At 64.0% G+C, this 115,343-nt stretch carries 95 protein-coding genes and 1 other RNA gene (1 of these 96 running past the window's edge); 40 read left to right on the forward strand and 56 right to left on the reverse strand.

Annotation, left to right across the window (positions count from 1 at the left end; all coding sequences use genetic code 11):
* Nucleotides 1–22: 22 nt before the first annotated feature.
* The 7 genes from ABIB24_RS07645 to ABIB24_RS07675 all read left to right on the forward strand — a co-directional run bounded on the left by ABIB24_RS07645 (nt 23) and on the right by ABIB24_RS07675 (nt 4,316).
* The gene (locus tag ABIB24_RS07645; RefSeq protein ID WP_354316275.1) at nt 23–202 is read left to right on the forward strand and encodes a hypothetical protein; all 180 of its coding nucleotides are present in this window, start codon (nt 23–25) and stop codon (nt 200–202) included.
* A gap of 54 nt (nt 203–256) precedes the next feature.
* Nucleotides 257–1,195, forward strand: a complete 939-nt coding sequence (locus ABIB24_RS07650) for a 2-hydroxyacid dehydrogenase (protein WP_274078394.1) — start codon at nt 257–259, stop codon at nt 1,193–1,195.
* Between the two features lie 50 nt (nt 1,196–1,245).
* Entirely contained in the window at nt 1,246–2,034 is a 789-nt protein-coding gene (locus ABIB24_RS07655; protein ID WP_274078393.1) for a PhzF family phenazine biosynthesis protein, read from the forward strand.
* A 184-nt stretch (nt 2,035–2,218) separates the two neighbouring features.
* Nucleotides 2,219–2,626, forward strand: coding sequence for a GFA family protein (locus ABIB24_RS07660; protein WP_354316276.1), 408 nt, complete (start codon nt 2,219–2,221; stop codon nt 2,624–2,626).
* 112 nt (nt 2,627–2,738) lie between these two features.
* Nucleotides 2,739–3,077, forward strand: coding sequence for an FKBP-type peptidyl-prolyl cis-trans isomerase (locus ABIB24_RS07665; protein WP_003254365.1), 339 nt, complete (start codon nt 2,739–2,741; stop codon nt 3,075–3,077).
* A gap of 99 nt (nt 3,078–3,176) precedes the next feature.
* A complete protein-coding gene (locus ABIB24_RS07670; RefSeq protein ID WP_137164507.1) occupies nt 3,177–3,359 on the forward strand; it encodes a hypothetical protein in 183 nt (60 codons plus the stop codon).
* 294 nt (nt 3,360–3,653) lie between these two features.
* Nucleotides 3,654–4,316: a hypothetical protein gene (locus ABIB24_RS07675; RefSeq protein ID WP_025340046.1), complete on the forward strand. Its 663-nt coding sequence runs from the start codon at nt 3,654–3,656 to the stop codon at nt 4,314–4,316.
* A 154-nt stretch (nt 4,317–4,470) separates the two neighbouring features.
* On the opposite strand, the gene ABIB24_RS07680 is transcribed toward ABIB24_RS07675, so the two are convergent.
* The 3 genes from ABIB24_RS07680 to ABIB24_RS07690 form a co-directional block, all read right to left on the reverse strand.
* Nucleotides 4,471–5,199, reverse strand: a complete 729-nt coding sequence (locus ABIB24_RS07680; protein WP_075045896.1) for an aspartate/glutamate racemase family protein — start codon at nt 5,197–5,199, stop codon at nt 4,471–4,473.
* Between the two features lie 16 nt (nt 5,200–5,215).
* On the reverse strand, nt 5,216–6,748 hold the full coding sequence (locus ABIB24_RS07685; protein WP_075045895.1) for an NCS1 family nucleobase:cation symporter-1: 1,533 nt from the start codon (nt 6,746–6,748) through the stop codon (nt 5,216–5,218).
* Nucleotides 6,749–7,306: 558 nt separating this feature from the next.
* Entirely contained in the window at nt 7,307–7,744 is a 438-nt protein-coding gene (locus ABIB24_RS07690; protein WP_075047026.1) for an Lrp/AsnC family transcriptional regulator, read from the reverse strand.
* A 134-nt stretch (nt 7,745–7,878) separates the two neighbouring features.
* Here ABIB24_RS07690 and ABIB24_RS07695 point away from each other — a divergent pair, with 134 nt between their 5' ends.
* Both ABIB24_RS07695 and ABIB24_RS07700 read left to right on the forward strand, forming a co-directional pair.
* Nucleotides 7,879–8,772 carry a DMT family transporter gene (locus ABIB24_RS07695; RefSeq protein ID WP_274078391.1) on the forward strand — a complete coding sequence of 298 codons (894 nt, stop codon included), beginning with the start codon at nt 7,879–7,881 and terminating at the stop codon, nt 8,770–8,772.
* A gap of 148 nt (nt 8,773–8,920) precedes the next feature.
* Nucleotides 8,921–9,847 (forward strand): class I SAM-dependent methyltransferase, encoded by a 927-nt coding sequence (locus tag ABIB24_RS07700; protein ID WP_274078418.1) that lies wholly within the window; start codon nt 8,921–8,923, stop codon nt 9,845–9,847.
* A gap of 124 nt (nt 9,848–9,971) precedes the next feature.
* Here ABIB24_RS07700 and ABIB24_RS07705 read toward each other — a convergent pair whose 3' ends face one another.
* From ABIB24_RS07705 to gcl, 8 genes are all read right to left on the reverse strand, one after another.
* Nucleotides 9,972–10,973, reverse strand: coding sequence for a sulfate ABC transporter substrate-binding protein (locus tag ABIB24_RS07705; protein WP_015271174.1), 1,002 nt, complete (start codon nt 10,971–10,973; stop codon nt 9,972–9,974).
* Nucleotides 10,974–11,189: 216 nt separating this feature from the next.
* Complete coding sequence (locus tag ABIB24_RS07710; protein ID WP_013973544.1) at nt 11,190–12,011, reverse strand: ion transporter; 822 nt, start codon at nt 12,009–12,011, stop codon at nt 11,190–11,192.
* Nucleotides 12,012–12,056: 45 nt separating this feature from the next.
* Nucleotides 12,057–12,929 carry an urea transporter gene (locus ABIB24_RS07715; protein ID WP_274078390.1) on the reverse strand — a complete coding sequence of 291 codons (873 nt, stop codon included), beginning with the start codon at nt 12,927–12,929 and terminating at the stop codon, nt 12,057–12,059.
* A gap of 206 nt (nt 12,930–13,135) precedes the next feature.
* The gene (gene pyk / locus ABIB24_RS07720) at nt 13,136–14,551 is read right to left on the reverse strand and encodes a pyruvate kinase (protein ID WP_025340039.1); all 1,416 of its coding nucleotides are present in this window, start codon (nt 14,549–14,551) and stop codon (nt 13,136–13,138) included.
* Nucleotides 14,548–15,822, reverse strand: coding sequence for a glycerate kinase type-2 family protein (locus tag ABIB24_RS07725; RefSeq protein ID WP_025340038.1), 1,275 nt, complete (start codon nt 15,820–15,822; stop codon nt 14,548–14,550). Before ABIB24_RS07725 ends, pyk begins: the two co-directional genes overlap by 4 nt.
* A 247-nt stretch (nt 15,823–16,069) precedes the next feature.
* Complete coding sequence (locus ABIB24_RS07730) at nt 16,070–16,963, reverse strand: 2-hydroxy-3-oxopropionate reductase (protein ID WP_025340037.1); 894 nt, start codon at nt 16,961–16,963, stop codon at nt 16,070–16,072.
* Nucleotides 16,964–17,148: 185 nt separating this feature from the next.
* A complete protein-coding gene (gene hyi / locus ABIB24_RS07735) occupies nt 17,149–17,931 on the reverse strand; it encodes a hydroxypyruvate isomerase (protein ID WP_003259508.1) in 783 nt (260 codons plus the stop codon).
* A 68-nt stretch (nt 17,932–17,999) separates the two neighbouring features.
* Nucleotides 18,000–19,775 (reverse strand): glyoxylate carboligase, encoded by a 1,776-nt coding sequence (gene gcl / locus ABIB24_RS07740; RefSeq protein ID WP_015271168.1) that lies wholly within the window; start codon nt 19,773–19,775, stop codon nt 18,000–18,002.
* Nucleotides 19,776–20,032: 257 nt separating this feature from the next.
* Between gcl and ABIB24_RS07745 the strand changes: the two genes are divergently transcribed.
* The gene (locus ABIB24_RS07745; protein ID WP_013973539.1) at nt 20,033–20,473 is read left to right on the forward strand and encodes a GlcG/HbpS family heme-binding protein; all 441 of its coding nucleotides are present in this window, start codon (nt 20,033–20,035) and stop codon (nt 20,471–20,473) included.
* A 134-nt stretch (nt 20,474–20,607) separates the two neighbouring features.
* Here ABIB24_RS07745 and ABIB24_RS07750 read toward each other — a convergent pair whose 3' ends face one another.
* Nucleotides 20,608–21,219, reverse strand: a complete 612-nt coding sequence (locus ABIB24_RS07750) for a TetR/AcrR family transcriptional regulator (protein ID WP_015271167.1) — start codon at nt 21,217–21,219, stop codon at nt 20,608–20,610.
* 132 nt (nt 21,220–21,351) lie between these two features.
* Here ABIB24_RS07750 and ABIB24_RS07755 point away from each other — a divergent pair, with 132 nt between their 5' ends.
* Nucleotides 21,352–22,266: a DUF808 domain-containing protein gene (locus tag ABIB24_RS07755; RefSeq protein WP_137164501.1), complete on the forward strand. Its 915-nt coding sequence runs from the start codon at nt 21,352–21,354 to the stop codon at nt 22,264–22,266.
* Nucleotides 22,267–22,403: 137 nt separating this feature from the next.
* On the opposite strand, the gene ABIB24_RS07760 is transcribed toward ABIB24_RS07755, so the two are convergent.
* From ABIB24_RS07760 to puuE, 7 genes are all read right to left on the reverse strand, one after another.
* A complete protein-coding gene (locus ABIB24_RS07760) occupies nt 22,404–23,186 on the reverse strand; it encodes an outer membrane protein OmpK (protein WP_025340033.1) in 783 nt (260 codons plus the stop codon).
* 352 nt (nt 23,187–23,538) lie between these two features.
* Nucleotides 23,539–24,324 carry an outer membrane protein OmpK gene (locus ABIB24_RS07765; protein ID WP_075045891.1) on the reverse strand — a complete coding sequence of 262 codons (786 nt, stop codon included), beginning with the start codon at nt 24,322–24,324 and terminating at the stop codon, nt 23,539–23,541.
* 136 nt (nt 24,325–24,460) lie between these two features.
* A complete protein-coding gene (locus ABIB24_RS07770) occupies nt 24,461–25,816 on the reverse strand; it encodes a nucleobase:cation symporter-2 family protein (RefSeq protein WP_085593158.1) in 1,356 nt (451 codons plus the stop codon).
* Nucleotides 25,817–26,024: 208 nt separating this feature from the next.
* On the reverse strand, nt 26,025–27,353 hold the full coding sequence (locus ABIB24_RS07775; RefSeq protein ID WP_013973534.1) for a urate hydroxylase PuuD: 1,329 nt from the start codon (nt 27,351–27,353) through the stop codon (nt 26,025–26,027).
* A gap of 59 nt (nt 27,354–27,412) precedes the next feature.
* A complete protein-coding gene (locus ABIB24_RS07780) occupies nt 27,413–27,916 on the reverse strand; it encodes an ureidoglycolate lyase (protein ID WP_003259500.1) in 504 nt (167 codons plus the stop codon).
* 56 nt (nt 27,917–27,972) lie between these two features.
* Nucleotides 27,973–28,488, reverse strand: coding sequence for a 2-oxo-4-hydroxy-4-carboxy-5-ureidoimidazoline decarboxylase (uraD, locus tag ABIB24_RS07785; protein ID WP_025340030.1), 516 nt, complete (start codon nt 28,486–28,488; stop codon nt 27,973–27,975).
* Entirely contained in the window at nt 28,488–29,414 is a 927-nt protein-coding gene (puuE, locus tag ABIB24_RS07790; RefSeq protein ID WP_013973531.1) for an allantoinase PuuE, read from the reverse strand. Before puuE ends, uraD begins: the two co-directional genes overlap by 1 nt.
* A 399-nt stretch (nt 29,415–29,813) precedes the next feature.
* On the opposite strand from puuE, the gene uraH reads away from it, so the two are divergent.
* Nucleotides 29,814–30,167 carry a hydroxyisourate hydrolase gene (gene uraH / locus ABIB24_RS07795; protein ID WP_003259496.1) on the forward strand — a complete coding sequence of 118 codons (354 nt, stop codon included), beginning with the start codon at nt 29,814–29,816 and terminating at the stop codon, nt 30,165–30,167.
* 244 nt (nt 30,168–30,411) lie between these two features.
* Here the strand turns inward: uraH and ABIB24_RS07800 are convergent, their stop codons facing one another.
* Entirely contained in the window at nt 30,412–31,761 is a 1,350-nt protein-coding gene (locus tag ABIB24_RS07800; protein ID WP_013973528.1) for an NCS2 family permease, read from the reverse strand.
* Between the two features lie 282 nt (nt 31,762–32,043).
* On the opposite strand from ABIB24_RS07800, the gene ABIB24_RS07805 reads away from it, so the two are divergent.
* Nucleotides 32,044–32,799, forward strand: coding sequence for a GntR family transcriptional regulator (locus ABIB24_RS07805; protein ID WP_003259493.1), 756 nt, complete (start codon nt 32,044–32,046; stop codon nt 32,797–32,799).
* A gap of 236 nt (nt 32,800–33,035) precedes the next feature.
* The gene (aqpZ, locus tag ABIB24_RS07810; protein ID WP_354316278.1) at nt 33,036–33,728 is read left to right on the forward strand and encodes an aquaporin Z; all 693 of its coding nucleotides are present in this window, start codon (nt 33,036–33,038) and stop codon (nt 33,726–33,728) included.
* Here the strand turns inward: aqpZ and guaD are convergent.
* From guaD to xdhA, 4 genes are all read right to left on the reverse strand, one after another.
* Entirely contained in the window at nt 33,725–35,029 is a 1,305-nt protein-coding gene (gene guaD, locus ABIB24_RS07815) for a guanine deaminase (RefSeq protein WP_075045889.1), read from the reverse strand. The genes aqpZ and guaD overlap by 4 nt on opposite strands.
* Nucleotides 35,030–35,039: 10 nt before the next feature.
* The gene (gene xdhC, locus ABIB24_RS07820; RefSeq protein WP_137164495.1) at nt 35,040–35,885 is read right to left on the reverse strand and encodes a xanthine dehydrogenase accessory protein XdhC; all 846 of its coding nucleotides are present in this window, start codon (nt 35,883–35,885) and stop codon (nt 35,040–35,042) included.
* A gap of 118 nt (nt 35,886–36,003) precedes the next feature.
* The gene (xdhB, locus tag ABIB24_RS07825; protein WP_354316279.1) at nt 36,004–38,403 is read right to left on the reverse strand and encodes a xanthine dehydrogenase molybdopterin binding subunit; all 2,400 of its coding nucleotides are present in this window, start codon (nt 38,401–38,403) and stop codon (nt 36,004–36,006) included.
* Nucleotides 38,396–39,850 carry a xanthine dehydrogenase small subunit gene (gene xdhA / locus ABIB24_RS07830; RefSeq protein WP_354316280.1) on the reverse strand — a complete coding sequence of 485 codons (1,455 nt, stop codon included), beginning with the start codon at nt 39,848–39,850 and terminating at the stop codon, nt 38,396–38,398. The genes xdhB and xdhA overlap by 8 nt, the downstream gene beginning before the upstream one ends.
* 268 nt (nt 39,851–40,118) lie before the next feature.
* On the opposite strand from xdhA, the gene ABIB24_RS07835 reads away from it, so the two are divergent.
* The 6 genes from ABIB24_RS07835 (at nt 40,119) to ABIB24_RS07860 (ending at nt 49,720) form a co-directional block, all read left to right on the forward strand.
* Entirely contained in the window at nt 40,119–40,778 is a 660-nt protein-coding gene (locus tag ABIB24_RS07835) for a GntR family transcriptional regulator (RefSeq protein WP_015271155.1), read from the forward strand.
* Nucleotides 40,779–40,781: 3 nt separating this feature from the next.
* Nucleotides 40,782–44,270: a chromosome segregation protein SMC gene (smc, locus tag ABIB24_RS07840; protein WP_354316281.1), complete on the forward strand. Its 3,489-nt coding sequence runs from the start codon at nt 40,782–40,784 to the stop codon at nt 44,268–44,270.
* Nucleotides 44,271–44,475: 205 nt separating this feature from the next.
* The gene (zipA, locus tag ABIB24_RS07845; RefSeq protein WP_025340022.1) at nt 44,476–45,366 is read left to right on the forward strand and encodes a cell division protein ZipA; all 891 of its coding nucleotides are present in this window, start codon (nt 44,476–44,478) and stop codon (nt 45,364–45,366) included.
* 238 nt (nt 45,367–45,604) lie between these two features.
* Nucleotides 45,605–47,935: an NAD-dependent DNA ligase LigA gene (ligA, locus tag ABIB24_RS07850; protein WP_025340021.1), complete on the forward strand. Its 2,331-nt coding sequence runs from the start codon at nt 45,605–45,607 to the stop codon at nt 47,933–47,935.
* Nucleotides 47,936–48,265: 330 nt separating this feature from the next.
* Nucleotides 48,266–48,362, forward strand: an RNA gene (ffs, locus tag ABIB24_RS07855) — signal recognition particle sRNA small type.
* 275 nt (nt 48,363–48,637) lie between these two features.
* Nucleotides 48,638–49,720 carry a type I restriction endonuclease gene (locus tag ABIB24_RS07860; RefSeq protein ID WP_354316282.1) on the forward strand — a complete coding sequence of 361 codons (1,083 nt, stop codon included), beginning with the start codon at nt 48,638–48,640 and terminating at the stop codon, nt 49,718–49,720.
* Nucleotides 49,721–49,853: 133 nt separating this feature from the next.
* On the opposite strand, the gene ABIB24_RS07865 is transcribed toward ABIB24_RS07860, so the two are convergent.
* The 3 genes from ABIB24_RS07865 to ABIB24_RS07875 all read right to left on the reverse strand — a co-directional run bounded on the left by ABIB24_RS07865 (nt 49,854) and on the right by ABIB24_RS07875 (nt 52,007).
* Entirely contained in the window at nt 49,854–50,534 is a 681-nt protein-coding gene (locus ABIB24_RS07865; RefSeq protein WP_354316283.1) for a hypothetical protein, read from the reverse strand.
* Between the two features lie 14 nt (nt 50,535–50,548).
* The gene (locus tag ABIB24_RS07870; RefSeq protein WP_354316284.1) at nt 50,549–51,388 is read right to left on the reverse strand and encodes a hypothetical protein; all 840 of its coding nucleotides are present in this window, start codon (nt 51,386–51,388) and stop codon (nt 50,549–50,551) included.
* A gap of 292 nt (nt 51,389–51,680) precedes the next feature.
* Nucleotides 51,681–52,007, reverse strand: a complete 327-nt coding sequence (locus ABIB24_RS07875; protein WP_137164491.1) for a hypothetical protein — start codon at nt 52,005–52,007, stop codon at nt 51,681–51,683.
* A gap of 235 nt (nt 52,008–52,242) precedes the next feature.
* Between ABIB24_RS07875 and ABIB24_RS07880 the strand changes: the two genes are divergently transcribed.
* Nucleotides 52,243–53,013, forward strand: coding sequence for a pirin family protein (locus ABIB24_RS07880; protein WP_274120455.1), 771 nt, complete (start codon nt 52,243–52,245; stop codon nt 53,011–53,013).
* Between the two features lie 99 nt (nt 53,014–53,112).
* Here ABIB24_RS07880 and ABIB24_RS07885 read toward each other — a convergent pair whose 3' ends face one another.
* From ABIB24_RS07885 to ABIB24_RS07895, 3 genes are all read right to left on the reverse strand, one after another.
* Nucleotides 53,113–53,670 (reverse strand): hypothetical protein, encoded by a 558-nt coding sequence (locus ABIB24_RS07885; protein ID WP_256573577.1) that lies wholly within the window; start codon nt 53,668–53,670, stop codon nt 53,113–53,115.
* Nucleotides 53,671–53,813: 143 nt separating this feature from the next.
* Nucleotides 53,814–54,239 carry a hypothetical protein gene (locus tag ABIB24_RS07890; protein WP_274120454.1) on the reverse strand — a complete coding sequence of 142 codons (426 nt, stop codon included), beginning with the start codon at nt 54,237–54,239 and terminating at the stop codon, nt 53,814–53,816.
* Nucleotides 54,240–54,376: 137 nt separating this feature from the next.
* Entirely contained in the window at nt 54,377–54,799 is a 423-nt protein-coding gene (locus tag ABIB24_RS07895; protein WP_274120453.1) for a helix-turn-helix domain-containing protein, read from the reverse strand.
* 82 nt (nt 54,800–54,881) lie between these two features.
* Between ABIB24_RS07895 and ABIB24_RS07900 the strand changes: the two genes are divergently transcribed.
* Complete coding sequence (locus tag ABIB24_RS07900; protein ID WP_354316286.1) at nt 54,882–55,370, forward strand: DUF2938 domain-containing protein; 489 nt, start codon at nt 54,882–54,884, stop codon at nt 55,368–55,370.
* Between the two features lie 368 nt (nt 55,371–55,738).
* Nucleotides 55,739–56,014 (forward strand): hypothetical protein, encoded by a 276-nt coding sequence (locus ABIB24_RS07905; RefSeq protein WP_289514637.1) that lies wholly within the window; start codon nt 55,739–55,741, stop codon nt 56,012–56,014.
* 181 nt (nt 56,015–56,195) lie between these two features.
* Here ABIB24_RS07905 and ABIB24_RS07910 read toward each other — a convergent pair whose 3' ends face one another.
* Nucleotides 56,196–56,963, reverse strand: a complete 768-nt coding sequence (locus ABIB24_RS07910) for a substrate-binding periplasmic protein (RefSeq protein WP_354316287.1) — start codon at nt 56,961–56,963, stop codon at nt 56,196–56,198.
* 123 nt (nt 56,964–57,086) lie between these two features.
* Between ABIB24_RS07910 and dnaX the strand changes: the two genes are divergently transcribed.
* The 3 genes from dnaX to recR all read left to right on the forward strand — a co-directional run bounded on the left by dnaX (nt 57,087) and on the right by recR (nt 60,452).
* A complete protein-coding gene (gene dnaX, locus ABIB24_RS07915) occupies nt 57,087–59,159 on the forward strand; it encodes a DNA polymerase III subunit gamma/tau (protein ID WP_274078381.1) in 2,073 nt (690 codons plus the stop codon).
* A 64-nt stretch (nt 59,160–59,223) separates the two neighbouring features.
* Complete coding sequence (locus tag ABIB24_RS07920) at nt 59,224–59,559, forward strand: YbaB/EbfC family nucleoid-associated protein (protein WP_003259671.1); 336 nt, start codon at nt 59,224–59,226, stop codon at nt 59,557–59,559.
* 290 nt (nt 59,560–59,849) lie between these two features.
* Nucleotides 59,850–60,452, forward strand: a complete 603-nt coding sequence (gene recR / locus ABIB24_RS07925; RefSeq protein WP_003259670.1) for a recombination mediator RecR — start codon at nt 59,850–59,852, stop codon at nt 60,450–60,452.
* A gap of 131 nt (nt 60,453–60,583) precedes the next feature.
* Here the strand turns inward: recR and ABIB24_RS07930 are convergent, their stop codons facing one another.
* The 16 genes from ABIB24_RS07930 to ccoN (ABIB24_RS08005) all read right to left on the reverse strand — a co-directional run bounded on the left by ABIB24_RS07930 (nt 60,584) and on the right by ccoN (ABIB24_RS08005) (nt 76,322).
* On the reverse strand, nt 60,584–61,132 hold the full coding sequence (locus ABIB24_RS07930; protein WP_009683910.1) for an adenine phosphoribosyltransferase: 549 nt from the start codon (nt 61,130–61,132) through the stop codon (nt 60,584–60,586).
* A gap of 55 nt (nt 61,133–61,187) precedes the next feature.
* Nucleotides 61,188–61,922, reverse strand: coding sequence for a Crp/Fnr family transcriptional regulator FnrA (fnrA, locus tag ABIB24_RS07935; RefSeq protein WP_015271145.1), 735 nt, complete (start codon nt 61,920–61,922; stop codon nt 61,188–61,190).
* Between the two features lie 184 nt (nt 61,923–62,106).
* Nucleotides 62,107–63,489 (reverse strand): oxygen-independent coproporphyrinogen III oxidase, encoded by a 1,383-nt coding sequence (gene hemN / locus ABIB24_RS07940; RefSeq protein WP_025340016.1) that lies wholly within the window; start codon nt 63,487–63,489, stop codon nt 62,107–62,109.
* A 187-nt stretch (nt 63,490–63,676) separates the two neighbouring features.
* Nucleotides 63,677–64,360 (reverse strand): sulfite exporter TauE/SafE family protein, encoded by a 684-nt coding sequence (locus ABIB24_RS07945; protein ID WP_025340015.1) that lies wholly within the window; start codon nt 64,358–64,360, stop codon nt 63,677–63,679.
* Complete coding sequence (gene ccoS / locus ABIB24_RS07950; RefSeq protein WP_025340014.1) at nt 64,353–64,568, reverse strand: cbb3-type cytochrome oxidase assembly protein CcoS; 216 nt, start codon at nt 64,566–64,568, stop codon at nt 64,353–64,355. Before ccoS ends, ABIB24_RS07945 begins: the two co-directional genes overlap by 8 nt.
* Nucleotides 64,547–67,021: a heavy metal translocating P-type ATPase gene (locus tag ABIB24_RS07955; protein ID WP_274120451.1), complete on the reverse strand. Its 2,475-nt coding sequence runs from the start codon at nt 67,019–67,021 to the stop codon at nt 64,547–64,549. The genes ccoS and ABIB24_RS07955 overlap by 22 nt, the downstream gene beginning before the upstream one ends.
* A 155-nt stretch (nt 67,022–67,176) precedes the next feature.
* On the reverse strand, nt 67,177–67,701 hold the full coding sequence (locus ABIB24_RS07960) for a FixH family protein (RefSeq protein WP_054572585.1): 525 nt from the start codon (nt 67,699–67,701) through the stop codon (nt 67,177–67,179).
* Between the two features lie 15 nt (nt 67,702–67,716).
* On the reverse strand, nt 67,717–69,132 hold the full coding sequence (gene ccoG, locus ABIB24_RS07965; protein WP_137164485.1) for a cytochrome c oxidase accessory protein CcoG: 1,416 nt from the start codon (nt 69,130–69,132) through the stop codon (nt 67,717–67,719).
* Between the two features lie 322 nt (nt 69,133–69,454).
* Nucleotides 69,455–70,432 (reverse strand): cytochrome-c oxidase, cbb3-type subunit III, encoded by a 978-nt coding sequence (gene ccoP / locus ABIB24_RS07970; RefSeq protein WP_046615057.1) that lies wholly within the window; start codon nt 70,430–70,432, stop codon nt 69,455–69,457.
* On the reverse strand, nt 70,429–70,620 hold the full coding sequence (locus ABIB24_RS07975; protein ID WP_003259925.1) for a CcoQ/FixQ family Cbb3-type cytochrome c oxidase assembly chaperone: 192 nt from the start codon (nt 70,618–70,620) through the stop codon (nt 70,429–70,431). The genes ccoP (ABIB24_RS07970) and ABIB24_RS07975 overlap by 4 nt, the downstream gene beginning before the upstream one ends.
* Nucleotides 70,621–70,625: 5 nt before the next feature.
* Nucleotides 70,626–71,234, reverse strand: a complete 609-nt coding sequence (gene ccoO, locus ABIB24_RS07980; RefSeq protein WP_013973496.1) for a cytochrome-c oxidase, cbb3-type subunit II — start codon at nt 71,232–71,234, stop codon at nt 70,626–70,628.
* Entirely contained in the window at nt 71,234–72,676 is a 1,443-nt protein-coding gene (gene ccoN, locus ABIB24_RS07985) for a cytochrome-c oxidase, cbb3-type subunit I (RefSeq protein WP_015271137.1), read from the reverse strand. The genes ccoO (ABIB24_RS07980) and ccoN (ABIB24_RS07985) overlap by 1 nt, the downstream gene beginning before the upstream one ends.
* Before the next feature lie 461 nt (nt 72,677–73,137).
* Nucleotides 73,138–74,079, reverse strand: coding sequence for a cytochrome-c oxidase, cbb3-type subunit III (gene ccoP / locus ABIB24_RS07990; RefSeq protein ID WP_015271136.1), 942 nt, complete (start codon nt 74,077–74,079; stop codon nt 73,138–73,140).
* A complete protein-coding gene (locus ABIB24_RS07995; protein ID WP_025340008.1) occupies nt 74,076–74,270 on the reverse strand; it encodes a cbb3-type cytochrome oxidase subunit 3 in 195 nt (64 codons plus the stop codon). Before ABIB24_RS07995 ends, ccoP (ABIB24_RS07990) begins: the two co-directional genes overlap by 4 nt.
* A gap of 5 nt (nt 74,271–74,275) precedes the next feature.
* The gene (gene ccoO, locus ABIB24_RS08000; RefSeq protein WP_013973492.1) at nt 74,276–74,884 is read right to left on the reverse strand and encodes a cytochrome-c oxidase, cbb3-type subunit II; all 609 of its coding nucleotides are present in this window, start codon (nt 74,882–74,884) and stop codon (nt 74,276–74,278) included.
* Nucleotides 74,885–74,897: 13 nt separating this feature from the next.
* Nucleotides 74,898–76,322, reverse strand: a complete 1,425-nt coding sequence (gene ccoN, locus ABIB24_RS08005) for a cytochrome-c oxidase, cbb3-type subunit I (protein ID WP_013973491.1) — start codon at nt 76,320–76,322, stop codon at nt 74,898–74,900.
* Between the two features lie 50 nt (nt 76,323–76,372).
* Between ccoN (ABIB24_RS08005) and ABIB24_RS08010 the strand changes: the two genes are divergently transcribed.
* Nucleotides 76,373–77,065, forward strand: a complete 693-nt coding sequence (locus ABIB24_RS08010; RefSeq protein WP_289514640.1) for an alpha/beta family hydrolase — start codon at nt 76,373–76,375, stop codon at nt 77,063–77,065.
* A 211-nt stretch (nt 77,066–77,276) separates the two neighbouring features.
* Here the strand turns inward: ABIB24_RS08010 and ppnP are convergent, their stop codons facing one another.
* Nucleotides 77,277–77,561 carry a pyrimidine/purine nucleoside phosphorylase gene (gene ppnP / locus ABIB24_RS08015; protein WP_003259920.1) on the reverse strand — a complete coding sequence of 95 codons (285 nt, stop codon included), beginning with the start codon at nt 77,559–77,561 and terminating at the stop codon, nt 77,277–77,279.
* Nucleotides 77,562–77,635: 74 nt separating this feature from the next.
* Entirely contained in the window at nt 77,636–78,187 is a 552-nt protein-coding gene (locus ABIB24_RS08020) for a 3'-5' exonuclease (protein WP_075045871.1), read from the reverse strand.
* 172 nt (nt 78,188–78,359) lie between these two features.
* Here ABIB24_RS08020 and ABIB24_RS08025 point away from each other — a divergent pair, with 172 nt between their 5' ends.
* Together ABIB24_RS08025 and ABIB24_RS08030 are read left to right on the forward strand one after the other, a co-directional pair.
* Nucleotides 78,360–79,160 carry a substrate-binding periplasmic protein gene (locus ABIB24_RS08025; protein ID WP_274078378.1) on the forward strand — a complete coding sequence of 267 codons (801 nt, stop codon included), beginning with the start codon at nt 78,360–78,362 and terminating at the stop codon, nt 79,158–79,160.
* 63 nt (nt 79,161–79,223) lie between these two features.
* Entirely contained in the window at nt 79,224–80,237 is a 1,014-nt protein-coding gene (locus ABIB24_RS08030; protein ID WP_289514641.1) for a GNAT family N-acetyltransferase, read from the forward strand.
* 115 nt (nt 80,238–80,352) lie between these two features.
* Here the strand turns inward: ABIB24_RS08030 and ABIB24_RS08035 are convergent, their stop codons facing one another.
* Complete coding sequence (locus tag ABIB24_RS08035) at nt 80,353–80,883, reverse strand: RNA polymerase factor sigma-70 (RefSeq protein WP_354316290.1); 531 nt, start codon at nt 80,881–80,883, stop codon at nt 80,353–80,355.
* Between the two features lie 591 nt (nt 80,884–81,474).
* Between ABIB24_RS08035 and ABIB24_RS08040 the strand changes: the two genes are divergently transcribed.
* Nucleotides 81,475–94,428: a non-ribosomal peptide synthetase gene (locus tag ABIB24_RS08040; protein ID WP_354316291.1), complete on the forward strand. Its 12,954-nt coding sequence runs from the start codon at nt 81,475–81,477 to the stop codon at nt 94,426–94,428.
* Between the two features lie 323 nt (nt 94,429–94,751).
* Here the strand turns inward: ABIB24_RS08040 and dsbG are convergent, their stop codons facing one another.
* From dsbG to dsbD, 3 genes are read right to left on the reverse strand one after another with little or no spacing between them, the layout of a single operon-like run.
* Nucleotides 94,752–95,510: a thiol:disulfide interchange protein DsbG gene (dsbG, locus tag ABIB24_RS08045; RefSeq protein WP_085614467.1), complete on the reverse strand. Its 759-nt coding sequence runs from the start codon at nt 95,508–95,510 to the stop codon at nt 94,752–94,754.
* A 1-nt stretch (nt 95,511) separates the two neighbouring features.
* The gene (locus ABIB24_RS08050; RefSeq protein ID WP_085592815.1) at nt 95,512–96,348 is read right to left on the reverse strand and encodes a TlpA disulfide reductase family protein; all 837 of its coding nucleotides are present in this window, start codon (nt 96,346–96,348) and stop codon (nt 95,512–95,514) included.
* The gene (gene dsbD / locus ABIB24_RS08055) at nt 96,348–98,063 is read right to left on the reverse strand and encodes a protein-disulfide reductase DsbD (RefSeq protein WP_137164479.1); all 1,716 of its coding nucleotides are present in this window, start codon (nt 98,061–98,063) and stop codon (nt 96,348–96,350) included. The genes ABIB24_RS08050 and dsbD overlap by 1 nt, the downstream gene beginning before the upstream one ends.
* A gap of 563 nt (nt 98,064–98,626) precedes the next feature.
* On the opposite strand from dsbD, the gene ABIB24_RS08060 reads away from it, so the two are divergent.
* The 8 genes from ABIB24_RS08060 (at nt 98,627) to ABIB24_RS08095 (ending at nt 108,721) form a co-directional block, all read left to right on the forward strand.
* Nucleotides 98,627–101,458: a xanthine dehydrogenase family protein molybdopterin-binding subunit gene (locus tag ABIB24_RS08060; protein ID WP_075045864.1), complete on the forward strand. Its 2,832-nt coding sequence runs from the start codon at nt 98,627–98,629 to the stop codon at nt 101,456–101,458.
* Nucleotides 101,451–101,987, forward strand: coding sequence for a (2Fe-2S)-binding protein (locus ABIB24_RS08065; protein ID WP_025339998.1), 537 nt, complete (start codon nt 101,451–101,453; stop codon nt 101,985–101,987). Before ABIB24_RS08060 ends, ABIB24_RS08065 begins: the two co-directional genes overlap by 8 nt.
* Nucleotides 101,988–101,989: 2 nt before the next feature.
* Entirely contained in the window at nt 101,990–103,201 is a 1,212-nt protein-coding gene (locus tag ABIB24_RS08070; protein WP_137164478.1) for a cytochrome c, read from the forward strand.
* A 3-nt stretch (nt 103,202–103,204) separates the two neighbouring features.
* The gene (locus ABIB24_RS08075; protein ID WP_085592804.1) at nt 103,205–104,176 is read left to right on the forward strand and encodes an XdhC family protein; all 972 of its coding nucleotides are present in this window, start codon (nt 103,205–103,207) and stop codon (nt 104,174–104,176) included.
* Nucleotides 104,173–104,736 carry a nucleotidyltransferase family protein gene (locus tag ABIB24_RS08080; RefSeq protein WP_274120801.1) on the forward strand — a complete coding sequence of 188 codons (564 nt, stop codon included), beginning with the start codon at nt 104,173–104,175 and terminating at the stop codon, nt 104,734–104,736. Before ABIB24_RS08075 ends, ABIB24_RS08080 begins: the two co-directional genes overlap by 4 nt.
* Before the next feature lie 372 nt (nt 104,737–105,108).
* Nucleotides 105,109–105,792: a response regulator gene (locus ABIB24_RS08085; RefSeq protein WP_025339994.1), complete on the forward strand. Its 684-nt coding sequence runs from the start codon at nt 105,109–105,111 to the stop codon at nt 105,790–105,792.
* Entirely contained in the window at nt 105,789–107,111 is a 1,323-nt protein-coding gene (locus ABIB24_RS08090) for an ATP-binding protein (protein WP_085691602.1), read from the forward strand. Before ABIB24_RS08085 ends, ABIB24_RS08090 begins: the two co-directional genes overlap by 4 nt.
* Nucleotides 107,112–107,329: 218 nt before the next feature.
* On the forward strand, nt 107,330–108,721 hold the full coding sequence (locus tag ABIB24_RS08095) for an aspartate aminotransferase family protein (protein WP_137164475.1): 1,392 nt from the start codon (nt 107,330–107,332) through the stop codon (nt 108,719–108,721).
* Nucleotides 108,722–108,865: 144 nt separating this feature from the next.
* Here the strand turns inward: ABIB24_RS08095 and ABIB24_RS08100 are convergent, their stop codons facing one another.
* A complete protein-coding gene (locus tag ABIB24_RS08100; RefSeq protein WP_137164474.1) occupies nt 108,866–109,987 on the reverse strand; it encodes a cupin-like domain-containing protein in 1,122 nt (373 codons plus the stop codon).
* Nucleotides 109,988–110,129: 142 nt separating this feature from the next.
* Between ABIB24_RS08100 and ABIB24_RS08105 the strand changes: the two genes are divergently transcribed.
* On the forward strand, nt 110,130–111,098 hold the full coding sequence (locus ABIB24_RS08105; RefSeq protein ID WP_354316293.1) for an alpha/beta hydrolase: 969 nt from the start codon (nt 110,130–110,132) through the stop codon (nt 111,096–111,098).
* 128 nt (nt 111,099–111,226) lie between these two features.
* On the opposite strand, the gene pvdN is transcribed toward ABIB24_RS08105, so the two are convergent.
* Nucleotides 111,227–112,513, reverse strand: coding sequence for a pyoverdine-tailoring periplasmic protein PvdN (pvdN, locus tag ABIB24_RS08110; protein WP_354316294.1), 1,287 nt, complete (start codon nt 112,511–112,513; stop codon nt 111,227–111,229).
* 17 nt (nt 112,514–112,530) lie between these two features.
* Nucleotides 112,531–113,877, reverse strand: coding sequence for a pyoverdine-tailoring dipeptidase-like protein PvdM (gene pvdM, locus ABIB24_RS08115; protein WP_137164471.1), 1,347 nt, complete (start codon nt 113,875–113,877; stop codon nt 112,531–112,533).
* A gap of 346 nt (nt 113,878–114,223) precedes the next feature.
* Here pvdM and pvdP point away from each other — a divergent pair, with 346 nt between their 5' ends.
* Nucleotides 114,224–115,343: the 5' portion of a pyoverdine maturation tyrosinase PvdP gene (pvdP, locus tag ABIB24_RS08120; RefSeq protein ID WP_354316295.1), read on the forward strand. The gene runs 500 nt beyond the window's last position; the window shows 1,120 of its 1,620 coding nt (coding positions 1–1,120); the start codon lies at nt 114,224–114,226; its stop codon lies beyond the right edge, outside the window.

Raw genomic sequence — 115,343 nt, forward strand, 5'->3', positions numbered from 1 at the left:
CCTCAGCGCTTGACGGGCATCCATGCCCGTCACCTCCCTCCGCAAGCCCTCTGCTCGGCCTCCTGAAGTCGCGAAGATCAAGATCAAGATCAAGAGCAAGAACAAGAGCAAGAGCAAGAGCAAGAGCAAGAGCAAGAGCAAGAGCAAGACCAAGAGCAGCGCTAAGCAGAACAGTGCAGTTTCACCTCTTTATTTCGGTTGACTGTACTGGCCGGTGACTCCGCATAATGTCGCCTCGAACTGACCCGGAGGTGGCATGCACAAGACAGTCCTGGTGCTGGTGGAAACCGTCGATGATTACCTGCCCATGCTGGAACAGGCCGGCTACCGTTTGATCCGTGCCCCTTCGCCGCAACTGCGGGCCGAGGCCATCCAGCGCCATGCCCATGAAATCGATGCCGTGCTCACCCGCGGCCCGCTGGGCCTGACTGCCAGCGAAATCGACACGCTGTCCAAACTGCAGATCATCTGCGTGATCGGTGCCGGCTACGAGCAGGTCGACCTGGCCACCGCCGCTGCGCGCGGCATCGTGGTTACCAACGGCGCCGGGGCCAATGCCGAGGCAGTCGCCGACCACACTCTGGCCCTGCTGCTGGCGCTGTTGCGCGACATTCCCCGCGCCGATGCCAGTACCCGCCGGGGCGAATGGAACCGGGTGATCAGCCCCTCGGTGAGTGGCAAGCGCCTGGGCATTCTCGGCCTTGGTGCGGTGGGCCTGGCCATCGCCAGGCGCGCCCATCTGGGCTTCGCCATGCCCGTCAGCTACCACAGCCGCACGCCACGCCAGGATGTGCCGTACACCTGGTACGACAGCCCGCAGCACCTGGCCGATGCCGTCGACATCCTGGTGGTGGCCACCCCCGGCGGTGCCAATACTCGCCATCTGGTCGATGCGCAGGTGCTCGAGGCCCTGGGGGCCGAGGGCTACCTGGTGAACATCGCCCGTGCCAGCGTGGTCGACACCCAGGCCCTGGTCGCTGTGCTGCAGCATGGCCTACTGGCTGGTGCGGCACTGGATGTGTTCGACGACGAGCCGGCTGTACCCGATGCCCTCAAGGCCCTTGGCAACACCGTGCTCACCCCCCACGTGGCCGGCCAGTCGCCGGAGGCGGCGCGCGACACGGTGGCCCTGGTGCTGCGCAACCTGCAGGCGTTCTTTGCCGGCGAAGCCGTGTTGACCCCGGTACGCCAGTAACCCTTTTCATACATCTGCCTGGCAGCGATCGGGCAACAAGGAGTGTGTGCATGCAACTTGAAATCTTCCAGGTCGATGCGTTTTCCGCCGAACCGTTCGGGGGCAACCCGGCGGCAGTGATCCCGCTGCAAAGCTGGCTGCCGGACGACGTGCTGCAGCGCATCGCCGAAGAGAACAACCTGTCGGAAACCGCCTACTTCGTGCGCAACGGCGAAACCTTCGACCTGCGCTGGTTCACCCCGACCGTGGAAGTCGACCTGTGCGGCCATGCCACCCTGGCCTCGGCCTATGTGCTGTTCGAACAGCTGGGCGAGCAGGTGCAGGTGCTGCGTTTCAACACCCGCAGTGGCGAGCTGCGGGTCAGCCGTAACGCCGACGGGCTGCTGGCCATGGACTTCCCGGCCAAGCAGCCGGTCGCCGTGGACATGCTGCCGGGCCTGTTGCAGGCGCTGGGCCTTGGCCAGGCACAGGCGCTGTACCGCAGTGACGACTATGTGGTGGTGATCGATGACGCCCTGTTGCTCGACACCCTGAAGCCGGATTTCGTTGCCCTGTCGGCTTTCGATGTGCGCGGTATCGCCGTTACCGCAGCAGGCCATGGCTTTGATTTCGTCACCCGCTGGTTCGGCCCACGGGTCGGCGTGAACGAAGACCCGGTGACTGGCTCGGCGCACACCTCGCTGGCGCCGATATGGGCCGAGCGTCTGGGTAGGAACGTGCTGAGCTGCGAGCAGGGTGGGGTGCGCAAAGGGCAGCTGCAGTGCGAAGTGCCGGGTAATGGCCGGGTGATCATCAGCGGGCGGGCGGCGTTGTACCTGCGCGGTACTGTATTCATCTGACGGGTCGGCATCGCCCCCTGTGGGAGCGGCCTTGTGTCGCGATTGGGCTGCAAAGCAGCCCCCGGATTCAGTGTGTTCGCATAAATCCTGGGGCCGCTCTGCGGCCCTATCGCGACGCAAGGCCGCTCCCACAAACAGCGCGCATCTATACTGGTTTGCCCATCCCTTGCTGAAGGAGCCAGCCATGACCCTGGAAAAACACGGCACCTGCCTGTGCGGCGCTACCAAGCTCAAGGTCACCGTCGACAACAACCATATCAGCGCCTGCCACTGCAGCATGTGCCGCAAATGGACCGGCGGCCCATTGCTGGTGGTGCATTGCAGCCAGCCACCGGTGATCGAAGGGCGCGCGCCCAGCGTCTATGAGTCTTCCGATTGGGCCCAGCGCGGCTTCTGCGGCCAGTGCGGCACGCACCTGTACTACCGGCTCAAGGCCAATGACTTCCACGCCGTGCCGGTCGGCCTGCTCGACGGCGACCAGGAATGGCATTTCGACTTGCAAATCTTCGTCGAACAGAAACCCGCCTGGTATTGCTTCGCCAACCAGACCAAGGAACTGACTGGCCAGGAAGCCTTCGAGCAGCTCGGCTGATTCAGGCGGCGTGCTGTGATCGATGCGCCAGCACGAAACGCCACGCGAACTTGCCAAACCGGTGCATTCCTGAGAAAAGGGCGGCTTTGTTTCCAGCGTTGGAGTATGCCCCGTGAGCCAAGAACTGCAGATCATCGACCTTGTGGAGGGGGATGGCAAAGCCGCCGTCAAAGGCGCCCTGATTACCACCCAGTACACCGGCTGGCTGGCCGACGGCAGCGAGTTCGATTCGTCCTGGTCGCGCGGCAAGCCGTTCCAGTGCGTGATCGGCACGGGTCGGGTAATCAAGGGGTGGGATCAAGGCCTGATGGGCATGCGCGTTGGCGGCAAGCGCAAGCTGCTGGTACCGGCACACTTGGGCTATGGCGAACGCAGCGTGGGGGCGATTCCGCCGAATTCGGATTTGACCTTCGAGATCGAATTGCTGGAAGTGCTGACGCGGGATGATTGAGGAAAAGGACTACACGCGCCGTCGGCCAGTGTCTGATTGAGGCGTCTCACAGGTACGGCTAACCTTGCAGACTCATTGAGTGAAGAGGGTAGCCTATCCATGAAATCGCATTTTTCCTCACGGGTGGTACGCGAAGCGAACGCGCTGCTGGTGGCATCAGGCGCGCGAATGGAAATCTCGTTACCACGCGAACTGGCGAGTGTGGTTACCAACTCCCGAAAAACCCGTTCGGAACTGAAGGCAGCATTCGCGGCTGCGTATTCCCGCCTGCGCAAAGGGTAAGAGCCATATGGCCGATGGCTGTTACAACCACGGAAGAAGCAGCCGGGCCACCATAACGGTAATCAGCGAGAGCAACGAGTAACGAACGGACACATTTCAGCAACACCCATCCTCTAATCTAAGCCTTGCCTAGGGAACGGCATCCACCTCCAGGGAGGAACCAAACGGGTTCAGGGCACTCTCACCCTCACTCGTTGCCATGGACGGCATTCACTACAAGGATGCCCCGCGGTGCTGTTGGCGGGGTGATGTGGCGGGTCTACCCGATTCTTTCTGCCACATGGGCCTGTCTTGATGAAGTTGCCAACATTCTTCCGCCGTCGTCGTCACTGGTTGCTGAGCCTGACGCTTACAGCCATAGCCGTACCGCTGGCGCTGGAAGCTGTCGAAAGCCGGGCGCAACCGGTGGATGGCACCCAGACCCTTGTGTTCCTGCGCCACGCCGAGAAGCCGGGCGAGGGGCTGGGCCAATTGAACTGCCAAGGCCTCAACCGTGCGCTGGACCTGGCTACCGTGCTGCCCGAGCGCTTTGGCAAGGCCGACTACGTGTTCGCTGCCAACCCCTCGCGGCATGTCGAGGAAGGCAGCAAGGACGAAAGCTACAGCTACATTCGCCCGCTGATGACCATCAGCCCCAGCGCCATTCGCCTGGGCCTGCCGGTAAACATCGACTATGGCGCCAACGACACCGACGCGCTGGCCGAAGAGCTGCTGCGCGACAAGTACCGTAACGCGACCGTGTACACCGCCTGGTCGCATGGCTACCTCCCTGACCTGATCAATGCCGTGGCTGGCAAGGCCCTCGGTGAGGAGCGGGTGATCACCGAGGACTGGAGCGGCGACGACTTCGACACCCTCTACGTCCTGACCCTGACCTGGCACGACGGCAAGGCCAGCCTGCTCAGCCGCAACGTGCGTCAGGGCCTGAATGATGGTGCGCATAGCTGCCCGACCTGATCCGCTGGTACTGCTCTGCCAGGAAGCCTGAATAATGATGCCGGCCTCTTCGCGGGTAAACCCGCTCCCACAGGTACTGCACAAGCCCCGAGAGCAATGCGGTCCCTGTGGGAGCGGGTTTACCCGCGAAGAGGCCAGGTCAGGCGAAAGATGCCTAACGCCCGAACCGCACCGGCCAACCCACCACTTTCTTCGCCCGTGGCGTGGCATAGGTACGTACCTTGGAGGTACTCAAGCCCATGCGCACCAGCGATTCGGCTATGGTCACCGCCGCACTCACACCATCCACCACCGGCACGCCGGTGCGCTGGCGGATCTGCTCGTCCAGCCCGGCCATGCCGCCGCAACCCAGGCAGATCACCTCGGCCTTGTCGTCGCGCACGGCGCGTTCTGCCTGCTCGACAATCGCCTCCACGGCGCGCTGCGGGTCGGCTTCCAGCTCCAGCACCGCCAGCCCGCTGGCGCGTACCGATGCGCAGCGGTCATACAGGCCGGAGAGTTTCAGGCGGTCCTCGATCAGCGGCACGGTGCGGTCCAGGGTGGTCACCACCGAGTAGGCATGGCCCAGGTACATCGCCGTGCTGGCGGCGGCATCGGTGATGTCCACCACCGGCACGTTCAGCAGTTCCTGCAGGCCTTCGCGGCCATGTTCGCCGTAACCCGCCTGGATCACGGCGTCGTAAGGGCCTTCGTAGGCCAGCACCCGGTCCATCACCGCGATGGCGGCCAGGTAACTTTCGAAGTTGCCTTCCACCGACTCGGCACCGAACCATGGGGTGAGGCCGATGATTTCGGTGCCGGGTGCGGCCACCGTACGGGCCTGTTCGGCAATGGCTTCGGTGATGGCTTCGGTGGTGTTGACGTTGGCGATCAGAATGCGCATGGGTAGTCCTCCCTGGTCAATGGCTGCTGTGGTCAACGGCGATGCATTCGCCGCTGACGTCGTGGTATTGGCGTTTGCGTGGGGCGATCAGCAGGTACAGGGCGGCGGCGATGCCAGCACCGATCAGCCAGGAGAACGGCGCCACGCCATGGAAGTTGGGCACCAGGGCCAGGACGATGGCCAGCAGTGCGGCCGGCACGAAGGCGGCCACCGCGCGCAGGTTGATGCCCTTGGTGTAGTGGTAGGCGCCGGCCGGGTCTTCGCTGTACAGCTGCGGCACGTTGATGCAGCCTTTGCGCAGCAACCAGTAGTCGGACATGATCACCCCGTACAGCGGGCCGAGCAGGGCACCCAGGCCGGACAGGAAATACACGATCACCAGCGGGCTGTTGTACAGGTTCCACGGCAGGATCAGCACTGCCAGGGTGGCGCTGATCAGCCCGGCGCGGCGGAAGTTCAGGTGACGCGGTGCCAGGTTGCTGAGGACGAAGGCCGGGGCGACGAAGTTGGCCATGATGTTCACCGCCACGGTGACGATCAGGAAGGCCAGGCAGCCCAGTACCAGGAACGCTGTGCTGGGGATGGCGGCGACGATCTGGGTAGGGCTGTCGATGATCTGGCCGTTGATCTGGAACTGCGCGCCGCACAGCACCACGGTGATCACGGCGAACACCAGGATGTTCACCGGCAGGCCCCAGAAGTTGCCGACGCGGATGGTCTTGCGGCATGGCGAGGAGCGGGCGAAGTCACAGAAGTTCAGCACCAGGGTGCCGTAGATCGCCAGCCACAGCGCGCCGCCGGCAAAGATGTTGCGCCACATCTCGTAGCCGGTCAGCGGTTCGGCCACCGACCAGGCGATGCGGGCGTCGGCCTTGAAGTACATGAACACTGCCAGGGCGGCGACGGTCAGCAGGATCACCGGGCCGGCAAAGGCCTCGTAGCGGCGCACCATCTCCATGCCGTAGGCCAGGATCACCAGCTGCACCAGCCAGATCGACACGAAGCATGCCCAGCCCAGGCTCGACAGGCCGAGGATGCTGTCATGGTCATAGGCCGCCATTTGCGGCCATACGGCGGTGAGCAGCACGCGCAGCACCACCGAAGCCAGGTAGGTCTGGATGCCGAACCAGGCGATGGCGATGACCGCGCGGATCAGCGCCGGGATCTGCGCGCCGTGGATGCCGAAGGCGATGCGGCTGATGACCGGGAACGGCACGCCGGTCTTCTGCCCCATGTAGCCGGACAGGTTCATGAAGAAGTACACCAGCGCCGCGCCGATGGCCAGCGACAGCAGGATCTGCCAGCCACCCAGGCCGAGGGCGAACAAGCCCATGGCGAACGAGTAGTTGGCGATGTTGTGCACATCGTTGGTCCATAGCGCGAAGATGCTGTAGCCGCCCCAGCGGCGCCCTTCGATGCGCGTCGGGGCGAGGTCGCGGTTATGCAGGCGCGGGCTCAGGGCAAGTTCCGGCTGGCTGCCGGCGAGAGGGGAAGCGGGGTGGGTGCTGGCGACGGATAGTTCAGGGGCAAGGTCGAGGCTGGTACTCATTCCGGCGGGCTCCTGATGCACGTGGACTGCGATGAGCGGGCATGCGCACGGGCTCGCCATCTCGTCGGTGCAGCGTTGGCATCTCAGGGTTTGGGGCGCGGCGGCCGATGTTGGGTCGGCGTCGCGGGTTCTTGTGTATTTATGTTTTGCTTGGTTTGTATACAAAACACGAACACACAAAAGCGAGTTCCATGCCAAGGAAAAAGCAAACTTCAGCTGGCCATCATTTCGAATCTATCTTGTTGAAATATAAGTTGATGAAATGAAGGGGATATAAGTTGACCAAATGAACAGGTTTAAATTTTTCGAGGATTATTTAGTTGATCATTTGGTCAGAATAAGTTGTGGGAAGTGTGTAACGTATTGGGGCGTGATTCTGGAAAGTGCACACAAAAATGGCACTTATTGTGACATTCTTGTGTACAAAAATTAGTCAGCTTTTTCCTGTGCCGGCCTCTTCGCGGGTGAACCCGCTCCCACAAGTACCCCACAGCATTCAGGCCCTTCGAGATCCTGTGGGAGCGGGTTTACCCGCGAAGGGGCCCGTACAGGCAAAACTCAATCCATCGGCGGCAACCGCCGCTTCACCGGGCTTTTCTTGATGATGGCGGTGTTGGTCTCGGCCAGCACATTGATGCGGTCGAGCAGGGTATCCAGCTGCTCCATCGAGCGCACATGCAGCCGAGCGATGAAGCAATCCTCGCCAGTAACCTTGTCGCACTCGGTGAACTCGGGAATGGCAACGATCTGCCGCTCCACCTCCTGCAGCTGCCCGGGTAGCGGGCGGATGCGCACGATGGCCTGCAGCTGGTAGCCAAAGGCGCGTGGGTCGACCTCTACGGTGTAACCGCGCAACACGCCGCGTTCCTCCAGGCGGCGCAGGCGTTCGCTGACGCTGGGCGCCGACAGCCCGCTGATTTGCGCCAGGGCCTTGAGCGAGCGGCGCGAGTCTTCCATGAGCGCGTTGATCAGCAGTTGGTCGATGGCATCGGTCATGATCACCTCAATCAGGTAGTTCGCGTGATTTGCCTTGATAGTAAAGGCAAACATGCCAATCTTCCTTCGTTATCCGCTGGAAGGGCGGCCAGCAACCTTTGCATACTGTTGCCGTCTTCAACAGGAGGTGTGAGATGGACAGTTCATTGCGTCGTGGCTCGCTGGAAATGGTCGCTGCCATGCTGATTTCCGGGACCATCGGTTGGTTCGTGCTGGTGTCCGGCCAGCCGGTGCTCGAGGTGGTGTTCTGGCGCTGCGTGTTCGGTGCCGTGACCTTGCTGGCGATCTGCGCGGGGTTCGGCTTCCTGCGGCCGGGCGTGATCAGCCGCACGGCGTTCCTGCTGGCGATTGCCAGCGGTGTGGCCATCGTTGGCAACTGGGTGCTGCTGTTCGCCTCCTACTCGCGGGCGTCAATTGCCATCGGCACGGCGGTGTACAACGTGCAGCCGTTCATGCTGGTGGGGCTGGCGGCGGTATTCCTGGGCGAGAAGATCACCCTGGCCAAGGTCACCTGGCTGAGCCTGGCGTTCCTCGGCATGCTGGCCATCGTCAGTGCCCATGGCGCGGGGCAGGGTGGCGGTGAGGACTATTTGCTGGGCATTGCGCTGGCGCTGGGGGCGGCCTTCCTGTATGCCATCGCGGCGTTGATCATCAAGCGCCTGAGTGGCACGCCACCGCACCTGATCGCGCTGATCCAGGTGGCCACGGGTGTGCTGTTGCTGGCGCCGTGGGTCAAGCTTGGCGGGTTGCCGGGTGAAGTGCCGGCGCTGGCCAGCCTGGTGACCTTGGGCATGGTGCACACCGGCTTGATGTATGTGTTGCTGTACAGCGCCATCCAGCGCCTGCCCACGGCGCTGACCGGGGCACTGTCGTTCATCTACCCGATTGCGGCGATTCTGGTGGACTGGGTGGCGTTCGGGCACCGGCTGGCACCGTTGCAGTGGCTGGGGGTGGCGTTGATCCTGCTGGCGGCGGCGGGGATGCAGCAGGGGTGGTGGTTCCGGCCAGCGCGGGTTGTGGCCGAGTAATGAGATGGTCTTGCGGGCCCTTTCGCGGGTAAACCCGCTCCCACAGGTGCTGCACACGGTTCGGGCCTGTGGTGATCCTGTGGGAGCGGGTTTACCCGCGAAAGGGCCCGCAAGGTAGAATGCCGCTTTTGCCAGTTTGCGACCCATGATGACTTCGCCGATCCAGACTCTGGAGCAACACCTGCTCGCCGCCCTCGACCCTGCCCCGCAGGAAACCCGTCGCCTGTTCCACGGCCGCGGCCGCTGCTGGGCGGGCCTGGAGCAGGTCACCGTGGACTGGCTGCAAGGCGTGCTGTCGGTCGCCCTGTTTCGCGAGCCGGCGCAAGGCCAGCTGGCCGAACTGGAGGCCATGCTGCGTACTCTCGCCGAGCGCCCGCAGTGGACTGGTCAAGCCATCCTTCTCCAGCATCGCTACCTGCCCGACAGCCCGGGCCAGTGGCTGCTGGGCGAGCCGTGCCAGCAGCGCGAGGTGGCCGAGGATGGGCTGACCTACCTGCTGGACCTGGGTGTGCGGCAGAACAATGGCCTGTTCCTCGACATGCGCTATGGTCGGCGCTGGGTGCGCGAGCAGGCGGCGGGCAAGCGCGTGCTGAACCTGTTCGCCTACACCTGCGGTTTCTCGGTGGCGGCGATTGCCGGCGGCGCCGAGCAGGTGGTGAACCTGGACATGGCCAAGTCGGCGTTGTCCCGGGGCCGCGACAACCACCGCCTCAATGGCCACGATGCGTCGCGCGTGGCGTACCTGGGGCACGAGCTGTTCAAGTCGTGGGGCAAGGTGCGCAAGTACGGGCCTTATGACCTGATCATCATCGACCCGCCGACCTTCCAGCGCGGCAGCTTTGTGCTGACCCAGGATTACGCGAAGATCCTGCGGCGCTTGCCGGAGTTGTTGAGCGAGGGCGGGACGGTGCTGGCGTGCGTGAACGACCCGGGCATCGGGCCAGAGTTCCTGATCGAGGGGATGGCGGAGCAGGCGCCGTCGCTGGCATTCGTCGAGCGGCTGGAGAACCCGCCGGAGTTTCCTGACGTGGACCCGGCGGGGGGCTTGAAGGCTCTGGTTTTCCGTCAGGTCTGATGTTGCCCTTGCTGGCCTCTTCGCGGGTAAACCCGCTCCCACAAGTACAGTGCAAAACCTGAGGGCTGTGGGGTTCCTATGGGAGCGGCTTTAGCCGCGAAGAGGCCGGTAAGGCTTACATCAATTACTGATTGTTGGTGTAGATCTGGTCAAACACCCCACCATCATTGAAGTGGGTCTTCTGCACGGTGCGCCAGTCACCAAAGGTCTTCTCCACCGACAGGAAGTCCACTTTCGGGAAGCGGTCGGTGTATTTGGCCAGTACCGTCGCATCACGCGGGCGCAGGTAGTTCTGTGCGGCGATTTCCTGGGCGGCTGGCGACCACAGGTACTTCAGGTATTCCTCGGCCGCTGCCTGGGTACCTTTCTTCGCCACCACCTTGTCGACCACGCTGACCGGCGGCTCGGCTTCGGCCGACACGCTCGGGTAGACCACTTCGAACTGGTCGCGACCGAACTCGCGGGCGATCATTTCGGCTTCGTTCTCGAAGGTCACCAGCACGTCGCCGATCTGGTTGGTCATGAAGGTGGTGGTGGCGGCGCGGCCACCGGTGTCCAGCACCGGAGCCTGCTTGAACAGCTTGCCGACAAAGTCCTTGGCCTTGTTTTCATCACCGCCTTGCTTGAGCACATAGCCCCAGGCCGACAGGTAGGTGTAGCGGCCGTTACCCGAGGTCTTGGGGTTGGGCACGATCACCTGTACGCCATCCTTGAGCAGGTCGGGCCAGTCTTTCAGCGCCTTGGGGTTACCCTTGCGCACGATGAACACAGTGGCCGAGGTGAACGGCGCGCTGTTGTTCGGCAGGCGGGTTACCCAGTTGTCCGGCACCAGCTTGCCGTTGTCGGCCAGGGCGTTGATGTCGGTGGCCATGTTCATGGTGATGACATCGGCCGGCAGGCCATCGATCACCGCTCGCGCCTGCTTGCTCGAGCCGCCGAAGGACATCTGCACGTTGACCTTCTCGTTGTGCTCGGCTTCCCAGTGCTTCTGGAAGGCCGGGTTGTAGTCCTTGTAGAAGTCGCGCATCACGTCGTAGGAAACGTTGAGCAGGGTGGGGGCAGCCTGGGCGAAATTGCCCAGGGCAAGGCCTGCGGCGAGCAGCGAGGCGGTGAAGAGTTTTTTCACGTTGCTTCCTTGTTATCGAGAAGGTGTTGGCAGTTTGCCTGCGACTATAGCGGGTGGGTTTGTGGGGGTTAAAGAACAAAAAACACTTTGGTTATGCTTCCGCCTGTTCTGGCCCTTTCGCGGGTAAACCCGCTCCCACAGGGACCGCGCACGGTTCGGGTATGTGGTGATCCTGTGGGAGCGGGTTTACCCGCGAAAGGGCCGGAACAGGCGGAATCATTGCTTGGGAAACAGCACATTCCCGCACCGCGAACAGAACGCCGCGCCATGCTCATGGCTCTTCTTGCTGCAGGTCGGGCAATCATGCTGCAGCTGCTCCCCGCGCATGGCATTGGCCAGCTCGGCGGTAAAGATCCCGGTCGGTACGGCGATGATCGAATAACCGGTAATCATCACCAGCGACGACAGCACCTGCCCCAGTGGGGTCTTCGGCACGATGTCGCCAAAGCCTACCGTGGTCAGGGTAACGATGGCCCAGTAGATGCCCTTGGGAATGCTGGTAAAGCCATGCTCAGGCCCTTCGATCACATACATCAAGGTGCCGAACACCGTCACCAGGGTCGATACCGTCACCAGAAACACGATGATCTTCTGCTTGCTGCCGCGCAGCGCCTCCATAAGGTAATGGGCCTGCTTGAGGTACGGGCTGAGCTTGAGCACACGGAAGATCCGCAGCATGCGTATCACGCGGATGATCAGCAGGTACTGGGCGTCGCTGTAGTACAGCGCGATGATCCCCGGCACGATCGCCAGCAGATCGACCAGGCCATAAAAGCTGAAGGCATAGCGCAAAGGCTTGGGCGAGCAGTACAGGCGGGTGAGGTACTCGGCCAGGAAGATCGCGGTAAAGCCCCACTCGATGCCGGCCAGCAGGCCGGCGTAGCCCTGATGCACTTCGTCGATGCTGTCGAGGATGACGGTAACCAGGCTGGCCAGGATGATCAGCAGGAGGATCTTGTCGAAGCGTCTTCCAGCCACGGTATCGGTCTGGAAGACGATGATGTAGAGCTGCTCGCGCAGGCTCGCAGGGTTGTTCATTGGCTCGTTCCACAAAAGCGATGGGCTGAGCCTAGGGGCTGCATTTCAGCTGTGCAAGCGGCTGGCGTCACGCTGCCTGGGCTGGGCCAGGTGGTTGCCCAGGTGCATCAGCCAGCAGGCGGCGACGAAGGGCGCGGTCAGGCCGGGCACCGGTAGCAGCTTGAACAGCGGTTGCAGCAGCAGGGCCAGGGCGATGGCCAGCAGTGTCACCCACGGCTTTTCACCTTGCCTGCTGAACGCCAGTGCCGCCAGCGCGGCGTTGAAACCGTACAGGCCCAGCCAGGCGGCTTGCGCCTGGTCGGCGAACAGTGCCACACCGCCGCCGATGGCCGAGCCGATCACCGCCCACATTGCGGCATAAGGGTTGGCGATGAACATGCCGATGATGATCAGCAGACCGGCCAGGGGCTGGTCGAGCAGGAAGATCTGGCCCACGCCGCGCGCCAATGCGTACAGCGGGTCGGCTTCGACGAAGCCGCTGGGCGAGGGGGTGGCTATCAGCAATACGGCCCAGCCCAGCAGCACGAAGGGTGCGGTGTAGGCGATCAGCAGTTTGCCGCCGCGCTTGCGCCACTGGTGGGTGATGATGCTGGACAGGCCGCCAGCGGCGATGATCAGTGGCGGCAGGATGACCGACCAGGGCAGCACGGCGCTGATCAGGATGCCGATCAGCACGCCGTTGTAGCAGTACAGCCCGGCCTGGCGGTCGGCACGGTCGTAGCCGCGTGCCTGGGCGGTGAGCAGGCCGGCCAGGGCGCCGAGCAGGGCACCACCGACCAGGCCGGGGGCGGTCAGCAGGATGGCCAGCAGGCAGCACAGGCCGCACAGGGGGTTGCGCAGCAGCAGCACCTGGCTGAAGCCGTTGAGTAACGCCGTGGCCCAGTCGGGGCACGGGTTGACGAAATTTTTGGTGTACATCGGGGCAGTCAGTGAGGTTGATGGGGAGCGGTGGGCCTCTTTGGGCCTCGGGTTTTCCGCAGGTCTGGTGTTTCTGTGTACAAGGAGGGCTTTGCCCTCCATTCGCAGCACAAGGCTGCTCCTACAAAGGGGAAACCTCTCGCTGCGTGGGCTCTTTGTAGGAGCAGCCTTGTGCTGCGAATGGGGCGCAAGGCGCCCCCGAAATCTCAGATCAAGGTCTCGATCCGCAGCGTGTTAGTCGACCCTGGCTTGCCAAAAGGCACACCGGCAGTGATCAGCAGCGTGTCGCCACGGCTGGCCATGCCTTGTGCCTGGGCAATCTCCAGGGCAGTGGAAACAACCTCGTCCACCTGGCGCAGGCGGTCGTTGACCACCGAGTGCACGCCCCACGCTACGCTCAGGCGGCGCGCGGTGGTCAGGTTCGGCGTCAGGTTGAGGATCGGGGCCCGTGGCCGCTCGCGGGCCGCGCGCAGGGTCGAGGCGCCCGACTCGCTGTAGTTGACCAGCACCGCCACCGGCAGGATGCCGCTGATACGGCGGATGGCGCAGCTGATGGCGTCCGACACGGTGGCCTCGGCCTTCGGCCGGCCAACGTCGAGCTGGGCCTGGTAGTCCGGGCCGTTCTCCACCTGGCGGATGATCTTGCTCATCATCTGCACGGCTTCCAGCGGGTACTCGCCCGACGCAGTCTCGGCCGACAGCATCACCGCATCGGCACCTTCGGCCACGGCGTTGGCAACGTCGGTGACTTCGGCGCGGGTCGGCGCTGGCGAGAAGCGCATGGATTCGAGCATCTGCGTGGCCACCACCACCGGTTTGCCCAGTTGGCGGCAGGTGCCGATGATGCGTTTCTGGATCTGCGGCACGCTTTCGGCCGGCACTTCCACGCCCAGGTCGCCACGGGCCACCATGATCGCATCCGCAAGCTCCGCGATGGCTTGCAGCTGTTCGACTGCCGATGGCTTTTCGATCTTCGCCATCAGGTAGGCACGGTCACCGATTAGCTGGCGTGCTTCGGTGATGTCTTCGGGGCGCTGCACGAACGACAGGGCCACCCAGTCCACGCCCAGTTCAAGGCCAAAGGCCAGGTCGCGGCGGTCTTTTTCGGTGAGCGGGGAGAGGTCGAGCACCGCTTGCGGCACGTTGACACCCTTGCGATCGGACAGCTCGCCACCGGCCAGCACTTCGGTGTCGATGGCGTCGCTGTGCTTGGCGGTGACACGCAGGCGCAGCTTGCCGTCGTCCAGCAGCAGGTCCATGCCCGGCTCGAGGGCGGCGATGATCTCGGGGTGCGGCAGGTTGACCCGGCGGCTGTCGCCCGGGGTGTTGTCCAGGTCCAGGCGCAGGGCCTGGCCGCGTTGCAGTTGCACCTTGCCGTCGGCAAAGCGGCCGACGCGCAGCTTCGGCCCCTGCAGGTCCATGAGGATACCCAGCGGGTAGTTCAGTTGCTGCTCGACTTCGCGGATCCACTGGTAGCGCAGGGCGTGGTCGGCGTGCTCGCCGTGGCTGAAGTTGAGGCGGAAGATGTTCACCCCGGCTTCTACCAGTTGGCGGATGTCGTCGATGCCTTTGATCGCAGGGCCGAGGGTGGCGAGGATCTTTACTTTTTTATCAGGCGTCATGATTGGGCAGTCTCGAGGATCAGGATGGCGCGGAAGTCGTTGACGTTGGTGCGGGTCGGCTCGGTGACGATCAGCGCATCCAGTGCGGCGAAATAGCCGTAGCCGTTGTTGTTGTCCAGCTCGTCGCTGGCCGACAGGCCCAGGGCTTCGGCACGGGCGTAGCTGGCCGGGGTCATGAAGGCGCCGGCGTTTTCTTCCGAGCCATCGATACCGTCGGTGTCACCGGCCAGGGCGTACACGCCCGGCAGGCCTTTCAGGCTTTCGGTGAGGCTGAGCAGGAACTCGGCGTTGCGCCCGCCACGGCCATTACCGCGCACGGTCACAGTGGTTTCGCCGCCGGACAGGATCACGCAGGGTGCCTTCAGCGGCTGGCCGTGCTGGACGATCTGCCGGGCGATACCGGCGTGCACCTTGGCCACTTCGCGTGATTCGCCTTCCAGGTCGCCGAGGATCAGCGGGCTGAACCCGGCCTGGCGGGCTTTGACCGCGGCGGCTTCGAGCGACTGCTGGGGCTTGGCGATCAGCTGGAAGTGGCTGCGGGCCAGGGCCGGGTCATCGGCCTTGACGGTTTCCGAGGCTGGGTTGTTGAGCCAGTCGATAACGGCCTTGGGCGCTTCGATGTTGTAGCGCTTGAGGATGGCCAGGGCATCGGCCGAGGTGCTCGGGTCGGCCACGGTAGGGCCGGAGGCGATCACCGTGGCGAGGTCGCCCGGTACATCGGAAATGGCATAGGTGTACACCGTGGCCGGCCAGCAGGCCTTGGCCAGGCGGCCGCCCTTGATCGCCGAGAGGTGCTTGCGCACGCAGTTCATCTCGCCGATGGTGGCGCCGGATTTCAGCAGCGCCTTGTTGATCTGCTGCTTGTCGGCCAGGGTCAGGCCTTCGGCGGGCAGCGCCAGCAGCGCCGAGCCACCGCCGGACAGCAGGAAGATGACGCGGTCGTCTTCACTGAGGTTGCTGACCAGTTCCAGCACGCGTTTTGCCACGGCAAGGCCGGCGGCATCGGGGACCGGGTGGGCGGCTTCGACCACCTCGATCTTCTGGCAGTTGGCGCCGTGACCGTACCGTGTGACAACAAGCCCGGAGACTTCGCCCTGCCAGCTTTTCTCGACCACTTCGGCCATGGCGGCTGCGGCCTTGCCGGCACCGATGACGATGACCCGGCCGCTGCGGTCGGCGGGCAGGTAGGGTTCGAGGACTTGACGGGGGTGGGCGGCGGCGATGGCTGTGTCGAACAGCTCGCGGAGAAGTTTTTGCGGATCGACCGACATGGCAGGCTCCCAATTATTGTTGTTCTGCAGAATCAAAAACGCCCCTGGAACTGCCTCCGTGCAGGCCGAACCAGGGGCGGGTGTTGCTCGGTGCCACCTTTGAAGCTGTGGTCGCAGGTTCAAAGGTGTTGAATTCATCGCCGGCAAGCCAGCTCCCACAGGTACAGCACAGGATTGAGGGATTGTGCGGTCCCTGTGGGAGCTGGCTTGCCGGCGATTGGGCTGCGCAGCAGCCCCCGAATTCGAATTACTTGTCGTCGCGGATCGAGAAGTTGGCCATGTGCTCCAGGCCTTTGATCAGCGCCGAGTGGTCCCAGTTGCCGCCGCCCAGGGCCTGGCAGGTGTTGAACACTTGCTGGGCATTGGAGGTGTTGGGCAGGTTGATGCCCAGCTCCTTGGCACCCTGCAGGGCCAGGTTCAGGTCCTTCTGGTGCAGGTTGATGCGGAAGCCTGGGTCGAAGGTGCCCTTGATCATGCGCTCGGCGTGCACTTCGAGGATCTTCGACGAGGCGAAGCCGCCCATCAGTGCTTCACGTACCTTGGCCGGGTCGGCGCCGTTCTTGGCGGCGAACAGCAGGGCTTCGGCAACGGCCTGGATGTTCAGGGCAACGATGATCTGGTTGGCCACCTTGGCGGTCTGGCCGTCGCCATTGCCACCGACGCGGGTGATGTTCTTGCCCATGGCTTCGAACAGCGGCAGGGTGCGCTCGAAGGCTTTCGGGCAGCCACCGACCATGATGCTCAGGGTCGCGGCCTTGGCACCTACTTCGCCGCCGGACACCGGGGCGTCCAGGTAGGCAGCGCCGGTGGCCTTGATCTTCTCGGCGAAGGCTTTGGTAGCGGTAGGGGAGATCGAGCTCATGTCGATCACGACCTTGTTCGGGCCCACGCCTTCGGCCACGCCGTTGTCACCGAACAGGACGCTCTCGACCTGCGGGGTGTCGGGGACCATGACGATGATGAACTCGGCTTCCTGGGCAACTTCCTTCGGGTTGGCCAGGGCCACGGCACCGGCGGCGATCAGGTCGGCCGGGGCAGCGTCGTGGTGAGTGGAAACGAAGATGCTGTGACCTGCTTTCTGCAGGTTCTGAGCCATGGGCTTGCCCATGATGCCGGTGCCGATGAAACCGATTTTAGCCATGAGAGATTACCTCGTTGTATTTGTTGAATCTCGATGGAGCAGACAACGCGGCCCCGTGTAGGAGCGGCCTTGCGTCGCGATGGGCTGCGCAGCAGCCCCGGCAATCTATGCCGTAGCTGAAATCCTGGGGGCGCTGCGCACCCCTTTCGCGACACAAGGCCGCTCCTACAAGGTGCGTGTGGTCCTTAAATAGCGTTATGGGTCTTCAGCCAGCCCAGGCCCGCTTCGGTGGTGGTCAGCGGCTTGTACTCCGCGCCCACCCAGCCCTGGTAGCCGATGCGGTCCAGGTGCTCGAACAGGAAGCGGTAGTTGATCTCGCCGGTGCCTGGCTCGTTGCGGCCGGGGTTGTCGGCCAGCTGGATGTGGTTGATCAGTTTCAGGTTGGCTTCCATGGTACGAGCCAGGTCACCTTCCATGATCTGCATGTGGTAGATGTCGTACTGCAGGAACAGGTTGTCGCTGCCAACCTCGGCCTGGATTTCCAGGGCCTGCTTGGTGGTGTTCAGGTAGAAGCCGGGGATGTCGCGGGTGTTGATCATTTCCATGACCAGGCGGATCCCGGCGGCTTTCAGCTTGTCGGCGGCGTAGCGCAGGTTTTCCACGAAGGTCTTGCGCACGGTGGCGCAGTCCGGGCCTTGTGGGCGAATGCCGGCCAGGGCGTTGACCTGGGTGTTGCCCAGCACCTTGGCGTATTCGATGGCCTTGTCGACACCGGCGCGGAATTCCTCGACGCGGTCAGGGTGGCAGGTGATACCGCGCTCACCCTTGGCCCAATCGCCCGCCGGCAGGTTGAACAGCACCTGGGTCAGGCCGTTGGCGTCCAGCTGCTGCTTGATCTCGGCAGCGCTGAAGTCGTATGGGAAGAGGTATTCGACGCCGCTGAAACCAGCATCGGCGGCAGCCTTGAAGCGGGCCAGGAAGTCCTGTTCGGTGAACAGCATGGACAGGTTGGCAGCGAAGCGAGGCATGTTGTGTCTCCTTGCGATGAAGGCCCCCGGCGCCCTCAGGTAGGGGCCGGCACGGGGGCGTCAGGCGATCAGTCCAGCAGCGAGATGGCGGTTGGCGCGTCGTTGCCGACCAGGGCCAGGTCTTCGAACTCGTTGACCGCGTTGATCTCGGTGCCCATGGAAATGTTGGTCACACGTTCGAGAATCACTTCGACCACCACCGGCACGCGGAACTCTTCGGCCATCTTCTGTGCCTTGAGCAGGGCAGGGGCAATCTCGGCCGGCTCGAATACACGGATGGCCTTGCAGCCCAGGCCTTCGACCACGGCGACATGGTCGACACCGTAGGTGGCGGCGTCGGTCGAGTTGATGTTCTCGAACGCCAGTTGTACACAGTAATCCATGTCGAAGCCACGTTGCGCCTGACGGATCAGGCCCAGGTAGGCGTTGTTCACCAGTACGTGCACGTACGGCAGGTTGAACTGTGCGCCCACCGCCAGCTCTTCGATCATGAACTGGAAGTCGTAGTCACCCGACAGTGCGACCACCTTGCGCTTCGGATCGGCCTTGACCACACCGAGGGCGGCAGGGATGGTCCAGCCCAGCGGGCCGGCCTGGCCGCAGTTGATCCAGTGGCGTGGCTTGTACACGTGCAGGAACTGCGCGCCGGCGATCTGCGACAGACCGATGGTGCTGACGTAGCAGGTGTCCTTGCCGAATACCTGGTTCATTTCTTCGTAGACGCGCTGCGGCTTGACCGGCACGTTGTCGAAGTGGGTCTTGCGCTGCAGGGTGGCCTTGCGCTCCTGGCAGTCTTCCAGCCAGGCCTTGCGGCACTTCAGCTTGCCAGCGGCTTTCCACTCGCGGGCCACTTCGAGGAACACGTCCAGTGCCTTGCCGGCGTCGGAAACGATACCCAGGTCCGGGGTGAACACGCGGCCGATCTGGGTCGGCTCGATGTCCACGTGCACGAACTTGCGGCCTTCGGTGTAGACGTCGACGGAACCGGTGTGGCGGTTGGCCCAGCGGTTACCGATACCGAACACCAGGTCGGATTTCAGCAGGGTGGCGTTGCCGTAGCGGTGCGAAGTCTGCAGGCCGACCATGCCGACCATCTGTGCGTGGTCGTCCGGGATGGTGCCCCAGCCCATCAGGGTCGGGATTACCGGTACACCGGTCAGTTCGGCGAACTCGACCAGCTTGTCGCTGGCGTCGGCGTTGATGATGCCGCCACCGGCTACCAGCAGCGGGCGCTCGGCGTCATTGAGCAGGGCCAGGGCTTTTTCGGCCTGTACGCGGGTGGCGGACGGCTTGTGCACTGGCAGCGGTTCGTAGGCGTCGATGTCGAATTCGATTTCGGCCATCTGCACGTCGAACGGCAGGTCGATCAGTACCGGGCCTGGGCGGCCGGTGCGCATTTCATAGAAGGCCTTCTGGAAGGCGTAAGGCACCTGGCCTGGCTCCAGGACGGTGGTGGCCCACTTGGTGACCGGCTTGACGATGTTGGTGATGTCGACAGCCTGGAAATCTTCCTTGTGCAGGCGGGCACGTGGGGCCTGGCCGGTGATGCAGAGGATCGGGATGGAGTCGGCGGAGGCACTGTACAGGCCGGTGACCATGTCGGTGCCGGCTGGGCCGGAGGTGCCGATGCACACGCCGATGTTGCCCGGGTTGGCACGGGTGTAACCCTCGGCCATGTGCGAGGCGCCTTCGACGTGACGAGCGAGGACGTGATCGATGCCACCGACTTTCTTCAGGGCCGAGTACAACGGGTTGATGGCAGCCCCCGGGATGCCGAACGCGGTATCTACACCTTCACGGCGCATGACCAGAACGGCTGCATCGATTGCTCTCATTTTGCTCATGGTTTGTGCCTCATCGATTTTGTAATTGTATACAACTTGCTTTGTGCCAGAGTGTATTCACGGCTGGCCGCTTAGGTCAACGGGTTTTCGTCGGCGGACGTCGCTTTCGTTCGAGCGCCCGTGAAAACGGAGGTTTGCGCCATCGCATACGATCGTTTCAAAATATTGTATACAAAAATATCTTTCGTTGTGTTCTATTTGTTCTATCGGTTTTCAACTGCCCTCAGGGCTTCTCACAACAAGAAGAGGACCTTTCCATGAACGCTTTGAACCTGAAAGTCGCGGTCAGCCTGGTGAATGCCGCGCTGGCTGCGGGCCGCAAGATCAATGCCGCGCCACTGACCGTGGCGGTGCTGGATGCCGGCGGCCACTTGCTGGCGCTGCAACGCGAGGATGGCGCCAGCCTGATCCGGCCGGAGGTGGCCACCGGCAAGGCCTGGGGTGCGATTGCCCTGGGCAAGGGCTCGCGCCTGCTGGCGCTGGACGCGCAGCAGCGGCCGGCATTTTTTGCCGCGCTGAACGGGTTGGGCGAGCGGCCGGTGGTGCCGGCGCCGGGTGGCGTGCTGGTGCGTGATCAGGACGGCAAGGTGCTGGGTGCGGTAGGGATCAGCGGGGATACGTCGGATATCGACGAGCAGTGCGCGATCAGTGCGATCGAGGAGGTGGGGTTGAAGGCGGATGCCGGTGTAGCAGCCTAATTCTCTATTGTCTGTTCCGGCCCCATCGCCGGCAAGCCAGCTCCCACAGGTACATCACAGTTTTCAAGGTCTGTGGCGGCCCTGTGGGAGCTGGCTTGCCGGCGATGGGCTGCAAGGCAGCCCCACTGGCCCTGTCAGGCTAGCTCAGGCTCACAGCCCTTGAGCACCATGCGGATGATGGTCTCCGCCGCCGCATCATAATCGCTGTCGGCCAGCTTGGCCTTGCCGGTCACCGCAGAGATCTGCCAGTCGAAATCGGCATAGGTCTGGGTCGCTGCCCAGATGCTGAACATCAGGTGATGCGCATCCACATGGGCGATCTGCCCGCGGTCGATCCAGCGCTGGATGCACTCGATGTTATGCCGCGCCTGCTCGTTCAGCTGCGCTACCTGGTTCGGCGACAGGTGCGGGGCGCCGTGCATGATCTCGCTTGCGAACACCTTGGACGCATGCGGCAGGTCGCGGGAAATGCGGATCTTCGAGCGGATGTACGCACTCAGCACTTCCTTCGGGTCACCGTCGGCATTGAACGGGGTCGACGCCTGCATGATCGGCGCGATGATGCTTTCCAGGACCTCGCGGTAGAGGTTGTCCTTGGATTTGAAGTAGTAATACACGTTCGGCTTGGGCAGGCCGGCCTTGGCCGCGATATCGCTGGTCTTGGTGGCGGCGAAGCCCTTGTCGGCGAATTCCTCGCTGGCCGCGCGCAGGATCAGTTCCTTGTTGCGCTCGCGAATGGTGCTCATGGTCAGGGATCTTCCTCGTGTCTGGCCACCTCTAAGAGGGATCGGGCATGGTAGCACCGGGCTCGACGGGCGCTCAAGGCAGCGGCTTTGGGCTAGAATCCTGGGCACTCACTCTTCTGGATACAGGCAAACATGGCAGGAAGCAGTCTACTGGTACTGATCGACGACATCGCCACGGTGCTTGATGACGTCTCGGTGATGACCAAGGTGGCGGCGAAAAAGACCGCAGGCGTGCTGGGCGATGACCTGGCACTGAATGCCCAGCAGGTCACCGGGGTGCGTGCCGAGCGCGAGATCCCGGTGGTGTGGGCTGTGGCCAAGGGCTCGATGGTGAACAAGGCCATCCTGGTGCCGGCGGCGCTGCTGATCAGTGCGTTCATCCCCTGGGCGGTGACGCCGTTGCTGATGCTGGGCGGCGCCTACCTGTGCTTCGAGGGTTTCGAGAAGCTGGCGCACAAGTTCCTGCACAGCAAGGCCGAGACTGACGCCGAGCATGAAGCGCTCAAGGAGGCGGTGGCCGATGCCAATGTCGACCTGGTGGCGTTCGAGAAAGCCAAGATCAAGGGCGCGGTACGTACCGACTTCATCCTTTCGGCGGAAATCATCGCCATCACCCTGGGCATCGTTGCCGACTCGCCGTTGACCCAGCAGATCGTCGTGCTGTCGGGCATCGCGGTGGTCATGACCATCGGCGTTTACGGGCTGGTGGGCGGTATCGTCAAGCTCGATGACCTGGGGCTGTGGATGACCCGCAAGGCATCACGCGTGGCCAGGGCGGTGGGTAACGGCATTCTGCGGACCGCGCCGTACATGATGAAGAGCCTGTCGGTGATCGGCACGGCGGCCATGTTCCTGGTCGGTGGCGGGATCCTGGTGCATGGCATCGGGCCGCTGCATCACGCCATCGAGGCGTTCAGTGAAGGGCGTGGCGGGGCGTTGACCGTGGCGCTGCTGAACGGCGGTGTCGGGGTTGTGGCCGGTGCCGTGGTGCTGGCGGTGGTGGGCATTGCGGGGAAACTGTGGCGGGCGGTTCGGCCGACCACCTGAGTTGCATGGCCGGGGCGTTGCCCCGGTTCGCGGGCAAGCCCGCTCCCACATGTATAGCGTCTGCCATGAATCCGGTGCGGACCCTGTGGGAGCGGGTTTACCCGCGAATGGGCCGCAAGGCGGCCCCTGTACTCAGATCAGAAGTGAACCTTGAGCAGGAAGCTCATGGTGTTCTGGTCGGTGGTGAAGGCATCGGAATCCTTGATGCCGTACTTGTTCTTCCAGTAGTCGTACTCCACACCCACATACAGCTGCTTCTCGCCCAGGTGCAAGGCCTTGCCCAGGTCATACTTGATCTGCGGATTGAAGTGCAGGTTGGCCTGGTAGGTGCCGCGGCGGTTCTCGTCGTTGTCCACCACCCAGTCCATGAAACCGTCGATCAGCACATCGGACGAACCGACCGGAATGGTGTAAGACCACACCGGGGTGATCTGCCACACGTTGTCGCCGGCGCGGCTGCCGTCGGTGGTGCGGTTGTAGAAGTTCAGCTGGAAGTAGTCGAAGCCAGGGATGTCCAGGTCGAAACCAGGGCCGATCAGGTACGACTCGGTATCACCTTCGCCGAACTCGTAGGTCATCGCCAGCAGCACGTCCTTGACCGGGCCGAAGGCCAGCTTCTGGTCGAAGATCTTGCCGAACGACAGGCGCGGGCTGATTTCGCCGTAGTAGGTGTTCGGGCCATTGCCCTCATCTTTCTGGCCCTGGTAGAAGATCTTGTCGACAAAGATGAAGTTATCGCCGTACTTCCAGCCATCAGCGTGCTCGAAGGTCACGGTTTGCTGGATCGACGGGTTGACCTTGAAGTTCTTGCCCCACAGGTAGGTCAGGCTGTTGTTCTGCCATTGCAGCAGGTCGCCGCCGAAGGTGGTGCCACAGGCCAGCAGGCCGCCGGCGAGGATCAGGCTGTTGATGGTACGCATTGCGAGTGTCGCTCCCTTGATTGATCAATTGTCAGCGCTCGTTGTTGGCGCTTTTTTGTCTTTTGAGTCAGCTTTTTTCGATAGGCCACAGCTGTTTGGCAAGGGTTGAGCCAACTTTCCTGGGCTGGCAAAACCTTCCTGCTCGACTTCGTTCTGAACGGATGAAAAGGGTCTTTCAGGCTGGCAACACGTTGGCCAACCGCCCGAATTCATTGACTGAGCGGTCAGTAAACGCAGGCAGAATCCCTTCTGCCCTGATCGAGGGGGCGCGCAGATTACTGGCTTGCGCGCCTTGCCTCAAGTGCTCCGTCCTGGAGCAGTGTGGTACAAACTTGTGCGTTTGGTCAGTTTTCTAGAAGTGCACCTTGATCAGGGCACTGGTGACGCTCTGGTTACTGTCGATATTGCCTTGGCTGTCGATGCCGTACTTGTCCTTCCAGTAGCTGTACTCGATGCCCACGTACAGCTGCTTGGCGCCCAGGTTCAGGGCTTTGCCCAGGTCGTACTTGACCTGTGGGTTGAACTGCAGGTTGGCGTGGTAGGTGCCACGGCGGGTCTGGTCGTTGTCGACCACCCAGTCCATGTAACCGTCGATCAGAATGTCGGATTTGCCCACCGGAATGGTGTACGAGAAGGCCGGGGTGATCTGCCAGACGTTGTCACCGGGGCGGCTGCCTTCGGTGTTGCGCAGGTAGAAGTTGAGGGTGAAGTAGTTGAAGCCGGGGATGTCCAGGTCGAAGCCGGGGCCGATCAGGTAGGCCTCGTTGTCGCCCTCGCCACGCTCGTAGGTCATGGCCAGCAGCACATCCTTGATCGGGCCGAACGCCAGCTTCTGGTCGAAGATCTTGCCGAACGACAGGCGCGGGCTGAACTCACCATAGTAGCTGGTCACGCCTTTGCCCGGGTCGGGCTTGCCGTTGTAGAAGACCTTGTCGACGAACATGAAGGTATCGCCGTACTTCCATTTGTTGGCGTGCTCGAAGGTCACTGTCTGCTGGATGCGTGGGTTGACCTTGAAATCCTTGCCGTACAGGTAGGTCAGGCTTTCGCCATGCCACTGCAGCCATTCGCCAGCGTGGGCGGGGAGGGTGGCCAGCAGGCTGCTGCCCAGCAAGAGGGACGAGGTGATGCGTTTCATGTTGTGGTTCCCGGACTTATTGTTTTTGTTGGGTTTTTTTGGCGCGCAGGCGCCCCGGACGGCCCATTCCGGCGGGCCGACGGTGTAGCGTTTACGGCGAATTCGAGGCGGGGCGGCAGTGCGCCGCCCCCCTTGCTCAATGCTGGTGACAGGCTTCGTTGTGCACCGCGCGGTCGGCACCACCAAGGATGTTGAACAGCACGTTCAACACCAGGGCACTGACCGTGGCCATGGCGATGCCACTGTGGGTGATGGGTTCCATCCACTGGGGCATCTGGGCGAAGAACTCCGGACGCACCACGGGGATCAACCCGAAGCCGACGCTCACCGCAACCAGCAGCTGGTTGCGACGGTCGCCGATGTCCGCCTCCTGGAGAATCTTGATCCCGGTGGCGGTGACCATGCCGAACATGGCGATGGACGCGCCGCCCAGTACCGCAGGCGGGATCGAGGCAATCAGGAAGGCCGCCTTGGGCAGCAGGCTGAGCAGGATCAGCAGTGCACCGGCCACGATGGTGACATAGCGGCAGCGCACCCCGGTCATCTGCACCAGGCCGATGTTCTGGGCGAACGAGGAGTGGGTGAAGGTGTTGAAGAAGCCGGCGATGAACGACGCGCCGGCATCGCACAGCAGGCCGCGGCGCAGCATCCCTGGGGTAACTTCACGATCGGTCACCTTGCCCAGGGCCAGGAACATGCCGGTGGACTCGACGAAGATGATCACCACCACCAGGCACATGGACAGGATCGGTGCCAGGCTGAAGGTCGGCATGCCGAAGTGCAGTGGGGTCACCACTTGCAGCCACGGTGCGTCGTTCAGGCCCGACAGGTCGACCATGCCGATGGAGCCGGCCAGGATGTAGCCCAGGCCCATGCCCACCAGCACCGACACGTTGACCCAGAAACCGCGCATGAAACGGTTGATCAGCAGGATTACCGCCAGCACCAGGCCGGCCACCAGCAGGTAGATCGGCGAGCCGAAGGTATCTGCCTGGTGGCCGCCACCGGCCCAGTTGACTGCCACCGGGAACAGCGACAGGCCAATCGAGGTGATCACCGTGCCGGTGACCAGTGGCGGGAAGAAGCGTACGACCTTGGACATGAACGGCGCGATCAGCATGCCGAAGAACCCGGCGGCGATGGTCGCGCCGAAGATCCCCTGCAGGCCCACGCCAGGCATGCCGGCCATGGCCACCATGCTGCCGACGGCAGCGAAACTGGCACCCATCATCACCGGCATGCGGATGCCCACCGGGCCGATACCGAAGGACTGGATGATGGTAGCGACGCCAGCGACCAGCAGGTCGGCGTTGATCAGGAAAGCGACTTCTTCACGGGACAACCCGGCGGCCTGGCCGATGATCAATGGCACGGCGATGGCGCCACCGTACATCAGCAGAACGTGTTGCAGGCCAACCAGGATCAGTTGGAACAGGGGCAAGGGCTCGCGCGGCGGCGCAACAGGGATGTACGCCTTGCGTGACTCGGACATGCAGCACCTCGAGTTTTGTTTTTATTCTCGGATCCAAGCGCCGGCCTCAGGCGGCAGGCTTCCGGTTAAGAGAGCCTGAGGTTCCCGCTTGAGGCTGAACGCTCGATGCTTGCTTGTTGCGTATGTCTTGAAACAGAGGCCGGGAGTGCCGGCCTCTTCGCGGGTGAACCCGCTCCCACAGGGGCGGTGTTATCCCGACAATTGTGTTTCAGTTGACCGGTGCGCCTTTGGCGATCCAGTCACCGACCAGCTTGCGCTCTTCGGTGGTCATCTGGGTGATGTTGCCCAGCGGCATGATCTGGCTGGCGACCGCTTGCGCCTGGATGCGCGCGGCCTGGGCCTGGATCTGCTGCGGGGTGTCGAACATCACGCCGGCAGGGGCGGCGCTGAACAGTGGGCTGGTCGGCTTGGACGAGTGGCACACGGTGCAGCGTTCCTGGATGACATTGTGGATCTTGTCGAAGCTCTCGCCGCCAGCCTGGGCGGTGGCCTGGGCAGGGGCTTCGGCCGGCGCGGCAGGCGCTGCGGCAGCCTTGGCGGCGTCCTCGGCGCGTTGCTCGGCAGCGGTCTTGCCACCTACAGCGGTCGCAGGCAGTGGCTGGTACTCGACCTTCGCCGCGGCTTGCTCAGGGCTGACGGCCATCGGTTTCGGACCGGTGACGTAGGCCAGGCAGATCATCGCCAGGGCGCCGACCGGCAGGGTCCAGGCGTACTTGTTGCTGTCGTGGCGGGTGTTGAAGTAGTGGCGGATCAGGACCGCGGCTACTGCGATACCGGCCAGGATCAGCCAGTTGTACTGGCTACCGTAGGTGCTCGGGAAGTGGTTGCTGATCATGATGAACAGCACCGGCAGGGTGAAGTAGTTGTTGTGGCGCGAGCGCAGCAGGCCCTTGGCCGGCAGTACCGGGTCGGGGGTCTGGTTGTTCTCGATCGCAGCCACCAGCTGGCGCTGGGCCGGCATGATGATGCGGAACACGTTGCCGACCATGATGGTGCCGATGATCGCGCCGGTGTGCAGGTACGCACCACGGCCGCTGAACACCAGGCTGAAGCCCCAGCACGCGGCGATGATCAGCACGAACAGTACAGCACCGAGCAGCGCTGGCTTCTTGCCCAGGGGCGAGTCGCACAGGAAGTCGTAGATGAACCAGCCGGCGATCAGCGAGCCGATACCGATGGCCACGCCTTCGGCACCGCTAAGGGTGCTGCCAGGGGCCAGCAGGTACAGGGTCGGGTTCCAGTAGAACACCACGCACAGCAGGGCGATACCGGACATCCAGGTGAAGTAGGCTTCCCATTTGAACCAGTGCAGGTTCTCGGGCATTTTCGGGGGTGCGAGCTTGTATTTCTCCAGGTGGTAGATACCACCGCCGTGAATTGCCCAGAGATCACCCGACAACCCATCGCGCGGGTTGCTTCGGTTCAGGTGGTTCTCCAGCCAGACGAAGTAGAACGATGCACCGATCCAGGCGACACCGGTGATCATGTGAACCCAGCGAATGCTCAGGTTCAGCCATTCGTGAAGGTGTGCTTCCACAGTATGTACCTCTTGCCGGTCACCCGCTCGGGCATTGCCCTTGAATGACCGACCTTTTCTTATTGGTGGGGATTGAGGACCAGCATCTGTTCCTCGGTGAAGTAATGCTCGTCGCAGTTGTTGCCGGAACCACTGCGATCAACCACCAGGAAGTCATCCCGCTTTTCGATCGTCAGCACCGGGTGGTGCCAGACGCCGCGATGGTAATTGACGCCCTGCCTGCCATTACTGCGGAAGGCTCGGACCAAACCTGATACAGGTGCATCGCCAACTGGCGCGACCACGATCAGAAAGGGGTTGCCGAGCAGCGGGATGAAAGCCTGGCTGCCCAGCGGATGGCGTTCCAGCATGCGCACGGTCAGCGGCATGTCCAGCGCGTCGGCGCGGAAGATGCTGATGATCGCCTTGTCTTCAGGCTCGGCGGTTTCGACCGTGGCGAGCTTGTGGAAGCGCATGGTCGAGCCGTTGTTGATCATGAAGTGGTCGCTGCCGTCGGTTTCGATCACGTCTCCGAAAGGGGCGAAGGCTTCTTTGGTCAGGGGCTCGATCATCAGGGTGCGCATGCGGATATCTCTTCTATGTTCGTTGTTCTGGATAAGGCTCAAGCGTTGCGGCGGCTTTACAGCTGCAGCAGGCGGAACAGGGCGATCAGGTTGATCTGCGCCAGGGCTTCCTTGAATTCGGCATCGGCATCGTTGTGGATGCGTTTTTCGAAGGAGGCGAGGATCTGGTGCCGGTTGCTGCCTTTAACCGCCATGATGAACGGGAACTGGAACTTGGCCTTGTAGGCGTCGTTCAGCTCGGTGAAACGGGCGAACTCTTCGGCGGTGCACTGGTGAATACCGGCGCCGGCCTGCTCGTTGGTGCTCGATTCGGTCAGCTCGCCCTGGATGGCGGCCTTGCCGGCCAGGTCCGGGTGAGCGTTGATCAGCGCCAGCTGGTCGGCGTGGTTGGCGCTGAGCAGGATGTCGCTCATGCGCTGGTGCAGCGCCTCGATCTCGTCCAGCTCGCCCAGTTGGCCCAGGTCATAGGCTTTTTCGGCTACCCACGGCGAATGCTCGTAGATGTCGGCGAATGCCTTGACAAAGGCGTCACGGCCCAGGGCGGATGGCTTGAGGGTGTTGAAGGCGGTCATCAGGCGTTCTCTTTCTTGTACGGGTGGGTGGCGTGCCAGTGGCGGGCGATGTCCACGCGACGGGCGAACCAGACCTGGTCATGGCTTTTTGCGTAGTCGACGAAGCGCTTCAGTGCGGCCAGGCGTGCCGGGCGGCCGACCAGGCGGCAGTGCAGGCCGATGGACAGCATTTTCGGTGCTTCGGCGCCTTCGGCGTACAGCACATCGAAGGCGTCCTTCAGGTACTGGAAGAACTGCTCGCCGCAGTTGAAGCCCTGTACCTGGGTGAAGCGCATGTCGTTGGTGTCGAGGGTGTAGGGGATCACCAGGTGCGGCTTGCCGGTAGGGTTGTTCGGCTCCCAGTAGGGCAGGTCGTCGTCATAGGTGTCGCTGTCGTACAGGAAGCCACCTTCCTCCATCACCAGGCGACGGGTGTTCGGGCCGGTGCGGCCGGTGTACCAGCCCAGCGGGCGCTCGCCGGTGATTTCGGTGAGGATGCGGATGGCTTCGAGCATGTGCTCGCGCTCCTGGGCCTCGTCCATGTACTGGTAGTCGATCCAGCGGTAGCCGTGGCTGCAGATTTCATGGCCGGCCTCGGCCATGGCGCGGATCACGTCGGGGTGGCGCTGGGCGGCCATGGCCACGGCGAAGATGGTCAGTGGCACGCCGCTGTCCTTGAACAGCTTCAGCAGGCGCCACACGCCGGCGCGGCTGCCGTATTCGTACAGCGATTCCATGCTCATGTTGCGCACGCCCTGCAGTGGCTGGGCGGCGACCATTTCCGAGAGGAATGCTTCGGACTCCTTGTCACCGTGCAGGATGTTGCGTTCGCCACCTTCCTCGTAGTTGAGGACGAAAGACAGCGCGATGCGAGCGTTGCCCGGCCATTGCGGGTGAGGAGGGTTGTTGCCGTAACCGATCAGGTCGCGAGGGTAGTCAGCGCTCACTGCAGTCTTCCTTCTTGTGCGTTAGTGCGGGGGGTGGGCGGACCGCGTCGGTATGTCGCACCACCGGATGGGCTGATTGTATACAACTTCTGAAATCTTTTGTAAGCCTGTTTTTCCGCATTTCTTCCCTTTTGTCGCCTCGCAGCGACTTGGAAAAACAGTGCAAGAAACCTGCCTGATTGGTCAGCTAATGACGTTGGCGTCTTTACGGCGCCTGTATTTGCGACCGATGGGTCGTTTATGGGCAAGAAACGGCGGGTGCGACAGAAGGGCTCAAAAAATTGTGTACAATTTGGCGATGGAATGTCTTAATGGCGTCATTCCCGCACATCTCAGGCCCTTTGGCGTGATGATGGCCGTGTATTTTTTGCCCACAGATTGAACAAGAGGCGACAAGCAATGGGACGTTTGACCACACACGTACTGGATGCCGCGCATGGCTGCCCGGGCAGCTCGATCAAGGTCGAGCTGTACCGTGTCGAAGGCCAGCAGCTGGAGCTGGTGAACACTGCCCTGACCAACAGCGATGGCCGTGTCGACGCGCCGCTGCTGCAGGGTGACGACTACCGTACCGGCGTCTATCAGCTGCAGTTCAGCGCTGGCGACTACTACCGCGCTCGCGGAGTACAGCTGCCGGCCCAGGCGTTCCTGGATGTTGTCGTGCTGCGCTTTGGCATCGACGAGCAGCAGGAGCACTACCACGTGCCGCTGCTGATCTCGCCGTACAGCTATTCGACCTATCGTGGAAGCTAGTTGGTCGCTAGAAGAATCTTCGTAGGTCCTTTGGCCCGCTCTCACACTGGCGGGCTTTTTTTCGTCTGCTGTTTTTGTATCGCCTGCACCGGCCTCTTCGCGGGCTTGCCCGCTCCTACAGGTACGGCGCCGGGTTTGAAGGCTGTGGCGATCCTGTGGGAGCGGGCAAGCCCGCGAAGAGGCCGGTACAGGCTGTAGCAATAAAGAAAGGGCGCCGAGGCGCCCTTGGTTGGTGCAGCAGGGGTCAGAGGAATACGAACTTGGCAATGAAGATCGCGCACAGCACCCACAGGCTGGCGGAGATTTCCTTGTACTTGCCGGTACCTGCTTTCAATGCCACATAGCTGATGAAGCCCAGGGCAATACCGTCGGCGACCGAGAAAGTCAGCGGCATCATGATCACCGTGACGATCGCCGGAATGCTGTCGGTGGCCTCGTCCCAGTGGATATGCGCCATGCTGCCCATCATCAGCATTGCCACGTAGATCAGCGCACCGGCGGTGGCATAGGCCGGAATCATCCCGGCCAGCGGGGCGAAGAACATCGCCGCGATGAACAGCAGGCCGACCACCACGGCAGTCAGGCCGGTACGACCACCTGCGGCCACGCCGGCAGCACTTTCCACATAGCTGGTCACCGGCGGCACGCCGACCACGGCGCCGAACACACTTGAGGCACTGTCAGCCTTCAGCGCCTTCGACAGGTTCTCGATACGCCCGTCCGGTGCCACCAGGTTGGCCCGCTGCGCCACGCCCATCAGGGTGCCGGCGGTGTCGAACATGTGCACGAACAGAAACGCCAGCACCACGCTGATCATGCTGACGTTGAACACGCCGGCCACATCCATGGCCATCCAGGTCGGTGCCAGGCTTGGCGGCATCGACATCACCCCGCCGAATTTCACCAGGCCCAGACCCCAGCCGGCCAGGGTGACACCGATGATGCTGATCAGGATCGCACCGAACACCCGCTTGTAGCTGAGGATGGCGATCAGCAGGAAGCACACCGCGGCCAGCAGCGGCCCCGGTTCATGCAGCGAGCCCAGCTTGATCAGCGTGGCCGGGCTGTCGACGATGATGCCTGCCGTCTTCAGGCCGATCAGCCCGAGAAACAATCCGACGCCGGCCCCCATGGCATGGCGCAGGCTGACCGGGATGCTGTTGAGCAACCATTCGCGCACTTTCGACAAGGTCAGGAACATGAACAGCACACCCGAGACGAAGACTGCGCCCAGTGCCGTTTCCCAGTTGTAGCCCATGGTGCCGACCACGGTGTAGGTGAAGAAGGCGTTAAGCCCCATGCCCGGTGCCAGGCCTACCGGCCAGTTGGCGTACAGGCCCATCAGCAGGCAACCCAGCGCGGCGGCGATGCAGGTGGCGACGAAGGCGGCACCGTGGTCGATGCCGGCGTCGGCCATGATGTTGGGGTTGACGAAGATGATGTAGGCCATGGTGATGAAGGTGGTCACCCCGGCGATCATTTCGGTTCTGACGGTGCTGCCGTGTTGCTTGAGTTTGAAAATCCGCTCCAGCCAGCTCGTTTCGAGCGGTGGGGCAAGATCCAGCGTAGGGGCTTCGGATTTGCGGCTTTCCACAGCGAGTACTCCTCAAGTCTTTCTTGTTGTTATGGAGCCAGGGGCCTGAGCAATGCACTTGGCGGCTCCGCGAGGGAAGGCAGACGTCTGACCGGTTTGTTGACTTGTGGGTCAAGAAGTTGCTCGGTGGATTATGCTTTTGTGTACAAAGAATGCAAATAATGTTTTATGTTTTGTGTGCGCAATGCGTCGTACAACGGCTATATAGGTAAAAGGCCACCTGCAGAAACGGCTCAGCCTGTGTACAATGGCGCCATACTTTCCTTCGTGCCTCGAGAGCCCATGAACGAACAGCTGCAACCTCTGAAGAAACCTGCGCGTACCGGCAAGGCTGGCCGCAGTGGTACCCAGGACGACATCGTCTACGCGCATATTTTCGAGGCGATCCTCGAGCAGCGTCTGGCACCGGGCACCAAGTTGAGCGAGGAAGCGCTGGGCGAGATCTTCGGCGTCAGCCGCACCATCATCCGCCGCGCCTTGTCGCGCCTGGCCCACGAAAGCGTGGTGCTGTTGCGGCCGAACCGCGGCGCGGTGGTGGCCAGCCCGACGGTGGAAGAGGCCCGCCAGGTGTTCTTCTCCCGGCGCATGGTCGAACGGGCCATCACCGAACTGGCCGTGCAGCACGCTACCCTCGAGCAGCTCAACGAGCTGCGGCAGATGGTGCGTGAGGAGCGCGACAGCTTCTCCCGTGGTGACCGCGGTGCCGGCATTCGTCTTTCCGGCGAATTTCACCTCAAGCTGGCCGAGGCCGCAGGTAATGCGCCGCTGGTCAGCTTCCAGCGCAGCCTGGTGTCGCAGACCTCGCTGATCATTGCCCAGTACGAAAGCGGCAACCGCTCGCATTGCTCGTATGACGAACACATGCAGCTGATCGATGCCATCGAGGCGCGCGATGCCGAGCAGGCGGTGAGCCTGATGATGCACCACATGGACCACATCGACAGCAAGCTGAACCTGGACGAGGAAAGTGCCTCGGACGATCTGCATGCGGTGTTCTCGCATCTGCTGAAAAAGCCCAAGGTATCGGTCAAGGGTTGATCGTTTGCCTGGTTGACTGAAGGGGGCTGCTTTGCAGCCCATTCGCAGCACAAGGCTGCTCCTACAAGGATTGCATAACCTCTGTAGGAGCAGCCTTGTGCTGCGAATGGGGCGCGAAGCGGCCCCCAGCCATTTCTGGTCATTGATCAAAGGTCTGTTAAATTCTTGTGAGCAAACCTTCATCAAGCAGTTGGGCTTGCGCATTCGTTGCGTTCAACTTCTTGAGGAATGGACTCATGAGCATGTCCCTCGGTAAACGCATGGGCGCCGAGCTTGTCGGCACCTTCTGGCTGGTGCTTGGCGGCTGTGGCAGTGCGGTACTCGCCGCCAGTTCCCCCATCGGCATCGGTGTACTCGGCGTCGCCTTCGCCTTCGGCCTCACCGTGCTGACCATGGCCTTCGCCATCGGTCATATCTCCGGCTGCCACCTCAACCCCGCCGTGTCGTTCGGGCTGGTGGTGGGCGGGCGCTTCCCGGCCAAAGAGCTGTTGCCCTACGTGATCGCCCAGGTGATCGGCGCCATCCTGGCGGCAGGTGTGATCTATCTCATTGCCAGCGGCAAGGCAGGTTTCGAGCTGTCTGCGGGATTGGCTTCGAACGGCTACGCCGACCACTCGCCCGGCGGCTACACGCTCGGGGCGGGCTTTGTCAGTGAAGTGGTGATGACGGCGATGTTCCTGGTGGTGATCATGGGCGCCACCGACGCCCGGGCGCCAGCGGGTTTTGCACCGATCGCCATCGGCCTGGCCCTGATCCACCTGATCTCGATCCCGGTGACCAATACCTCGGTCAACCCCGCGCGTAGCACGGGGCCGGCCTTGTTCGTCGGTGGCTGGGCCCTGCAACAGCTATGGCTGTTCTGGGTAGCGCCGCTGATTGGTGCTGCGATCGGCGGCGCACTGTACCGGGGCCTGGCAAAAGAACCTTAGCGCTGGTGCACGCAACGCCCTGCGGCGTAGGTTTCACGCACGGTGCGGTCGTCGCCGAGGGTGGTCAGCACGAACAGGGTTTCCTCGATGCTGTTGGACTGCTGGATGCGGTAGTCCAGCAGTGGCGTGGCCTTGTAGTCCAGTACCACGAAGTCGGCATCGTTGCCCGGGCGCAGGCTGCCGATGCGGTCGTCCAGGCGCAGCGCGCGGGCGCCGCCGAGGGTGGCCAGGTACAGTGACTTGTACGGGTGCAGGCGCGCGCCCTGCAACTGCATCACCTTGTACGCCTCGTTCAGGGTGTTGAGCAGCGAGAAGCTGGTGCCGGCGCCAACGTCGGTGCCCAGGCCCACATTGACCTTGAAGCGCTCGGCCTGGGGCAGGTTGAACAGGCCGCTGCCGAGGAACAGGTTGGAGGTGGGGCAGAAGGCCACGGCCGAGCCGGTTTCGGCCAGGCGCTGGCATTCGTCATCGCACAGGTGCACGCCATGGGCGAATACCGAGCGTTCGCCCAGCAACTCGAAGTGGTCGTATACGTCCAGGTAACCCTTCTGCTCGGGGAACAGCGACTTGACCCAATCGATTTCCTTGAGGTTTTCCGACAGGTGCGTGTGCATGTACACGCCCGGGTGTTCCTTCAGCAGTTGGCCTGCCAGCGTCAGCTGCTCAGGCGTACTGGTCGGGGCGAAGCGCGGGGTGACTGCGTAATGCAGGCGGCCCTTGCCGTGCCAGCGCTCGATCAGTGCCTTGCTTTCGGCATAGCCGGACTCGGCGGTGTCGGTCAGGTAGTCCGGGGCGTTGCGGTCCATCATCACCTTGCCGGCGATCAGGCGCAGGTCCAGGCGCTCGGCTTCCTCGAACAGGGCATTGACCGATTCCGGGTGCACGCTGCCGAACACCAGGGCGGTGGTGGTGCCGTTGCGCAGCAGTTCCTTGAGGAAGATCTTCGCCACCTGGTCGGCGTGGCCCTTGTCGGCGAACTGCTTTTCGCAGGGGAAGGTATAGGTGTTCAGCCAGTCCAGCAGCTGTTCGCCGTAGGAGCCGATCATGCCGGTCTGCGGGAAGTGGATGTGGGTGTCGATGAAGCCCGGGGTAATCAGCGCGTCCTGGTAGTGCTCGACCGGGATATCGGCGTCCAGGGTCGGCAACAGTTCGGCGGCGTGGCCAACGGCGCGGATGCGGCCGTCGTCGACTACCAGCAGGCCGTCCTCGAAGTATTCATGGGAAGCCTCCAGGCCCACCTCGGCCGGGTCGGCGATGCTGTGCAGGATGGCGGCACGGTAGGCTTTGCGGGTAACGGTCATAACACACTCGTCAAATGGCTTGGCTGCGCCGGGAAGGCGGCAGCAACTGGGCAATGGGGCCGGCATTGGCGGCAGCGTCGTGCTGGCCGAAGCAGGCGTTGTAGGTGGCGATGATTTCACCGGCGATGGACACGGCGATCTCGATGGGCAGCTTGCCCTTGACCTCGGCCAGGCCCATCGGGCAGCGCATGCGCGCCATCACGGCATCGTCGTAGCCGCGCTCGCGCAGGCGGTGCTCGAACTTGACCCGTTTGGTCTTCGAGCCGATCAGGCCGAACCAGGTGAAGTCGTTGCGCTTGAGAATGGCGGCGGTCAGTTCCAGGTCGAGCTGGTGGTTGTGGGTCATGACGATGCAGTAGCAGCCTGACGGCAGGTCTGCCACTTCGTCGACCGGCTCCTCGCTGACCACTTTGGTCACCCCGTCGGGGATCAGGGCAGGGAATTCCTGCTCGCGCGAATCGATCCAGCGCACCCGGCAGGGCAGCGCGGCGAGCAAGGGTACCAGAGCCCGGCCGACATGGCCCGCGCCGAACACCGCGATCTGCGCCTGCACCGCGGCCATGGGTTCGAACAGCAGCACAGTGACGCCGCCGCAGCACTGGCCAAGGCTGGCACCGAGGCTGAAGCGTTCCAGGTGCGGGGTAGTGCGGTGCTCTTCGAGCATCTGCCGGGCGATGTGCAGGGCCTTGTATTCCAGGTGGCCGCCGCCGATGGTGTCGAACAGGCCGCTGGCGCTGACGACCATTTTCGAGCCGGCATTGCGCGGGGTCGAGCCGCGTTCCTCGATGATGGTAACCAGCACGCAGGCTTCGCCACGGGACTGGTGGTCGGCGAGGGCGTTGATCCATTGGTGCATGATGCAACCTCTCTATAGTCGCGTCGCGATCCCTGTGGGAGCGGGTTCACCCGCGAATGCGGCGGCAAAACCACTATCGCATTCGCGGGTAAACCCGCTCCCACAGGGCCCTGCATTGTCAGTGAGACACGGTTTCCAGCTCCGGCTCGGCAGGTTGCGCTGCAGCCACGGCCTTGCGCATCTGCTCGCAACCCCACAACACCCGCTCCGGCGTCGCCGGCGCATCCACCTGTGGCTGCACGCGGTAGTCGGCGATGCTGGCCACGGCGTCCTTGATCGCGCACCAGGCAGCGATGCCGAGCATGAACGGCGGCTCACCCACGGCCTTGGAGTGGAATACGGTGTCTTCCGGGTTCTTGCGGTTCTCCACCAGTTTTACCCGCAGATCCAGCGGCATGTCGGCCACTGCCGGGATCTTGTAGCTGGCCGGGCCGTTGGTCATCAGCTTGCCCTTGGCGTTCCACACCAGTTCTTCGGTGGTCAGCCAGCCCATGCCCTGGATGAAGCCGCCTTCCACCTGGCCGATGTCGATGGCTGGGTTCAGCGAATCACCCACATCGTGCAGGATGTCGGCACGCAGCATCTTGTATTCGCCGGTCAGGGTGTCGACCACCACCTCCACGCAGGCGGCGCCGAAGGCGAAGTAGTAGAACGGCCGGCCACGTGCCTGGCTGCGGTCGTAGTAGATCTTCGGCGTGCGGTAGAAGCCGGTGCTGGACAGCGACACCTGGGCGAAGTAGGCCTGCTGCACCAGCTGCTCGAAGCTGACGATCTGGTCGCGCACGCGCACATGGCCGTTGCGGAACTCGACGTCTTCCTCGGTCACCTGGTAGTGCCGCGCGGCGAACTCGGTCAGGCGCTTCTTGAGGATTTCGGCAGCGTTCTGCGCCGCCTTGCCGTTCAGGTCGGCACCACTGGAGGCTGCGGTCGGCGAGGTGTTGGGCACCTTGTCGGTGTTGGTGGCGGTGATCTGGATACGGCTGAAATCGACCTGGAAGATCTGCGCCACCACCTGTGCCACCTTGGTGTTCAGGCCCTGGCCCATCTCGGTGCCACCGTGGTTCAGGTGGATGCTGCCGTCGGTGTAGATATGGATCAGCGCACCGGCCTGGTTGAGGAAGGTGGCGGTGAACGAGATACCGAACTTGACCGGGGTCAGCGCCAGGCCCTTCTTCAGGATCGGGCTATTGGCGTTGAAGCGGCGGATCGACTCGCGGCGCTCGGCATAGTCACTGCTGGCTTCCAGTTCGGCGGTCATCTCTTCGAGCATGTTGTGCTCGACGGTCTGGTAGTAGTGGGTGACGTTGCGCTCGGTCTTGCCGTAGTAGTTGGCCTTGCGCACCGCCAGCGGGTCGCGGCCCAAGTGGCGGGCGATGTGGTCCATCACCTGCTCGATGGCGACCATCCCCTGCGGGCCGCCGAAGCCGCGGTAGGCGGTGTTGGAGGCGGTGTTGGTCTTGCAGCGGTGGCCGTGCACGGTGGCATCGCCCAGGTAGTAGGCGTTGTCGGAGTGGAACATGGCGCGGTCGACGATCGAACCGGACAGGTCGGGCGAGTAGCCGCAGTTGCCGGCCAGGTCGAAGTTGATGCCGTGCAGGCGCCCGTCGTCGTCGAAGCCCACGTCGTACTCGACGTAGAACGGGTGGCGCTTGCCGGTCATGGTCATGTCTTCGACCCGTGGCAGGCGCATCTTGGTCGGCTGGCCGGTCAGGCGCGCGACCACGGCGCACAGGCACGCCGGGCTGGCGGCCTGGGTTTCCTTGCCGCCAAAACCGCCACCCATGCGGCGCATGTCCAGCACCACCTTGTTCATTGGCACGTCGAGTACTTCGGCGACCAGCTTTTGCACTTCGGTGGGGTTTTGCGTGGAGCAGTAGACGATCATGCCGCCATCTTCGGTGGGCATCACCGAGGAAACCTGCGTTTCCAGGTAGAAGTGCTCCTGGCCACCGATGTGCAGGGTGCCCTGGATGCGGTGCGGGGCACTGGCCAGGGCAGCAGCGGAATCGCCACGCTGGTGGGTGTGGCTGTCGAGCACGAAGTGCTTCTTGCGCAATGCTTCGACCACATCCAGCACCGGCTCCAGGTCTTCATACTCGACGATGGCGGCCATGGCCGCACGGCGTGCGGTATCGAGGTCGCGGGCGGCCACGGCGAGCACCGGCTGGCCGAAGAACTCGACCTTGTCGATGGCCAGCAGCGGGTCGCCGGCTACCACCGGGCCGATGTCCTTGAGGCCGGGGATGTCTTCGTGGGTGATGGCGATGCGCACGCCCTCGAAGGCATAGCACGGCGTGGTGTCGATGCGCAGGATGCGCGCGTGGGCGCGGTCTGCGGTGCGTGCATAGACGTGCAGCTGGTTGGGGAATTCCAGGCGGTCGTCGATGTACACCGCCTCGCCGGACACATGCTTGTCGGCGCTGTCGTGCTTGACGCTGCGGCCGACCCCGGTGGTCAGGTCCTGGCTGAACAGTTCGGCCATCTCGGCCTGGCTCTTGGCTACGTGATGGTTAGACATAAGCGGTCACCCGGGTTTCGATGTACGGCGTTTGCTGTTCGATGAAGTACTTGCGCAGCAGGTTCTGCGCGGTCAGCAGGCGGTATTCCTTGCTGGCGCGGAAGTCGCTGAGCGGGGTGAAGTCTTCCGCCAGGGCCTGGCAGGCGCGCTCGATGGCGGCCTGGTTCCATGGCTTGCCGCGCAACGCCGCTTCGCAGGCGCGGGCCCGTTTGGGGATCGCCGCCATGCCGCCGAAGGCGATGCGCACACCGCTGACCACGCCGTCTTCGATGCTCAGGTTGAAGGCGCCGCACACGGCGGAAATGTCATCGTCCAGGCGCTTGGACACTTTATAGGCGCGGAACGCCCAGTCGCTGGTGGCGCGCGGCACGATGATCTTCTCGATGAACTCGCTGTCCTGGCGGGCAGTGATGCGGTAGTCGATGAAGTAGTCTTCCAGTGGCATCACCCGTTGGCGCTCGCCCTGGCGCAGGACGATCTGCGCATCCAGGGCAATCAGCAGGGGTGGCGAGTCGCCGATTGGCGAAGCGTTGCCGATATTGCCGCCCAGGGTGCCCTGGTTGCGGATCTGCAGCGAAGCGAAGCGGTGCAGCAGGGCGCCGAAGTCCGGGTATTCCTCGTTCAGTGCGCCGTAGCAGTCGGTGAGCGGGGTGGCGGCGCCGATTTCCAGGTGGCTGGCGGTTTTCTCGATGCGCTTGAGCTCGGCCACATGGCCGACGTAGATCATCACCGGCAAGGTCTTGTGGAACTGGGTGACTTCCAGGGCCAGGTCGGTGCCGCCGGCCAGCAGCCGCGCCTCGGGGTGCGAGCTGTACAGGTCGGCCAGGTCGGCCACGGTCAGTGGCACCAGGCAGCGCTTGTCGCCGCTGTTCAGCTCGCCGGTCTGGGTTGGCGCAATGGCCTTGAGGCGGCTGATGGTCTGTGCCTGCTGGGCATCGAACTGGTCGCGGCAGGGCTGGCGGCAGCTCTGCTCGGCGGCGTCGAGGATCGGCCGGTAGCCGGTGCAGCGACACAGGTTGCCGGCCAGGGCTTCCTGGGCCTGGTGCAGGTCGGGGCCGCTGCTGTTCTTCTGCAGGGCGAACAGCGACATGACGAAGCCGGGGGTGCAGAAGCCGCACTGCGAGCCATGGCAATCGGCCATGGCCTGTTGCACGCTGTGCAGGTGGCCCTGGTGCTTGAGGCCTTCGACGCTGATCAGTTGCTTGCCGTGCAGCGACGAAACGAAGGTCAGGCACGAGTTGAGGCTGCGGTAGCGCAGGCTGTCGTTGCCCTGGTCGTCCTGGGTCAGTTCGCCGACCACCACGGTGCAGGCGCCGCAGTCACCACTGGCGCAGCCCTCCTTGGTGCCAGGTTTGCCCAGGTGCTCGCGCAGGTACTGCAGCACCGTCATGTTCGGGTCCAGGGCATGCTCACTACGCAGCTCCTGGTTGACGAGAAACTGGATCACGGGGATGGCCTCGCAATGGTTTTATTGTTGTTGGGCGGACTCTAAGCAAGAGCTGTCCAGCTGGTCAATATTTTTCTGACTCAAAGGTCAAGAAATTGCTCATGTCCAAGCCCGGCCGCACACATTGCCCATATTCCAAGCATAGATCGCGCCGGGCGCCTGGATGCCTTGCAGGTCAAATAAACCGCCAGGCGCCTCTGCGCGATTACCGGCCAAGTACGCTACAATCCGCTCCTTGTGCCCAGTTCAATGATTTTGAAGGAAAACCATGACGTTCAAGGCCCCGGACAGCCTCTCCGAGCAGATTGCCGATTACCTGGCCGAACGCATCATCCGCGGCGAGCTGGCGCCAGGCGAGCGTATCCAGGAGCAGAAGGTCACCCAGGCACTCAACGTCAGCCGCGGCTCGGTGCGCGAGGCGCTGCTGATCCTCGAACGCCGCCACCTGGTGGCGATCCTGCCGCGCCGGGGTGCCCATGTGACCGAGCTCGACGAGCGCAGTGTGCGCAGCCTGTGCGCACTGATGGGCGAGTTCTACATCCTGCTGGGTAACGCGGTTGCGCAAAAATGGCGCACCGATGCCGACCTGCGCCCGTTCCTGGAGATCCAGCAGCGCCTGCAGCGGGCCCATGACCAGCTGGACATCAAGGCCTTCGTCGCCGACAGCTTCGCGGTCATGCGGGCGGCCTATCCGTTCGCCGACAACCCGTTCCTGCAGGAAACCGTGGAAAACCTGCAGCCGGCGATGAGCCGTGCCTACTACCTGTCGCTGGACCAGCGCCAGGCCAACATGATCGATTACCTGGACCTGTTCGCCCGCCTGCTCGACGCCGTGATCGCCCGTGACCTGCCGCGCATCCGCGAGGTGCTCACCGCCTATGGCCAGCGCAGCTGTGAACTGGTGCTGGCGGCGTTGGCCCGAGGCTGACCGATGCGCCTGAAGTGCATTCGCCTGGCCGGGTTCAAGTCGTTCGTCGACCCGACCACGGTCAACTTCCCCAGCAACATGGCGGCCGTGGTCGGCCCCAACGGCTGTGGCAAGTCCAACATCATCGATGCCGTGCGCTGGGTGATGGGCGAGAGTTCGGCGAAGAACCTGCGCGGCGAGTCGATGACCGATGTCATCTTCAATGGCTCCAGTGGCCGCAAACCGGTCAGCCAGGCCAGCATCGAGCTGGTGTTCGACAACAGCGAAACCACCCTGGTCGGCGAATATGCCGCCTACGCCGAGATCTCGATCCGCCGCAAGGTCACCCGCGACGGGCAGAACAGCTACTACCTCAACGGCACCAAGTGCCGCCGGCGCGATATCACCGACATCTTCCTCGGTACCGGCCTGGGGCCGCGCAGCTACTCGATCATCGAACAGGGCATGATCTCCAAACTGATCGAGGCCAAGCCCGAGGAGCTGCGCAACTTCATCGAGGAAGCCGCCGGCATTTCCAAGTACAAGGAACGCCGCCGTGAAACCGAGAGCCGCATCCGCCGCACCCAGGAAAACCTGGCGCGCCTGACCGACCTGCGCGAAGAGCTGGAGCGCCAGCTGGAGCGCCTGCACCGCCAGGCCCAGGCGGCCGAGAAGTACCGCGAATACAAGGCCCAGGAACGCCAGCTGAAGGCACGCCTGTCGGCCTTGCGCTGGCGCGACCTGGACGAACGGGTGCGCCAGCGCGAGGCGGTGATCGGCGACCAGGATGTGTCCCATGAGGCGCTGGTGGCCGAGCAGCGCAATGCCGATGCCAGCATCGAGCGCCTGCGCGATGGCCATCACGAATTGTCCGAACGCTTCAACCAGGTGCAGGGCCGTTTCTACTCGGTGGCCGGTGACATCGCCCGGGTCGAGCAGAGCATCCAGCACGGCCAGCAGCGCCTGCGCCAGTTGCAGGATGACTTCAAGGAAGCCGAGCGCACGCGCCTGGAAACCGAGTCGCACCTGGGCCACGACCGTACCCTGCTGGCTACCTTGGGCGAAGAGCTGGCCATGCTCGAACCTGAGCAGGAAATGACCCTGGCCGCTGCCGAAGAAGCCACTGCCGCCCTTGAAGAGGCCGAGCTGGGCATGCACGGCTGGCAGGAACAGTGGGACAGCTTCAACAGCCGTTCCGCCGAGCCGCGCCGCCAGGCCGAAGTGCAGCAGGCGCGCCTGCAACAGCTGGAGGCCAGCCTGGAACGCCAGGCCGAGCGCCAGCGCAAGCTGGGCGAGGAGCGTGAGCTGCTGGGCAGCGACCCACAGGATGCGGCCATGCTCGAACTGGCCGAGCAGCTGGCCAGCAGCGAAATGTTGCTGGAAGAGTTGCAGTTGTCGGAAGAGCAGGTGGTCGAGCGCCTGGAAGGTGCGCGTGAGCAACTGCAGCAGGCCACCCAGGCCCAACAGCAGGCGCAGGGCGACCTGCAACGCCTGGGCGGCCGCCTGGCCTCGCTCGAAGCCTTGCAGCAGGCCGCCCTGGAGCCGGGTGCAGGTGCTGCGCACTGGCTGCAGGGCCAAGGCCTGGAGCAACAGCCGCGGCTGGCTGAAGGGTTGCGGGTTGAGCCGGGCTGGGAGCTTGCGGTAGAAACCGTGCTTGGCGCCGACCTGCAGGCTGTGCTGGTGGACGACTTCACTAACCTGGATTTTGCCGGCCTGGAGCAGGGTGAGTTGCGCTTGCTGCTGGCGAGCGGTACCGGCTCGTCGCTGCCCGGCAGCCTGCTGGAAAAGGTCGAAGGCCGTGTCGACCTGGCGCCCTGGCTGGGCCAGGTCAAGCCCGTGGAGGACCTTGCCCAGGCGCTGGCGCAGCGCGCGTCGCTCGGCGAAGGCCAGAGCCTGGTCAGCCGCGATGGCTACTGGGTTGGCCGACACTTCCTGCGGGTGCGCCGTGGCGGCGACGCCGAAGGCGGCGTGCTGGCACGCGGCCAGGAGATCGAGCGCCTGGGCCAGGAGCAACTGGAGCAGGAAGCGGCGCTGGAGCAGTTGGAACAGCAACTGCAGGCCCTGCGCGAGCAGCAGCTGGACCTTGAAGAACAGCGTGAACAACTGCGCCGTCGCACCCAGGAAGAAAACCGCCTGCATGGCGAGCTGAAGGCCAACCTGTCGGCTGGCCGCGCACGTGCCGAGCAGGTCGAGCTGCGCCGCCGGCGCCTGCAGGAAGAGCTGACCGAGCTGGAAGAACAGCGCGCCCTGGAGCATGAGCAGCTGGGCGAAGCCCGCCTGCTGCTGCAGGAGGCCCTGGAGCTGATGGCCCAGGACACCGAGCAGCGCGAGCAGTTGATGGCCCGCCGCGACACCCTGCGCGAAAGCCTCGATCGCGTGCGCCAGGAGGCCCGCCAGCACAAGGATCACGCTCACCAGCTGGCTGTGCGCCTGGGCTCGCTGCGTGCGCAGCATGATTCCACCCGCCAGGCCCTGGAGCGCCTGGAGCAGCAGGCCGCGCGCCTGACCGAGCGCCAGGAGCAACTGAGCCTGAACCTGGAAGAGGGCGAGGCCCCACAGGAAGAACTGCGCCTGAAGCTGGAAGAGCTGCTGGAACGGCGCATGAGCGTCGACGAGGAAATGCGCCAGGCCCGCCTGCACATGGACGAAGCCGACCGCGAACTGCGTGACGCCGAAAAGCGTCGTACCCAGGCCGAGCAGCAGGCCCAGTTGCTGCGTGGCCAGCTGGAGCAGCTGCGCCTGGAGTGCCAGGGCCTGGATGTGCGGCGCAAGACCTTGCAGGAGCAGTTGCTGGCCGATGGCTACGACCTGCAAGGCGTGCTCGCCACCCTGGAGGCCGAGGCCAGCGAGCAGGGCACCGAACAGGAGCTGGAGCAGCTCGAGGCGCGTATCCAGCGCCTGGGGGCGATCAACCTGGCGGCCATCGAAGAGTACGAGCAGCAGTCCGAGCGCAAGCGCTACCTGGACGCCCAGGACGCCGACCTGGTCGAAGCCCTGGAGACCCTGGAAAACGTCATTCGCAAGATCGACAAGGAAACCCGCAACCGCTTCAAGGATACCTTTGATCAGATAAATGCCGGATTACAGGCACTTTTCCCAAAAGTTTTCGGTGGTGGCAGCGCTTATCTGGAACTGACGGGCGAAGATCTACTCGATACAGGGGTAACGATCATGGCGCGGCCACCGGGCAAGAAGAACAGCACCATCCATCTGCTGTCCGGCGGCGAGAAGGCACTGACCGCATTGGCGCTGGTGTTTGCCATCTTCAAGTTGAACCCCGCACCGTTCTGCATGCTCGACGAAGTCGACGCGCCGCTGGACGATGCCAACGTCGGGCGCTACGCCCGTCTGGTCAAGGAAATGAGTGAAAGCGTGCAGTTCATCTACATCACCCATAACAAGATTGCCATGGAGATGGCGGATCAATTGATGGGGGTGACCATGCATGAACCGGGCTGTTCACGGCTGGTTGCCGTCGATGTGGAGGAGGCCATGGCCATGGTCGATGCCTGATGCTCGACGATAAGGGCATATTCCGTAGCGAAATGCCCCCGCCATGTGCGACAGACGGTGTAAAGTTGTCTTTGGTCGTGCTAGCTTAATGTCACTCGTTTTTTGCGTGGGTAAAACGCCTGTCAGAACATAGAGTTGGCGCCACGTGTTAAAGGGCTTTGAACCCTTTGTTTTCAAGCATATTTTTATAGAGGCACGGGATTACATGGAAATCGGTCTGCGCGAGTGGCTGATCGTCATCGGCATCATTGTCATTGCCGGGATTCTTTTCGACGGCTGGCGCCGCATGCGCGGCGGGAAAGGCAAGTTGAAATTCCGTCTGGATCGCAGTTATTCCAACCTGCCGGACGAAGAGGGCAATGCCGAAGTGCTTGGCCCTTCGCGGGTGCTGGATACCCACAAGGAGCCTGAGCTGGACGAAAGCGACCTGCCGTCGCTCAGTGCTTCTGCGCGTGATCGCGAGCGCGAGCCCAAGCCGGCCAAGGCTGCCAAGCGCGGCAAGCGCGCCACCGCTGCTGCGGATGCACAGCAGGGCGACCTGAACCTGAGCGCCGAGCCACGCGAGCCCGACCTGTTTGCCGACAGCGATGACGACTTTGCCGCGGAAAACACCCGTAGCAACGGTGCGGCGCCTGCCAGCAACAGCGTCAAGGAGCTGCCGCCGGCCGAGGAAGTGCTGGTGATCAGCGTCATCTCCCGCGACGAGGGTGGCTTCAAGGGCCCGGCGCTGCTGCAGAACATTCTGGAAAGCGGCCTGCGCTTCGGCGAAATGGACATCTTCCACCGTCACGAGAGCATGGCCGGTCACGGCGAGGTGCTGTTCTCCATGGCCAACGCCGTCAAGCCCGGCGTGTTCGACCTGGACGACATCGACCACTTCAGCACCCGCGCGGTGAGCTTCTTCCTCGGCCTGCCGGGCCCGCGTCATCCGAAGCAGGCCTTCGACGTGATGGTGGCTGCGGCGCGCAAGCTGGCGCACGAACTGAACGGTGAGCTCAAGGACGACCAGCGCAGCGTGCTGACCGCCCAGACCATCGAGCACTACCGCCAGCGCATCGTCGAGTTCGAGCGCCGTGCGCTGACCCAGAAGCGCTGACAGATCCAGACGAAAGAGCAGCCTGAGGGCGTGCTGGTCGGTTCGGGTGTTGTTATCGCCTGTGCCGGCCTCTTCGCGGGTAAACCCGCTCCCACAGGGACACCACAAACCTCAAGGGCTGTGATGTCCCTGTGGGAGCGGGTTTACCCGCGAAGAGGCCGGCACAGGCGATAAATACTCAAGCCCCCGGCACCCACCCCCAGGCTGCTCTTTTGCTTTGCAAGAGAAGACAAATCCCATGACCGCCGAAACCCGTATCCACGAACTGCGTGCCGAGCTCGACCAGCACAACTACCGCTACTACGTGCTCGATGAGCCAAGCGTGCCCGATGCCGAATACGACCGCCTGTTCAACGAGCTCAAGGCGCTTGAAGCCGAACACCCGCACCTGGTAACCCCCGACTCGCCCACCCAGCGCGTGGGTGGTGAAGCCCTGGCCGCGTTCAGCCAGGTACGCCACGAAGTGCCCATGCTCAGCCTGGGCAACGCCTTCGAAGAAGCCGACCTGCGTGAGTTCGGCCGCCGCGTGGTAGACGGCCTCGATCAGCCCGGTGCGGTCGACTACAGCTGCGAGCCCAAGCTCGACGGCCTGGCCGTAAGCTTGTTGTACCGCGACGGCCAGTTGGTGCAGGGCGCCACCCGTGGCGACGGCACCACTGGCGAAGACATCAGTGCCAACGTGCGTACCGTGCGCAACATCCCGCTCAAGCTGCAAGGCGAGGGGTGGCCGGCGGTACTGGAGGTGCGCGGCGAGGTGTACATGAGCAAGGCCGGTTTCGACCGGCTCAACGCCGCCCAGGCCGAAGCCGGTGGCAAGACCTTCGCCAACCCGCGCAACGCCGCCGCTGGCAGCCTGCGTCAGCTGGACTCGAAAATCACCGCCAGCCGCCCGCTGGAGTTCTGCTGCTATGGCGTCGGCCAGGTCTCCGCGAGCATCGGCGACAGCCACATCGGCATCCTCGAGCAGCTCAAGGCCTGGGGCCTGCCGATCAGCCGCGAACTCAAGCATGCCGCTGGCATCGAAGAATGCCTGGCCTACTACCGCGACATCGGCGAGCGACGCAACAGCCTGCCCTACGAAATCGACGGCGTGGTGTTCAAGGTCAACAGCCTGGCCGCCCAGCGCGAACTGGGCTTCCGCGCCCGCGAGCCGCGCTGGGCGATTGCCCACAAGTTCCCGGCCATGGAAGAGCTGACCGAGGTGCTGGATGTCGAGTTCCAGGTCGGCCGCACCGGTGCGGTAACGCCCGTGGCACGCCTGAAGCCGGTCAAGGTCGCCGGTGTGACCGTGTCCAACGCCACCCTGCACAACATGGACGAAATCGCCCGCCTGGGCCTGCGCATTGGCGACACGGTGATCATCCGCCGCGCCGGTGACGTGATTCCGCAGGTGATGCAGGTGGTGCTGGAGCGCCGCCCGGAAGATGCGCGCCCGGTGCAGGTGCCTAGCGAATGCCCGGTATGCGGCTCGCAGGTCGAGCGTACCCAGCTGGTCAAGCGTAGCAAGGGCAAGGAAACCACCAGCGAGGGCGCGGTGTACCGCTGCGTCGGTCGCCTGGCCTGTGGCGCCCAGCTCAAGCAGGCGATCATCCACTACGTGTCACGCCGTGCCATGGACATCGACGGCCTGGGCGAGAAGAGCGTCGAGCAGCTGGTGGACGAAGGCCTGATCGGCTCGCCGGCCGACCTGTACAAGCTGGAATTCGACCAGATCGTCGGCCTGGAAGGTTTTGCCGAAGTGTCCAGCAAGAAGCTGCTGGATGCCATCGAAGCCAGCAAGCGCCCGGGCCTCGCGCGCTTCATCTACGCCCTGGGCATCCCGGACGTAGGCGAGGAGACCGCCAAGGTGCTGGCCCGCTCGCTGGGCAGCCTGGCGCGCGTGCAGCAAGCGCTGCCGCAAGTGCTCACCTACCTGCCGGACATCGGCCTGGAGGTGGCGTACGAGATCCACAACTTCTTCGAGGACGAGCACAACCGCAAGGTCATCAAGCAGTTGCTCGACAGCGGCATGCAACTGCAGGACGAAGGCGAGCTGGCTGCCGAATTCGCCGCCAGCACCACCCTGGCCGGCATGATCGCCAAGCTCGATATCGCCTCGGTTGGCCCGACCGGTGCCGAGAAGCTGGTGGCCAAGCTCGACAGCCTGGACAAGATCATCGCCGCCGACGGCATCGACCTGCGCCAGGCCCTGGCGGCCAAGCAGGCCGAAGCCGTGCGCGAGTTCTTCAAGGATGAAGCCAACCAGAAACTGGCCCGGGACATCGAGGCACAGTTGCTGGCGTTCGGCATGCACTGGAGCAGCGAGAAGAAAGTCGCCGAAGGCTTGCCGCTGGCCGGCCAGACCTGGGTGCTGACCGGCACCCTGGAGCGCATGAGCCGTGATATCGCCAAGGAAAAGCTGGAAAGCCTGGGGGCCAAGGTGGCGGGTTCGGTTTCCGGCAAGACCCACTGCGTGGTGGCGGGGCCGGGGGCGGGGTCCAAGCTGGCCAAGGCCAGTGAGTTGGGGGTGAAGGTGCTTGATGAAGATGCTTTCGTCACCTTCCTGGGCGAGCAGGGCATCGCTGTCTAGCAGGCCAATGGCAGATCTTGCTGCTTGCACGGTCCTTGTGGGAGCGGGCATGCCCGCGAACACGGGCGAAGCCCGTGCCATCCACCGCGGCGCCTGCTTCGCGGCGGTTCGACGCCTCGACACGCCCGCTCCCACAGGTCCTGCGCTGGTCTTGCTGCCAGCGCTAACCCTGTAGGAGCGGGTTCACCCGCGAATTGGCAGTTCCAGGCCACCCCGGCCCGGACAAGTCATTGAGAAATGATGACTTTTTCTGCTCCAGAGGTTGTATCTGCCCCCAAGACCGGTACAATGGCGCCACTCGCTGTTCAGCGAGCCTTGTAGTGGTGGCCCCATCGGTCCCCCCGCATTGATTACCCGTTAACCTGGTCAGGCCCGGAAGGGAGCAGCCATAGCGGGAACATCGAGTGCCGGGGTGTGGCTGGTGGGGCCGCCTCCATTTCCTAAGTCCTTAATTCTAAAGGGCTTTTCTCGCTCAAAATCTCGAAGTGGACCAGGACCGTAGGTACACCTAAGTGGTGCACAGTGCTGAGCATTCTAGCTTCGTCATCTCGCCGCTCCAATCCCCTCTCTGGTTACGTCAATCTCGGCGCCGCCCTGTCATCCGCTTATATGGCGTTCCTCCCCCCTTCGCTCGCTATGATTTGTAATTGCCAGTACGGTAGCACTGCTAATAGGATGTGGCATCTGAGCGAGGAGCGAGACATGGAATTCGTAGAGCGACTGAACGCGTTATCCGCCAAGATCCGCCAGCAGGGTCCGGCTATCCAGACGGAAGAGGCGACCAAGATTGCCTTTGTCATGCCCTTCATCAACTCTGTCCTAGGCTACGATGTCTTCGACCCCTCTGAGGTAACGCCAGAGTACGTCTGTGACATTGGAACCAAGAAGGGCGAGAAGATCGATTACGCCATCCGGAAGAATGGCGAGATCCAGATTCTGATCGAGTGCAAGAAGATCGGTGAGCCGCTGCATATAAACCACGCAAGCCAGCTCTTCCGCTATTTCCACGTCACCAGTGCCCGCATCTCGATCCTCACCAACGGTCAGGTGTATCGCTTCTTCACCGACCTTGATGCCCCTAACAAGATGGACGAGAAGCCATTCCTCGAACTGGATCTTCTGGATCTGGATGAACACGCGCTTCCTGAGCTTCAGAAGCTGACCAAGTCTGCATTTGACGTCGATTCAATCATCAGTGCCGCTGGTGAGCTGAAGTACGTAGGGCAGATCAAGAAGGAAATGGCCACGCAGTTCAGTCAGCCAAACGATGACTTCGTTAAATTCTTCGCCGCTCGTGTATACGACGGGATCATCACTCAGAAGGTTCGGGAGCAGTTCACAACCTTGACCCGGAAAGCGGCCATCCAATTCCTTGGGGATCAAGTGAATGATCGGCTGAAGTCGGCAATGAGCGGGGCTGTAGAGCCATCTTATGCAATGACTGCAGTTCAAGCAGCTCCGGCAGCAGAGCCTGCTGATGAGGCAAATGATGATCGTGTCCAGACAACGCTAGAAGAGTTGGAAGGTTTCCATATTGTTAAGGCAATTGTTAGGGCTGTGGTGGATGCGAAGCGAATAGTGCATAGGGATACCCAAAGCTACTTTGGAATTCTGTTGGACGATAATAATCGTAAGCCGATTTGTCGCCTTCACTTTAATCGCAGTCAAAAGTACATAGGTATCTTCGATGCTGAGAAGAATGAGACGCGCCATCCAATTACAACTGTTGATGATATTTACGGGTTTGCAGAGCAGTTGAAAGGGGCTATCTCGTTGTACGAGTGATTTAGCTGGTGCTCGCATTCCTGGCTTATATTGAATGCGAGCATTGTTGGGTACTTATACTATTATGGAGAGGGTCTCGTTGAGTAATTAATCTGCATCCATTGGGTCGAGGCGACAAAGGTGCTCTCGCTGGCTAACCTGTTGGGTTTGTGAGAAAAGCCTCATTGAGTGCCCTGCCGCAAAGGACTAGAGCATTTTGAAGCTCTATGGTTCCCTCTAGCACCTCGCGAGCCCAGTACTCTTGATAGGGCTTACCTTTGTGGTGAAAGCTGCGAACCTTCCCTCCTCGATTTTTATTTACAAATGAAATGGAGGCGTTGTGGGTGATCAATTGCCGATGCTTCACTGTATTCATGAATGCGTTCGCATATTTGAACCAATTCGATGATACAGCCGCGCTCAGTTCGGTTTTTAGCTGTCCAGTTGGGAGTGCTCTCGCTACGTCATGAACGTAGAAGTTACCCTTGAGGGGTGTGGCTACCGCGAGAATGTTAACTAGTTGACCAAAGCTGTCATATGAGTTTCGAGTGGTGCTGATGCAGGCAATAAGATTGGCTTCGCTTTCGAGTTTTGCCTGATGAAGAGCTTCTTGGTTTTCGTTCGAGTCAAAAAGCTGTCTAGCGAACTCAATTCCATGAGGGTCGTTTTTCACGTCGAACACTTGGAACGCGTCACGAGCAAGGCATTTGTGATAATCAAAAATTTCACATGAGCGCCCAATGGAATTTATGATTTCGATAGTGTCTTTGGTGTCGTGCAGTTCAGCCCTTATCACACCATCTCTCAGTTCTTTAAGATTCCATGCGGTGGACATTTATTTCCTCCGGTTTAAAGATTGCTGGGCATCAAACGTTCAGGTGTCACAGTAGGGGCTGGAATACATGCTACCGATAGCACCGAGTGTTTCGCTTGGATGCTCTCAGAGATACACTTGATCGCTCGGGGGCTGGCTTGCATGGACGCCTGTAGCTGCGAAGCTACGGGTGCGGAGACATCTACCGTGTGCCAGCTCCAGAATCCAACCCCGACGGCACACAGGGCGTAGAACATTGGGAAGAGGTGCTCGGTAAACCACGGAGCCAGGAACACGACTTTAATGCACGAACTCACCCGAGAATAGTCAACCACTACCCTGTGGGGCGTAACAACCGTGCCAGAGCCCGTGCTTGAGAGGAGCTGATCTTTTTCGATCCACGTATAGGGCAAACTGAAATCGACCTTCATCTCGGGGCGTAGGCTCGGGAAGAAACCGTGAGCTTCGTATCTTTCCTTATGCCGTGAGCCGCTAGGCTTAACCTTAAATGTGGTCACACCATCAACAGAGTGATCCGATCTGAAGTGTTCCCAGGCATGAGCGTAAAGCTCCCTCCTGTAAACCAGCTTCGTCACCCTGCAAAGCGTAGAGTCGAAGAATTCCTCAAAGCTCTTACCGGGCTTACGCCAATCCGGAGGAAGATGTTGGATGTAACGGCAGAAAAAATAGAGGTTTGCTGCGGCCAGCACAAACCAGAGGTTATGGGTGTTAGCGGTGAACTTGATGGAGTTGCCTAGCAGCGAAAGGGTGCTCATCTCTGCTTCGAAATACCACAGCACAAGCAGCATGGTGGAAAACACCATCAGGAAGCTACGTGCCTTCTTGAAACTCCCTTCGTCAAAATCCGATCCCATACCCTACGCAGCCCTTAGCATCTGGAAGGTGCCCATAGTAGCACTTGGCCTACCGTGGGCGGCGTCCTTTCCCGTATCAGCAAAACGACGTTATCCCGGCCTTACGCAGCATCCATTATGATGGCTTTAAGCCGCTAAGTGCGGAGAGAAGGTTGCATGAAGGCAGGAGCGGTAGCGGCTGCACTAGCTGCGGTACTGATGAGCGGTGAAGCGACAGCGGCACACAATGACGGAACTATTCTCCTACAGACGTGTAAGGTTCACCTTCGGCCTGGTGAGAGCCTCCCTCTCCTCAAGCGCATTGGGAAGCTACACGAACGAGGTTTTCAGAAAAGAGCCCTCGCTGATAAACGTAGACTTTCCCGCCCGTGTCTCCTTTGAACGTCTCGATCACATTGTCCGCCGCAACAGGGCTGCTCAGTATCACGCGATAGCTTCGGCTCGTATGGGTGACGTTTGGCGATTGCTGATTCTCTTGCAACTTCTGCATGACGCAGGCGGAAAAAGCTTCTGGAGATTTCGCGGTCAGCAACTCCTTTGTCGGCTGGTTAGGCGCGGATGCGCACCCCGCCAGCAGTGTGATAGTGAAGGAGGCAGCAGCAAAAGGCAGAAAGCGCATCAGACAGTTCCAGATTTGAGTTCAGGCGCCATTCTCCATTTCATTTGGCTGATAGAAAACATGCAAATGTCGATGTTACCTATCATTGATTTTGATGAGTAACGAGCGTCTCAGGGTAACCGAATGTCTATTCAATCTACCAAGGCGATGATTCAGACCAGTTTCTGATATTTTTCTTCGATCAAACTCTCCTCTAAGCTGCCTCCTCTTTGAAGCAATGCATTTCGGTGTGAGCATGAAAGAGATCCGCAAGGCAGGTGATCGGGGCGCGACCCGTTTGCCGTGGCTGAAATCCCGGCATTCCTTCTCGTTTGGAAGCTATAGAAACCCGCAAGAGAGTGGTTTTTCGGACCTGCGCGTCATCAATGAAGATTGGATTTCACAGGGTAAAGGCTTCGGTCAACATGGCCATCGTGATGTGGAGATCCTGACCTATGTCCTCAAGGGAACATTGGCCCATCGAGACACCCTGGCAAACAGCACCAGGATTCACGCAGGCGACTTTCAGCTCATCAGTGCCGGCTCAGGTATCGAGCACAGCGAATTCAATGCTTCCGCTACCCAGCCTGTGCATCTGCTACAAATCTGGCTGACCCCCCATTCGTCTCGCACCAAGCCTTCATACCAACAGAAGCATTTTCCGGTCGGAGAACGGCATGGAAAGCTCCAGCTGATCGCCTCAAAAACGGGGCAAGCCGGATCGCTGAAAATCCTTCAGGATACGAAAATCTATGCGGGCAACTTCTCACAAGGTGAGTCGCATACTCTGGCCCTCGCAGGGCGACGACACGCCTATGTCCACGTTGTCGCAGGCAGGCTCCGGGTGAACGGAGAAACTGTTGTGGAGGGCGACGGACTGAAGCTGACGGAAACCCAGGCGGTCACGTTCAGCCACGCTACTGATGCGCAGGTGCTGGTGTTCGATCTCCGGGCAACAGGCTCGGCACCTTCCAGGAAGCAATCCTTCGGGGGCTGCAAGACGCAGGCATGTGCCCGGCGCCGGTAGGTGCCATCTGACTTCCATTCCTGCCGCGACCGCGCCGATGCAGCGGAGTAGGCGCTGTTGTCCTACCCGCATCGAAAGCCCGGTTTCAGCAGGTATTCTTTACTTTAGAGAAACCTGTCCGGCCTCAAGTTTGAGCGCCTTGAGGCGCTTCAGCAGCGTGCTGATATTTGTGCGTGCCGAACCTTCATTGGCCAGGCGCAGGCGCTTGATCGCGATAACGGAGTCGCCAACGCCAGCGGTAAAGGGCGTCCGAATGATCTCTCGGAAGATAACGGTGTTTGAAGCAGACTCGGTCAACGTATATTCAGCCTCGCAGGTAACTTCGAAATCCAGGCCAAAAATGGGTTGGTCGACCCGCAGCAGGTTGGCGCGCAGGGTGTAGGCAGCAGGTGCTTCGCCAAGCAGGTCAGCACTGGCAAGTGATTGTTTGAGTGCAGCACCAAAGTCCGGGCCGTCGATTTCCGAAGTCCAGAGCGGGTTGGTGGCGTCTCCGCCATTTACTTCGGTCACCTGAATGTTGCGATGCAGGCGTTGATCATAAAACTGCGCATCGGTCTGGTCGGATGCCACGGACATTCCGGAAATTTGAGCAGGCGAAGCGCACCCTGTGCAAAGGGCAATAAATACCGAGACTAGAAACACACGGAAGTAGGTCACTTGAATAATCCTTGAGTGATATGCCGGTAAAGCAAGACGAAAGCCATACATCGTGTATGGCTTCAACTATTGAAAGGCCCGCCGCGGCATCGTTGGGAACGTACAGGCCTCAGGCCGAGCGTTGCGCTGTGCGGCAGATGCCTTTACAGGTTGTACTTCTCATCGATTCTGCGTTTGTCGAGCGTGTAGCGTTTGAGGTCGATCGAGTCAGATTCCAGCTTGGCATCGAGTTCGTCCATGTCGTGCTTTTTCAGCGTTGCAACATGGGCTTTGGTGGCTTGGTAGTTGATCATCTCTGCAGCGTCATGCCCACTCACCGGGTCCCACAGAATGGAAAGCGGCCAGAACAGCAGGTTCACCACACCAAAGCCATATGCGCGCCCGTAGAACGAACCGCCGCCGGGAAGCAGGCCAAGGCCGGCAGCAAGCCCTGGGTTTTTTTCTTGAACCGCGAGGTTTCTGGCGCGATAGCTGGCAAGTTCCGACTCTTGGGCCGAATTGAGGCCGGTAGCACAACCAGTGGTCAGCGCTATCAGTGCGGCAGCGGTCAGATTTCGAATTGTGGACATGCAACATTTCCTGAGTGTGAGTACTGTTCTCGGCGCACGGCTGGGCGCGGAGGCGCGTAACTCTACACTGAGTAGTGGCGCATTGATATCGTATTGCCATTACTCTATTCAGATGATGATGCGTCCAAATGGTGGTTTTATCCTGGCCGCTTAAATGCAACTGTTGAACTGCCCCGTTTTTTCCCATGCCCCGCCGCCGACAGCTTCATCAGCCGCTGGAATTTCGGGCATTCCAGGTGATCTTCCTCAGGGCACTGCGCCGCATGCCGCAAGCCCTTGCTCATCGCCTGCAAGCGCCTGATCCGTGCATCCAGTTCGTCGGCCTTGGCGATCAGCATCTGCCGGTCGACCTGCAGGTCCACCAGCATCGCCCCCACTTCATCCAGCGAAAACCCCGCAGCCTGGCCCAGGGCGATCAGCGCCAGCCGGTCTGCCACATCGGCTGCGAACTGCCGCCGCTGGCCAGGCCCGGCGAGTGACTTGAGCAGGCCTTTCTTCTCGTAGTAGCGCAGCGTCGAGGCGGGTACGCCTGTGCGTTTGGCGACGTCGGCAATGTCCATTTTGGGCCCTTGACTTGAAGTTGACTTCAACTTCTATGCTGCGCGGCATGGTGATGACCGTCAATCTTCGAGGGCTTGTTCAATGACGTTTACTGCGATGTTTTCCGCCGCCTTGCCGATTGGTATCGGTGCCACGATGGTGATGGACTTGTGGGGGCTGCTGCTGAGGCGGATGGGTGTCGCCACGCTGAACTTCGCCATGGTCGGGCGTTGGGCGGGGCATTTGCTGCACGGGCGTGTGCGGCACCAGGCGATTGCCAAGGCGGAACCGGTGCGGCATGAGCTGGCGTTGGGATGGGGGATTCATTACGCCATCGGCGTGCTGTTTGCGATGCTGCTGGTCATGATCGTGGGGGAGGGCTGGTTGCTGGCACCTACATTGTTGCCTGCGCTGGTTGTTGGTGTGGTGACGGTCGTGGCGCCTTTGTGCTTCATGCAGCCGGCGATGGGCGCGGGGTTCTTTGCGTCGAGGACGCCGACGCCTGCGCGCAACTGCTTGAAGAGCCTGGCCACGCATTTTGTGTTTGGCGTGGGGATGTTCTTGAGTGCGGGTTTGGTTGCGGCTGTGTGAGAGCTACATTCCTCAAGACGAGCAATCGGTAGCAGTAATGCGATCTGCTTTCAGGATGCTTCCTACAACGGTCAGGGCAATTTCCCGCTTTTGCTGTAGGAGGTGTCGAAATATCCTACGCACTCCGTCGACTCCCGTCTGATTGTCCCGGGAATCACCGCCCACTAGGCTTTTGCGGTCGCTGTCGGTTCAGCGATCGGGTGTGGAAGCCTGGGCAGTACACGGGACAGTTGTCATTTATGGCGGCTGTGCGCGGGAGGTATTCGTACCTGCCGGGTCTACCGTGTACCTGGTCTTCCACCCCGCGTACAGTTGCCACCCTAATGCGTGGAAGCGGAAGGGGACAACACAGCCAACACGGAGCTGTCATGAAAAAACTGGTCCCCGATCCACCCCACATCTTCGAGCTTCCCCAAGGTAAATCCCTTTCCCGCGCCATCAGCGAAGGCATCGTGCCGATGGAGTTCGCGTTGATGAATGTCACCCACTATCTGATGTTTGCCTATAGCGACAGCCGACGGGCGCTGGAGCGTATCCAGGACGAGGAGACGCGGCAGTTGCTGGAGCACGGGTTGCGGGCCATGCAGATTGCCTGGGGGCAGGCGGATGCTGTGGCACTGGCAGTTGAGCGTAGAAGCCAGTGAAGTCGGCCTTGGAGTAAGTAGAGATAGCAGGGATATCAATTAACCCTGTGGGAGCGGGTTTACCCGCGAAGAACGCGACGCGATGGATGGCACCGGCTTTGCCGGTGTTCGCGGGTGAACCCGCTCCCACAGCGGGCGTGCAAGCTTCGGTCGGGTTTGTCTTTCATCAGTTATGCGTGGCTCAGGGGCGAGCCACAGACATAGGGGTTGGATAGCCCATCCCCCCATACCGCTGCACAATTCGCTCGATCTCCCCCGACTGCTTCATCCGCACCAGTGCCCGCAGCAGCCCTTGGGTCGGTATCGCCGGGTCATTGCGTACCATGCACCCCAGGTCCTGGTCCTCCAGCACCGCCAGCGCCTGCAATTGCTGCTCTGCGGGTAGCCCCTGGTTGAACCACTGCAACGACAGCTGGTTGCTTACCGCATGCCGATAGCGCCCGGCTTGCAGCTTCTGCAGCACCAGCAACTGGCTGCGGCTGTCCTCACGGTGCAGGCGGCCCTGGTCGAGCAGCGGTTGCAAGGTCAAATAGGTGTAGCCAAGCACTGTGCCGATCGCCTGGGCAGGCAGTTGCTCCGGGGGCAGCGGAGTACTGTCGCCAGCGCGTCCTACCAGCAGGTCTCGCTGGTGCAGCAGCGGGATGCTCCAGACAAAATCCCCCGGCCGATCATTGAACCACTGGGTGCTGACATAGCAGCGCACATCTATATCACCGCTGTTCATCGCCTCCTGCAGGCGCAGGCGGGCCATGACGTGGTATTCGGGGCGTACGCCCACCTCCTTGGCCAAGGCCTGCATCAGGTCGTATAGCAAACCGTCCACCGGCTGGTCGCTTTCGATGCGCACCAGCGGCATGCTCCAGCTCTCGGCGACAGAAAAACGCAACACGGGCTGTTCAGCCTGGCTGTAGGTGCTCCACAGCAGCAACAGGGCCAGCAGTCTTCGCAAAGGCAATCCTCCCTGGATGGCGCGCCAGTTTCAAAGCTTAGACGACTTGCGCAGGGTGCAATTTTGCCCCCGCTCCGCTAGCATTAGCGATCTTCCGCTCGATCAGGCTACGATGGTTTTTCGATGAGTTATCAGGTTCTTGCACGTAAATGGCGTCCGCGCTCGTTCCGCGAAATGGTCGGCCAGACCCATGTGCTCAAGGCCTTGATCAATGCCTTGGACAACCAGCGCCTGCACCATGCCTACCTGTTCACCGGTACCCGGGGTGTGGGCAAGACCACCATCGCCCGTATCATCGCCAAGTGCCTGAACTGCGAAACCGGCATCACCTCCACGCCCTGCGGCACCTGCTCGGTGTGCCGGGAGATCGACGAAGGCCGTTTCGTCGACCTGATCGAGATCGACGCCGCCAGCCGCACCAAGGTCGAGGACACCCGCGAACTGCTTGATAACGTGCAGTACGCCCCGAGCCGTGGGCGCTTCAAGGTCTACCTGATCGACGAAGTGCACATGCTCTCGACCCACTCGTTCAACGCCTTGCTCAAGACGCTGGAAGAGCCGCCGCCCTACGTCAAGTTCATCCTCGCCACCACCGACCCGCAGAAGCTGCCGGCCACCATCCTGTCGCGCTGCCTGCAGTTCTCGCTGAAGAACATGAGCCCGGAGCGCGTGGTCGAGCACCTCAGCCATGTTCTGGCTGCCGAAAACGTGCCGTTCGAGCCGGATGCCCTGTGGCTGCTGGGTCGCGCGGCCGATGGTTCGATGCGCGACGCCATGAGCCTGACCGACCAGGCCATCGCCTTTGGCGAAGGCAAGGTGCTGGCCGCCGATGTGCGGGCCATGCTCGGCAGCCTTGATCATGGCCAGGTCTACGGGGTGCTGCAGGCGCTGCTCGAAGGCGATGCCCGGGCCTTGCTCGAGGCCGTGCGCAACCTGGCCGAGCAGGGGCCGGACTGGGCTGGCGTGCTGGCAGAGATGCTCAATGTGCTGCACCGCGTGGCCATTGCCCAGGCGCTGCCGGAAGCGGTGGACAACGGCCAGGGCGACCGTGAGCGGGTGCTGGCGCTGGCCTCGGCATTGCCAGCGGAGGACGTGCAGTTCTATTACCAGATGGGCCTGATCGGCCGCCGTGACCTGCCCTTGGCGCCGGACCCGCGCGGCGGTTTCGAAATGGTCCTGCTGCGCATGCTGGCGTTCCGCCCGGCCGACACCGACGACGCGCCGAAGCCGGTACTAAAGCCAGTGGGGATCAGCCAGGCCACAGCTGATCCTGCAACACCGGTGGCAGCGCCGGCGGTTGCCGTGGCGCCGCCGGCCGCTGCTGTCGTGGAGCCTGTTGCACCGGTTGCCGCGCAACAAGTGCAGGCGCCCGCACCGGTCGAGCCAGCGCCACAGCCAGTTGTCGAGCCTGTGGTGGCGGCTGAACCTGCACCGGTCAGCGAACCTGAGCCAGTACCAGAACCCGTGGCAGAGGTGGTTGACCTGCCATGGGAAGAGCCCGCGCCAGCGCCCGCACCGGTAGTGGCCGAGCCTGCGCCGGCTCCTGCTCCGCCCCCTGCACCCACGCCGGCACCTGCCGCCCCGGCACACGACGACGAGCCACCTTTCGACCCGTCCGCTTATGCCGCAGTAGGCATGGACCGCGACGATGAACCACCGTTGGACGAAGACTATTACGGCGGCGAAAGCGACCCGGTCGGCTTCAGCTACCTGGACGAACTGGCCGAACACGTCCAGGAAGAAGCACCCAAGCCGGCAGCCGAACCGCTGCCCGCAGCCAAGCCGGCCACCGGCCTGGCCCTGCAATGGCTGGAATTATTCCCACAGTTGCCTGTATCCGGGATGACAGGCAACATCGCGGCAAACTGTACGTTGATTGCCGCCGATGGCGACGACTGGCTGCTGCACCTGGACCCTGGCCAGGGTGCGCTGTTCAACGCCACCCAGCAGCGGCGCCTTAACGAAGCGCTCAACCAGCACCTGGGGCGCACGCTGAACCTGCGCATCGAGCTGATCCTGCCCGAGCAGGAAACCCCGGCCCAGGCAGCGGCGCGCAAACGCGCCGAGCGCCAGCAGGACGCAGTCACCTCGATCGAGCAGGATCCGTTGATCCAGCAGATGATCAAGTTGTTCGGCGCCAAGGTGCGGCAGGATACTATTGAGCCTGTAGAAGCCCTGGTTAATCAGGGCCAGTAACGGATAACCATGCGGCCGGCCCGGTGCCGGGCCGCATCACATGACCCAATCGAGGTATACCCCCATGATGAAAGGTGGCATGGCCGGCCTGATGAAGCAGGCCCAGCAGATGCAGGAAAAGATGCAGAAGATGCAGGAAGAGCTGGCCAACGCCGAAGTCACCGGCCAGTCCGGTGGTGGCCTGGTGAGCGTGGTGATGACCGGTCGTCACGACGTCAAGCGTGTCAGCATCGACCAGAGCCTGATGTCGACTGATGAAGACGACAAGGAAGTGCTGGAAGACCTGATCGCCGCCGCGCTGAACGACGCCGTGCGCAAGGTCGAGCAGAACAGCCAGGACAAGATGGGCAGCATGACCGCCGGCATGCAGCTGCCGCCGGGCTTCAAGATGCCTTTCTAAGGGCATTTGCGTTACTGAAAACCGCCGCTGATGACAGCGGCGGTTTTTTTGTGCGTTCCTGCAGCCATCGCGGTCTTTGTAGGAGCGGCCTTGTGTCGCGAAAGGGCTGCGCAGCAGCCCCGACAATCCATGCTGTGAAGCTGATAACCTGGGGCCGCTTCGCGCCCCATCGCGACACAAGGCCGCTCCTACAGGGACCGCGCAAGCCTTGCGATGTGCGCATGGCTGATTTGACGCCACTGCCCCCGCTGGGTATAAACCGCCTCTTATTGATTTGTCAGGCCTTTCCCATGAGCTTCAGCCCTCTCATCCGCCAACTGATCGATGCCCTGCGTATTCTCCCGGGTGTCGGCCAGAAAACCGCCCAGCGCATGGCCCTGCAACTGCTCGAGCGTGACCGCAGCGGCGGCCTGCGCCTGGCTCAGGCCTTGACCCAGGCCATGGAGGGAGTTGGGCATTGCCGTCAGTGCCGCACCCTGACCGAGCAGGAGCTTTGCCCGCAATGCGCCGACACGCGCCGGGACGATACCCAGTTGTGTGTGGTCGAAGGGCCGACCGATGTGTATGCAGTGGAGCAGACCGGCTACCGTGGCCGCTACTTCGTGCTCAAGGGCCACTTGTCGCCGCTGGACGGGTTGGGGCCTGAGGCGATCGGGATTCCGCAGCTGATGGCGCGGATCGAGGAGCAGGGCACCTTCACCGAGGTGATCCTGGCGACCAACCCGACGGTGGAAGGGGAGGCGACGGCGCATTACATTGCCCAGTTGCTGAGCGAGAAGGGCCTGGTGGCGTCGCGGATTGCCCATGGCGTGCCGCTGGGCGGCGAGCTGGAGCTGGTGGATGGTGGGACCTTGGCCCATGCGTTTGCGGGGCGTCGGCCGATTTCGCTCTGATTCAGAATGGTTGGGGCCGCTTTGCGGCCCATCGCGACACAAGGCCGCTCCTACAGGGGCCGCGCAATTTTCGGATACTGTAGGAGCGGCCTTGTGTCGCGATGGGCTGCAAAGCAGCCCCAAAACCCAACTCAGTACTCGCTAAGAGAAAACTCGGTCAGGCAGAAAGTCGGTACCCCGGCCGCCTGCAGTCGGCGCGACCCGTCCAGCTCCGGCAGATCGATGATCGCCGCCGCCTCGAACACCTGCGCACCGGTCCGGCGCACCAGGTTGGCCGCTGCCAGCAGCGTACCGCCAGTAGCAATCAAGTCATCGAAGATCAACACCGAATCCCCTTCGCACAGGCTGTCGGCATGCACTTCCAGGAAGGCTTCGCCGTACTCGGTCTGGTAACCCTCGCTCAGCACGTCAGCCGGCAGCTTGCCCTGCTTGCGGAACAGGATCAGTGGCTTGTTCAGCTGGTGGGCGATGATCGAGCCGATCAGGAAGCCCCGCGCGTCCATGGCGCCGATGTGGCTGAACTCGGCTTCGACATAGCGCTCGATGAACTGGTCGGCCACATAGCGCAGCCCGCGTGGCGACTGGAACAGCGGGGTGATATCGCGGAAGATCACGCCCGGTTTGGGGAAGTCCACTACCGGGCGGATCAGGGCTTTGAGGTCGAAGGCGTCGCTGTGCATTGTTGCGGGTATCCTGGGAAAACGAATGCCCAAGTATACCCGCTAAACGCCGGCCTCAGGCCTCCATTGCGCCACCGGCCAGCGCGCACAGCTGGATCGGGTCGAGAATGTGCACTTCCTTGCCTTCGGCACGGATCAGGCCATTCTGCTGGAAGCGGGTGAACACCCGCGACACGGTTTCCACCGCCAGGCCCAGGTAGTTGCCGATTTCGTTGCGCGACATGCTCAGGCGGAACTGGTTGGCCGAATAGCCGCGGGCGCGGAAGCGCGCCGACAGGTTGACCAGGAAGGTGGCAATACGCTCGTCAGCGGTCTTTTTCGACAGCAGCAGCATCATCTGCTGGTCGTCGCGGATTTCCCGGCTCATTACCCGCATCAGCTGGCGGCGTAGCTGCGGCAGCTGCACCGACAGCTCGTCGAGGCGCTCGAACGGGATTTCGCACACCGAGGTGGTTTCCTGGGCCTGTGCCGACACCGGGTAGGCTTCGGTGTCCATGCCCGACAGGCCGACCAGCTCGCTGGGCAGGTGGAAGCCGGTGATCTGCTCTTCGCCGCTGTCGCTGAGGCTGAAGGTTTTCAGCGCGCCGGAACGTACCGCGTAGACCGAGCCGAAATTGTCGCCCTGGCGGAACAGGAACTCGCCTTTTTTCAACGGCCGCCCACGCTTGACGATTTCATCCAGTGCATCCATGTCTTCCAGGTTGAGCGACAGAGGCAGGCACAGGGGGGCCAGGCTGCAGTCCTTGCAATGGGCCTGGTTGTGTGGGCGCAGTTTGACTGGCTCGGACATTTTCATTCGATCCTTGTGGGAAAGCACACATAAGACGTAAGGGTAACTCACGGCGTAGGTTGTAGGCCAGCGTGCGCTGTTGTGGTGCGAGCTGGCCCGGCCCCGGCGGGTGTGCGCCGGGGCCTTCGCTGTGCCCATGGTGTGCCTGGCAAGGAACTTTGTCCATGCGGTTGAACGACTCGGTTCAGATCACCCGCGAGAAGCGCTGGCGGTTGTGCATCGCCAGGTAGGCGTCGAACACCATGCACACCGAGCGCGCCAGCAGGCGGCCGGCCGGCAGGATGCGGATGCCTTTGTCGTCCAGGCGGATCAGGCCGTCGCGCTGCAAGGTCAGCAGTTCTGGCCAGAGGTCGTTGAAGTAGCCGCGAAAATCGATGGTGAAGGCCTGTTCGATCGGCTCGAAATCCAGCTCGAAATGGCAGATCAGTTGCTGGATCACCGCCCGGCGGATGCGGTCGTCGTGGTTGCACAGCAGGCCGCGCTGGGTGGCCAGCTGGGCGTTGGACAGGCTGTCCTGGTAGGTGTTGAGGTCGCTGCTGTTCTGGCAGTACAGGTCGCCGATCTGGCTGATGGCCGATACGCCCAGGCCGATCAGGTCGCAGTGCCCATGGGTGGTGTAACCCTGGAAGTTGCGCTGCAGGGTGCCTTCTTCCTGGGCGATGGCCAGCTCGTCGTCGGGCAGGGCGAAGTGGTCCATGCCGATGTAGCGGTAGCCGGCGGCGGTCAGCTGGTCGATGGTGGCGTGCAGCATCTCTAGCTTGGCGGCCGCGCTGGGCAGGTCATTGCTGTCGATGCGCCGTTGCGGCATGAAGCGCTCGGGCAGGTGGGCGTAGTTGAACACCGACAGGCGGTCGGGTTGCAGGCGGATCACTTCTTCGACGGTGCGGGCAAAGCCTTCCGGGGTTTGCTTGGGTAGGCCGTAGATCAGGTCGAGGTTGATCGAGCGGAACTGCAGGGTGCGCGCGGCTTCGATCAGGGTGCGGGTCTGCTCCAGGCTCTGCAGGCGGTTTACCGCGCGCTGCACGGCCGGGTCGAGGTCCTGCACGCCCAGGCTGACGCGGTTGAAGCCCAGTTCGCGGAGCAGGCCCATGGTCGACCAGTCGGCTTCGCGCGGGTCGATCTCGATGCCGTAGTCGCCGGAGTCGTCGTCCAGCAGGTGGAAGTGCTGGCGCAGGGTGGCCATCAGCTGGCGCAGTTCCACATGGCTGAGGAAAGTTGGCGTGCCGCCGCCGAAATGCAGCTGCTCGACACGCTGTTTAGGGTCGAGGTGGCAGGCGATCAGCTGGATTTCCTGCTCCAGGCGCTGCAGGTAGGGCGCGGCGCGGCCGCGGTCCTTGGTGATGACTTTGTTGCAGGCGCAGTAGTAGCAGATGTTGGCGCAGAACGGCACATGCACGTACAGCGACAGCGGGCGCGCGGCCCGACGGCTTTCGCGCAGGGCGTGGAGCAGGTCGAACGAGCCCACTTCGCTGTGCAGTTGCACGGCGGTCGGGTAAGAGGTGTAGCGTGGTCCGGCCAGGTCGTAACGGCGGATCAGGTCGGTATCCCAACGAAGGTCGTCGAGCATGAGGGCGGTCCCCGGAAAGAGCAGCAGTGCCCCGGAGTCTATGGCCGTCTGTAGGAATCTGTGTTGATTTGTATCAAGGGCATTGGGGCTGCTCTGCAGCCCTTCGCGGGCTTGCCCGCTCCCACAGGGGGTACACATGATCCTGTGGGAGCGGGCATGCCCGCGAAGGGTCGCAAAGCGGCCCCCATCAATGCCCCATCAACCAATGCTGATGCGGCCCCGGCATGGTCCAGATACCAAACAGCATCACCAGCACCCCGCCAGCCACCCGCACACTGCGTCTTTTCAACAAAATGTTTACCCGCTCCGCGGCTAATCCGGTAGCCAGCAACACCGGCCAGGTCCCCACGCCGAACGCCAGCATCAGCGCCGCGCTGTACCCGGCATTGCCCTGGCTGGCCGCCCACAGCAAGGTGCTGTACACCAACCCGCACGGCAACCACCCCCACAAGGCCCCCAGCAACAACGCCCGAGGCACGCTGGACACCGGCAGCAAGCGCGACGCCACCGGCTGGATATGCCGCCACAGCCCCCGGCCCAGCGCCTCGATGCGGGTCAGCCCGCTCCACCAGCCGGCCAGGTACAACCCCATGGCGATCAACAGCAGCGCCGCCACCACCCGCAGTGCCAGCGCCGCCGGGCTGCTGGCCACGGCCCAGCCGGCCAGGCCCAGCAGCAGGCCGGCACAGGCATAACTGAGAATGCGCCCAAGGTTGTACGCCAGCAGCAGGCGCAAGCGCCGGCCACGTTGTTCGGGTGGTATGGCTAGGGTCAGCGCACCCATCAGGCCGCCGCACATGCCCAGGCAGTGGCCGCCGCCGAGCAGGCCGAGGACCAACGCCGAGCCCAGCAGGGGCAGCAGGTCAGGCACGGGGTGGGGGTTCCTTGTCGGTGTCGGCCTGGTTGTCGTCAGGCTTCACCGCCGCCTGGTGGCGCGGGTCCTGGTCGTCGAACAGGATGCTGTGGGCAGGGCTTTCCAGGTCGTCGTACTGGCCGCTGTCCACCGCCCAGAAGAAGATGTACACGGCCACGCCGACCAGCAGCAGGGCTGCGGGGATCATGACATAGAGTGCGGGCATGACGACTTCCTCCCGGGCAAGGGCGCTTCGTTCGCTGGCAGGCCCGATGCCAGGGGCAGGCGGGTCAGGCGCAGGGCGTTGAGTACCACGATCAGTGAACTGACCGACATGCCGATGGCTGCCCACACCGGGGTGATCCAGCCAAGCGCGGCGAACGGTAACATCAGGCCATTATACAAGGTCGCCCAGAGCAGGTTCTCGAGGATGTTGCGGCGGGTGCGGCGGGCCAGCTCGAAGGCCTGTACCAGCGCCTGCAGGCGGTTGGACAGCAGCACGGCGTCGGCGCTGGTCTTGGCCAGGTCGGTGGCGCTGCCCATGGCGATGCTGATGTCGGCGGCGGCCAGTACCGGCACGTCGTTGACCCCGTCACCCAGCATCAGCACCTTGCGCCCGGCCGCCTGCAGCGCCTTCAGCCGGTCCAGTTTATCGTCCGGGCGCAGGCCGCCGATGGCCTGGTCGATGCCCAGCTGCGCGGCCACTTCGGCAACCATCGGCGAGCTGTCGCCCGACAGCAGCAGCGTGCGCCAGCCACGGGCCTTGCAGGCCGCCAGCAGGGCAGGGGCATCGTCGCGCAGGCGGTCGTCCAGGCCGAACCAGGCCAGCGGCCCCTGACGGTCGCCCAGCAGCAGCCACTGGCCGCGCGGCTCTGGCACACCGGGGATTTCCGCGCCGCTCAGGGCGCAGACGAAGGTGGCCTGGCCAATGCGCAGGCGCTGGCCTTCGACCAGCCCCTCCAGGCCCAGGCCCGGCACGGTCTGCACGTCGTCAGCAGGCGTGGCGGTGCGACCGAAGGCACGGGCGATGGGGTGTTCGGAGCGGTTCTCCAGCGCTGCGGCCAGGGCCAGGCAGCGGTCGGCGGGCAGGCTGCCGAGCGGGCGAATGCTGCGCAAGGTCAGGCGGCCCTCGGTCAGCGTGCCGGTCTTGTCAAAAATCACCGTGTCGATCTGGTTCAGGCCTTCCAGCACATGGCCACGGGTGACCAGCAGGCCGAGCTTGTGCAAGGTGCCGGTGGCCGCAGTAAGCGCCGTTGGCGTAGCCAGGGACAGCGCGCAAGGGCAGGTCGCTACCAGCATGGCCAGCACGATCCAGAACGCCCGCGTCGGGTCCAGGTGCCACCACCACAGGCCGATAGCCGCAGCGGCCAGCAGCGAGAACAGCAGGAACCACTGCGAGGCCCGGTCGGCGATTTCGGCCAGGCGTGGTTTTTCGGTCTGGGCGCGTTCCAGCAGGCGGACGATGGCCGACAACCGCGAGTCGTGGCCGAGGGCTTCGACTTCCACGTTCAGGGTGCTTTCGACGTTCAGGGTGCCGCCGGTGACCCGCTCGCCGACCCGCCGTGGTTGTGGCAGGTATTCACCGGTCAGCAACGATTCATCGACGCTGGAGCGGCCTTCGACGATGCGCCCGTCGGCGGGGATTACTGCGCCTGGCAGCACCTGCACCGTGTCACCGCGCTGCAGTTCGCTGAGCAGGATGCGCTCGCTGCGGCCGACGGCGTCCAGGCGCAGGCACGAGGCCGGCAGCAGGTTGACCAGCTGCGCAGTGGCCGCGGCGGTGCGTTCGCGGGCGCGGCGCTCCAGGTAGCGGCCGGTGAGCAGGAACAGCGCGAACATGCCCACGGTGTCGAAATACAGCTCGCCGCTGCCGGTAATGGCTGTCCAGATGCCGGCGCCGAAGGCCAGGCCAATGGCCAGTGACACCGAAACGTCCATGGTCAGGTGGCGGGTACGCAGGTCGCGTGCCGCGCCCTTGAAGAACGGTGCGCAGCTGTAGAACACGATGGGTATGGTGAGGAACAGCGCCACCCAGCGCAGGATGGTGTGCAGTTCGGGCGACAGGTCGATGTTGAATTCCGGCCAGGTGGCCATGGTTGCCATCATCGCCTGGAACCACAGCAGCCCGGCCACGCCCAGGCGGCGCAGGGCGCTGCGGTTCTCGCGGGCCAGTTGCTCGGCGGCCTGGTCGGGCTGATAGGGGTGGGCGGCGTAGCCGATCTGGCGCAGCTCGGCGAGCAGGCGCGAGAGCGGCAGTTGCTGGTCATGCCAGTTCAGCAGCAGGCGGTGGTTGGACAGGTTCAGGCGCGCCTCGGCGACGCCGGGCAGGTTGCGCAGGTGCTTTTCGATCAGCCAGCCGCAGGCGGCGCAGCTGATGCCTTCGACCAGCAGGGTGGTTTCGGCCAGGTCGCCAGCATGGCGAACGAAGGTTTGCTGAACGTCGCTGCGGTCGTAGAGGGCCAGTTCGTCCTGTAGCTGCTTGGGCAGGGCCTCGGGGTTGGCGCTGTTGTCGCTGCGGTGCTGGTAGTAGTGCTCCAGGCCACCGGCGACGATCGACTCGGCCACCGCCTGGCAGCCGGGACAGCAGAACTGCCGGGGCTGGCCGAGGACCACGGCGTTGAAGCGGCTGCCGGAGGGGACGGGCAGGGCGCAGTGGTAGCAGGGGGTGGGCTGGGTCATCACATCATTGCCTTACACAAATCGGCCGGCTGGCGCGCATCCCTGTAGGAGCGGCCTTGTGTCGCGAAAGGGCCGCGAAGCGGCCCCGGGACTTCAGCAGCGGTGCATGAATCGCTGGGGCTGCGCTGCAGCCCTTTCGCGACACAAGGCCGCTCCTACAGGTGCTCGGCGCCTTGAATGGCTTCGTCACCCAGTTGCAAAGTGACACCATGCTCCACTTTTTCTTCCTCGAACAAGCGCCAAACCTGGCCACCTTCGCTACCCAGCAGCTCGACGAAGCGCCGCCCGTCAACCTTGTCCTCCAGCTGCCCCACATAGCGCCCTGCCTCGACCCGGCTCAGCAGCACCTTGCGGTCTTTCTCCGGCTGGGTTGGCGAAATCAGGTTCAGCTCCAGGCTCTGCGGGTCGCTGTTGCCGGCCAGGCGCACATCCACTTCGCCGGTCAGCTCGTCCAGGTGCACGCCGGCCTTCAGGCCCAGCGTCTGCGCCAGCAGTTCTCGGTCCAGCGAGCGGTTGATGCCTTTGCCAGCCTCGTAGTAGTTGTCGTTCACCAGGTTGTCCGGGTTGTGCACGGCGATGCTGACCATGGTCAGGCTCAGGCACACCGAGGTGGCGAGGATACCGATGATGATCCAGGGCCAGAGGTGCTTGTACCAGGGGCTGGCGGCGGTGGCAGGCATTGTGGGTTATCTCTCTCAGCGGATCTGTGGGCCGATGAAGCGGCTCTTGGCTTCAACCTGGGCGTCGCTGTCATCGGCGCTCTTGAGGATGAAGGTGATTTCGTTGGTGGTCGATGGCAGTTTCTCGGGTGCGATCGACAGCTGCACCGGCAGGCTGACAATGTCACCAGCGTCCACGCGGATTTCGCGCTGGCCTTCAAGCTTCAGGTCCGGCAGGCCGGTGGCGTCCAGTACGTAGACGTGGTCACGCTGGTCCTTGTTCATCACTTTCAGGCTGTACACGTTCTCGATCCGGCCCTGGGCGTTCTCGCGGTACAGCACGCGGTCCTTGCTCACGTCGAAACCGACCAGCGAACGGGTGGCGAAGGCGGTGGCCAGGCCGACCATCATCACCAGCAGGACCACGGCATAGCCGATCAGGCGTGGGCGCAGCATGTGGGTCTTCTGCCCGGACAGGTTGTGCTCGGTGGTGTAGCTGATCAGCCCTTTGGGGTAGTTCATCTTGTCCATGATGTTGTCGCAGGCGTCGATGCACGCGGCGCAGCCGATGCACTCGATCTGCAAGCCGTCACGGATGTCGATGCCGGTGGGGCAGACCTGCACGCACATGGTGCAGTCGATGCAGTCGCCCAGGCCCGCGGCCTTATAGTCCAGGTCCTTTTTGCGCGGGCCGCGGGTTTCGCCACGACGCGGGTCGTAGGAAACGATCAGCGTGTCCTTGTCGAACATCACGCTCTGGAAGCGCGCGTAGGGGCACATGTACACGCACACCTGCTCGCGCAGCCAGCCGGCGTTGCCGTAGGTGGCGAGGGTGAAGAAGCCGACCCAGAAGTAGGCCCAGCCGTCGGCCTGGCCGGTAAAGAATTCGGTGGCCAGTTCACGGATCGGCGAGAAATAGCCGACGAAGGTCATGCCGGTGACGAAGCCGATCAGCAGCCACAGGCTGTGCTTGGCGAACTTGCGCAGGAACTTGTTGCCGCTCATGGGGGCTTTGTCGAGCTTCATGCGCTGGTTGCGGTCGCCCTCGGTGACCTTTTCGCACCACATGAAAATCCAGGTCCACACGCTTTGCGGGCAGGTGTAGCCGCACCACACCCGGCCGGCGAACACGGTGATGAAGAACAGGCCGAAGGCGGCAACGATGAGGATGCCCGAAAGCAGGATGAAGTCTTGCGGCCAGATGGTGGCGCCGAAGATGTAGAACTTGCGCTCGGGCAGGTTCCACCACACGGCCTGGTGGCCGCCCCAGTTCAGCCACACGGTGCCGAAGTACAGCAGGAACAGCACAGCCCCGCCGACCATGCGCAGGCGCCGGAACAGGCCGGTGAAGGCACGGGTGTAGATCTTTTCCCGGGAGGCGTAGAGGTCGACGGAATCCTTCCCTTTGTTGGCAGGCGGGGTGACGTCATGTACCGGAATTTGCTTGCTCATCATCAAGTCCCACGGCAGTGGAGAAACGCCGCAGCCAGTGCGTGCCGGCCGCAGTCTCGCGCAATCTGCTAGCGCTCTGCGGCCCATGATACGCCGCTGATGGCAGTATGGGGCTGCACTGCGACCTTTAGTCGCGTTGGGTTCGTGGCATGAATCGTGTTATGGCGGGTGTCAATTGATCCAGGTCATGGGGCCTGCAACAAATGTGTTTTCAGTACCGGCCTCTTCGCGGGTGAACCCGCTCCCACAGGGATCGCACAGATCCTGACGCGAGCGCAGTACCTGTGGGAGCGGGTTTACCCGCGAAGAGGCCAGGCCTGCCTTACTCGGCCTTGGCCGGTTCGGCCTGCTGCGACAGGCTGTACACATAAGCCGCCAGCAAGTGCACCTTGTCATTCCCTTGCAACTGCTCCTGGGCCGGCATCTGCCCCTGGCGACCGTAGCGGATGGTCTGTTGCAACTGGGCAAAGCTCGAACCGTAGATGAACGCCTGCGGATGGGTCAGGTTCGGCGCGCCCATGGCTGGCGTACCCTTGCCCTCCGGCCCGTGGCAGGCCACGCAGTTGGCGGCGAAGATCTTCTGCCCGTTCTCGGCATCGGCCTTCACGCCCTCTGGCAGGGTGCGGCCATCGAGCTTGCTGACCACGAACGCGGCCACATCGGCCACGCCCTGGTCACCGATCACTTCGGCCCAGGCCGGCATCACGCCGTGGCGACCGCCCATGATGGTGGTCTTGATGGTGTCTGGCTCGCCGCCCCAGCGCCAGTCGTTGTCGGTGAGGTTAGGGAAGCCGAAGGCACCCTTGGCGTCGGAGCCGTGGCACACCGAGCAGTTGGAAGCGAACAGCCGCGCGCCCATCTTCAGGGCCTGCGGGTCCTTGGCCACCTCGGTGATGGGCATGGCGGCGAACTTGGCGAAGATCGGCCCGAAGCGGGCGTCGGCCTTGGCCATTTCCTTTTCCCACTCGTGCACGCCGGTCCAGCCCGGCTGGCCGTTGGAAAACTCGGTCTGCTTGTCGTTATCCAGGTACGAGTAGCCCGGCAGGACGCCTTTCCAGTTGCCCAGGCCCGGGTACAGCACCAGGTAGCCGAGGGCGAAGACGATGGTGCCGACGAACAGCCAGAACCACCATTTCGGCAGCGGGTTGTCGTACTCCTCGATGCCATCGAAGGCATGCCCGACGGTTTCGTCGGTGACCTCTTCGCGCTGGCCCTTGCGGGTCGACAGCAGCAGCCAGGTCAACGAGAAGATGGTGCCCAGGGTCAGGACGGTAACGTACAGACTCCAGAAGGTTGTCATTGTTTTTTGCTCCCAGAAGCTTTTGCTTGCTCGACGTGCCGGCTGGCTTCGGGGTCATCCGCGAAGGGCAGTTGGGTCGCTTCGTCGAAGTCCTTCTTGCGCCGTGGGTTGAACACCCACAGCGCCAGGCCCACGAAGGCCACCATCACCACGACGGTGCCCAGGCCGCGAATCATCCCGATATCCATCAGCGTCACCGTTTGCTCTTGATGATGGTGCCAAGACCCTGCAGGTACGCGACGATGGCGTCCATTTCGGTCTTGCCCTTGACCGCGTCGCGGGCCCCGGCGATGTCGGCGTCGGTGTACGGCACGCCGAGGGTGCGCAGCACTTCCATCTTCTTCGCGGTGTCCTTGCCGTCGAGCTTGTGCTCGACCAGCCATGGGTACGACGGCATCTTCGATTCCGGTACCACGTTGCGCGGGTTGTACAGGTGCGCACGGTGCCAGTCATCGGAGTAACGGCCACCGACCCGCGCCAGGTCCGGCCCGGTACGCTTGGAGCCCCACAGGAACGGGTGGTCCCACACGCTCTCGCCGGCTACCGAGTAGTGGCCGTAGCGCTCGGTTTCGGCACGGAACGGGCGGATCATCTGCGAGTGGCAGCCCACGCAGCCTTCGCGGATGTAGATATCGCGGCCTTCAAGTTCCAGCGCGGTGCGCGGCTTCATGCCTTCCACGGGTTTGTTGGTGACGTCCTGGAAAAACAGCGGGACGATCTGGGTCAGGCCACCGACGCTCACGGCGATGACCATGAAGAAGGCCAGCAGGCCTATGTTCTTCTCGACGGCTTCATGCTTCATCAGTGCGCTCCCACGACGACGATCTTGGCGGCTTCCTCAGCCTGTGCCGGGTTGGCGGCACGTACGGTACGGAACACGTTGTAGGCCATCAGCAGCATGCCGGTGGCGAAGAACGCACCGCCCAGGGCGCGGACGATATAGCCAGGGTGGCTGGCCTGCAGGGCTTCGACGAAGGAGTAGGTGAGGGTGCCGTCATCGTTGATGGCGCGCCACATCAGGCCCTGGGTGATGCCGTTTACCCACATCGAGGCGATGTACAGCACGGTACCGATGGTAGCCAGCCAGAAGTGCGCGTTGATCAGGCCGACGCTGTGCATCTGCTCGCGGCCATACAGGCGCGGGATCATGTGGTACACGGCGCCGATCGAGATCATCGCCACCCAGCCGAGGGCGCCGGCGTGCACGTGGCCGATGGTCCAGTCGGTGTAGTGCGACAGCGAGTTCACGGTCTTGATGGCCATCATCGGGCCTTCGAAGGTGGACATGCCGTAGAACGCCAGCGATACCACCAGGAAGCGCAGGATCGGGTCGGTGCGCAGTTTGTGCCAGGCACCGGACAGGGTCATCATGCCGTTGATCATGCCGCCCCAGCTTGGCGCCAGCAGGATGATCGACATGACCATGCCCAGCGACTGTGCCCAGTCAGGCAGGGCGGTGTAGTGCAGGTGGTGCGGGCCGGCCCAGATGTACAGGGTGATCAGTGCCCAGAAGTGCACGATCGACAGGCGATACGAGTAGATCGGGCGTTCGGCCTGCTTGGGTACGAAGTAGTACATCATCCCCAGGAAGCCGGTGGTGAGGAAGAAGCCCACGGCGTTGTGGCCGTACCACCACTGGATCATCGCGTCGGTGGCGCCGGAGTAGGCCGAGTACGATTTGAACAGGCTTACCGGCAGCGAGATGTGGTTGACGATGTGCAGCATCGCGGTAACCACGATGAAGGCGCCGTAGAACCAGTTGCCGACATAGATGTGCTTGGTCTTGCGCTTGACGATGGTGCCGAAGAACACCAGCCCGTAGGTGACCCACACAATGGCCAGCAGGATCGCCAGCGGCCACTCGAGCTCGGCGTATTCCTTGGTGGTGGTGTAGCCCATCGGCAGGGTGATCAGCGCCCCGACGATCACCGCCTGCCAACCCCAGAAGGTGAAGGCGGCCATGCTGTCGGAGATCAGCCGGGTCTGGCAGGTGCGCTGCACCACGTAGTAGCTGGTGCCGAACAGCGCACAGCCCCCGAAGGCGAAGATCACCAGGTTGGTGTGCAGCGGGCGCAGGCGGCCGAAGCTGGTCCAGGGCAGGTCCAGGTTCAGTTGCGGCCATACCAGCTGCGAGGCGATGAAGACGCCGAGGCCCATGCCAAGGATCCCCCAGACCACCGTCATGATGGCGAACTGGCGGACGACCTTATAGTTATAAGCAGTCGGACTGATTGCTGTGCTCATTGCTAAGGTTCCACGGTTTTGATGTTCTTGTTGGTCGAAAAAATCGGCGCCAGTATTGATAACCACCGGGGTTACCGCAACGCAACTTTGGTACGCCGACCCGTGCCCGAGCCCGTTCACTGATGTCCCGCAGCGATCGGGTCTGGACGATTGTACACAAATAAATATTTGTAATGTGTACCGTTTTTCGCCTTTTTCTGATCGATCGGTCAAGCTTTTTATCGGGACGGCGACAGGCTACGCGCCGCGTCTGCTTCGCTCCTTTCGGAGCGAGGCCCACTGAGGCAACAAGCTTAGTTGTGTTCGGAGGGGGTGCAAGGAGGGGTAGAGCGGGGAGAGGGGCTGCTTTGCAGCCCATTCGCAGCACAAGGCTGCTCCTACAGGGGGCGTAATCTTGCGCGGTACCCTTGTAGGAGCAGCCTTGTGCTGCGAATGGGCCGCAAGGCGGCCCCTGGGCGGTATTACTTGGCAGTCACGGTTTCAGCAGCACCATCCTGCGACAGGCTATACACATACGCCGCCAGCAGGTGCACCTTGTCGTTGCCCTGGATCTCCGCCTGCGCCGGCATCTGACCCTGGCGACCATAGCGAATGGTCTGCTGCAGCTGGGCAAAGCTCGAACCGTAGATGAATGCCTGCGGGTGGGTCAGGTCTGGCGCGCCCATGGCCGGAGTACCCTTGCCTTCAGGCCCGTGGCAGGCCACGCAGTTGCCGGCGAAGATTTCCTTGCCCTTGGCGGCGTCGGCCTTGACCCCTTCCGGCAGGCTGCGGCCATCGAGGTTGGTGAGCACGAACGCGGCCACATCCGCCACGCCCTGCTCGCCGATCACTTCGGCCCAGGCCGGCATCACGCCGTGACGACCGTTCATGATCGAGGCCTTGATGGTTTCCGCCTCGCCGCCCCAGCGCCAGTCCTTGTCGGTGAGGTTGGGGAAGCCATAGGCACCCTTGGCGTCCGAGCCATGGCAAACCGAGCAGTTCGAGGCGAACAGGCGGCTGCCCATTTTCAGCGCCTGCGGGTCCTTGGCCACTTCTTCCACGGGCATGGCGGCGTACTTGGCAAAGATCGGGCCGAATTTTGCGTCGGCCTTATCCATTTCCTTCTGCCATTCGTTGGCGCCGGTCCAGCCATTTTCATAGCCCGGCAGGATGCCCTTCCAGTTGCCCAGGCCCGGGTAGAGGATCAGGTAGCCGACCGAGAACACCAGGGTGCCGACGAACAGCCAGAACCACCACTTGGGCAGCGGGTTGTCGTATTCCTCGATGCCGTCGAAGCTGTGGCCCATGGTCTGGTCGGTGGTGTTGTTGCTCTGGCCCTTGCGGGTGGCGAGCAGCAGCCAGGTCAGGCCAATCAGGCTACCGATGGTCAGTACGCAGATGTACGTACTCCAGAAGGTGGTCATTGCCCGTTACTCCTTTTTGCAGCAGGTGCCTGTCCGGCAGAGGGCAGGCGGTCGTCGACGAAGGGCAGCAGGCGCGCTTCGGCGAAATCACGGTCGCGGCGGCGGTTGAATACCCACAGGGTGAGGCCGATGAAAGCGATCATCACCACCAGGGTGCCCAGGCCGCGGATCATGCCGATGTCCATTCCCATCGCATTCACCTCTTGTTCTTGATCGCGGTGCCGAGCACCTGCAGGTAGGCGACCAGGGCGTCCATCTCGGTCTTGCCCTTGACCGCGTCGCGGGCCCCGGCGATGTCATCGTCGGTGTACGGCACGCCCAGGGTGCGCAGGGTGCGCATCTTGGTGTCGGTATGGCTGTTGTCGACCTGCTGGGCGACCAGCCATGGGTACGACGGCATCTTCGACTCCGGTACCACGTTGCGCGGGTTGTACAGGTGGGCACGGTGCCAGTCGTCCGAGTAGCGGCCACCGACCCGGGCCAGGTCCGGCCCGGTGCGCTTGGAGCCCCACAGGAACGGGTGGTCCCACACGCTTTCACCAGCCACCGAGTAGTGGCCATAGCGCTCGGTTTCGGCGCGGAACGGGCGGATCATCTGCGAGTGGCAGCCCACGCAGCCTTCGCGGATGTAGATATCGCGGCCTTCCAGTTGCAGCGCGGTGTAGGGCTTCATGCCTTCCACCGGCTTGTTGGTGACGTCCTGGAAGAACAACGGGACGATCTGGGTCAGGCCGCCGATGCTGACGGCAAACACCATCAGCAGGGCCAGCAGGCCGACGTTTTTCTCGATGACTTCATGTTTCATCAGGCAGGTCTCCTCAAGCCAGCTGGGCGTTCGCAGGGGCGACATCGAGCGCCGGCGAACGCACGGTGCGCCAGGTGTTCCAGGCCATCAGGAACATGCCGCTGAGGAAGATCGCACCGCCGACGAAGCGCACGATGAAGCCTGGGTGGCTGGCCACCAGGGTTTCCACGAACGAGTAGGTGAGCGTGCCGTCGCTGTTGACCGCGCGCCACATCAGGCCCTGGGCGATGCCGTTGACCCACATCGAGGCGATGTACAGCACAGTGCCGATGGTGGCCAGCCAGAAGTGCGCGTTGATCAGGCCGATGCTGTACATGCGCTCCTTGCCGAACACTTTCGGGATGGTGTGGTACAGCGCGCCGATCGAGATCATCGCCACCCAGCCGAGGGCGCCGGCGTGCACGTGGCCGATGGTCCAGTCGGTGTAGTGGGACAGGGCGTTGACCGTCTTGATGGCCATCATCGGGCCTTCGAAGGTGGACATGCCGTAGAACGCCAGTGACACCACCAGGAAACGCAGGATCGGGTCGCTGCGCAGTTTGTGCCAGGCGCCGGACAGGGTCATCATGCCGTTGATCATGCCGCCCCAGCTTGGTGCCAGGAGGATCAGCGACATCACCATGCCCAGCGACTGCGCCCAGTCGGGCAGGGCGGTGTAGTGCAGGTGGTGCGGGCCGGCCCAGATGTACAGGGTGATCAGCGCCCAGAAGTGCACGATCGACAGGCGATAGGAATACACCGGGCGTTCGGCCTGCTTGGGCACGTAGTAGTACATCATCCCCAGGAAGCCCGCGGTCAGGAAGAAGCCCACGGCGTTGTGGCCGTACCACCACTGCACCATGGCATCGGTGGCGCCGGCATACACCGAGTAGGACTTGGTCAGGCTGACTGGCAGTTCCAGGTTGTTGACGACGTGCAGCATCGCCACGGTGAGGATGAAGCCGCCGAAGAACCAGTTACCGACGTAGATGTGCTTGGTGTTGCGCTTCATCAGCGTGCCGAAGAACACGATGGCGTAGCTCACCCAGACGATGGTGATCAGGATGTCGATCGGCCATTCCAGTTCGGCGTATTCCTTGGAGCTGGTGTAGCCCAGCGGCAGGCTGATGGCCGCCAGCAGGATCACCAGTTGCCAGCCCCAGAAGGTGAACGCGGCCAGGCCCGGTGCGAACAGGGTGGTCTGGCAGGTGCGTTGCACCGAATAATAGGAGGTGGCGAACAGCGCACAGCCGCCGAAGGCGAAGATCACCGCATTGGTATGCAGGGGGCGCAGGCGGCCAAAGCTGGTCCAGGGGAGGTCGAAGTTGAGGGAAGGCCAGGCGAGCTGGGCGGCGATGAAGACGCCGAGCCCCATCCCGACGATTCCCCACACCACCGTCATGATGGCGAATTGGCGGACCACCTTGTAGTTATAGGCGGTACTGCTGGTTGTGTTCATGTATGGGTTCCCATCCACGGTTATTTGGCAGGCTTTACAGCGAGGCAAGCATGATTAATGGGCAAAGTGCCGGTATTGACGGGGATCAATGGGCGAAGGTCGGAAATGTCCCAGGCTTGCGCTGCGATCCCCCGCACGTTCGGGGCAAGGACGGCTACAAGGGCTGCCTGATCCTGGCCCATGGTGCAGGTGCGCCGATGGACAGCGGGTTCATGGACGAAATGGCGCAAAGGCTTGCGGCGCTTGGGGTAGCGGTAGTGCGCTTCGAGTTCCCGTACATGGCCGAGCGCAGGGTTGCCGGCGGCAAGCGGCCGCCGAACCCGCAGAAGGTGTTGCTGGAATGCTGGCGACAGGTGTACCGGCAGGTGCGACCTTTGGTCGCGGGCAAGCTGGCGGTGGGTGGCAAGTCCATGGGCGGGCGCATGGCCAGCCTGCTGGCCGATGAACTGGAAGCGGATGCACTGGTGTGCCTGGGCTATCCGTTCTATGCGGTGGGCAAGCCGGAGAAGCCACGGGTCGAGCACCTGGCCGAATTGAAGACGCCGACGTTGATCGTGCAGGGCGAGCGGGATGCGCTGGGTAACCGCGAGGCGGTGGCAGGGTATGCGTTATCGCCGGCGATCGAGGTCAGCTGGCTGGTGGCGGGGGACCATGACCTGAAGCCGCTGAGGGCCTCGGGGTTCAGCCATGAGCAGCACTTGCAGGCGGCGGCTGAGAAGGTTGCAGCTTTCCTGTCGCAATAGTACTGGATTCTTCGCGGGTGAACCCGCTCCCACAGGTTCACTACAGGTCTGAAACTTGCGCAGCACCTGTGGGAGGTTGCGGCATTCCTGTCGCAATAGTGCTGGATTCTTCGCGGGTGAACCCGCTCCCACAGGTTCACTACAGGTCTGAAACTTGTGCAGTACCTGTGGGAGCGGGTTTACCCGCGAAGAGGCCGGAACAGGCTACCGCTTAGTCGCGGTACTCGCACAGGTAGGCGGTATCCACCTTCACCTGCAGCTGGAACTTGCTGTCAGCCGGCACGTTGAACTTGTCGCCCGCCTTGAAGGTTTCCCAGTTGTCGCTACCTGGCAGCTTCACGGTCAGCGCACCCGAAACCACGTGCATGATTTCGCGCTTGGCAGTGCCGAACTCGTACTCGCCCGGGGCCATCACGCCGACAGTGGCCGGGCCTTCTTCGCCCGCGAATGCGATCGACTTGACGGTGCCGTTGAAGTACTCGTTGACCTGGAACATGGGCGACTCCTGAAAAGGGGGGATGAAAAAGGGCTGGCCAGTATGCCCAAGCCCACGGGCCCCGTCATCTGCTTTCAGGTAGCGTCCACCGGCAGGCTCAACGGCAGCAGCCGCGCGGTATTGCGCGCATCTTCCAGGGCCCGGTGCTGCTGCCCGCAAAAGTGCATGCCGGCCAGCTGTAGTGCACCGTTCAGCCCCGCGGGGCGCTGCAGGTGGCGGGCCTTGGCGAAGCGTTGCTTGAGGTTGATGTGCGGCAGGGTCCGCAGCAGGCTGTCCAGCCCATGCTGCTGCCACTCCTGGTGCAACTGCTGGCGGTCGTAGTCGCCCCAGCTGACCCAGGCCTGAAGCTGCCCGCGGTGGTGCCCGAGCCAGCGCTCGAAGCTTGCCCATACCTCGCGGAACGGTGCGGCACTGTCCACGCTGGCCTGGCTGATGTGGGTCAGCTCACGGCAGAACGGGGTCAGCTGCGGCCGCCGCCGGGGCTTCACGAAGCGCTGGAAGTGGTCGACCTCGCGGCCTTCGCGGGTAACCAGGCTTGCGCCGATTTCAATGACTTCCATCTCTGTGACCGGCCACCCACCATCGTCGGTGGTGGCTTCCAGGTCGATCACCAACCAATGGCCCATACCAGGCTCCCTTGCAGATCCTGCTAGAGCGTAGCCAAACTCAGGGCATCCGGCATCCCCTGGCAATTTGCCTGCGGCTTTGGCACAAAGGGCCATTATCCGGCAGTTGTGTCCGGCCCGGAAAACGCCTAGCTTAGGTGGACCCAGGCATGAACCGTGATGAGCATCCGTCTTGACTCCAGCGCCCGGCCTAAAGGCCCTGTCTTCCCTGATGCTGCTGGCCGTGTTCTGGCTGGCGGCGCCGGTATGGGCTGCCGATGCCGTCGAAGTGAGGATTGGCGCGGCGCATTTCCCACCGTACACGGTACGCCCCGAGCAGGGTGCCGACAGCGGCCTGCTGCCGCAGCTGGTCGACGCGCTCAACCGCACGCAGCAGCGCTACCACTTCGTCGTGGTGCCCACCTCCATCCAGCGGCGTTTTGGTGACCTCCAGCAAGGCCGCACCGACATGGCTATTTTCGAGAACCCGGAGTGGGGCTGGCAGCAGATTGCCCACCAGAGCGTGGACCTGGGCCTGGAAGACGCCGAGGTATTCGTCGCCCGCAAGGCCAATGGCCGTGACCCGCATTACTTCGACGACCTGAACGGCAAGCGCCTGGCGCTGATCAACGGCTACCACTATGCGTTCGCCGGCTTCAACTCCGACCCGGACTACCTGCGCACCGCCTACAAAGCGACCCTGACCTATTCCCACGACAGCAACCTGCTGATGGTGCAGGCCGACCGCGCCGACATCGCCCTGGTCACGCGTTCCTATCTCAGCGATTTCCTGGAGCGCAACCCGGCCAGCCGGGACCAGCTGGTGTCCTCGCAGCGCATTGACCAGGTCTACCACCACTACGCCTTGCTGCGCCCGGGGGCGCCGATCGGCGAGCAGTCGTTCGCGGCGCTGCTGCGGGCCCTGCGCGACAGTGGCGAGCTGGCGCGCATCTTCGAGCCCTACCGCATCACGGTGTCGGCCCCACACGACTAAATTCCCGTGGTGCGGCAACGTTCTCAGCAGTGAGCCTTTTCTTCATTGCCGTGAGTCAAGCCCATGCCGTTCGATGCCGCTTCGCAGCCCCAGTCAGCGCCACGCTGGCGCAGCCTCAGTGCCGAGGAGGGTGACAGCTGGCTGAGCCTGTCCCTCGAAGGCCGCCCGCTGATCCAGTTGCGCCTGGAGGTGGGCGCCCCCCTGCATGTTCACCTGGAGCGGCTGTGCCCCGAGCGCCCCTATCAGGCCTTGTGGGCCGCCTGTTATTGGCTGCTGGCCCGCGACACCGCCTGCCAGCGCCTGGCCTGGTACCTGCCCGAGGCGTTGCCCCAGGCATTGACCAGTGGCCTGCTGCTGGTCGGCGAGCAGCCTGGCCAATACCTGTGCGAGCGAGCGCTGTTCTGGCAGCTGCCACAGCCGTGGCTGGGCGAGTCGGCCAGCGTGGCATACCCGCAGCAAATGCAGATCAGCAACGGCAAGCGCCACCCACGCCGTGCGCCCAAGCCTCGTGGCGAGGTGTACCGGCGCTTCGATACGCGCCTGGGCAGTTGGGTGTCGCTGCGTACCTTGGAAATCGAACATGACCTGGAGCGCTTCAACCGCTGGCAGAACAACCCGCGGGTGGAGGCGTTCTGGCAGGAGGCTGGCACCCTTGCGCAGCACCGTGAATACCTGGGCAAGCTCGAGGCCGACCCGCATGCCCTGACGCTGATCGGCTGCTTCGATGACGAGCCGTTTGCCTACTTCGAGGCGTATTGGGCCAAGGAAGACCGCATTGCGCCGTTCTACCCGGCCGATGACTACGACCGTGGCATCCACATGCTGGTGGGGGAGGAGAGTCACCGCGGGCCGCACAAGGTAGCCAGCTGGCTATCGGCGCTGGTGCACTACATGTTCCTGGATGACCCGCGCACCCAGCGGGTGGTGGCCGAGCCGCGTGCCGACAACGGCAAGATGATCGGCTACATGCACGACCAGTGCTTCCATTGCGACAAGGAGTTCGACTTCCCGCACAAGCGCGCGGCGTTGATGATTCTGGGGCGGGAGCGGTTTTTCGATCGCTGCAAACTGGCTTGATATCGAGGCGGCTTCTTCGCGGGCGCGCCCGCTCCCACAGGTCCCCCTCAGTCTTTGAGGTCTGTGCTTTTCCTGTGGGAGCGGGCGTGCCCGCGAAGAAGCAGACTCTGCCTGATCAGGCCTGCCGATTGGCCGTCTTGCGGCAATGCACCAGCGCATCGCGGATCATGAAGTTGACCAGTGTCGGCGACACTCCCAGCTCCTTGGCAATGTCCTTCTGCGGCACGCCATGCAGGCGGTACATCTCGAAGGCATAGCGGGTGCGCTGGGGCAGTTCGTTCAGCGCCTGGGCAATGTCATCCAGCGCGGCAAGGTTGATGTGGGTGGCTTCGGGGGAGGCGTTCTGCACGACTACGTTCAGGCCTTCCTCCTCGCTGCCGGAGTACTTCAACTCCATCGCCTGCTTGCGATAGTGGTCGATGGCCAGGTTGCGCACGATCTGGAACAGGTAGCTCAGCTGCGCCTTGAACGACGATGTGATCTGCGGGGCGGCGCTGAGCCGGAAAAAGGCGTCCTGCACCACATCTTCGGCGCGCGACCGGCAGCCGGTGATGCGGGCAGCGATCTTGACCAGGATGCTGCGGTTGTCGACGAAGGCCTGTAGTAATGGTGAATCGCACTTACTTGTGGATAGTTGTTCCGCCATGGAAATCACCTTGTCACAGAGGGGAAAGGACGCACCCAAATTTGGGAAGCTTCCTACGACGGGCGACAAGCTATTCAGAATGATAATGATTGTCAAATGCGAAATGTAATTAGTTTCATGTGATTTCAGTTCTAAAGCGCAGAAATGGCTGGGTGCATGTCAGGGCATTTTCAGCGCCTGTGAGATCGAGCGCCGCCCGCGCGGCGCTTCGCAGCACAAGGCTGCTCCTACATCTGTTTCGGGCCAGTAACGCCTGTAGCAGCGCACGCGACCGCCTTGTTTGTCCGGCACGATATCAAGGTGGACGCCAAAGGGGGCGCGTGCCGCTCTCGCAGGAATGATTGGCCCGAAACAGATGTAGGAGCAGCCTTGTGCTGCGAAGCGCCGCGCGGGCGGCGCTCGATCTCACAGGCGCAACATCTCTCAAGGCAAACACCTGGCAACCCTCACACGCCTCCAAAGCCTCACCGCCGCTAATTTCTCCCCCCGCCCATCCGTTCCCCTGTGTACACCTCAGGCCGCCACATGCCGCTGCGCCCACGTTCGCGCAGCAGCCGGCCCGACCCAACCAGACACTGGCAGGAACACCCCATGACGGACGCCTTCGAACTCCCGCTCTCGCTGGTCCAGGCCCTGGCGCAACGCGCCGCGCAGACCCCGGACAAAGTCGCCTTGCGCTTTCTGGCCGACGCTCCCGGCGAGCAGGCCGTGCTCAGCTACCGGGACCTCGATCAGCGTGCGCGCACCATCGCCGCTGCCTTGCAAACCCGGGCCAGCTTCGGCGACCGCGCGGTGCTGTTGTTCCCCAGCGGGCCAGACTATGTAGCGGCGTTTTTCGGCTGCCTGTATGCCGGCGTGATTGCGGTGCCGGCCTACCCGCCGGAGTCCGCGCGCCAGCACCACCAGCAGCGCTTGCTGTCGATCATCGACGACGCCGAGCCGCGCTTGCTGCTGACCGTCGCGGCCCTGCACGACAGCCTGCGGGGCCTGGAGGCCCTGGCGGCGGCCAACGCCCCCGAACTGCTGGCGGTGGATGGCCTGGCCCCGGCACTGGCTGCGAACTGGCGCGAGCCCGCGCTCAAGGGTGATGACATCGCCTTCCTGCAGTACACCTCCGGCTCCACCGCACTGCCCAAGGGCGTGCAGGTCAGCCATGGCAACCTGGTGGCCAACGAGCAACTGATCCGCCAAGGCTTTGGCATCGACCTCAACCCCGACGACGTGATCGTCAGCTGGCTGCCGCTGTACCACGACATGGGCCTGATCGGCGGCCTGTTGCAGCCGATCTTCAGCGGCGTGCCCTGTGTGCTGATGTCGCCGGGCTACTTCCTGGCCCGGCCGCTGCGCTGGTTGCAGGCCATCAGCGAGTACGGCGGCACCATCAGCGGCGGCCCCGACTTTGCCTACCGGTTGTGCAGCGAGCGGGTCAGCGAGGCCTCCCTGGCCGGGCTCGACCTGAGCCGCTGGCGGGTGGCCTATTCCGGCTCCGAGCCGATTCGCCAGGACAGCCTGGCGGCCTTTGCCGGCAAGTTCCAGGCCTGCGGCTTCGACCCGCAGAGCTTCTTCGCCAGCTACGGGCTGGCCGAGGCGACCCTGTTCGTCAGCGGCAGCCGCCGTGGCCAGGGCATCGCCGCGCTGGAGCTGGACGCCGAAGCCTTTGCCGACAACCGTGCGGAACCTGGCAAGGGCAGTGTGCTGATGAGCTGTGGCTACCCGCAGCCCGGGCATGCCGTGCGCATTGTCGAACCACAACGCCTGCAGGTGCTGGGCGACAACCAGGTGGGCGAGATCTGGGCCGGTGGCCCGAGCATCGCCCTGGGCTACTGGCGCAACCCCGAGGCCAGCGCCCGCACCTTCGTCGAGATGGACGGCCAGACCTGGCTGCGTACCGGCGACCTGGGCTTCATGCGCGAAGGGGAAGTGTTCGTCACCGGGCGCCTGAAGGACATGCTGATCGTGCGCGGGCAGAACCTGTACCCGCAGGACCTGGAAAAGACCCTCGAGCGCGAAGTGGATGTGCTGCGCAAAGGCCGGGTGGCAGTGTTCGCCGTCGAGCAGCAAGGCGAGGAGGGCATTGGCGTGGCGGTGGAAATCAGCCGCAACGTGCAGAAGGCGATCAAGCCCCAGGCGCTGATCAAGACCCTGCGCCAGGTGATCGCCGACGCCTGCCGCCAGGCCCCGGCCGTGGTCCTGCTGCTGAACCCCGGCGCACTGCCCAAGACCTCCAGCGGCAAGCTGCAGCGTTCTGCCTGCCGCCTGCGCATGGATGATGGCAGCCTGGACTGCTACGCCCGCTTCCCTGAGGTGAGCGAGCCCGTTGCCACGGATGCCGCCGGCGATGAACTGCAGGCACGCATCGCCGGTGTGTGGCGCGACATCCTCAAGGTCGAGGCGGTGGCGGCAGACGACCACTTCCTGCTGCTGGGTGGCAACTCCATCGCCGCCACCCACGCCACCGCACGCCTGGCCGATGAATTGGGTATCGAGCCGGGCCTGCGCACCCTGTTCGAGGCGCCGATACTGGCTGACTACGCCAAGGCCGTGGCCGCGATCATCGCCGAAGGCGGTGGCCGGGTCGGCACCATCGCTACCCTGGAACGCACCCAGGCGCTGCCCCAGTCGCTGGCGCAAAACCGCCTGTGGCTGCTGTGGCAGTTGGACCCGCAGTCGGCGGCCTACAACATTCCGGCCGGCCTGCAGTTGCGCGGTGAGCTGGATGAAAACGCACTGGAAGCGGCCTTCCAGGCGCTGGTGACGCGCCATGAATCGCTGCGTACCCTGTTTGCCGAAGAGAACGGCCAGGCCCTGCAGCGCATCCAGGCGCAGCAGCCGTTCGACCTTCGCCGCCTGGACCTCGAAGGCCAGGCCGCCGAACAGGTCGCCGCCCAGCGTGAAGCCGAAGCTCGCCAGCCGTTCGACCTGACCCGGGGGCCGTTGCTGCGGGTGACCCTGGTGCGCCTGGACGATGAACACCATCAACTGTGGGTGACCCTGCACCATATCGTCGCCGACGGCTGGTCGCTGAACATCCTGCTGGACGAATTCGCCAAACTGTACGCCGCCCATTGCCAGGGCCTTGAGGCCAACCTGGCAGCGCTGACCCTGGGTTATGCCGACTACGGCACCTGGCAGCGACAGTGGCTGGCCGCAGGCGAGGCCGAGCGTCAGCTGCAGTACTGGCAGGCGCATCTGGGGGATGAATTGCCGGTGCTCGACCTGTGCACCGACCACCCGCGCACCAGCCAGCGCGACCACCGCGCCGCCCGCTTCAACCTCAAGGTACCGGCCAGGCTCACCGAAGCGCTCAAGGGCCTGGCCCGCGAACAGCAGGCCAGCCTGTTCATGGTGCTGCTGGCCGGCTGGCAGGCGCTGTTGCACCGCTACAGTGGCCAGGCCGATATCCGTGTCGGCGTGCCCAACGCCAACCGCCCGCGCCTGGAAACCCAAGACGTGGTCGGCTTCTTCATCAACACCCAGGTACTGCGTGCGCAACTCGATGGCCGCCTGCCGTTCGACCAGTTGCTGGCCCAGGTGCGCCAGGCCACCCTGGATGCCCAAGCCAACCAGGACCTGCCGTTCGAGCAACTGCTCGAAGCCTTGCCCGAGGCTCGCGAGCAAGGCCTGTTCCAGGTCATGTTCAACCACCAGCAACGTGACCTGTCTGCCCTGCGCCGCCTGCCGGGCCTGCTGGCCGAAGAGCTGCCGTGGCACAGTCGCGAAGCCAAGTTCGACTTGCAGCTGCACAGTGAAGAAGACCACCAGGGCCGCCTGAGCCTGGCCTTCGACTATGCCGCCGAATTGTTCGATGCCAGCACCGTCAAGCGCCTGGCCCAGCACCTGCTGGCCTTGCTCGAGCAGGTGTGTGCCGGGCCGCAGCGGGCGCTGGGCGAGGTGCAATTGCTCGACGAGCATGGCCGCGCGCAACTGCTGAGCTGGGGCGAGGCACCCGCCGCGGCGCCGCAGCGCCTGCTGGTCGAGCAGCTCAATGAGCAGGCGCGCCTTACCCCGCAGCGCACCGCCCTGGTGTGGGACGGTGGCAGCCTGGATTACGCCGAGTTGCACCAGCAAGCCAACCGCCTGGCCCACTACCTGCGTGACAAAGGCGTCGGCCCCGACACCTGCGTGGCCATCGCCGTCGAGCGTTCGCCGCAGCTGCTGGTGGGCCTGCTGGCCATTCTCAAGGCCGGTGGTGCCTATGTGCCGCTGGACGTCGATTACCCGGCCGAGCGCCTGGCCTACATGCTCGCCGACTGCAACGCTGGCCTGCTGCTGAGCCACAGCAACCTGCTGGGCAAGCTGCCACAGGTGGACGGCGTCAGCGCCATCGCACTCGACCAGCTGCACCTGGACAGCTGGCCAAGCCATGCCCCCGGCCTGCACCTGCATGGCGACAACCTGGCCTATGTGATCTACACCTCCGGCTCCACCGGCCAGCCCAAGGGCGTGGGCAATACCCACGCGGCACTGGCCGAGCGCCTGCAATGGATGCAGGCCAGCTATGTGCTGGACGACAGCGACGTGCTGATGCAGAAGGCGCCGATCAGCTTCGACGTTTCGGTGTGGGAATGCTTCTGGCCACTGGTGACCGGTTGCAAGCTGGTGCTCGCCGGCCCTGGCGAGCACCGCGACCCGCAGCGCATCGCCGCGCTGGTGCAGGCCCATGGCGTGACCACGCTGCACTTCGTGCCGCCGCTGTTGCAGGTGTTCGTCCAGGAGCCGCAGGCGGGTGCCTGCAGCAGCCTGCGCCGGCTGTTCTCCGGTGGCGAAGCGCTGTCCGCGGCACTGCGTGACCGCGTGCTGCAGGTGCTGCCGCAGGTGCAGTTGCACAACCGCTATGGCCCGACCGAAACCGCCATCAACGTCACCCATTGGCACTGCCAGGCCACCGATGGCGAACGCTCGCCGATCGGCCGCCCGCTGGGCAATGTGCTGTGCCGTGTGCTGGACGACGAGCTGGAACTGACCACCCCCGGTGTGCCGGGCGAGCTGTACCTTGGCGGTGCAGGCCTGGCCCGTGGTTACCTGGGCCGGTCGGGCCTCACCGCCGAGCGCTTCGTGCCCCGGGCCGACGGCAATGGCGAGCGCCTGTACCGCAGTGGCGACCGCGCCCGCTGGCAGGTGCAGACCGAGGCGCTGGAATACCTTGGCCGCCTCGATCAGCAGGTCAAGGTGCGTGGCTTCCGTGTCGAACCCGAGGAAGTCCAGGTCTGCCTGCTGGCGCAAGCGGGGGTCGAACAGGCGCTGGTGCTGATTCACAAGGATGCCGTAGGCGCGCAACTGGTCGGCTACTACAGTGGCAGCGCCCAGCCTGATGCATTGCTGACGGTGCTGGCTGAACAACTACCGGCCTACATGGTGCCGGCACAACTCATCCCGCTGGCGCAGATGCCGCTGGGCCCCAGCGGCAAGGTCGACCGCAAGGCGTTGCCGGCCCCGGTGTGGCAGCAGCGGGAGCACATCGAGCCGCAAACCGAGTTGCAGCAGCAGGTCGCTGCCATCTGGCGTGAAGTGCTGAACCTGCCGCGCGTTGGCCTGCAGGATGACTTCTTCGCCCTTGGCGGCCATTCGCTGCTGGCCACTCAAATTGTCTCGCGCACGCGTCAGGCCTGTGATGTCGAGCTGCCGCTCAAGGCCCTGTTCGACGCCAGCGAGCTGGGCGCCTTCTGTGCCGAGATCACGCGTATCCGTGCTGCCGGTGAGCGCAACCTGCAAGGCGCAATCACCCGCGTCGACCGCCGTCAGGCGGTGCCGCTGTCGTACTCGCAGCAGCGCATGTGGTTCCTTTGGCAAATGGAGCCGGGCAGCCCGGCGTACAACGTTGGCGGCATGGCGCGCTTGCGCGGCACCCTGCATGTGGATGCCTTCGAGCGTGCGCTGCAGGCGCTGGTGGTGCGCCACGAAACCCTGCGCACCACCTTCCCCAGCATCGATGGCGTGCCGTATCAGTGCGTGGCCGAAGACAGCAGCCTGCACCTCGACTGGCAGGACTTCAGCGCTTTGCCCGCCGATGCCCGCCAACAACGCCTGCAACAACTGGCCGACGACCAGGCGCACCAGCCGTTCGACCTGGAGCGCGGTCCGTTGCTGCGTGCCTGTCTGGTCAAAGCCCAAGAGCGAGAGCACTTCTTCGTGCTGACCCTGCACCATATCGTCACCGAAGGCTGGGCCATGGACATCTTCGCCCGCGAACTGGGCGAGCTGTACGAGGCCTTCGTCGATGACCGCGAATCGCCGCTGGCGCCGCTGCCGGTGCAGTACCTGGACTACAGCGTGTGGCAACGGCAATGGCTGGAAAGCGGCGAGGGCGCCCGCCAGCTGGCCTACTGGCAGGCCCGCCTGGGCGATGAACACCCGGTACTGGCGCTGCCTGCCGACCGCCCGCGCCCGGCAGTGCAGAGCCACCGTGGCGAGCTGTACCGCTTCGAGCTCGACCCGGCGCTGGTCGCCCGCGTGCATGCCTTCAACAGCCAGCGCGGCCTGACCCTGTTCATGACCATGACTGCCACCCTGGCCGCCTTGCTGCACCGCTACAGCGGCCAGCGTGACCTGCGCATTGGCGCGCCGGTGGCCAACCGCATCCGCCCGGAAAGCGAAGGGCTGATTGGCGCGTTCCTCAACACCCAGGTGCTGCGTTGCGAGCTGGACGGCCAGATGAGTGCCGCACAGTTGCTGGAGCAGGTACGCCAGGTTGCCATCGAAGGCCAGTCGCACCAGGACCTGCCGTTCGACCAGCTGGTGGAAGCCCTGCAGCCACCGCGCAGCAGCGCCTACAACCCGCTGTTCCAGGTGATGTGCAACGTGCAGCGCTGGGCCTTCCAGCAAAGCCGCCAGCTTGCCGGCATGCAGGTGGATTACCTGGTCAACGACGCCAGCGCCACCAAGTTCGACCTGTACCTGGAGGTGACCGACCTCGACGGCCGCCTGGGTTGCTGCCTGACCTACAGCCGCGACCTGTTCGACGAACCACGCATCGCACGCATGGCCGAGCACTGGCAGCAATTGCTGGCCGGCCTGCTCGACAACCCGCAACAGCGCCTGTGTGAGCTGCCGATGCTGAGCAGCGCCGAGCAGCAGGTGCTGGCGGGCCAGTTGCAAGGCGAGCAGGATCTCGCACTCGACCAGACCGTGCACGGCCTGTTTGCCGCCCAAGCTGCGCGCACGCCGAACGCTGGCGCGTTGACCTTCGCCGGCCGGCACATGACCTATGCCGAACTCGACCAGCAGGCCAACCGCCTGGCCCGCGCCCTGCGCGAGCGTGGCGTCGGCCCGCAGGTGCGCGTGGGCCTGGCGCTGGAGCGTTCGCTGGAAATGGTCGTCGGCCTGCTGGCCATCCTCAAGGCCGGTGGCGCCTACGTGCCGCTCGACCCCGAATACCCGCTCGACCGCCTGCGCTACATGATCGAAGACAGCCGCATCGGCCTGCTGCTCAGCCAGCGCACGCTGCTGCAAACCCTGGGGCAGTTGCCCGAAGGCGTGGCGCACTGGAGCCTGGAGGACGACAGCGCCAGCCTGTCGGCCTACAGCGATGCGCCGCTGGACAACCTCAACCTGCCGCAGCACCAGGCCTACCTGATCTACACCTCCGGTTCCACCGGCAAGCCCAAGGGCGTGGTAGTCAGCCACGGCGAGTTCGCCATGCATTGCCAGGCGGTGATCGACGCGTTCGGCATGCGCAGCGATGACTGCGAGCTGCACTTCTATTCGATCAATTTCGACGCCGCCAGCGAACGCCTTTGGGTGCCGCTGCTGTGTGGCGCCCGCGTGGTGCTGCGCGCCCAGGGGCAGTGGGGCGCCGAAGACATCTGCCAACTGGTGCGCGAGCAGCAGGTGAGCATCCTTGGCTTCACGCCCAGCTACGGCAGCCAGTTGGCGCAGTACCTGGCCGGGCAGGGCGAGCAGTTGCCAGTGCGCCTGGTCATTACCGGTGGTGAAGCGCTGACCGGCGAACACCTGCAGCGCATCCGCCAGGCCTTCGCGCCGCAGCAGTTCTTCAACGCCTACGGGCCGACCGAAACCGTGGTCATGCCGCTGGCCTGCCTGGCACCACAGACACTGCCGGCGGAGCTGGGCAGCGTACCGATCGGCCGCGTCATCGGTAGCCGCACGGCCTACATCCTCGACGAAGACCTTGCCCTGTTGCCGCAAGGCGCTATTGGCGAGCTGTATGTCGGCGGTGCCGGCCTGGCCCAGGGTTACCACGACCGCCCGGGCCTTAGCGCCGAGCGCTTCGTCGCCGACCCGTTCGGCAGCGAAGGCGGGCGCTTGTATCGCACCGGTGACCTGGTGCGCCTGGGCAGCGATGGCCTGGTCGAGTACGTCGGCCGCGCCGACCAGCAGGTGAAGATTCGCGGTTTCCGTATCGAACTGGGCGAAATCGAAAGCCGCCTGCAGGCGCATGCCGATGTCGACGAAGCTGTGGTGCTGGCCCTCGACCTGCCGGGCGGCAAGCAACTGGTGGGTTACCTGGTGTGCGGGCAGGCCGCTGCCGACAGCGAGGCCCAGGGCCTGCTGCGCGACGCGGTGAAAGCCGATGCCCGCCAGCACCTGCCGGACTACATGGTGCCGGCGCACCTGGTGCTGCTCGACAGCCTGCCGCTGATGGGCAACGGCAAGCTCGACCGCCGTGCGCTGCCGTTGCCGGACCTGGAACAGGCACGCCAGCAGTACCAGGCGCCTGGCAACGAGGTGGAAGCGCAACTGGCGCAGATCTGGCGCGACGTGCTCAGCGTTGCCCGGGTCGGCGTGCAGGACAACTTCTTCGAACTGGGCGGCGACTCGATCCTGTCGATCCAGGTAGTCAGCCGGGCTCGTCAGGCCGGCTTGCAGTTCACCCCGCGCGACCTGTTCCAGCATCAGACCATCCAGACCCTGGCCGCCATCGTTCAGCGCAGCGAAGCCGCCAGCAGCATCGAACAGGGCCAGCGCCAGGGCCAGGCCGGCCTCACGCCGATCCAGCACTGGTTCTTCGACAGTGAAGTGCCACAGCCGCAGCACTGGAACCAGGCTGTTCTGCTGGAGGCGCGCAAGCCGCTGGATGAGGGGATACTGGAGCGAGCCTTGGCCGCCCTGGTGCAGCACCACGACAGCCTGCGCCTGCGCTTTGGCATGGCCCAGGGCCGCTGGCAGGCCGAATATGCTTCGCCTGCCACCGGGCAATTGCTGTGGACAGCCACGGTCGCCGACTTCGCCGATTGCCAGCCGCTGTATACCGACCTGCAACGCAGCCTCGACCCGGAACAGGGCCCACTGTTGCGCGCCTTGCTGGTTAATGACGGGCAGGGCGGCCAGCGCCTGTTGCTGGCGATCCATCACCTGGTGGTCGATGGCGTGTCGTGGCGCGTGCTGCTGGAAGACCTGCAGGCGCTGTACCGTGGCCAACCGCTGCCGGCCAAGACCCACGCCATGAGCGACTGGGCCGCACGCCTGGCCAGCTATGCCGGCAGCGATTCGCTGCGCGACGAGCTGGGCTGGTGGCAAGGCCAGTTGGGTGGCGTGCGCCGTGAACTGCCATGTGATCACCCGCAGGGCGGCAACCTGCACCGCCACGCCCGTACCCTGGCCATCGGCCTGGATGTGGCGCAGACCCGGCAGTTACTGCAGCAGGCCCCGGCGGCCTATCACACCCAGGTCAACGACCTGCTGCTGACCGCGCTGGCGCGTGCCCTGTGCCGCTGGAGCGGCGATGAAGAAGTGCTGGTACAGCTTGAGGGCCATGGCCGTGACGGGCTGTTCGAAGACATGGACCTGACCCGCAGCGTCGGCTGGTTCACCAACGCCTACCCGCTGAGCCTGCGCCCGCTGCCAGGCGAGGACGATGCGGCGCGGGCAGGCTCGATCAAGCGCATCAAGGAGCAGCTGCGCCAGGTGCCGCACAAAGGGCTGGGTTACGGCGTTCTGCGCTACCTGGCCGATACGGCAGGGCGCGAGCAGATGGCGGCCCTGCCGCAGGCACGCATCACCTTCAACTACCTGGGCCAGTTCGACCAGCAGTTCGACAGCACAGCCCTGTTCCAGCCGCTGGACGCCCCGGCAGGCCTGGCCCACGACCTCGATGCACCGCTGCCCAACTGGCTGAGTGTCGATGGCCAAGTGTATGGCGGCGCCCTGCAACTGCGCTGGACCTTCAGTGCCGAACGCTACGACGAGCGGACCATCGCCAGCCTGGCCGAAGCCTATCGCCAGGAGCTGCTGGCGCTGGTCGAGCATTGCCTGGCTGATGGCAACGGCAGTTTCACGCCATCGGACTTCCCGCTGGCGCACCTGACCCAGGCACAGATCGACGCGCTGCCGGTACCGGCAGCGCAAATCGAGGACGTCTACCCGCTGACGCCGATGCAGGAAGGCATGCTGCTGCACACCCTGCTGGAGCCGGGCACCGGCCTCTACTACATGCAGGACCGCTACCGCATCAACAGCGCGCTCGACCCCGAACGCTTCGCCCAGGCGTGGCAGGCGGTGGTGGCGCGCCACGAAGCGCTACGCGCATCGTTCAGCTGGAACACCGGCGAGGCGATGCTGCAGATCATCCACAAGCCGGGCAACACGCAGGTGGACTACCAGGACTGGCGTGGCCTCGACGACGACGCCCAGGAGCAGCGCCTGCAGGCCCTGCACAAGCAGGAACGCGAGGCTGGTTTCGCCCTGCTCAGCGAGGCGCCGTTCCACCTGCGCCTGGTGCGTGTGGCCGACGAGCGCTACTGGTTCATGATGAGCAACCATCACATCCTCATCGATGCCTGGTGCCGTTCGCTGTTGATGAACGATTTCTTCGAGATCTACCAGGCCCTCGGCGAGGGGCGCCAGGCCCGCTTGCCGGTGCCACCGCGCTACCGCGACTACATCGGCTGGCTGCAACGCCAGGGCCTGGACGACGCGCGAGCCTGGTGGCAGGCCAACCTGGCCGGCTTCGAACGCGCCACCCCCATCCCCAGCGACCGCCCGCTGCGCCACGACCATGCCGGTAGCGGCATGGTCGTCGGCGACTGTTACACCCGCCTGGCGGTGAGCGACGGCGTGCGCCTGCGTGAACTGGCCCAGGCCCACCAGCTCACCGTCAACACCTTCGCCCAGGCGGCCTGGGCCCTGGTACTGGCGCGCTACAGTGGCGACCGCGACGTAGCCTTTGGCGTGACCGTGGCCGGGCGCCCGGTGAGCATGCCGCAGATGCAGCGTACCGTCGGCCTGTTCATCAACAGCGTCGCCCTGCGCGTGCAATTGCCGGTGGCGGGTGAGCGCTGCAGTGTGCGCCAGTGGTTGCAAGGCCTGCTGGAGCGCAACATGGAGCTGCGCGAATATGAATACCTGCCGCTGGTGGCGATCCAGGAGTGCAGCGAACTGCCCAAGGGCCAGCCGCTGTTCGACAGCCTGTTCGTGTTCGAGAACGCGCCGGTGGAAACTGCCGTGCTCGACCACGCCCAGCACCTGAATGCCAGTTCCGACTCGGGCCGTACCCACACCAACTTCCCGCTGACAGCGGTGTGCTACCCGGGCGATGACCTTGGCCTGCATCTGTCGTTCGACCAGCGCTACTTCGACTACCCGACCGTCGAGCGCCTGCTGGCCGAGTTCAAGCGCCTGCTGCTGGCGCTGGTGCAAGGCTTTGAAGGGGAGATGAGCGCACTGCCGTTGCTGGGCGCCGAGGAGCAGCGTTTCTTGCTGGAGGACTGCAACCGTACCGCGCGCGCCTATCCACTGGAACAGAGCTACATCGCGCAGTTCGAGGCGCAGGTGGCCGCACATCCGCAACGTACCGTGGCCCGCTGCCTGGACGCGTCCTACGACTACGCCGGCTTGAACCTGGCGGCCAACCGCCTGGGCCATGCCTTGATCGCGGCGGGTGTGAACCTGGACCAGCCGGTGGCACTGCTGGCCGAGCGTGGGCTACCGCTGCTGGGCATGATCGTCGGCAGCTTCAAGGCCGGCGCCGGCTACCTGCCACTGGACCCGGGCCTGCCGGCGGCGCGCTTGCAAAGCATCATCCAGCTCAGCCGTACACCCGTGCTGGTGTGCAGCGCGGCTTGTGCCGGGCAAGGGCGGCAGTTGCTGGACCAGCTTGCAGTGGCGGCACGGCCGCAGTTGCTGGTCTGGGAAGACATCCAGGCCAGCCCGGTGGCCAGCCACAACCCCGGCATTCACAGCGGGCCGGATAACCTCGCCTATGTGATCTACACCTCAGGCTCCACCGGCCTGCCGAAGGGGGTGATGGTCGAGCAGCGCGGCATGCTCAACAACCAGCTGAGCAAGGTGCCGTACCTGGCTCTCGGCGAGCACGACGTGATCGCCCAGACGGCCTCGCAGAGCTTCGACATTTCGGTGTGGCAGTTCCTTGCCGCGCCGCTGTTCGGCGCCAGGGTGGAGATCGTGCCGAACGCCATCGCCCATGACCCGCAGGGCCTGCTGGCGCATGTGCAGGCCACCGGCATCAGCGTGCTGGAGAGCGTGCCGTCGCTGATCCAGGGTATGCTGGCCAACGACCACCAGGCCCTCGATGGCCTGCGCTGGATGCTGCCGACCGGCGAAGCCATGCCACCGGAGCTGGCGGCGCAGTGGCTGCAGCGCTACCCGCAGATCGGCCTGGTCAACGCCTACGGCCCGGCGGAGTGCTCCGATGACGTGGCGTTCTTCCGCGTCGATGCCGCCTCGACCCGTGGCAGCTACCTGCCGATCGGCACGCCGACCGACAACAACCGCCTGTACCTGTTCGGCGAGGACCAGGCGCTGGTGCCACTGGGTGCGACAGGTGAGCTGTGCGTGGCCGGCACCGGCGTGGGCCGTGGCTATGTCGGCGACCCGGTGCGCACGGCGCTGGCGTTCATTCCCCATCCATATGGTGCGCCGGGCGAACGCCTGTACCGCACCGGCGACCTGGCGCGGCAGCGCCCGGGCGGGGTGCTGGAGTATGTCGGGCGCATCGACCATCAGGTGAAGATTCGCGGCTACCGCATCGAACTGGGTGAAATCGAAGCCCGCCTGCACGAACAGCCGGAGCTCCGCGACGCTGCCGTTGGCGTGCAGGAGGGCGTCAATGGCAAGCACCTGGTGGGTTACCTGGTGGCGCATCAGGGCGTTGCAGCCGACGCTGCGTTGCTGGAACAGCTCAAGCAGCGCCTGCGTGCCGAGTTGCCGGAGTACATGGTCCCACTGCACTGGGGCTGGTTCGACAGCCTGCCGCACAACGCCAACGGCAAGCTCGACCGCAAGGCCCTGCCGGCCATCGACATCGGTGGCCAGCACAGCCAGGCCTACCAGGCGCCGCGCAACGAGCTGGAAGAGGTACTGGCCGGTATCTGGGCCGATGTGCTCAAGGCCGAGCGGGTCGGGGTGCACGACAACTTCTTCGAGCTGGGCGGGCATTCGCTGCTGGCCACGCAGATCGCCTCGCGGGTGCAGAAGCAGCTGCAGCTGAACGTGCCGCTGCGGGCGATGTTCGAGTGCAGCACGGTGGAGGAGCTGGCGGTGTATGTGCAGGGGTTGCAGGGCAGTGTGCTGGATGACGACAAGGTCGACCGGCTCAGTGACCTTATGGCCGAGCTGGAGGGCTTGTGACCTGAGCAGGTGAGGCCTGCATCGCCCCTTGTAGGAGCGGCCTTGTGTCGCGAAAGGGCTGCACAGCAGCCCCAGCAATTTCAGTTTTTATGCAGCATTTTGGGGGCCGCTATGCGGCCCTTTCGCGACACAAGGCCGCTCCTACAGGTACGGCGTTGTTCTCGAGGTTTGGCGCTGCACCTGTGGGAGCGGGCATGCCCGCGAACACCGGCGCAGCCGGTGCCATACACCGCGTTGAGTTCTTCGCGGGCTTGCCCGCTCCCACAGGGCCGCCACAGCCTTGTGCTGCGAATGGGCTGCAAGGCAGCCCCGGCAATCTCACATCAGCGCTTGCCGAGAATCTTCCCAAGCAACTCCGGCCGCGGCGCGCCTTGCTGGCTCTGCAGGTTACCCTGGTCATCCTGATAGAAGATCGCCGGGGTCGCCTGCAAGCCCATTTCTTCCATCAGCGCCATGTTCGCCGCCAGCTTCTGCTGCACCGCCTCTGGCACCTGTGCCAATGGTTTCAGTGTGCTGGCCTTGCCGGCCTTTTCATGTTCCTGCAGGGCCTTGGCCGGGTCCTTCGCCGCCAGCAGCGCCGCCGACTTGCCCGGGCTGTCCTCGCGGATGATGCCGACCATGATATGGCGCAACTGCACCTTGCCCGACTCCACCCACGGCCGTGCCTGCTCCCAGAACATGTTGCAGTACGGGCAGTTGGGGTCGCTGAACAGGTACACCTTGCGCGGTGCATCGTCCTTGCCGTCGGCGATCCAGGAGGTTTTCTCCATCTTCGCCCAGATTTCCTTGCTCATCGGCGCATACACCAGCTTTTTCAGCGGCTCGGCACTGAGGTCGTTGCCCTGTTCGTCGAACAGGCTGCCAACCAGTACATGCTTGCCGTCAGGGGTGAGGTACAGCGCCAGGCCGTTGTTCTGGTACTCGGCGGCATACCCGCGCAGGCCGTTGGGGGCGTCGAAGCTGCCTTTGATCACGGCACCCTTGGCTTGCAGTTGCGCAATCGCCTTGGGCAACTCTTCGGCCTGCAGGGTAGGGGCAGCCAGCAGGGCCAGGGACAGGGGCAGCAGTGCAGTCAGTCGCATGTCAGTTTCCTTGTGCGGCAGGGGCGGGCGCGGTGGCCCGGTCGAAAGGCTCCAGGGCGTGGCGCAGGCTGGCCCGGGACAGCTCGCCCAGATGGCTGCCGACCAGGCGCCCGTCGGCGTCGTAGAACAGGGTGGTGGGCAGGGCCATGGAACCGACGCGCTGGGCCAGCAGACCGGTGCCGTCGAACAGCACGTGGGTCAGGCTCAGGCCTGTGGTGGCGAGGAAGGTGCTGACGTTTTCCGGGGTCTCGCCCTGGTTGACGAACAGGAAGGTCACGTGCGGGTAAGCGCTTTGCGCCTGTTGCAGCACCGGCATTTCGCGTCGGCAGGGTGGGCACCAGGTGGCCCAGATGTTGATGACCAGCGGTTTGCCGCGGTAGCTGTGCAACGCTACGGATTGGCCGTTGGCCTTGCGCAGGCTCAGCTCGGGCAGTTCGGTACCCTTGCTGTACAGGTGGCCACCGAGGCTGGCCAGGCCCCAGAACAGCGCGCCGCTGAACAGCGCCCAGCCCAGCGGACGGCGCAGGCCCGGATGGCGCCAGCCCTGCCACAGGGCGCCGAGCACGATGCCGGCAAGGCCCGACCAGAACAGGAAGCCGCCATCACGGATATCGATGATTTGCAGCAGGTCGTCCTGGTACATCGGCCAATAGGCCAGCACGAAGCCGGCGCGTGCGCACAGCAGGCCGATCAGGAACAGGTTGAACAGTGCCGATTCCGGGCTCTCGCCGCCACGCCGGGCGACCCACCAGCCGACCATGCTGGCGATCACCAGGGCGGTGAGCATCAGCAGGTGGTTGAGGGCCATGGTCAGTGGCCCGAGGGTTACGGTCAGCATCAGCCTTGGCTCCTGGTCTGAGTCCAGTGTTGCAGGAAGGCGGCTGCATCCACCTCACCAGTGATGCGCCGCGCGCGGCGTTCGTCGCCTTCCGGGCCGACCCAGATGATGCTGGGCGGGCCAGGTACCTGGTAGCGCTGCAGCAGGGCCTGGCTGGCCGGGGTGTCGGCGGTCACGTCCAGGCGCAGCAGTTGTACACCGGCCAGGCCGGCCTGCACGTCGCTGCGGGCGAACACCTGTTTTTCCATGACCTTGCACGACACGCACCAGTCGGCATAGTAGTCGAGCATCACCCACTGGCCACGGGCTTTGGCCGCATCCAGTTCGCGTTGCAGGTCTTCGGGGCGGCTGACGGTGACGAAGGCGTCCTCGGTGTGCTGGCCGGTGGTCGGCGCAGCGCCGCTACCGGCGAACGGGCGCAGCGGCTGCCAGATGTCGTCGCCACCGGCTGCCGCCCCCACCAGCAGCAGGCCGCCCCACAGGGCACCCAGCAGCGGCAACGCGCGCAACGCCGGCAACCGCTGCAGGGCCGGCCAGGCAGCCCAGGCCAGGGCGATCAGCAAGGCGCCGCTCAGGGCCAGCAGCAATGCTGCGGGCAGCAGGCTGCGCAAGGTGTATAGCGCCATGCCCAGGAACACGAAGCCGAACACGCCCTTGACCCGGTTCATCCAGGCACCCGGGCGGGGCAGGAAGCGGTTGCCGAGGGTTACCAGCAACAGCAGCGGCACACCCATGCCCAGGCCGAGGCTGAACAGCACCAGCGCCCCCTGCAGCACGTCGCCGCTCTGGGCGATGTACAGCAGCGCGCCGGCCAACGGCGCGGTCATGCACGGGCCCATCAGCAGGCCGGACAGCGCGCCGAGCAGCGCCGCGCCATACAGGTTGCCGCCACGGGTGCCTTGCCCGGCGCGGTCGAGGCGGTCACGCACGGCGGCGGGCAGTTGCAGTTCGAAGGCGCCGAACATCGGCAGGGCCAGCAGCACGAAAAGCCCCGCCAGGCTGCCCAGCAGCCAGGGTTGCTGCAGCCAGGCCTGCAGGCTGGCACCCAGCAGCGCGGCGACCACGCCCAGGGCGGCATACACCAGGGCCATGCTCAGTACATAGACTCCGGCCAGTATCCAGCCGCGCCGGGCACTGGCGCCATTGCCCATTACCAGCCCGGCGAGGATCGGCAGCATCGGCAGCGAGCAGGGGGTAAAGGCCAGCAACAGGCCCAGGCCGAAGAACGCCAGCAGGCTCCAGGCCAGGTGGCCTTGTTGCAGGTCGCTGGCCAGGGCCTGGTCACTGGCTTGTTCGGCCGCCGGCGCCACACTGCCACCCAGGTCGACCAACGTGGTTTGCGGCGGGTAGCACAGGCCGGCGTCGGCACAGCCCTGCCAGCCTAGGCGCAGTTGGCCCCGGGCATCGGCCGGTAGCAGCAGTTCGAGCTGGTCGCGGTACACCGCACTGTCGCCGAAGAACTCGTCGTGGTGGTTGAGAGCGGCCGGTAGTTGCGGGTGCTGTTCGGCAGGCAGGCCGTCGAACTTCAGGCGTTTCTGATACAGGTAGTAGCCAGGCTGGATCTGGAAAAACAGGCGCATCTGGCCGTCGGCCTGGCGGTCGTGGGTAAGCACGAAGGCCTGGTTGACCGGCAGGAAGTCCGGTTTGACATCGAACGGGTTGGCCTGCAACGGGCCGGCCAGCAGCAGTGTCAGGAAGAGCAGGAGGACGCGCATGTCTTCGCCTTGGCAGTACGTTGAAAGGGGTCATGCTGGCTTGGGTCGATTAACCCAAGGTTAACTCTGGTTTTTGGTCAGGGGGGGGGCGCATCAGGGCTTGGAGGTGTATGCCATGGGATTGTTTGCGCCTGGGAGATCGAGCGCCGCCCGCGCGGCGCTTCGCAGCACAAGGCTGCTCCTACATCTGTTTCGGGCCAGTAACGCCTGTGCCAGTGCACGCGACCGCCTTGTTCTTACAACGCGATATCGAGACATGCGCCAAAGCGTTCGCGCACAGACCTCATAGGAATAATTGGCCCGAAACAGATGTAGGAGCAGCCTTGTGCTGCGAAGCGCCGCGCGGGCGGCGCTCGATCTCCCAGGCGCCGAAGATCCTAAGACAACCACCTACCAGCCCCAGAGCAAATTCCGCCCCAGATCCCAGACATGTCGCGACATATTGTCGACTTGACTTTGCCTGCGCCAACACAATTGCTGTAAAGTTGACGTACAGGTCAGCTTTTCAGGCTAGTACCAGAATCAAAAAAAGGGCAGTCCCCCTGCTGCCCAGAGGATCAAGCATGTCCAACCGTGATATTTCCCGGCGCGCCTTCCTGCAAGGCGGCCTGATCGCTGGTGTCGGCGTGACCATGGCGCCGCTCGGCAGCCAGGCATTCGCCGCGCTGATGGAGGAACGCGTCACCACCTCGCCGCAGAAGTGGATGAACCATGACGGCAAGGCGCGTTTCCGTAATGACGCCTTGTCCAAGGTGTGCGGCGACAAGGTGTTCGCCCGCGACATCCGTGCCAAGGACATGCCCGGCTGGCCCGCGCAGCAGGGGCATGCGCTGCTGCTCAAGGCGACCAAGGCCGACCGTATCTATGCCGGCCATGACCTCAGCCTGCTTGGCGCCGACCTGCAGCCGGACCGCATCGTCACCGCTGCCGACCTGGAAAAGGACGGCATCGCCTGGCCCGAGGCCCACTCGCCCGACCCGCTGCTGCCGCCCGGCAAGGTGCCGATGTTCATCGGCCACCCGGTGGCGATCCTGATCTGGCACGACTTCGAGCGCTTCCGTCAGGCCAAGCGCAAGCTGCAGTTCAACGACCAGGCGATCCGCTATGGCGCCCAGGCGCCGCTGTACCAGCGCGACCCCTACGGCAGCTTCCGCTTCGTGCGCGTGGGCGGTGCCACGCCGTTCGACGACGATGAATTTTCCAGCCTGAAGAATTCCATGCTGTTCCCCACCATCCTCAACCGCAAGCCGGTGTGGTCGAAGCAGCCCAACCAGCATGGCGACCTGACCGAGCAGGGCCTGTTCTACGCCAAGCGCATGGCCGAGCAGCTGGATAACCCACCCGAGGACTGGCTGGTGTTCGACGAGCGCTACAAGACGCCGTCCATCGAGCCGGCCGCCCTGGAGCCGGACAACGGCAACGGCTGGTACGACCCGGCCAGCGGCACGCTGCACTTCGTGGTCGCGACCCAGTGCCCGTTCGAAGTGGCGCAGGAATGCGTGCACATGATCAAGCCGTCGCGCTTCGCCCTGAACACGCTGAACATGCACCCGGGCTATACCGTGGGCTACGGCTCGAAAGACAACAACATCTTCGTCTTCTACGCCGCCGTGGCCGCGCTGTATGGCGCCGGTGTGCCGATCCGCCTGGCCAACGACCGCTACGAGCAGTTCCAGAGCGGCATCAAGCGCCATGCCTTCGATATCCGCTACCAGTTGGCGGTGGACAAGAAGGACAACAGCTTCAAGATCTTCCGCGCCGACATGAGCTGCGACGGCGGCGGGCGTATCAACTACAGCCCGTCGGTGGCAGCGGTGGGTGCCACGGCGGCGCAGTCGATCTACTACATGCCGCAGAACGACCTGTCGGTCACTGCCTATCATTCCCGTGGCGTCGAGGCCGGCTCCATGCGCGGCTACGGCACGCTGCAGACCATGGCCGCCACCGAAATGATGGTGGATGAGATCGCCGGGCGCCTGGGCGTCGATGCCATCGACCTGCGCCGCGCCAACGCGCTGAAGTCGGGCATGAAGAACACCCAGGGCGCGGTCCCGGCCGGCGCCCTGCGCCTGTACGAGATTCTCGACAAGGCTGCCGTGCACGACTGGTGGCGCAACCGCGACGCGCGCAAGCAGCAAATGGACGCCAAGGACCCGGACCACTGGTATGGCGTGGGCTTTGCCATCTGCCAGAAAGACTTCGGCACCGGCTCCGAAGCCCCCATGGCCAGCATCGAATTCAGCCGCGACGGGCGCATCAGCCTGCGCCACATCGGCACCGAGCTGGGTACCGGCATGTCCACCTCCCAGGCCCTGGTGGTCAGCGATTTCCTTGGCCGCTCGGCCGACGAGGTGAAGACCGCGGTCACCGAATGGCCGGAACTGCAGCTGACCACCAGCGGCAACCCGTACCTGATCAGCCAGCCCGAGCAGGACGCCGCGCTGCGCAACCCGCGCTGGGTCGGCAAGCTTGCTTCGCCGTCGTCGGCGACCAACTCGGCCTTCTACTTCAGCCATGCCACCCGCGAAGCGGCACGCGTGCTGTTCAACCACGGTCTGTGGCCGGCGGCCATGGCCATCTGGCGCCAGGGCCCGTACGGCGGCCAGGCCAACCCGCTGGTGGTGCGCCGCGAGAATGCGGTATGGGTCAACGGCGAGCTGACCGGCAACGGCCTGTCACCGATCCCGTTCGCCCAGCTGGCACAAAAGGCCCATGACATGGGCCTGGTCACTGGCGTCAGCGTGCACGGTTTCAACCGCTGGAGCTGGGCCGAGGCCGACTTCGTGATCGACGGCGTGCGCGAACGCTTCCCGCTCGACGCGGTGGCGGTGAAGTACGGCGATGGCGCGGTGAACGCCAAGAAGGCGCAGATGAGCAGCCACGGCTACCACCTGCTCGACCGGCAGAACGCCGCCTACCCCGACACCCAGCTGAACAACGCCATGGTCACCTATTACAGCCCGGTGGCAACCATTGTCGAAGTCAAGGTGAACAAGGGCACTCACGAAGTGCAGGTGCTCAACCACCACAGCTGGGTCGAGTGCGGCCGGGTGCTGGTGCCGGAACTGGTCAAGGGCCAGCTCGAAGGCGGTATCGCCATGGGCATCGGCCATGCCTTGACCGAAGAAATGCCGTTGTACGAGGGCGGGCCCGGGGAGGGCGACTGGAACTTCAACCGCTACCGCCTGCCGCACGCGCGCGACGTGGCGGTGTGGCAGCAGACCAGCGAAATCCTCCCGCCGCTGTCACCGACCGACCCGTCCAAGGGCATCGCCGAAGTGGTGATGATCCCGGTCGTCGGTGCCATCGGCAATGCCGTCGCGCATGCCATCGGCAAGCGCGTTCGCGATCTCCCCATCACCCCAGCCCGTATCAAGGAGGCCCTCAATGGCTAACCGTCCACTGCAACTGACCCTCAATGGTCAACCGGTCGGCCCGGTCGAGGTCCCCGACGACCTGGCGATGATCGACTACCTGCACGAACACCAGAACCTCACCGGCTCGCGCCTGGGCTGCGGCCAGGGCATCTGCCACGCCTGCGTGGTGATCGTCGACAACCCCGACGGCACCAGCGAGGAGGTGCGCACCTGTATTACCGGCGCGCATTACTTCGAGGGCAAGAAGGTCCGCACCATCGAGGGCCATGCCAGACAGGACGAGGCTGGCAACCTCACGCTGAACCCGATCCAGCAGAAGTTCGTCGACCTGTTCGCCTTCCAGTGCAGCTACTGCGCGCCGGGCTTCGTCAATGCCGCCACGGTGCTGGTGGAAACCGCCCAGCGCCAGCCGTTGAAGAAGAGCGAGGTGGAAGACCGCATCGAGGCGAGCCTGGGCCACCACATCTGCCGTTGCACCGGCTACGTGCGTTACTACGACGCCACCCGCACGGTGCTCAACGACCTCGGCCTGGTCAAGGAGGGTTGAGCATGGGTCTTGTTCGTAGCGCACTGGCGCTGGCTCTCGGCCTTGCCATTACCTCGCTTGCCCAGGCAGCCGACCAGGCGCAGGTCAAGCGCGGTGAATACCTGGCCCGCGCGGCCGACTGCATGGCCTGCCACACCGCCGAAGGCGGCGCGCCGTACGCCGGCGGCCTGCCGATCCATTCGCCGTTCGGCACCATTTACGGCAGCAACATCACCCCGGACAAGCAGTACGGCATCGGCAACTACAGCGCCGACGAATTCTTCGCCGCGGTAACCGAGGGCAAGCGCAAGGACGGCGCCAACCTCTACCCGGCGATGCCGTACACCTCGTACCACCTGATCAAGCGCGAAGATTCGGACGCGATCCTCGCCTACCTGATGACCGTGCCGCCAATCAACCGCCCGGCACCGCAGACTGCGTTGCGCTTTCCGTTCAACGTGCGCCAGGGGCTGAGCGGCTGGAACATGCTGTACGGTAAAAGTGTGCAGTTGCAGCCGACCGAGGGCAAAAGCCCGGCCTGGCAGCGTGGGCAGTACATGGTCGAAGTCATGGGCCATTGCGGCGAGTGCCATACCCCGCGCAACCCGATCGGTGCGTTGCAGCAGGACCAGCGCCTGAGCGGCGGCCTGCTGGGTGGCTACCTGGCCCCGAGCCTGCTGGCCCAGGACCTCGCCGAGCGCGGCTGGACCCAGCCGGACCTGACCACCTTCCTCAAGCACGGCATCAGCGCCCAGGGCAGCATGTTCAACGAAATGTTCCCGGTGGTGCACCACAGCACCCAGCACCTGGAGGATGCCGACCTGGCGGCCATGGCCACCTACCTGCTGGGCGACCAGCCACCGCCGGCCAAGGCCATCCAGGCGGTGGCACTGGAGCAGATGAGCGACAGCGCCAAGCGCGGCCGCCAGCAATACCTGAATGTCTGCGCCGGCTGCCATGGGGTGGACGGCGAGGGCAAGCCGCACATCGCCGTGGCCATGCGCGGCAACACGGTGCTGCGCCAGGCCGACTCGCGCAACCTGGTCAAGGTGGTCCTCGAAGGCATCCGTGAGCAGCAGTTCACCGGCTTCGAGCGCATGCAGCCGATGCCGGGCTTTGCCGACAAGCTCGATGACCAGCAGGTGGCGGATATGGTCAACTACCTGCGCCAGGCCTGGGGTGGATTGCCCGGTGACCTGAGCGTACAGCAGCTCGCCGAGCTGAAGGCGGAGTAAAGGGTGCAGCATCTCGATCTACAGGTGGTCCGCCAGGCGTTGCAGTGGTCGTGCGGCGGCCAGCGGGTGTGGTTGTGCACGGTGCTCGCCACCTATGGCTCGGCGCCCCGTGCGCCGGGGTCGCTGCTGGCGGTGAACGCCAGCGGGCAGTGGCTGGGTTCGCTGTCCGGTGGCTGCGTCGAAGACGACTTCCTCGAACGCGTGGGCCGGGGGGAGTTTCCCGAGCCGGTGGCCATCGTGCGTTATGGCGATGGCAGCGACTCGCGTTCGAGCATCCGCCTGCCCTGTGGCGGCGTGCTGGAAGTGCTGGTGGAGAACCTACCGGCCGAATGCGAGGTACAGGCGCACCTGCGTGAGCTGGAAAGCGCATTGCAGGGCCAGCGCCGCGTGCTGCGTGAAGTGAGCCTGCCCGAGGGCAGGCGCCTGCTTGCCGATGACCACAGCCAGGGGCCGCGTGTGCAACGTGAAAGTGCCTGTGTACGCTTGCGTGTGGGGGCCGCCCAGCGTCTTCTGCTGGCCGGGTACTCCAGCGTCGCGCATTTCTGTGCCGAATTCGGCAAGGGCATGGGCTTCGAGGTCATCCTCTGCGAGCCGCGTGACGAAGTGCTCGACGGCGTGCGGCTGGATGGCATCGAAGTGCGTCGCGAGCTGCCATCAGAGTTCATCGCCCATGGCGGTTGCCATGCCGACACAGCCGTGGTCGCGCTGACCCACGACCCGAAGATCGATGACCTGGCGATGCTCGAAGCGGTGCGCACCGAGGCGTTCTATATCGGTGTGATGGGCTCCCGGGTGACCTCCGACAAGCGCCGCGAACGCCTGCGGCGGATCGGTGGCCTGGGCGAGGTCGAACTGGGCCGCATCCACGCCCCGATCGGCCTCAACCTGGGCAGCAAGACCCCGGCCGAGATCGCTTTGGCGGTGCTGGCCGACATTCTGCGGGTGCGCAACGGCATCGAGCGGGGCGCGCTGTGAGCGTGGTTGCGCTGGTGCTGGCGGCAGGCCGCGGCACGCGTTTCGGTTCAGACAAGCGCCGGGCGACCTTGGCTGATGGTCGCAGCCTGCTGGCGCATAGTGTGGAACGGGCCCAAGCGGTGTTCGATGATGTGCGCGTGGTGTTGCGCGCGGGCGAGTGGAGCGAGGATTTTGCCTTGCCTGCCGATTGCCGGGTTGTCGCCAGCCCGGATGCGGCGTCGGGAATGGGGCATAGCCTGGCTGCCGGCGCCAGGTCGTTGGGTGACAGCCAGGCGCAGGCGGTGGCGATCTTGCTGGGTGATATGCCTTGGATCGAATCGGTAACCTTGCGTCGGTTGGCCGAGGCGGCCACCGCCTCGACCATCGTGTTGCCGCGCCATGCGGGGCAGCAGGGGCACCCGGTGGTCTTCGGCCGCGACTTCTGGCCGGCGCTGGGGGAGCTTGCCGGGGATGAAGGGGCCCGGTCGGTGGTGCAAGCGCATCGGGATCGTTGCGTGGTGGTTGAAGTGGAGGATGCTGGGGTGTTGCTGGATGTAGATACGCCGCAGGGGTTGCTTTAGGCACTGGTGTTCGCCACAACATCTTCAGCGCCTATCAGATCGAGCGCCGCCCGCGCGGCGCTTCGCAGCACAAGGCTGCTCCTACATCTGTTTCGGGCCAGTAACGCCTGTGCCAGTGCACGCGACCGCCTTGTTTGTCCGACATGATATCGAGGTGGACCCCAAGGGGCCGCGCGCCATGGGTGCAGGAATAATTGGCCCGAAACAGATGTAGGAGCAGCCTTGTGCTGCGAAGCGCCGCGCGGGCGGCGCTCGATCTCACAGGCGCTGCAAGGGGCAAGGTGAACACCCCTCCACCCCACAAAAGGTCCATAATCCCCCCTTAATCTGCCCAAGGTGCAATGCCAGCCACACCATTCCGGGAGCCCCGCCATGCACGTTCTGCTCTGTGAGGACGACGACCTGATCGCCGCCGGCATCTGCGCCGGCCTTACCGCCCAGGGCCTGACCGTGGACCGTGTGGGCAACGCCGCCGATGCACGGGCGATGCTGCAGGCCGCGCAGTTCGACGTGATGATCCTCGACCTTGGCCTGCCCGACGAAGACGGCCTGAAGCTGTTGCGCCGCCTGCGCGAGAAAGGCGAGACGCTGCCAGTGCTGGTGCTCACTGCCCGTGATGCGGTCACCGACCGGGTCGATGGCCTGCAGGCCGGCGCCGACGATTACCTGCTCAAGCCGTTCGACCTGCGCGAGCTGGCTGCTCGCCTGCACACCCTGCTGCGACGGGTGGCCGGGCGGGCGGTCAATGTGATCGAACACGGCCCGCTGCGCTACGACCCGAGCAGCTGCGAGGCAACCCTGGCCGGCCAGCCGGTCGACCTGTCCCGGCGTGAACAGGCATTGCTCCAGGCGCTGCTGCAGAACCCCGGGCGGGTGCTGTCCGGCGAGCAGCTCAAAGACTGCGTGTACGGCTTCAGCGACGAAGTCGAGAGCAATGCCCTGAACGTGCATATCCACCATCTGCGGCGCAAGCTGGGCAACGGCATCGTCGAGACCGTGCGCGGCCTGGGCTACCGCCTTGGCCCGGCGCAGGCGCCGGAGGAGGCCGCATCATGAGCCTGCGGGTACGCCTGAGCCTGATCCTGGGCAGCGCCTTCGTGATCATCTGGGCGCTGGCCGCCGCGTGGATGCTGCGCGACCTGCGCCAGCAGATGATGTTCTCCCTCGACCAGCGCCTGGTGGCTTCGGCGCGCATGGTTGCCGGGCTGATCGACCAGCTGCCGCAGCCGCTGACCGCCAAGGGCGGGGAGGCGCACTTTTCCGCCGACCAGTTCAGCGTGCCGGACGGCATGGCCTGCCAGGTCAGCTCGCTGCGTGGCGAGATTCTCGCCAGCAACCACAAGCACGATGGCGTCATGGACGATGAACGCAGCGGTTTCCGTGACCAGACCATCGACGACGCGCTGTGGCGCACCTTCACCTACAACCATGGCGATGTGCGTATCACCACCGCCGACCGGCACATGGAGCGCGAGGCGCTGAACCAGTCGATCCTGCTGGCAGCCTCGGCGCCGGTGCTGATGGCCCTGCTTGGCAGCCTGGGGTTGTTGTGGATCGGCCTGGGCAAGGGCCTGGAGCCGCTCAACCGCATGCGCGATGCCCTGCGCCGCCGGCGCGCGGACAGCGTCGAGCCGCTGCAGGTGGCGGGCATGCCCAGCGAACTGCAACCGTTGCTGGAAACCCAGAACCAGCTGTTCCTGCGTATTGCCCAGACCATCGAGCGTGAGCGGCGCCTGACCGACGATGCCGCGCATGAACTGCGCAGCCCGCTGACGGCGATCAAGACCCACCTGCAGGTAGCGCGGATGACCGATGGCGCCGTGCGTGAGCAGGCGCTGGAACATGCCGAGCAGGGCGCCGACCGCATGCACCGCACGCTGGAGCAGTTGTTGATGCTGGCGCGGGTGGAGGGCAGCCTGTCGTTCGAGGATGGCGTGCAGTGCAGCGCCGAGCAGGTGGCCCGGCAGGCGGTGCAGGATGCCGGCGGCGGTGACAACCGGCGCATCGTGCTGCGCTTGCCTGAAGCCGCTACGCAGATCTACCTGGGCATGCCTGCGCCGTTGGCGGTGGCAGCGCTGCGCAACCTGCTGGACAACGCCTTGCGCCATGGCGGCGACGAGGCGGTGGAGCTTGAGGTGCAGATGGCTGACGGCCAGGTGGGCTTCATGGTGCGGGACCATGGGCCGGGGATTGCCGAGGCGGACCTGGAACACCTGACCGAGCGCTTCTGGCGTAACGGGCAGAGTGGTGGATGCGGGCTGGGGCTGGCGATCGTGCAGGCGATCGTGCAGCGTTGTGCCGGTAGCCTGAAGTTCGACAGCCGCAGTGATGGGTTGCGGGTGTTGTTGCAAGTGCCGGCGCGCTCGGCCAGCTGATCTTCGCTGTCTGTGCCGGCCCTTTCGCGGGCTTGCCCGCTCCCACAGGTACTGCACAGGGTCTGAGATGCATGCGATCCCTGTGGGAGCGGGCAAGCCCGCGAAAGGGCCGGCACAGGCAGAGTAAAATACAGTAACAACCGCTAAATCCTCCCCGCACTCAAGCGTTCTCCAAGCGACGAACACCCGCACTTTCGCTTGCTTGCGAGGATTGACCCATGTCCACCGCTTCCTGCCTTGCCCAGGTCCCGCCGGCCAGCGCGCCGCGTGCCTTGTACGAGTTCACCGATTCCCCCTTGCTGCAACGCCAGCAACAACAGGAGTCCAACGCCCGCAGCTACCCGCGGCGCATCCCGCTGGCGCTCAAGCGCGCCCGTGGTATCCATGTGGAGGATGTCGAAGGCCGCCAGTTCATCGACTGCCTGGCCGGCGCCGGCACCCTGGCGCTGGGCCACAACCACCCGGTGGTGGTCGAGGCGATCCAGCGGGTACTGGCCGATGAGCTGCCGTTGCACACCCTGGACCTGACCACGCCGGTCAAGGACCGCTTCGTCCAGGACCTGTTCGGTGTGCTGCCCGAGGCGTTGCGCCGTGAGGCCAAGGTCCAGTTCTGCGGCCCGACCGGTACCGATGCAGTGGAAGCAGCGCTGAAACTGGTGCGCAGCGCCACCGGCCGCAGCACCGTCCTTGCCTTCCATGGCGCCTACCATGGCATGAGCCAGGGTGCGCTGAGCCTGATGGGCAGCCATGGCCCGAAGCAGCCGCTGGGTGCCTTGCTCGGCAACGGTGTGCAGTTCATGCCGTACCCCTACGACTACCGTTGCCCGTTCGGTTTGGGCGGCGAAGCCGGGGTCAGGGCCAACCTGCATTACCTGGAAACCCTGCTGCTCGACCCGGAAAGCGGCGTGCCGCTGCCGGCGGCGGTGATCCTCGAGGTGGTGCAGGGCGAGGGCGGGGTGATTCCGGCCGATATCGAGTGGCTCAAGGGGGTACGCCGTATCACCGAGCAGGCCGGCGTGGCGTTGATCGTCGATGAGATCCAGAGCGGTTTCGCCCGTACCGGGCGCATGTTCGCCTTCGAGCATGCCGGCATCATCCCGGACGTGGTCACCCTGTCCAAGGCCATTGGCGGCAGCCTGCCGCTGGCGGTGGTGGTGTACCGCGACTGGCTGGACACCTGGAAACCGGGCGCCCACGCCGGCACTTTCCGTGGTAACCAGATGGCCATGGCGGCGGGTTCGGCGGTGATCGATTACCTGGTCGAGCATCGCCTGGCAGAGCATGCCGAGGCCATGGGCCAGCGCCTGCGCCAGCACCTGCAGCAGTTGCAGCGGGATTATCCGCAGTTGGGTGATATTCGCGGGCGTGGCCTGATGCTTGGGGTGGAGCTGGTGGATCCGCAAGGCCAGCGGGATGCGCTTGGGCATCCGGCGGCCAACCGTGAATTGGCGGCGAAGGTGCAGCGTGAGTGCCTCAGGCGCGGGCTGATTCTGGAACTCGGTGGGCGGCATGGGGCGGTGGTGCGCTTCCTGCCGCCGTTGATCATCAGTGGCGAGCAGATCGATGAGGTCGCGCAGCGCTTTGCCGAGGCGTTGATCGCGGCGGTCTGATCGATTGCCGGGGCCGCTGCGCGGCCCTATCGCCGGCAAGCCGGCTCCCACAGGTACAGCGCAAGCCTTCCGGTCGGCGCAGTCCCTGTGGGAGCTGGCTTGCCGGCGATAGGGGCGCAAAGCGCCCCCCCCTGGTAATCCCGGCTACCAGCCGCGCCCGGAATTCACCCAGAAGTTCACCGACAGCGAGGTGGTCACAGACTCCACCTGGTGGAACCACCCTTCGGGCAGGAACAACAGGTCACCGGCCTGCAGCACCACGCGCAGGAACGGCACCTCGCGCGCCGCCGGGAAGCGCTGGTAATCCGGGGCGTCGGGGTTGAAGTCGCAGCCGTCCAGGCCGCCCTTGGGGCTGGTCGACCAGGTACCCAGGGCCGGGCGATGGTGCGGCGCGGCAAGGATGAACGACTTCTGCCCCCATACCTGTGCGAACAGGTTGTCGGTGTCGTCGCGGTGCAGTGGCGTCAGTGTGCCCTTGGGGCCGATCCAGATGCGCGGCGCAATGAACTTCTCGCGGGCGAAGTACTGCGGGTAGCGAATCAGCGTCAACAGCTTTTCCGGCACGATGTTGTTGCCCATGTAGGCCGGGGTTTCGCCGGGTTTGGCAGGGGTGTCCAGCGAGGCGATGAAGTCGGCCATGGAAGTGGAACGGAAGTCGCGGTCGGTGGAGAAGGTCTTCTTCACGTAGTCGCCGTGCCGGGTGATGCCCTGCAGTTCGGCGAAATGCTCCAGCGAAGCTTCGCGGCCCATGGTGAACAGCGGCCAGTCCTGCAGGGCATCGCTGATGACCACCGGCGTCCCGTGCGCCAGGTATTCGCCCTGGAAGCGCGCCAGCGACATGTCGGCGCGGGCAATGCGTGCCACCTCGCGCAGCACCGGTTGCGCGGCCGACACCCGTTCGCTGAGGCGTGCCGGTGTCGGGTAGCGTTGGTTCATCGACACCTTGGTCGCCGGTGCGCCGCGCCGGGCGTTGCTGATGATCTGCGGCAGCAGGGTGGCCAGGCCCATGTTGCCGCTGATCTTCAGGCGGGCGCTGGCGAACAGTTCTTCAACGTTGGCGGTGCCGCCCATGATGCCGAGGAAGTCACGCTCGGCCACCTCGATGGTGACGTCCGGGGCGCTGTGCCGGCCGGCACCGGTGCGGCTGCTGTCACGCACCTCCGACCAGAAGGCCCGGTCCTGGCCGAAGACGAACTGGAAAACGCCTTCGATGCCGACGGCATGGGCGTTGGCGAACAGTTTGCTGAGGATGCTCTGAAGGTCCACGGTATGCCTCTGGCGGTCTTTCGTTGTGCTGGGATAACGAGTGCCTGCACCAACGATTTAGCCGTGTGGGCGGGTAATTTTTCGGTGTGCTGCTACGTCCCGTAGGGAGGCTCGAGTCACATTGTTCACCCAAGGAACCCACATGGCACTGCACCCTGATCTGGCGGCATTTCTGGAACTGGTCGAATTTGGCCGGCTGACGGGCAGGAGCCTGCCCATGCACGCGATGGACGTGGCCCAGGCCCGTGCCGAGTTCGAAGGCAGCTCGCAGGTACTCGACCCGAGCCCGCCCGGCAACGTCACGGCCAGCGAGTTGCAGATTACCGCGCGCGACGGTGCCCGCCTGGCTGCTCGCCTGTACCGCCAGGGCGATGCTGGTGCTGCCTTGCAGCCAGTGATCCTGTACCTGCATGGCGGCGGCTATGTGGTCGGCAGCCTCGATTCGCATGACTCGGTGTGCCGTCGCCTGGCGGCCCTGGGCGAGTTCGCGGTGCTGGCGGCGGACTACCGGCTGGCACCGGAGCAGCAGTTCCCGAAAGCCCTGCACGATGTGCTGGACGCCGCCAACTGGCTGGCTGAGCAGGCGGCGTCGCTGGGCCTGGACAACCGCCGGGTGGTGCTGGCAGGGGACAGTGTGGGCGCCAGCCTGGCGGCGGTGCTGGCCATTACGGCGGTGGAGCAGCCCGAGGCGCTGGCGTTCAAGCCGTTGGCACAGTTGCTGTTCTACCCGGTGACCGATATCTCCTGCTGGCGTGAGTCCCATCGCCAGCATGCCGAGGGTTACCTGCTGGAGACGCCTACCCTGGAGTGGTTCTACCGGCACTATGCGCCGCAGCGCGAGCAGCGCCTGGACTGGCGGGTATCGCCGTTGCTGTCGACGCTGCGCGAGCCATTGGCGCCGGCTTGCCTGTTCGTGGCCGAGTATGACCCGTTGCATGATGAGGGCATGGCCTATCGTGACTGGCTGGAGGCGGGTGGGACGGCGGTGACCTTTGCCCGGGTGGAGGGGTTGACCCATGACTTCTTGCGCATGTCGGGGATCGTGGGGCAGGTGGAGGGGATTTACCGGGATGTCGGGGAGTGGTTGAAGCGGGTCGGCGGCCAGTCCTGACTTGAGCTCGCCGGGGGCGCGTTGCGCCCCTTTCGCGACACAAGGCCGCTCCCACAAAAGCACTGCGCCCACCGAACCATGTGGGAGCGGCCTTGTGTCGCGATGGGCCGCACAGCGGCCCCAGGGCCTCACCCGCGAAGGTGCTTCTTCAACACATCGACCAATCGCTCGATCTCCGCCTCGGTATTCAACAGCCCAGGCGCCGTCCGCACCACCGGCCCGACATCCCGCGAAACCGCATCGACCACGATGCGCTGGCTGTTGAGATACCGGGCCACCTCATCAGCATCCTGCCCCGCGACCCGGAAGAAGGTGAACCCCGCCGAATACTGCGTGCTGCGCGGTGTCACCAGCTCGACCCCCGGCAGCGCCTCAAGCCGCTGCCTGAGATAGCCATTAAGCCCATGAATCCGCGCCTGCACCGCCGCCTTGCCCAATTGCAGGTGCAGCTCGAACGCCTTGCCCAATGCCCAGCGGTGCTCGAATGCGTGGTAACCCCCGGGTGTCATCACCGTGGCAAAGTCCTCGTTCTCGGAAAACGTGGCAATGCTCGGGTTCAGCTGCTTCAGTTCGGTGGACGCCGCGCAGATGATCCCGGTACCCCGCGGCCCGAACATCCACTTGTGCGTGCCGGCGATGAAGTAGTCGCAGTTGAGATCGGCAAAGCGCATGTCTTCGACGCCGAAGCCATGCACACCGTCGATCACGTAGATGATCTGGTCCTGCTCGTCACGCTGGCGATTGACCTCGCGCACCAGCGCGCCGATCTCGCCCACGGGCAGTTTCACGCCACTGCCCGAGTGCACCCAGGTCATGCCCAGTACCCGTGTTTTCGGCCCGATGGCCGCCGCGATGGTGGCCAGTACCTGGTCGCTGTTGACCTTGGCGGGGTCGTCGAACAGGCGCAACCGGTGCACCGGTGTGCCATCGCGCTTGTTGCGAAAGCCCATGGTATGGCGGGCGGCCGAATGCTCGTGCACGGTGGTGAGAATTTCCTGCCCCGGGGCAATCTTCAGCCCGCCATAGATCAGCCCCAGGCCTTCGGTGGTGCTGCCGGTCAGGGCGATTTGCCGGGGCGTCACTTCGAGGTAGCGGGCTGCCCATTCACGCACGGCGGCTTCGTGCTTCCATTCCGACTGGCTGTCCCAGTCGACCATGCGGGCCGGGTGGCGGTCGAAGCGGGCACGCAGCGCCTCGATGGCTTCGCGCACGGGCCGTGGGTGCGAGGTGATCAGGAAGTTGGCAAAGTGCGCGTAGGCCGGGTCCAGCTCGAACAGGTTGCGAAACCCGGCCCAGTCGCTGGCGGTGGCAGGCTGCGCAGACGCCGCTTGGGCGGCAGGCAGCAGTGGGCCTGTGAGGGGCAGGGCGGCCGCAAGCAGGCCGGCCTGTTTGAGAAAGGTGCGACGATCGTTCATCAAATGGCTCGCAAGGGTCAGGGGGATGAGGTGGCGACAGGTTGCGCGGCGCGCTGCACCTGCTCCCACACCCGCAGGAAGTTGCCGCCCCAGAGCTTGGCGATATCCGCTTCGGAGTAGCCGCGGCTGATCAGTTCGGCGGTGACGTTGCGTGCTTCACTGGCGTTCTGCCAACCGTCGATGCCGCCGCCTTCGTTGAAGTCCGAACTCAGGCCGACATGGTCGATGCCCACCTTGCGCACGGTGTAGTCGATGGCGTCGCCATAGTCCTTGAGCGTGGCTGGCGGTTCCTCCTCGAGAATGCCGTACAGCGCGTTGGCGTACTGGCCGACCTTCTGCTCGGGCCAGCCGGCGATCACCGGGTCACCTGGCATCAGTGCGTAGTCGAGGTTGGCCAGTGGCGGCAGGTCGTAGCGGGCGCGCAGGGCGTTGAGTTTGTCCTGGGTCTTGCTGCTCAAGGGCTTGAGGTAGGTGGAGAAGGCCACCAGCTGGACCACGCCGCCGCTGTCCTTGATCAGCTGCAGCTCCTTGTCGGAGAGGTTGCGCTTGATGTCGACCATCGCCCGCGGCGCCGAGTGCGAGGCCACCACCGGCGCGCGGCTGAGGGCAACGGCCTGGGCCAGCGCCTTGCTGGACATTTGCGACACATCGATGATCACGCCCAGGTCGTTCAGCCGCTGCACGGCGCGCTTGCCGACCGGCGACAGGCCGTCCAGGGCATCGGCGGTGTCATTGAAGAACGGCAGCGGGCGCGAAGAGTCGGCCCAACTGTTGTTGCCCACGTAGCTGAAGCCGAACATGCGCACGCCGCGCGCGGCCCAGCGGTCGAGCTGGTCGACGTCATCGCCCAGCGCATAGGCGTTGAGCATGCTGAGGAACACCGCGAACTTGCCTTCGCCGTGCAGGCGCCGCATGTCTTGCGGGGTATAGGCAATACCCACCTGCTGCGGGAAGTCGCGGACCATGGCGGTGATGGCGTTGTAGCGCACCTCCTGGGTGTGGCGGGCGGCTTCGACGAAGCCTGGGGTAGGGCGGTGCGGGCCACCGTCACCGGTCCAGGACTCTGGCCAGGCGAAGATGGTCAGGGCCGCGCCAGACAAACGCCCGCGTGCGGCCTTGGCCAGGTCGAAGCGGCCATTGCCATCCTTGTCGGCCTCGCTGCCTTCAGTGCCGAAGGTCAGCGGCAGGGTGACATGGCTGTCGAACGAGATGATGCGTTCCTGCAGGTCGTTGGCCTGGCGGGTCACCTCCCTGGAATAGCCGGCGGGTGTGGCGAAGTAATGCCAGGCGGCAAACCCGGCGCCAGCGGCAACCGCCGCGGCCAGGCTGATAAACAGGGCTTTCTTCCAGCGTGGAGTCGTCATCTTGGTCTCAGTAGGTTCACCGTCGAGGGATGGGCACAGAGGCCGCCGCTACCTGCAGTGAACGAGCTCGCACCCGAGAAATTTAGCCGCTATCAGGTCGCTGGCGCAGGGCCCTGTAGGAGCGGCCTTGTGTCGCGATAGGGGTGCGCAGCGCCCCCAGGATCTTCGCACCTCTGCAAAATTGCCGGGGCCGCCTTGCGGCCCTTTCGCGACACAAGGCCGCTCCTACATTGACCGAGTTGCCCTCAGGGGCGGGGGTGGCAAGCCGCTAAATTTCGCCTGCCGTGCAACGTTCTAGCCTTGGACGGGCCGTGCTCCATGGCCGCAATGAATGCACAGGTATGCAATGACGATTTCCCGACGCGGTTTCATCGCCGGTGTGGCATTGACGGGTGTGGTGGTGCCCGGTGCGCTGGGGGCGCTGTATGTGCAGCGCCAGCGTGCCGCCGAGGAATTCCCGGAAACCCCTGGCGAGGCCGTCGTCGAGTTGGCCGATACCCGCCTGCAGCAGTTGGGCGATACCCTGCGCGGCATCTGGCGCTGGACCCTGCAGGGCAAGGATGCGGGGCTGGATGGCCTGCCCACGGGTGAACTGGAGCTGTTCCTGGATGTGGCAACCAGCGGGCGCGCCCTGCGCGGCTACCTGGATACCCCCGAGCGCCTGCGAGGGCAGGAGGAACCGCGCTACCGCGTGGTAGGCGACCTGTTGGCGGACAAGCCGGGTACCCTGCGCTGGCGCCTGTTTTCGGCCCAGGCCCGCTATGAATGCCATATCGTGCTCGACGAGGTCTGGGGCCGCTTCGGCAACGCCGGGCCGGCCACTCTCAACGGGCGCATTGCACGCCTGGACCGCGCGTTGACATTGCCCGTGGAGGACAACCAGTTTCTGGCGTTGAAGCGCACCTTCCCCGAGGCGCGCGAGCGTACCCCGCTGAACCCGCAACTGCTGGCCTGGCTGACCGCCCCGGAGCATCGCCTGTTCCACCAGCTGTGGCACTCGTCGCGGGACAAATGGCACAAACTGGGCAAGGACAAGCAGGGCGCCCTGCGTGGCCTGGGCTGGCAGCCCGGGCCACGTGATCGCGAGCGTGACGCGCGGGGCCGACACAAGGACCGCAACGGCTCGGGCGAAGACTTTTTCTTCATGCACCGGCACATGCTTGGCAGGGCGCGTGCCTTGCAGGACTTGCCGTCATGGACGCGCTTCCCGCTGCCGCAGCCGGAACTGGAGCGCGACCGGGCCGGATTCGCCCGCTACTTCGACAACCATGACGGCAATGCCCTGCCGCCCACCTGGCTGGCCAGCGGTGATGCGGATTACACCCAGTGGGTGCGCGACATCAAGACGCCGGATACCTTCCATGGCAACTTCCTGGTCTGGGAGTCACGCTACACCGACCCGGAGTACCTGAGCACCTTGACCCTGGGCCAGTTCGGTTCGGAAGTGGAGCTGGGCCTGCACGACT

The organism is Pseudomonas sp. UYEF17 (genome assembly GCF_040546125.1).
GTDB lineage: Bacteria > Pseudomonadota > Gammaproteobacteria > Pseudomonadales > Pseudomonadaceae > Aquipseudomonas > Aquipseudomonas putida_Z.

Bases quoted from the DNA above. Each gene is read 5' to 3' on its own strand.
- ABIB24_RS08105 (WP_354316293.1), top strand. From the start codon at position 110,130: ATGGCACTGCACCCTGATCTGGCGGCATTTCTGGAACTGGTCGAATTT.
- ABIB24_RS07880 (WP_274120455.1), top strand. From the start codon at position 52,243: ATGAAAGAGATCCGCAAGGCAGGTGATCGGGGCGCGACCCGTTTGCCG.
- ABIB24_RS08010 (WP_289514640.1), top strand. From the start codon at position 76,373: ATGATTAATGGGCAAAGTGCCGGTATTGACGGGGATCAATGGGCGAAG.
- dnaX (WP_274078381.1), top strand. From the start codon at position 57,087: ATGAGTTATCAGGTTCTTGCACGTAAATGGCGTCCGCGCTCGTTCCGC.
- uraH (WP_003259496.1), top strand. From the start codon at position 29,814: ATGGGACGTTTGACCACACACGTACTGGATGCCGCGCATGGCTGCCCG.
- ABIB24_RS07860 (WP_354316282.1), top strand. From the start codon at position 48,638: ATGGAATTCGTAGAGCGACTGAACGCGTTATCCGCCAAGATCCGCCAG.
- ABIB24_RS07745 (WP_013973539.1), top strand. From the start codon at position 20,033: ATGAACGCTTTGAACCTGAAAGTCGCGGTCAGCCTGGTGAATGCCGCG.
- ABIB24_RS07645 (WP_354316275.1), top strand. From the start codon at position 23: ATGCCCGTCACCTCCCTCCGCAAGCCCTCTGCTCGGCCTCCTGAAGTC.
- ABIB24_RS08050 (WP_085592815.1), bottom strand. From the start codon at position 96,348: ATGCTGACCGTAACCCTCGGGCCACTGACCATGGCCCTCAACCACCTG.
- ABIB24_RS07680 (WP_075045896.1), bottom strand. From the start codon at position 5,199: ATGCGCATTCTGATCGCCAACGTCAACACCACCGAAGCCATCACCGAA.
- ABIB24_RS07685 (WP_075045895.1), bottom strand. From the start codon at position 6,748: ATGAGTACCAGCCTCGACCTTGCCCCTGAACTATCCGTCGCCAGCACC.
- ABIB24_RS07710 (WP_013973544.1), bottom strand. From the start codon at position 12,011: ATGAACAACCCTGCGAGCCTGCGCGAGCAGCTCTACATCATCGTCTTC.
- ABIB24_RS07650 (WP_274078394.1), top strand. From the start codon at position 257: ATGCACAAGACAGTCCTGGTGCTGGTGGAAACCGTCGATGATTACCTG.
- ABIB24_RS07700 (WP_274078418.1), top strand. From the start codon at position 8,921: ATGACTTCGCCGATCCAGACTCTGGAGCAACACCTGCTCGCCGCCCTC.
- ABIB24_RS08085 (WP_025339994.1), top strand. From the start codon at position 105,109: ATGCACGTTCTGCTCTGTGAGGACGACGACCTGATCGCCGCCGGCATC.
- ABIB24_RS08070 (WP_137164478.1), top strand. From the start codon at position 101,990: ATGGGTCTTGTTCGTAGCGCACTGGCGCTGGCTCTCGGCCTTGCCATT.
- hemN (WP_025340016.1), bottom strand. From the start codon at position 63,489: ATGCTCGACGACCTTCGTTGGGATACCGACCTGATCCGCCGTTACGAC.
- dsbD (WP_137164479.1), bottom strand. From the start codon at position 98,063: ATGCGCGTCCTCCTGCTCTTCCTGACACTGCTGCTGGCCGGCCCGTTG.
- zipA (WP_025340022.1), top strand. From the start codon at position 44,476: ATGGAAATCGGTCTGCGCGAGTGGCTGATCGTCATCGGCATCATTGTC.
- ABIB24_RS07770 (WP_085593158.1), bottom strand. From the start codon at position 25,816: ATGTCCGAGTCACGCAAGGCGTACATCCCTGTTGCGCCGCCGCGCGAG.
- ABIB24_RS08020 (WP_075045871.1), bottom strand. From the start codon at position 78,187: ATGGGCCATTGGTTGGTGATCGACCTGGAAGCCACCACCGACGATGGT.
- ABIB24_RS07960 (WP_054572585.1), bottom strand. From the start codon at position 67,701: ATGCCTGCCACCGCCGCCAGCCCCTGGTACAAGCACCTCTGGCCCTGG.
- hyi (WP_003259508.1), bottom strand. From the start codon at position 17,931: ATGCCTCGCTTCGCTGCCAACCTGTCCATGCTGTTCACCGAACAGGAC.
- ABIB24_RS07730 (WP_025340037.1), bottom strand. From the start codon at position 16,963: ATGGCTAAAATCGGTTTCATCGGCACCGGCATCATGGGCAAGCCCATG.
- ABIB24_RS07865 (WP_354316283.1), bottom strand. From the start codon at position 50,534: ATGTCCACCGCATGGAATCTTAAAGAACTGAGAGATGGTGTGATAAGG.
- ABIB24_RS07750 (WP_015271167.1), bottom strand. From the start codon at position 21,219: ATGAGCACCATTCGCGAGCGCAACAAGGAACTGATCCTGCGCGCGGCC.
- uraD (WP_025340030.1), bottom strand. From the start codon at position 28,488: ATGACCGCCTTCAACACCCTCAAGCCATCCGCCCTGGGCCGTGACGCC.
- pvdN (WP_354316294.1), bottom strand. From the start codon at position 112,513: ATGAACGATCGTCGCACCTTTCTCAAACAGGCCGGCCTGCTTGCGGCC.
- ABIB24_RS07725 (WP_025340038.1), bottom strand. From the start codon at position 15,822: ATGTCGGTCGATCCGCAAAAACTTCTCCGCGAGCTGTTCGACACAGCC.
- ABIB24_RS07890 (WP_274120454.1), bottom strand. From the start codon at position 54,239: ATGTCCACAATTCGAAATCTGACCGCTGCCGCACTGATAGCGCTGACC.
- ABIB24_RS07870 (WP_354316284.1), bottom strand. From the start codon at position 51,388: ATGGGATCGGATTTTGACGAAGGGAGTTTCAAGAAGGCACGTAGCTTC.
- ABIB24_RS08065 (WP_025339998.1), top strand. From the start codon at position 101,451: ATGGCTAACCGTCCACTGCAACTGACCCTCAATGGTCAACCGGTCGGC.
- ABIB24_RS07975 (WP_003259925.1), bottom strand. From the start codon at position 70,620: ATGGATATCGGGATGATTCGCGGCCTGGGCACCGTCGTGGTGATGGTG.
- ccoO (WP_013973496.1), bottom strand. From the start codon at position 71,234: ATGAAGCATGAAGCCGTCGAGAAGAACATAGGCCTGCTGGCCTTCTTC.
- guaD (WP_075045889.1), bottom strand. From the start codon at position 35,029: ATGACCGTTACCCGCAAAGCCTACCGTGCCGCCATCCTGCACAGCATC.
- ABIB24_RS08060 (WP_075045864.1), top strand. From the start codon at position 98,627: ATGTCCAACCGTGATATTTCCCGGCGCGCCTTCCTGCAAGGCGGCCTG.
- ccoN (WP_013973491.1), bottom strand. From the start codon at position 76,322: ATGAACACAACCAGCAGTACCGCCTATAACTACAAGGTGGTCCGCCAA.
- ABIB24_RS07835 (WP_015271155.1), top strand. From the start codon at position 40,119: ATGACGTTCAAGGCCCCGGACAGCCTCTCCGAGCAGATTGCCGATTAC.
- ABIB24_RS07715 (WP_274078390.1), bottom strand. From the start codon at position 12,929: ATGTACACCAAAAATTTCGTCAACCCGTGCCCCGACTGGGCCACGGCG.
- ccoN (WP_015271137.1), bottom strand. From the start codon at position 72,676: ATGAGCACAGCAATCAGTCCGACTGCTTATAACTATAAGGTCGTCCGC.
- ABIB24_RS07675 (WP_025340046.1), top strand. From the start codon at position 3,654: ATGAAGTTGCCAACATTCTTCCGCCGTCGTCGTCACTGGTTGCTGAGC.
- ABIB24_RS07670 (WP_137164507.1), top strand. From the start codon at position 3,177: ATGAAATCGCATTTTTCCTCACGGGTGGTACGCGAAGCGAACGCGCTG.
- ABIB24_RS07695 (WP_274078391.1), top strand. From the start codon at position 7,879: ATGGACAGTTCATTGCGTCGTGGCTCGCTGGAAATGGTCGCTGCCATG.
- ABIB24_RS08090 (WP_085691602.1), top strand. From the start codon at position 105,789: ATGAGCCTGCGGGTACGCCTGAGCCTGATCCTGGGCAGCGCCTTCGTG.
- xdhC (WP_137164495.1), bottom strand. From the start codon at position 35,885: ATGCACCAATGGATCAACGCCCTCGCCGACCACCAGTCCCGTGGCGAA.
- ABIB24_RS07955 (WP_274120451.1), bottom strand. From the start codon at position 67,021: ATGACCCAGCCCACCCCCTGCTACCACTGCGCCCTGCCCGTCCCCTCC.
- ABIB24_RS07905 (WP_289514637.1), top strand. From the start codon at position 55,739: ATGAAAAAACTGGTCCCCGATCCACCCCACATCTTCGAGCTTCCCCAA.
- ABIB24_RS07805 (WP_003259493.1), top strand. From the start codon at position 32,044: ATGAACGAACAGCTGCAACCTCTGAAGAAACCTGCGCGTACCGGCAAG.
- pvdM (WP_137164471.1), bottom strand. From the start codon at position 113,877: ATGACGACTCCACGCTGGAAGAAAGCCCTGTTTATCAGCCTGGCCGCG.
- ABIB24_RS07995 (WP_025340008.1), bottom strand. From the start codon at position 74,270: ATGGGAATGGACATCGGCATGATCCGCGGCCTGGGCACCCTGGTGGTG.
- ABIB24_RS07900 (WP_354316286.1), top strand. From the start codon at position 54,882: ATGACGTTTACTGCGATGTTTTCCGCCGCCTTGCCGATTGGTATCGGT.
- ccoG (WP_137164485.1), bottom strand. From the start codon at position 69,132: ATGAGCAAGCAAATTCCGGTACATGACGTCACCCCGCCTGCCAACAAA.
- ppnP (WP_003259920.1), bottom strand. From the start codon at position 77,561: ATGTTCCAGGTCAACGAGTACTTCAACGGCACCGTCAAGTCGATCGCA.
- gcl (WP_015271168.1), bottom strand. From the start codon at position 19,775: ATGAGCAAAATGAGAGCAATCGATGCAGCCGTTCTGGTCATGCGCCGT.
- xdhB (WP_354316279.1), bottom strand. From the start codon at position 38,403: ATGTCTAACCATCACGTAGCCAAGAGCCAGGCCGAGATGGCCGAACTG.
- dsbG (WP_085614467.1), bottom strand. From the start codon at position 95,510: ATGCGACTGACTGCACTGCTGCCCCTGTCCCTGGCCCTGCTGGCTGCC.
- ABIB24_RS07660 (WP_354316276.1), top strand. From the start codon at position 2,219: ATGACCCTGGAAAAACACGGCACCTGCCTGTGCGGCGCTACCAAGCTC.
- ABIB24_RS08030 (WP_289514641.1), top strand. From the start codon at position 79,224: ATGCCGTTCGATGCCGCTTCGCAGCCCCAGTCAGCGCCACGCTGGCGC.
- aqpZ (WP_354316278.1), top strand. From the start codon at position 33,036: ATGAGCATGTCCCTCGGTAAACGCATGGGCGCCGAGCTTGTCGGCACC.
- recR (WP_003259670.1), top strand. From the start codon at position 59,850: ATGAGCTTCAGCCCTCTCATCCGCCAACTGATCGATGCCCTGCGTATT.
- ABIB24_RS07690 (WP_075047026.1), bottom strand. From the start codon at position 7,744: ATGACCGATGCCATCGACCAACTGCTGATCAACGCGCTCATGGAAGAC.
- ABIB24_RS07780 (WP_003259500.1), bottom strand. From the start codon at position 27,916: ATGCGCACCCTGATGATCGAGCCCCTGACCAAAGAAGCCTTCGCCCCT.
- ABIB24_RS07755 (WP_137164501.1), top strand. From the start codon at position 21,352: ATGGCAGGAAGCAGTCTACTGGTACTGATCGACGACATCGCCACGGTG.
- pyk (WP_025340039.1), bottom strand. From the start codon at position 14,551: ATGACGCCTGATAAAAAAGTAAAGATCCTCGCCACCCTCGGCCCTGCG.
- ABIB24_RS07655 (WP_274078393.1), top strand. From the start codon at position 1,246: ATGCAACTTGAAATCTTCCAGGTCGATGCGTTTTCCGCCGAACCGTTC.
- ABIB24_RS07875 (WP_137164491.1), bottom strand. From the start codon at position 52,007: ATGCGCTTTCTGCCTTTTGCTGCTGCCTCCTTCACTATCACACTGCTG.
- ccoP (WP_046615057.1), bottom strand. From the start codon at position 70,432: ATGACAACCTTCTGGAGTCTGTACGTTACCGTCCTGACCCTGGGCACC.
- ABIB24_RS07895 (WP_274120453.1), bottom strand. From the start codon at position 54,799: ATGGACATTGCCGACGTCGCCAAACGCACAGGCGTACCCGCCTCGACG.
- ABIB24_RS07760 (WP_025340033.1), bottom strand. From the start codon at position 23,186: ATGCGTACCATCAACAGCCTGATCCTCGCCGGCGGCCTGCTGGCCTGT.
- ligA (WP_025340021.1), top strand. From the start codon at position 45,605: ATGACCGCCGAAACCCGTATCCACGAACTGCGTGCCGAGCTCGACCAG.
- smc (WP_354316281.1), top strand. From the start codon at position 40,782: ATGCGCCTGAAGTGCATTCGCCTGGCCGGGTTCAAGTCGTTCGTCGAC.
- ABIB24_RS07920 (WP_003259671.1), top strand. From the start codon at position 59,224: ATGATGAAAGGTGGCATGGCCGGCCTGATGAAGCAGGCCCAGCAGATG.
- ABIB24_RS08035 (WP_354316290.1), bottom strand. From the start codon at position 80,883: ATGGCGGAACAACTATCCACAAGTAAGTGCGATTCACCATTACTACAG.
- ccoP (WP_015271136.1), bottom strand. From the start codon at position 74,079: ATGACCACCTTCTGGAGTACGTACATCTGCGTACTGACCATCGGTAGC.
- fnrA (WP_015271145.1), bottom strand. From the start codon at position 61,922: ATGTCCGAGCCAGTCAAACTGCGCCCACACAACCAGGCCCATTGCAAG.
- ABIB24_RS07930 (WP_009683910.1), bottom strand. From the start codon at position 61,132: ATGCACAGCGACGCCTTCGACCTCAAAGCCCTGATCCGCCCGGTAGTG.
- ccoO (WP_013973492.1), bottom strand. From the start codon at position 74,884: ATGAAACATGAAGTCATCGAGAAAAACGTCGGCCTGCTGGCCCTGCTG.
- ABIB24_RS08040 (WP_354316291.1), top strand. From the start codon at position 81,475: ATGACGGACGCCTTCGAACTCCCGCTCTCGCTGGTCCAGGCCCTGGCG.
- ABIB24_RS07765 (WP_075045891.1), bottom strand. From the start codon at position 24,324: ATGAAACGCATCACCTCGTCCCTCTTGCTGGGCAGCAGCCTGCTGGCC.
- ccoS (WP_025340014.1), bottom strand. From the start codon at position 64,568: ATGCCCGCACTCTATGTCATGATCCCCGCAGCCCTGCTGCTGGTCGGC.
- ABIB24_RS08095 (WP_137164475.1), top strand. From the start codon at position 107,330: ATGTCCACCGCTTCCTGCCTTGCCCAGGTCCCGCCGGCCAGCGCGCCG.